At 55.4% G+C, this 115,343-nt stretch carries 87 protein-coding genes, 7 tRNA genes, 6 rRNA genes and 2 riboswitches (2 of these 102 running past the window's edge); of the genes, 74 read left to right on the top strand and 26 right to left on the bottom strand.

Annotated features, from left to right (window positions below):
- The 10 genes from ACXKZD_RS18530 to ACXKZD_RS18485 form a co-directional block, all read left to right on the top strand.
- Window positions 1-2,358, top strand: partial view of a class I adenylate cyclase gene (locus tag ACXKZD_RS18530; protein WP_342606188.1) — the 3' portion only. It extends 201 nt beyond the left edge of the window; 2,358 of the gene's 2,559 nt are visible here — the last part of the coding sequence; its start codon lies off the left edge, out of view; it ends in the stop codon at window positions 2,356-2,358.
- Window positions 2,359-2,505: 147 nt separating this feature from the next.
- Window positions 2,506-2,706 (top strand): LPS translocon maturation chaperone LptM, encoded by a 201-nt coding sequence (gene lptM / locus ACXKZD_RS18525; RefSeq protein ID WP_010257328.1) that lies wholly within the window; start codon window positions 2,506-2,508, stop codon window positions 2,704-2,706.
- A gap of 28 nt (window positions 2,707-2,734) precedes the next feature.
- A complete protein-coding gene (gene dapF, locus ACXKZD_RS18520) occupies window positions 2,735-3,559 on the top strand; it encodes a diaminopimelate epimerase (RefSeq protein WP_031292612.1) in 825 nt (274 codons plus the stop codon).
- A complete protein-coding gene (locus ACXKZD_RS18515; protein WP_010257324.1) occupies window positions 3,556-4,260 on the top strand; it encodes a DUF484 domain-containing protein in 705 nt (234 codons plus the stop codon). The genes dapF and ACXKZD_RS18515 overlap by 4 nt, the downstream gene beginning before the upstream one ends.
- Window positions 4,257-5,162: a tyrosine recombinase XerC gene (gene xerC, locus ACXKZD_RS18510; RefSeq protein ID WP_010671674.1), complete on the top strand. Its 906-nt coding sequence runs from the start codon at window positions 4,257-4,259 to the stop codon at window positions 5,160-5,162. Before ACXKZD_RS18515 ends, xerC begins: the two co-directional genes overlap by 4 nt.
- Window positions 5,159-5,875, top strand: a complete 717-nt coding sequence (yigB, locus tag ACXKZD_RS18505; protein WP_010257318.1) for a 5-amino-6-(5-phospho-D-ribitylamino)uracil phosphatase YigB — start codon at window positions 5,159-5,161, stop codon at window positions 5,873-5,875. The genes xerC and yigB overlap by 4 nt, the downstream gene beginning before the upstream one ends.
- A 155-nt stretch (window positions 5,876-6,030) precedes the next feature.
- Window positions 6,031-8,193: a DNA helicase II gene (gene uvrD, locus ACXKZD_RS18500; protein WP_010257313.1), complete on the top strand. Its 2,163-nt coding sequence runs from the start codon at window positions 6,031-6,033 to the stop codon at window positions 8,191-8,193.
- 67 nt (window positions 8,194-8,260) lie between these two features.
- Window positions 8,261-8,317, top strand: coding sequence for a YsgD/CorL family protein (gene ysgD / locus ACXKZD_RS18495; protein WP_353748370.1), 57 nt, complete (start codon window positions 8,261-8,263; stop codon window positions 8,315-8,317).
- A gap of 176 nt (window positions 8,318-8,493) precedes the next feature.
- The gene (gene corA, locus ACXKZD_RS18490) at window positions 8,494-9,447 is read left to right on the top strand and encodes a magnesium/cobalt transporter CorA (protein WP_003854370.1); all 954 of its coding nucleotides are present in this window, start codon (window positions 8,494-8,496) and stop codon (window positions 9,445-9,447) included.
- Window positions 9,448-9,544: 97 nt separating this feature from the next.
- On the top strand, window positions 9,545-10,597 hold the full coding sequence (locus ACXKZD_RS18485) for an AbrB family transcriptional regulator (protein ID WP_029519697.1): 1,053 nt from the start codon (window positions 9,545-9,547) through the stop codon (window positions 10,595-10,597).
- Here the strand turns inward: ACXKZD_RS18485 and rarD are convergent.
- Entirely contained in the window at window positions 10,568-11,467 is a 900-nt protein-coding gene (rarD, locus tag ACXKZD_RS18480; RefSeq protein ID WP_010257306.1) for an EamA family transporter RarD, read from the bottom strand. The two genes, ACXKZD_RS18485 and rarD, sit on opposite strands and share 30 nt — an antisense overlap.
- Before the next feature lie 23 nt (window positions 11,468-11,490).
- A complete protein-coding gene (locus ACXKZD_RS18475; protein ID WP_010257304.1) occupies window positions 11,491-11,961 on the bottom strand; it encodes a thioesterase family protein in 471 nt (156 codons plus the stop codon).
- A gap of 194 nt (window positions 11,962-12,155) precedes the next feature.
- On the opposite strand from ACXKZD_RS18475, the gene pldA reads away from it, so the two are divergent.
- The 4 genes from pldA to ACXKZD_RS18455 all read left to right on the top strand — a co-directional run bounded on the left by pldA (window position 12,156) and on the right by ACXKZD_RS18455 (window position 16,557).
- Entirely contained in the window at window positions 12,156-13,034 is an 879-nt protein-coding gene (pldA, locus tag ACXKZD_RS18470) for a phospholipase A (RefSeq protein WP_010257301.1), read from the top strand.
- Between the two features lie 24 nt (window positions 13,035-13,058).
- Entirely contained in the window at window positions 13,059-14,888 is a 1,830-nt protein-coding gene (recQ, locus tag ACXKZD_RS18465) for an ATP-dependent DNA helicase RecQ (RefSeq protein WP_010257299.1), read from the top strand.
- Between the two features lie 12 nt (window positions 14,889-14,900).
- On the top strand, window positions 14,901-15,524 hold the full coding sequence (rhtC, locus tag ACXKZD_RS18460; protein ID WP_010257296.1) for a threonine export protein RhtC: 624 nt from the start codon (window positions 14,901-14,903) through the stop codon (window positions 15,522-15,524).
- A 223-nt stretch (window positions 15,525-15,747) separates the two neighbouring features.
- Window positions 15,748-16,557, top strand: a complete 810-nt coding sequence (locus ACXKZD_RS18455) for a DUF1460 domain-containing protein (protein WP_488982096.1) — start codon at window positions 15,748-15,750, stop codon at window positions 16,555-16,557.
- A 53-nt stretch (window positions 16,558-16,610) separates the two neighbouring features.
- Here the strand turns inward: ACXKZD_RS18455 and rhtB are convergent, their stop codons facing one another.
- On the bottom strand, window positions 16,611-17,234 hold the full coding sequence (rhtB, locus tag ACXKZD_RS18450; RefSeq protein WP_010257290.1) for a homoserine/homoserine lactone efflux protein: 624 nt from the start codon (window positions 17,232-17,234) through the stop codon (window positions 16,611-16,613).
- Between the two features lie 112 nt (window positions 17,235-17,346).
- On the opposite strand from rhtB, the gene pldB reads away from it, so the two are divergent.
- Both pldB and yigL read left to right on the top strand, forming a co-directional pair.
- Window positions 17,347-18,339, top strand: a complete 993-nt coding sequence (gene pldB, locus ACXKZD_RS18445) for a lysophospholipase L2 (RefSeq protein WP_010257288.1) — start codon at window positions 17,347-17,349, stop codon at window positions 18,337-18,339.
- Between the two features lie 52 nt (window positions 18,340-18,391).
- Entirely contained in the window at window positions 18,392-19,192 is an 801-nt protein-coding gene (yigL, locus tag ACXKZD_RS18440) for a sugar/pyridoxal phosphate phosphatase YigL (protein ID WP_010257286.1), read from the top strand.
- A gap of 49 nt (window positions 19,193-19,241) precedes the next feature.
- On the opposite strand, the gene glpT is transcribed toward yigL, so the two are convergent.
- On the bottom strand, window positions 19,242-20,582 hold the full coding sequence (gene glpT / locus ACXKZD_RS18435; protein WP_033773270.1) for a glycerol-3-phosphate transporter: 1,341 nt from the start codon (window positions 20,580-20,582) through the stop codon (window positions 19,242-19,244).
- A 373-nt stretch (window positions 20,583-20,955) separates the two neighbouring features.
- On the opposite strand from glpT, the gene ACXKZD_RS18430 reads away from it, so the two are divergent.
- Window positions 20,956-21,819: a carboxylate/amino acid/amine transporter gene (locus ACXKZD_RS18430; RefSeq protein WP_033773271.1), complete on the top strand. Its 864-nt coding sequence runs from the start codon at window positions 20,956-20,958 to the stop codon at window positions 21,817-21,819.
- 511 nt (window positions 21,820-22,330) lie between these two features.
- On the opposite strand, the gene ACXKZD_RS18425 is transcribed toward ACXKZD_RS18430, so the two are convergent.
- On the bottom strand, window positions 22,331-22,810 hold the full coding sequence (locus ACXKZD_RS18425) for a YehS family protein (RefSeq protein WP_010257278.1): 480 nt from the start codon (window positions 22,808-22,810) through the stop codon (window positions 22,331-22,333).
- An 83-nt stretch (window positions 22,811-22,893) separates the two neighbouring features.
- Window positions 22,894-23,820 carry an HTH-type transcriptional regulator MetR gene (gene metR / locus ACXKZD_RS18420; RefSeq protein WP_003854400.1) on the bottom strand — a complete coding sequence of 309 codons (927 nt, stop codon included), beginning with the start codon at window positions 23,818-23,820 and terminating at the stop codon, window positions 22,894-22,896.
- A 144-nt stretch (window positions 23,821-23,964) separates the two neighbouring features.
- On the opposite strand from metR, the gene metE reads away from it, so the two are divergent.
- Window positions 23,965-26,235, top strand: coding sequence for a 5-methyltetrahydropteroyltriglutamate--homocysteine S-methyltransferase (gene metE / locus ACXKZD_RS18415; protein ID WP_488981788.1), 2,271 nt, complete (start codon window positions 23,965-23,967; stop codon window positions 26,233-26,235).
- A 56-nt stretch (window positions 26,236-26,291) separates the two neighbouring features.
- Here metE and ACXKZD_RS18410 read toward each other — a convergent pair whose 3' ends face one another.
- Window positions 26,292-27,125 carry a dienelactone hydrolase family protein gene (locus ACXKZD_RS18410; RefSeq protein ID WP_010257269.1) on the bottom strand — a complete coding sequence of 278 codons (834 nt, stop codon included), beginning with the start codon at window positions 27,123-27,125 and terminating at the stop codon, window positions 26,292-26,294.
- Window positions 27,126-27,428: 303 nt separating this feature from the next.
- Between ACXKZD_RS18410 and udp the strand changes: the two genes are divergently transcribed.
- From udp to tatD, 10 genes are all read left to right on the top strand, one after another.
- Window positions 27,429-28,190, top strand: coding sequence for a uridine phosphorylase (gene udp, locus ACXKZD_RS18405; RefSeq protein ID WP_010257266.1), 762 nt, complete (start codon window positions 27,429-27,431; stop codon window positions 28,188-28,190).
- 92 nt (window positions 28,191-28,282) lie between these two features.
- Window positions 28,283-29,551, top strand: a complete 1,269-nt coding sequence (locus ACXKZD_RS18400) for a tetratricopeptide repeat protein (protein ID WP_132499511.1) — start codon at window positions 28,283-28,285, stop codon at window positions 29,549-29,551.
- Between the two features lie 85 nt (window positions 29,552-29,636).
- Entirely contained in the window at window positions 29,637-31,136 is a 1,500-nt protein-coding gene (gene rmuC, locus ACXKZD_RS18395) for a DNA recombination protein RmuC (RefSeq protein WP_010671682.1), read from the top strand.
- A gap of 75 nt (window positions 31,137-31,211) precedes the next feature.
- Complete coding sequence (gene ubiE / locus ACXKZD_RS18390) at window positions 31,212-31,970, top strand: bifunctional demethylmenaquinone methyltransferase/2-methoxy-6-polyprenyl-1,4-benzoquinol methylase UbiE (RefSeq protein WP_008926452.1); 759 nt, start codon at window positions 31,212-31,214, stop codon at window positions 31,968-31,970.
- Window positions 31,971-31,981: 11 nt separating this feature from the next.
- On the top strand, window positions 31,982-32,587 hold the full coding sequence (gene ubiJ / locus ACXKZD_RS18385) for a ubiquinone biosynthesis protein UbiJ (RefSeq protein ID WP_010257253.1): 606 nt from the start codon (window positions 31,982-31,984) through the stop codon (window positions 32,585-32,587).
- Window positions 32,584-34,221, top strand: coding sequence for a ubiquinone biosynthesis regulatory protein kinase UbiB (gene ubiB, locus ACXKZD_RS18380; RefSeq protein ID WP_010257248.1), 1,638 nt, complete (start codon window positions 32,584-32,586; stop codon window positions 34,219-34,221). The genes ubiJ and ubiB overlap by 4 nt, the downstream gene beginning before the upstream one ends.
- A 109-nt stretch (window positions 34,222-34,330) precedes the next feature.
- The gene (tatA, locus tag ACXKZD_RS18375) at window positions 34,331-34,585 is read left to right on the top strand and encodes a Sec-independent protein translocase subunit TatA (protein ID WP_010257244.1); all 255 of its coding nucleotides are present in this window, start codon (window positions 34,331-34,333) and stop codon (window positions 34,583-34,585) included.
- A 3-nt stretch (window positions 34,586-34,588) separates the two neighbouring features.
- Window positions 34,589-35,254 carry a Sec-independent protein translocase protein TatB gene (tatB, locus tag ACXKZD_RS18370; protein ID WP_122889807.1) on the top strand — a complete coding sequence of 222 codons (666 nt, stop codon included), beginning with the start codon at window positions 34,589-34,591 and terminating at the stop codon, window positions 35,252-35,254.
- Window positions 35,254-36,012, top strand: a complete 759-nt coding sequence (gene tatC, locus ACXKZD_RS18365; protein ID WP_010257238.1) for a Sec-independent protein translocase subunit TatC — start codon at window positions 35,254-35,256, stop codon at window positions 36,010-36,012. Before tatB ends, tatC begins: the two co-directional genes overlap by 1 nt.
- Before the next feature lie 88 nt (window positions 36,013-36,100).
- Window positions 36,101-36,883, top strand: a complete 783-nt coding sequence (gene tatD / locus ACXKZD_RS18360) for a 3'-5' ssDNA/RNA exonuclease TatD (RefSeq protein WP_010257234.1) — start codon at window positions 36,101-36,103, stop codon at window positions 36,881-36,883.
- Here the strand turns inward: tatD and rfaH are convergent.
- Window positions 36,880-37,368, bottom strand: a complete 489-nt coding sequence (rfaH, locus tag ACXKZD_RS18355; protein WP_010257230.1) for a transcription/translation regulatory transformer protein RfaH — start codon at window positions 37,366-37,368, stop codon at window positions 36,880-36,882. The two genes, tatD and rfaH, sit on opposite strands and share 4 nt — an antisense overlap.
- 206 nt (window positions 37,369-37,574) lie before the next feature.
- Between rfaH and pepE the strand changes: the two genes are divergently transcribed.
- The 3 genes from pepE (at window position 37,575) to fre (ending at window position 40,608) form a co-directional block, all read left to right on the top strand.
- The gene (gene pepE, locus ACXKZD_RS18350; protein WP_010257226.1) at window positions 37,575-38,300 is read left to right on the top strand and encodes a dipeptidase PepE; all 726 of its coding nucleotides are present in this window, start codon (window positions 37,575-37,577) and stop codon (window positions 38,298-38,300) included.
- Window positions 38,301-38,380: 80 nt separating this feature from the next.
- Window positions 38,381-39,865: a 4-hydroxy-3-polyprenylbenzoate decarboxylase gene (gene ubiD, locus ACXKZD_RS18345; protein ID WP_010257222.1), complete on the top strand. Its 1,485-nt coding sequence runs from the start codon at window positions 38,381-38,383 to the stop codon at window positions 39,863-39,865.
- Between the two features lie 41 nt (window positions 39,866-39,906).
- Window positions 39,907-40,608, top strand: a complete 702-nt coding sequence (fre, locus tag ACXKZD_RS18340) for an NAD(P)H-flavin reductase (RefSeq protein WP_010257219.1) — start codon at window positions 39,907-39,909, stop codon at window positions 40,606-40,608.
- 80 nt (window positions 40,609-40,688) lie between these two features.
- On the opposite strand, the gene fadA is transcribed toward fre, so the two are convergent.
- The gene (gene fadA, locus ACXKZD_RS18335) at window positions 40,689-41,852 is read right to left on the bottom strand and encodes an acetyl-CoA C-acyltransferase FadA (protein ID WP_010257216.1); all 1,164 of its coding nucleotides are present in this window, start codon (window positions 41,850-41,852) and stop codon (window positions 40,689-40,691) included.
- 10 nt (window positions 41,853-41,862) lie between these two features.
- Entirely contained in the window at window positions 41,863-44,046 is a 2,184-nt protein-coding gene (gene fadB / locus ACXKZD_RS18330; RefSeq protein ID WP_061703535.1) for a fatty acid oxidation complex subunit alpha FadB, read from the bottom strand.
- Between the two features lie 186 nt (window positions 44,047-44,232).
- On the opposite strand from fadB, the gene pepQ reads away from it, so the two are divergent.
- The 11 genes from pepQ to birA all read left to right on the top strand — a co-directional run bounded on the left by pepQ (window position 44,233) and on the right by birA (window position 56,006).
- Window positions 44,233-45,564, top strand: coding sequence for a Xaa-Pro dipeptidase (pepQ, locus tag ACXKZD_RS18325; RefSeq protein WP_010671687.1), 1,332 nt, complete (start codon window positions 44,233-44,235; stop codon window positions 45,562-45,564).
- Window positions 45,564-46,181 carry an IMPACT family protein gene (locus tag ACXKZD_RS18320; RefSeq protein ID WP_132499507.1) on the top strand — a complete coding sequence of 206 codons (618 nt, stop codon included), beginning with the start codon at window positions 45,564-45,566 and terminating at the stop codon, window positions 46,179-46,181. The genes pepQ and ACXKZD_RS18320 overlap by 1 nt, the downstream gene beginning before the upstream one ends.
- A 32-nt stretch (window positions 46,182-46,213) precedes the next feature.
- Window positions 46,214-47,665, top strand: coding sequence for a Trk system potassium transporter TrkH (gene trkH / locus ACXKZD_RS18315; protein WP_010257200.1), 1,452 nt, complete (start codon window positions 46,214-46,216; stop codon window positions 47,663-47,665).
- A gap of 17 nt (window positions 47,666-47,682) precedes the next feature.
- The gene (gene hemG / locus ACXKZD_RS18310) at window positions 47,683-48,216 is read left to right on the top strand and encodes a menaquinone-dependent protoporphyrinogen IX dehydrogenase (RefSeq protein WP_033773286.1); all 534 of its coding nucleotides are present in this window, start codon (window positions 47,683-47,685) and stop codon (window positions 48,214-48,216) included.
- A gap of 408 nt (window positions 48,217-48,624) precedes the next feature.
- Window positions 48,625-50,166: ribosomal RNA gene (locus tag ACXKZD_RS18305) — 16S ribosomal RNA — on the top strand.
- 73 nt (window positions 50,167-50,239) lie between these two features.
- Window positions 50,240-50,316, top strand: a tRNA-Ile gene (locus tag ACXKZD_RS18300).
- 146 nt (window positions 50,317-50,462) lie between these two features.
- Window positions 50,463-50,538: transfer RNA gene (locus ACXKZD_RS18295), tRNA-Ala, on the top strand.
- A gap of 209 nt (window positions 50,539-50,747) precedes the next feature.
- Window positions 50,748-53,656 (top strand): 23S ribosomal RNA (locus ACXKZD_RS18290).
- A gap of 90 nt (window positions 53,657-53,746) precedes the next feature.
- A 5S ribosomal RNA gene (gene rrf / locus ACXKZD_RS18285) occupies window positions 53,747-53,862 on the top strand.
- Together the 16S, 23S and 5S rRNA genes with 2 tRNA genes alongside form the textbook arrangement of a ribosomal RNA operon.
- 150 nt (window positions 53,863-54,012) lie before the next feature.
- On the top strand, window positions 54,013-55,050 hold the full coding sequence (gene murB, locus ACXKZD_RS18280; RefSeq protein WP_400370188.1) for a UDP-N-acetylmuramate dehydrogenase: 1,038 nt from the start codon (window positions 54,013-54,015) through the stop codon (window positions 55,048-55,050).
- The gene (birA, locus tag ACXKZD_RS18275) at window positions 55,047-56,006 is read left to right on the top strand and encodes a bifunctional biotin--[acetyl-CoA-carboxylase] ligase/biotin operon repressor BirA (protein ID WP_010261004.1); all 960 of its coding nucleotides are present in this window, start codon (window positions 55,047-55,049) and stop codon (window positions 56,004-56,006) included. The genes murB and birA overlap by 4 nt, the downstream gene beginning before the upstream one ends.
- Before the next feature lie 43 nt (window positions 56,007-56,049).
- Here the strand turns inward: birA and coaA are convergent, their stop codons facing one another.
- Window positions 56,050-56,997, bottom strand: a complete 948-nt coding sequence (gene coaA / locus ACXKZD_RS18270) for a type I pantothenate kinase (RefSeq protein ID WP_010672227.1) — start codon at window positions 56,995-56,997, stop codon at window positions 56,050-56,052.
- A 778-nt stretch (window positions 56,998-57,775) separates the two neighbouring features.
- On the opposite strand from coaA, the gene ACXKZD_RS18265 reads away from it, so the two are divergent.
- The 13 genes from ACXKZD_RS18265 to rpoC all read left to right on the top strand — a co-directional run bounded on the left by ACXKZD_RS18265 (window position 57,776) and on the right by rpoC (window position 72,032).
- Window positions 57,776-57,851 (top strand) — tRNA-Thr (locus ACXKZD_RS18265).
- A 7-nt stretch (window positions 57,852-57,858) separates the two neighbouring features.
- Window positions 57,859-57,943: transfer RNA gene (locus tag ACXKZD_RS18260), tRNA-Tyr, on the top strand.
- Window positions 57,944-58,134: 191 nt separating this feature from the next.
- Window positions 58,135-58,209 (top strand) — tRNA-Gly (locus ACXKZD_RS18255).
- A 5-nt stretch (window positions 58,210-58,214) separates the two neighbouring features.
- Window positions 58,215-58,290: transfer RNA gene (locus tag ACXKZD_RS18250), tRNA-Thr, on the top strand.
- 108 nt (window positions 58,291-58,398) lie between these two features.
- On the top strand, window positions 58,399-59,583 hold the full coding sequence (gene tuf, locus ACXKZD_RS18245) for an elongation factor Tu (RefSeq protein WP_010261012.1): 1,185 nt from the start codon (window positions 58,399-58,401) through the stop codon (window positions 59,581-59,583).
- Between the two features lie 231 nt (window positions 59,584-59,814).
- The gene (secE, locus tag ACXKZD_RS18240; protein ID WP_008927141.1) at window positions 59,815-60,198 is read left to right on the top strand and encodes a preprotein translocase subunit SecE; all 384 of its coding nucleotides are present in this window, start codon (window positions 59,815-59,817) and stop codon (window positions 60,196-60,198) included.
- A gap of 1 nt (window position 60,199) precedes the next feature.
- Window positions 60,200-60,745 carry a transcription termination/antitermination protein NusG gene (gene nusG, locus ACXKZD_RS18235; protein ID WP_003848088.1) on the top strand — a complete coding sequence of 182 codons (546 nt, stop codon included), beginning with the start codon at window positions 60,200-60,202 and terminating at the stop codon, window positions 60,743-60,745.
- A gap of 147 nt (window positions 60,746-60,892) precedes the next feature.
- Window positions 60,893-61,321, top strand: a complete 429-nt coding sequence (gene rplK, locus ACXKZD_RS18230; protein WP_006121495.1) for a 50S ribosomal protein L11 — start codon at window positions 60,893-60,895, stop codon at window positions 61,319-61,321.
- A gap of 3 nt (window positions 61,322-61,324) precedes the next feature.
- Window positions 61,325-62,029 (top strand): 50S ribosomal protein L1, encoded by a 705-nt coding sequence (gene rplA, locus ACXKZD_RS18225; RefSeq protein WP_010261038.1) that lies wholly within the window; start codon window positions 61,325-61,327, stop codon window positions 62,027-62,029.
- Between the two features lie 365 nt (window positions 62,030-62,394).
- A complete protein-coding gene (gene rplJ / locus ACXKZD_RS18220; protein WP_003848098.1) occupies window positions 62,395-62,892 on the top strand; it encodes a 50S ribosomal protein L10 in 498 nt (165 codons plus the stop codon).
- Between the two features lie 65 nt (window positions 62,893-62,957).
- Window positions 62,958-63,320, top strand: coding sequence for a 50S ribosomal protein L7/L12 (gene rplL, locus ACXKZD_RS18215; RefSeq protein ID WP_008927142.1), 363 nt, complete (start codon window positions 62,958-62,960; stop codon window positions 63,318-63,320).
- Window positions 63,321-63,650: 330 nt separating this feature from the next.
- Complete coding sequence (rpoB, locus tag ACXKZD_RS18210; RefSeq protein ID WP_010261046.1) at window positions 63,651-67,679, top strand: DNA-directed RNA polymerase subunit beta; 4,029 nt, start codon at window positions 63,651-63,653, stop codon at window positions 67,677-67,679.
- A 129-nt stretch (window positions 67,680-67,808) separates the two neighbouring features.
- The gene (gene rpoC / locus ACXKZD_RS18205; protein ID WP_010261049.1) at window positions 67,809-72,032 is read left to right on the top strand and encodes a DNA-directed RNA polymerase subunit beta'; all 4,224 of its coding nucleotides are present in this window, start codon (window positions 67,809-67,811) and stop codon (window positions 72,030-72,032) included.
- 55 nt (window positions 72,033-72,087) lie between these two features.
- Here the strand turns inward: rpoC and ACXKZD_RS18200 are convergent, their stop codons facing one another.
- Window positions 72,088-72,270 (bottom strand): DUF1127 domain-containing protein, encoded by a 183-nt coding sequence (locus ACXKZD_RS18200; protein WP_010261051.1) that lies wholly within the window; start codon window positions 72,268-72,270, stop codon window positions 72,088-72,090.
- A 174-nt stretch (window positions 72,271-72,444) separates the two neighbouring features.
- Here ACXKZD_RS18200 and ACXKZD_RS18195 point away from each other — a divergent pair, with 174 nt between their 5' ends.
- On the top strand, window positions 72,445-73,899 hold the full coding sequence (locus ACXKZD_RS18195; protein WP_010672226.1) for an aminotransferase-like domain-containing protein: 1,455 nt from the start codon (window positions 72,445-72,447) through the stop codon (window positions 73,897-73,899).
- Between the two features lie 194 nt (window positions 73,900-74,093).
- On the opposite strand, the gene thiE is transcribed toward ACXKZD_RS18195, so the two are convergent.
- From thiE to ACXKZD_RS18180, 3 genes are all read right to left on the bottom strand, one after another.
- Window positions 74,094-74,720, bottom strand: a complete 627-nt coding sequence (gene thiE / locus ACXKZD_RS18190) for a thiamine phosphate synthase (RefSeq protein WP_488981787.1) — start codon at window positions 74,718-74,720, stop codon at window positions 74,094-74,096.
- A gap of 2 nt (window positions 74,721-74,722) precedes the next feature.
- Complete coding sequence (gene thiC / locus ACXKZD_RS18185) at window positions 74,723-76,645, bottom strand: phosphomethylpyrimidine synthase ThiC (protein ID WP_064691049.1); 1,923 nt, start codon at window positions 76,643-76,645, stop codon at window positions 74,723-74,725.
- 87 nt (window positions 76,646-76,732) lie between these two features.
- Window positions 76,733-76,833, bottom strand: a riboswitch (TPP riboswitch).
- A gap of 152 nt (window positions 76,834-76,985) precedes the next feature.
- Entirely contained in the window at window positions 76,986-77,492 is a 507-nt protein-coding gene (locus ACXKZD_RS18180) for an Rsd/AlgQ family anti-sigma factor (RefSeq protein WP_010261059.1), read from the bottom strand.
- A gap of 89 nt (window positions 77,493-77,581) precedes the next feature.
- Between ACXKZD_RS18180 and nudC the strand changes: the two genes are divergently transcribed.
- The 6 genes from nudC (at window position 77,582) to ACXKZD_RS18150 (ending at window position 81,978) form a co-directional block, all read left to right on the top strand.
- Window positions 77,582-78,352: an NAD(+) diphosphatase gene (gene nudC / locus ACXKZD_RS18175; protein WP_010672223.1), complete on the top strand. Its 771-nt coding sequence runs from the start codon at window positions 77,582-77,584 to the stop codon at window positions 78,350-78,352.
- Window positions 78,353-78,392: 40 nt separating this feature from the next.
- Window positions 78,393-79,460: a uroporphyrinogen decarboxylase gene (gene hemE / locus ACXKZD_RS18170; protein WP_010672222.1), complete on the top strand. Its 1,068-nt coding sequence runs from the start codon at window positions 78,393-78,395 to the stop codon at window positions 79,458-79,460.
- 2 nt (window positions 79,461-79,462) lie between these two features.
- Window positions 79,463-80,131, top strand: coding sequence for a deoxyribonuclease V (gene nfi, locus ACXKZD_RS18165; protein ID WP_010261068.1), 669 nt, complete (start codon window positions 79,463-79,465; stop codon window positions 80,129-80,131).
- A 63-nt stretch (window positions 80,132-80,194) separates the two neighbouring features.
- On the top strand, window positions 80,195-80,785 hold the full coding sequence (locus tag ACXKZD_RS18160; protein WP_010261070.1) for a YjaG family protein: 591 nt from the start codon (window positions 80,195-80,197) through the stop codon (window positions 80,783-80,785).
- A gap of 188 nt (window positions 80,786-80,973) precedes the next feature.
- On the top strand, window positions 80,974-81,246 hold the full coding sequence (gene hupA / locus ACXKZD_RS18155) for a nucleoid-associated protein HU-alpha (RefSeq protein ID WP_003850136.1): 273 nt from the start codon (window positions 80,974-80,976) through the stop codon (window positions 81,244-81,246).
- Between the two features lie 69 nt (window positions 81,247-81,315).
- Window positions 81,316-81,978 (top strand): DUF1481 domain-containing protein, encoded by a 663-nt coding sequence (locus ACXKZD_RS18150; protein ID WP_010261073.1) that lies wholly within the window; start codon window positions 81,316-81,318, stop codon window positions 81,976-81,978.
- 32 nt (window positions 81,979-82,010) lie between these two features.
- Here the strand turns inward: ACXKZD_RS18150 and purD are convergent, their stop codons facing one another.
- Together purD and purH are read right to left on the bottom strand one after the other, a co-directional pair.
- Window positions 82,011-83,291, bottom strand: a complete 1,281-nt coding sequence (gene purD, locus ACXKZD_RS18145; protein ID WP_132500284.1) for a phosphoribosylamine--glycine ligase — start codon at window positions 83,289-83,291, stop codon at window positions 82,011-82,013.
- A gap of 19 nt (window positions 83,292-83,310) precedes the next feature.
- The gene (gene purH, locus ACXKZD_RS18140; RefSeq protein ID WP_179257624.1) at window positions 83,311-84,900 is read right to left on the bottom strand and encodes a bifunctional phosphoribosylaminoimidazolecarboxamide formyltransferase/IMP cyclohydrolase; all 1,590 of its coding nucleotides are present in this window, start codon (window positions 84,898-84,900) and stop codon (window positions 83,311-83,313) included.
- A 633-nt stretch (window positions 84,901-85,533) separates the two neighbouring features.
- On the opposite strand from purH, the gene ACXKZD_RS18135 reads away from it, so the two are divergent.
- The 8 genes from ACXKZD_RS18135 (at window position 85,534) to aceK (ending at window position 96,773) form a co-directional block, all read left to right on the top strand.
- Window positions 85,534-87,075, top strand: a 16S ribosomal RNA gene (locus tag ACXKZD_RS18135).
- Window positions 87,076-87,161: 86 nt separating this feature from the next.
- Window positions 87,162-87,237 (top strand) — tRNA-Glu (locus ACXKZD_RS18130).
- Between the two features lie 212 nt (window positions 87,238-87,449).
- Window positions 87,450-90,358, top strand: a 23S ribosomal RNA gene (locus tag ACXKZD_RS18125).
- 198 nt (window positions 90,359-90,556) lie between these two features.
- A 5S ribosomal RNA gene (rrf, locus tag ACXKZD_RS18120) occupies window positions 90,557-90,672 on the top strand.
- 179 nt (window positions 90,673-90,851) lie between these two features.
- Complete coding sequence (gene metA / locus ACXKZD_RS18115) at window positions 90,852-91,781, top strand: homoserine O-acetyltransferase MetA (RefSeq protein ID WP_010252696.1); 930 nt, start codon at window positions 90,852-90,854, stop codon at window positions 91,779-91,781.
- A gap of 263 nt (window positions 91,782-92,044) precedes the next feature.
- On the top strand, window positions 92,045-93,643 hold the full coding sequence (gene aceB, locus ACXKZD_RS18110) for a malate synthase A (protein WP_488981786.1): 1,599 nt from the start codon (window positions 92,045-92,047) through the stop codon (window positions 93,641-93,643).
- 17 nt (window positions 93,644-93,660) lie between these two features.
- Entirely contained in the window at window positions 93,661-94,962 is a 1,302-nt protein-coding gene (gene aceA / locus ACXKZD_RS18105; RefSeq protein ID WP_010672196.1) for an isocitrate lyase, read from the top strand.
- Window positions 94,963-95,024: 62 nt separating this feature from the next.
- Window positions 95,025-96,773: a bifunctional isocitrate dehydrogenase kinase/phosphatase gene (gene aceK, locus ACXKZD_RS18100; RefSeq protein ID WP_488981785.1), complete on the top strand. Its 1,749-nt coding sequence runs from the start codon at window positions 95,025-95,027 to the stop codon at window positions 96,771-96,773.
- Here aceK and iclR read toward each other — a convergent pair.
- Complete coding sequence (gene iclR / locus ACXKZD_RS18095) at window positions 96,748-97,575, bottom strand: glyoxylate bypass operon transcriptional repressor IclR (RefSeq protein WP_010252683.1); 828 nt, start codon at window positions 97,573-97,575, stop codon at window positions 96,748-96,750. The two genes, aceK and iclR, sit on opposite strands and share 26 nt — an antisense overlap.
- Before the next feature lie 242 nt (window positions 97,576-97,817).
- Between iclR and metH the strand changes: the two genes are divergently transcribed.
- Window positions 97,818-101,453 carry a methionine synthase gene (gene metH, locus ACXKZD_RS18090; RefSeq protein ID WP_488982095.1) on the top strand — a complete coding sequence of 1,212 codons (3,636 nt, stop codon included), beginning with the start codon at window positions 97,818-97,820 and terminating at the stop codon, window positions 101,451-101,453.
- A gap of 289 nt (window positions 101,454-101,742) precedes the next feature.
- On the opposite strand, the gene ACXKZD_RS18085 is transcribed toward metH, so the two are convergent.
- The 5 genes from ACXKZD_RS18085 to pgi form a co-directional block, all read right to left on the bottom strand.
- Window positions 101,743-103,833 (bottom strand): YjbH domain-containing protein, encoded by a 2,091-nt coding sequence (locus ACXKZD_RS18085; RefSeq protein WP_010672199.1) that lies wholly within the window; start codon window positions 103,831-103,833, stop codon window positions 101,743-101,745.
- A complete protein-coding gene (locus ACXKZD_RS18080; protein ID WP_488981784.1) occupies window positions 103,833-104,576 on the bottom strand; it encodes a capsule biosynthesis GfcC family protein in 744 nt (247 codons plus the stop codon). The genes ACXKZD_RS18085 and ACXKZD_RS18080 overlap by 1 nt, the downstream gene beginning before the upstream one ends.
- A complete protein-coding gene (locus ACXKZD_RS18075; protein ID WP_010672200.1) occupies window positions 104,573-105,220 on the bottom strand; it encodes a YjbF family lipoprotein in 648 nt (215 codons plus the stop codon). Before ACXKZD_RS18075 ends, ACXKZD_RS18080 begins: the two co-directional genes overlap by 4 nt.
- A gap of 197 nt (window positions 105,221-105,417) precedes the next feature.
- Complete coding sequence (gene yjbE, locus ACXKZD_RS18070) at window positions 105,418-105,666, bottom strand: exopolysaccharide production protein YjbE (RefSeq protein WP_010252668.1); 249 nt, start codon at window positions 105,664-105,666, stop codon at window positions 105,418-105,420.
- Window positions 105,667-106,231: 565 nt separating this feature from the next.
- The gene (gene pgi / locus ACXKZD_RS18065) at window positions 106,232-107,878 is read right to left on the bottom strand and encodes a glucose-6-phosphate isomerase (RefSeq protein ID WP_010672201.1); all 1,647 of its coding nucleotides are present in this window, start codon (window positions 107,876-107,878) and stop codon (window positions 106,232-106,234) included.
- Between the two features lie 391 nt (window positions 107,879-108,269).
- A riboswitch (Lysine riboswitch) is annotated at window positions 108,270-108,462 on the top strand.
- A gap of 113 nt (window positions 108,463-108,575) precedes the next feature.
- Here pgi and lysC point away from each other — a divergent pair.
- The 3 genes from lysC to panS all read left to right on the top strand — a co-directional run bounded on the left by lysC (window position 108,576) and on the right by panS (window position 111,963).
- Window positions 108,576-109,928 (top strand): lysine-sensitive aspartokinase 3, encoded by a 1,353-nt coding sequence (gene lysC / locus ACXKZD_RS18060; RefSeq protein WP_022625207.1) that lies wholly within the window; start codon window positions 108,576-108,578, stop codon window positions 109,926-109,928.
- 241 nt (window positions 109,929-110,169) lie between these two features.
- The gene (gene aqpZ / locus ACXKZD_RS18055; RefSeq protein ID WP_022625208.1) at window positions 110,170-110,862 is read left to right on the top strand and encodes an aquaporin Z; all 693 of its coding nucleotides are present in this window, start codon (window positions 110,170-110,172) and stop codon (window positions 110,860-110,862) included.
- A gap of 183 nt (window positions 110,863-111,045) precedes the next feature.
- The gene (panS, locus tag ACXKZD_RS18050) at window positions 111,046-111,963 is read left to right on the top strand and encodes a ketopantoate/pantoate/pantothenate transporter PanS (protein ID WP_010252655.1); all 918 of its coding nucleotides are present in this window, start codon (window positions 111,046-111,048) and stop codon (window positions 111,961-111,963) included.
- A gap of 95 nt (window positions 111,964-112,058) precedes the next feature.
- Here panS and ACXKZD_RS18045 read toward each other — a convergent pair whose 3' ends face one another.
- The 3 genes from ACXKZD_RS18045 to ACXKZD_RS18035 form a co-directional block, all read right to left on the bottom strand.
- Window positions 112,059-113,684: a Na/Pi cotransporter family protein gene (locus tag ACXKZD_RS18045; protein ID WP_010672204.1), complete on the bottom strand. Its 1,626-nt coding sequence runs from the start codon at window positions 113,682-113,684 to the stop codon at window positions 112,059-112,061.
- Between the two features lie 108 nt (window positions 113,685-113,792).
- On the bottom strand, window positions 113,793-114,785 hold the full coding sequence (locus tag ACXKZD_RS18040; protein WP_010252646.1) for an ABC transporter ATP-binding protein: 993 nt from the start codon (window positions 114,783-114,785) through the stop codon (window positions 113,793-113,795).
- A 2-nt stretch (window positions 114,786-114,787) separates the two neighbouring features.
- Window positions 114,788-115,343, bottom strand: the 3' portion of a protein-coding gene (locus ACXKZD_RS18035) for an ABC transporter permease (RefSeq protein WP_033769434.1). The gene runs 230 nt beyond the window's last position; the window shows 556 of its 786 coding nt (coding positions 231-786); its start codon lies off the right edge, out of view; its stop codon occupies window positions 114,788-114,790.

The following is a 115,343-nucleotide window of genomic DNA, read 5'->3' as shown; positions in this document are numbered from 1 at the left end:
GAAAATCAGCGTCAGCTGCTGGCCGATCTCACCGGCGACAGCGATCTGCGTCATGCCGATGCGCCGAAAGGCGAAATGCCGATTACGGCGATCTATTCTATGGGCAGCACCTCATCTGTCGGCCAGAACAGCGTCTCGGATCTCGATATCTGGGTCTGCCATCAATCCTGGCTTGATAATGAAGAGCGTCTGAATCTGCAGCGCAAATGTACGCTGCTGCAGAAGTGGTGCGTTTCGATGGGCGTAGAGGTGAGTTTCTTTCTGATTGATGAAAACCGCTTCCGCCACAACGAAAGCGGCAGTCTGGGCGGTGAAGATTGCGGTTCAACACAACACATTTTACTGCTGGATGAGTTCTACCGTACGGCAGTTCGTATGGCGGGTAAACGCATCCTGTGGAATATGGTGCCGGGCGAAGAAGAGCACAATTACGACGACTACGTAATGTCGCTCTATGCCAAAGGCGTGCTGACCCCTAATGAGTGGCTCGATCTTGGCGGCCTCGGCACGCTGTCGGCGGAAGAGTATTTCGGCGCCAGCCTGTGGCAGCTCTATAAAAGCATCGACTCCCCATATAAAGCCGTACTGAAAACGCTGCTGCTGGAAGCCTACAGCTGGGAATACCCGAATACGCAACTGCTGGCGATGGATATCAAACAGCGCCTGCATGACGGTGAAATCATCTGCTTCGGGCTTGATCCTTACTGCATGATGCTGGAGCGCGTTACGCACTATCTGACCAGCGTTGACGATCAGCCGCGTCTCGACCTGGTGCGTCGCTGTTTCTACCTCAAAGTGTGTGAAAAGCTCAGCACCGAAGATCATCAGCACCGCACCGGCTGGCGTCGCGAAATTTTATCGCAGCTGGTCAAAGAGTGGGGCTGGAACGAAGAGAAGATTGCCATTCTGGATAACCGCGCTGAGTGGAAAATCGAGCGGGTGCGCGAAGCCCATAATGAATTGCTGGATGCGATGATGCAGAGTTATCGCAACCTGATCCGCTTTGCCCGCCGCAATAACTTAAGCGTCAGCGCCAGCCCGCAGGATATCGGTGTGTTGACCCGTAAACTGTATGCCGCGTTTGAAGCGCTGCCGGGCAAAGTGACGCTGGTGAATCCGCAGATTTCGCCCGATCTCTCCGAACCCAATCTGACCTTTATTCATGTGCCGCCTGGCCGCGCCAACCGTTCCGGCTGGTATCTCTATAACCAGGCGCCGGACATGGATTCGATTATCAGCCATCAGCCGCTGGAATATAACCGTTACCTGAACAAGCTGGTGGCGTGGGCGTGGTTCAATGGACTGCTGACCCGTAAAACCCGGCTGCATATTAAAGGCAATGAGGTTTGCGATCTGGCGCGTCTGCAGGAGCTGGTTAACGATGTTTCCAGCCATTTCCCGCTGCGTCTGCCCTCGCCGACGCCAAAAGCGCTCTACAGTCCGTGCGAAATCCGGCACCTTGCGATTATTGTTAACCTTGAACACGATCCGACGGCGGCCTTCCGCAATCAGGTGGTGCACTTCGACTTCCGTAAGCTGGATGTCTTTAGTTTTGGTCAGCAGCAGCAGTGCCTGATAGGCAGCATCGATCTGCTCTATCGCAACTCCTGGAATGAGGTGCGTACGCTGCACTTCAGTGGCGAACAGGCGATGATCGAAGGGCTGAAAACCATTCTCGGCAAGATGCATCAGGATGCTGCACCGCCCGATACGGTGGAAGTGTTCTGCTACAGCCAGCATCTGCGCGGTCTGATTCGGACGCGGGTACAGCAGCTGGTCTCAGAATGCATTGAACTGCGCCTCTCCAGCACACGTCAGGAGCCGGGTCGCTTTAAAGCGCTGCGTATGGCGGGCGAGACCTGGGGCCTGTTCTTTGAACGCATGAGCGTTTCGGTGCAGAAGCTGGAAAACGCGGTTGAGTTTTATGGCGCGATCTCCAACAACAAGCTGCACGGACTGTCGATCAAAGTCGAAACGAATCAGACGCCGCTGCCACCCGTGGTCAACGGTTATGCCAGCGAAGGCATTATTCAGTTCTTCTTTGAAAACACCACTGATGAGCGCGGCTTCAATATCTACATCCTCGATGAGACCAATCGGGTTGAGGTCTATCATCACTGTGAAGGCAGTAAAGAGGAGCTGGTGCGCGATGTCAGCCGGTTCTACTCCTCATCGCACGATCGCTTTACCTATGGTTCAAGCTTTATCAACTTCAACCTGCCGCAGTTCTACCAGATTGTGAACACCGGTGAGCGATTCCAGGTGATTCCGTTCCGTAGCCAGACGCTGACGCAGCTGTGTACCTCGCAGCCTGACAACGACAACGGCGACTATCAGCCACGCTATCAGGTGCACTGATGCTGACGGGCTGCCTGCGCTCTGCAGGTGGCCGTTATCTTCCCGGCTTGTCACCCGCTTCACGCTATTTGCGGGCATTTCCTGTTGCTTTTCCACCTTCAACTGCGATGATAAGCATCCAGGTAAAGGACATGAAGAGCATAAAGAATGAAGAAAGTAATAAGCCTGTTGGCCATGACACTGGCAGTAATCAGCCTTGCAGGTTGTGGTCTGAAAGGACCGCTCTACTTCCCGCCGAAGGATCAGCCGAAGAAACAACAAGCCCCAACCGACCGCCAGAAAGCGGATGCCTCTAAAGCCGATGTCGGCGGGCTGGTTACCGGCAATTCAGGCGTAAAAGCGAACTAATCTGATGGCTTATCCGGCGGAGCAAAAAATGCAGTTCTCCAAAATGCACGGTCTCGGCAACGATTTTATGGTTGTGGATGCGGTGACACAAAACGTCTTCTTTTCGCCGGAATTGATCCGCCGGCTGGCCGATCGTCATCTGGGGATCGGTTTTGATCAACTGCTGATTGTTGAACCGCCTTACGATCCCGATCTCGATTTCCACTATCGCATTTTCAACGCAGACGGCAGTGAAGTTGCACAGTGCGGCAACGGTGCGCGCTGCTTTGCCCGCTTTGTTCAGCTGAAAGGGCTGACCAACAAAAGTGACATCCGGGTCAGTACGCAGAATGGCCGCATGGTGTTGACCGTCACGCCTGACGACCAGGTGCGCGTGAACATGGGCGAGCCAAACTTTGAGCCTCAGCAGGTGCCGTTCCGCGCCAACAAAGCCGAAAATCTTTATCTACTGCGCGTGGCCGAACAGACGGTGATGCTGGGTGCGGTGTCGATGGGCAACCCGCACTGCGTTATCCAGGTCGAAAGTGTCAAAACCGCGCAGGTTGAACTGCTGGGTCCGATTCTGGAGAGTCATGAACGCTTCCCGGATCGCGTCAATGTCGGTTTTATGGAGATCATCAATCCCGAACATATCCGCCTGCGCGTCTACGAACGCGGAGCGGGTGAAACGCAGGCGTGCGGCAGCGGCGCCTGTGCTGCCGTTGCATGTGGCATTCAGCAGGGCATTCTGGCAGCCAAAGTGCGTGTCGACCTGCCTGGCGGAACGCTGCACATCACCTGGAAAGGCGCCGGTCAGCCGCTCTATATGACCGGGCCTGCGACACACGTCTACGATGGGTTTATTCATCTATGAAAAATATCGAAGAGCAGGCTGACAGTTCGGTTCTGCTGGACGATCAGGCCGTCAGTGATTATCTGCGGCAGAATCCCGATTTCTTTATCCGCAATGCCCGTGCAGTTGAACAGATGGCCGTGCCGCATCCGGTGCGTGGCAGCGTCTCTCTGGTCGAATGGCATATGGCGCGGCAACGCAACCATATTCAGCGGCTGGAAGAAGAGATCACGCTGCTGATGGAGCAGGCCAGCGCTAACCATGAACTGTTTGACCGTCTGCTGTCGCTGGAGAGCCATCTGGCCGCGGCTGACTCGCTACAGGATATGCTCAACCGTCTGCATCGCTGGGCGCGTGAGCTGGGCCTGGCGGGTGCCAATGTGCGGCTGTTCAGTGATAAATGGCTGCTGGGCGCGCCCTCCGATTTCTTTCAGCTGAGCCTCTCGCGTCAGGCGTTTGAACCGCTGCGTATTCAGCGCTTCGGTAACCAGCATCACTATCTTGGCAACATTAACGGGCCGGAACTGCTGCTGCTGTTGCCGCAGGCCAAAGCGATCGGGTCGGTTGCCATGTCGCTGATGGGTGAGGAGGGCGATCTCGGCGTGCTGGTGTTCAGCAGTCGTGACAGCCAGCATTATCAATCGGGCATGGGGACACTGCTGTTGCAGCATCTGTCGCAGATGATGCCTGATCTGCTCTCCCGCTGGGTTGAACGCGCATGAGCAGCGCGCTGCAGGAGGCCGTCGACGGATTTCTGCGCTACCTGAAAGTGGAGCGCCAGCTCAGTCCGTTAACCCAGAGCAGCTATGCGCGACAGCTTGCCGCGCTGGTGGCGATTGCTGATGAGATGAAGCTCAGCAGCTGGGCACAGCTGGAACCGGCACAGGTGCGCAGCATGGCGGCGCGCAGCCGTCGCGCCGGACTGGCCGCCAGCAGCCTCGCGCTGCGGCTCTCCGCCCTGCGCAGTTTTCTCGACTGGCAGGTGAGCCAGGGTTTGCTTTCTGCCAACCCGGCCAAAGGGGTGATGACGCCGCGTAAAGCGCGCCATCTGCCTAAAAACATTGATGTTGATGAAGTAAACCAGCTGCTGGAGATCGACCTTAGCGATCCGCTGGCGGTGCGCGACCGGGCGATGCTGGAAGTGATGTATGGCGGCGGTTTGCGTCTCTCTGAACTGGTGAATATGGATTGTCGCCACGTCGATCTCGATTCAGGCGAAGTGTGGGTAGTCGGTAAGGGCAGCAAAGAGCGCCGGATACCGATTGGTCGCACGGCGGTCGCCTGGATCCAGCACTGGCTGCCGCTGCGTGAAACCTTTGGCGGCCAGGATGATGCGCTGTTTCTTTCGACGCGCGGCAACCGCATCTCGCCACGCAACGTGCAGAAACGCTTTGCCGAATGGGGCATCAGACAGGGCGTGGCCAGCCATATCCATCCGCATAAGCTACGACACTCATTTGCCACGCATCTGCTGGAATCCAGCGGTGACCTGCGCGCCGTGCAGGAGTTGCTGGGTCACGCAAACCTGTCGACGACCCAGATCTATACCCATCTCGATTTCCAGCATCTGGCTTCGGTGTATGACGCTGCGCATCCCCGCGCCAAACGAGGAAAGAACGAATGAAGTTTTATCGTCCGCTGTCGGCCATAAAAGCCATGACCTTCGACCTTGATGACACTCTCTACGATAACTACCCGGTCATCCGTCGTACCACGCTGGAGTCCCATGCCGCGTTGCAGGCTTTTCATCCGGCGCTGCGTGATTTCACGCCGCAGGATTATCAGCAGTTGCGCGATGAGCTGCTGCAGCGCGAACCTGATATCTATCATGATGTTTCGGAGTGGCGACGCCGTTCGGTTGAGCTGGCGATGCTGAATATCGGCCTCTCTGCCGCTGAAGCCACTGCGGGTGCGGCAGAAGTGATGGCGGTCTTCCATCAGTGGCGGAGTCAGGTCGAGATGCCGGATGAGACGCACCAGACGCTGAAAACCCTGGCGGAGAAAATCCCGCTGGTGGCGGTCACCAACGGCAACGCCTGCCCGGAAAAAATGGGCATTGCCGAATACTTCCGCTTCACGCTGCGGGCCGGGCCAGACGGGCGCGCCAAGCCATGGCAGGATATGTATCAGCTTGCCGCGCAACGCCTTGATATCGCGCCACACCATATTCTGCACGTGGGTGATGACCTGACCACCGACGTGGCGGGCTCACTGCGCTGCGGGCTGCAGGCCTGCTGGATTAACCTGCGGCAGGGTAACCTGATGCATATCCCGGATGCGCGCCTGTTGCCGCATGTCGAAATTTCGCGGTTGGCATCACTCACCTCACTGCTATAATGGCTGTAAATTTATCCAGTCGTCTCCTCTTTTCTGTTTTGCCGCCGTCCCTTATCCGGCGTCTGTGGCGCCGCCTGACTGGCAGCGATAATGCCCTGCGGCAGGCGGAATAATCAGTGTGACGACGGCGTTTTTTTCTTTGGTAATCGGTGCTTATGGACGTTTCTGAACTGCTCGATGGTTTGAATGACAATCAGCGCGCTGCCGTTGCGGCACCGCGCAGTAACCTGCTGGTGCTGGCAGGCGCGGGCAGTGGTAAAACGCGGGTGCTGGTGCATCGCATTGCCTGGCTGATGTCGGTGGAGAACTGCTCGCCCTATTCGATTATGGCGGTGACCTTTACCAACAAAGCGGCAGCGGAGATGCGTCACCGTATCGAGCATCTGATCGGCACCAGTCAGGGCGGAATGTGGATCGGAACCTTCCACGGTCTGGCGCACCGCTTACTGCGCGCCCACCATCTTGACGCCGGTCTGCCACAGGATTTTCAGATCCTCGACAGCGAAGATCAGCTACGTCTGCTCAAGCGCCTGATCAAATCAATGAACCTTGATGACAAACAGTGGCCTGCGCGTCAGGGCATGTGGTACATCAATGGCAAAAAAGATGAAGGCCTGCGACCAAAGCATATCGAAAGCTACGGCAATCCGATTGAGCAGACATGGCTGCGCATCTATCAGGCCTATCAGGAAGCCTGTGATCGCGCCGGTTTAGTCGACTTTGCCGAGCTGTTGCTGCGCGCCCATGAGTTATGGCTCAACAAGCCACACATTCTTAATCACTACCGCGAACGCTTTACCAACGTGCTGGTGGATGAGTTCCAGGATACCAACAACATTCAGTATGCCTGGATTCGGATGCTGGCGGGCGACAGTGGCCGGGTGATCATCGTGGGCGATGATGACCAGTCGATCTACGGCTGGCGCGGCGCGCAGGTCGAGAATATTCAGCGCTTTCTGCAGGATTTCCCCGGCGCGGAAACGATCCGTCTGGAGCAGAACTACCGCTCAACCAATAACATCCTGAAAGCCGCCAACGCCCTGATCGCTAACAACAATGGTCGCCTGGGTAAAGAGCTGTGGACCGAAGGCAGCGATGGCGAACCGATCTCGATCTACTGCGCCTTTAATGAGCTGGATGAAGCACGCTTCGTGGTCAACCGCATCAAAGTATGGATGGAGAACGGCGGCGCGCTCAACGACTGCGCCATTCTCTATCGCAGCAACGCCCAGTCGCGTGTGCTGGAAGAGGCGCTGCTGCAGAGCAGCATGCCGTACCGTATTTATGGCGGCATGCGCTTCTTCGAACGTCAGGAGATCAAAGATGCGCTCTCCTATCTGCGTCTGATGGCGAACCGCAATGACGACGCGGCATTTGAACGTGTGGTGAATACCCCGACCCGCGGCGTGGGCGATCGCACGCTTGACGTGGTGCGTCAGACGGCCCGTGAACGTCAGATGACGCTGTGGCAGGCAACGCGTGAACTGCTGCAAAGCCGTGCGCTGGCTGGCCGGGCCGCGTCTGCGCTGCAACGCTTCTGTGAACTGGTTGATTCACTGGCAACCGAAACCGCCGAGTTACCGCTGCATGTTCAGACCGACCGGGTCATCAAAGACTCTGGCCTGTGGCTGATGTATGAGCAGGAAAAAGGTGAGAAGGGTCAGGCGCGTATCGAAAACCTTGAGGAGCTGGTGACCGCTACGCGGCAGTTCAGCTATCAGGATGAAGATGAAGATCTGATGCCACTGCAGGCCTTTTTATCCCACGCCGCGCTGGAAGCGGGCGAAGGCCAGGCAGACAAATGGCAGGATGCGGTTCAGCTGATGACGCTCCACTCGGCAAAAGGGCTGGAGTTCAGCCAGGTGTTTATCGTCGGCATGGAAGAGGGCATGTTCCCGAGCCAGATGTCACTGGATGAAGGTGGCCGGCTGGAGGAGGAACGTCGTCTGGCTTATGTCGGCGTGACCCGTGCGATGCTCAAGCTGACGCTGACCTACGCCGAAACCCGCCGACTCTATGGTAAGGAAGTGTATCACCGGCCGTCCCGTTTTATCGGCGAACTGCCCGAAGCGTGCATAGAAGAAGTGCGTCTGCGCGCCAGCGTCAGCCGTCCGGTAAACCATCAGCGGATGGGTGCCCCGGTGACCAAAAATGACAGTGGATTCGCGCTGGGTCAGCGTGTTCATCACGCAAAATTTGGCGAAGGCACCATCATTAATCTGGAAGGCAGCGGCGAGCATAGCCGTCTTCAGGTGGCGTTTCAGGGGCAGGGAATCAAGTGGCTGGTGGCGGCTTACGCGAAGCTTGAAACGCTTTAGCGTGCGGTTGACGGCTTTTTCGTCTCAGCGTAACATGCGCCCACTATTATCATGAGAGGACAATGCCTTGGACACGCCCAGTCGATGCTGGCTCAATGACCTGGATTCCAGGAATAACATCTAAGGCTACCTCTTTACGCGGGTAGCCTTAGCGGTTATCAGCGACCTCCCTTTTTGATTCCGTCGCGAGTCAGCACTGATTTATCTCTGAAACTCTGTTTCCGTGTTCAGGCTGCCCGTTCCATGTTGAGGAACGGCGGACTGCCTTGTCCCATTTAGTCTGCAATGGGGAGTATTGCTATGCTGAGCGCATTTAAACTGGATCACAGCCGCCTGACGCGACTGGAGCTGGAAGACGAAAACGACAAACTGACGACCTCTGTCTGGGTCGATCTGATCGAGCCGGAAGAGGGCGAACGTGATCGCGTGCAATCTGAGCTAGGCCAGAGTCTGGCAACACGGCCTGAGCTGGAGGATATCGAGGCCTCGGCACGCTTCTTCGAAGATGAAGATGGTCTGCATATCCACTCCTTCTTCTTCTATGAAGATGCTGACGATCACGCCGGTAACTCCACCGTGGCGTTCACCATCCGTGAAGGCCGTCTCTACACGCTGCGCGAACGTGAGCTGCCTGCGTTCCGTCTCTATCGCATGCGCGCCCGTAATCAGACCCTGATCGACGGCAATGCCTTTGAGCTGCTGCTTGACCTGTTTGAAACCAAAATCGAGCAGCTGGCGGACGAAATCGAGAACATCTACAGCGCACTGGAGAAACTCAGCCGGGTGATCATGGAAGGTCAGCAGGGCGAAGAGTACGATCAGGCGCTGTCGCGATTAGCGGAACTGGAAGATATCGGCTGGAAGGTGCGTCTCTGTCTGATGGATACCCAGCGCGCCCTGAACTTCCTGGTACGCAAAGCACGTTTGCCGGGCAATCAGCTGGAGCAGGCGCGTGAAATTCTGCGCGATATCGAATCGCTGCTGCCACATAACGAATCACTGTTCCAGAAGGTCAACTTCCTGATGCAGGCGGCGATGGGTTTCATCAACATCGAGCAGAACCGCATCATCAAGATCTTCTCGGTGGTCTCCGTGGTGTTTCTGCCGCCGACGCTGGTGGCCTCCAGCTATGGGATGAACTTTGAGTTTATGCCGGAACTGAAGTGGAGCTTTGGTTATCCGGCCGCGATCGGCCTGATGATTCTGGCCGGACTGGCGCCTTATCTCTATTTCAAGCGTAAAAACTGGCTTTAAAATAAGAACGGGCCATCTGAGATGGCCCGTTCTGCTGGCTCCTGTCTCCATTTCTGCGTAATCTTACCCTCCTGTTTTTACAAATTATTAACTTCTTATGGACGCTTTTTCGTTGCGCGCGCAGTGGACGCTGCTGCTGCTGATCTCGGTATTGCTTGGCGCGGTGCTGCACTATTTTCATGTGCCCGCTGCGCTGTTACTGGGACCGATGATTGTGGGTGTAGTGATGGGGCTGTCGGGTGCCACGCTGCGAATTGATAAACGGCTGTTCCTGCTCGCTCAGGCCGTACTGGGCTGCATGATTGCGCAGAGTCTGTCGCCTTCGATTCTGGCACCGCTGATTCAGGACTGGCCGATCGTGCTGACGGTGCTGCTGCTGACGCTGGCGGCCAGCGGCCTGTCAGGTTTTCTGCTGGTGCGCTTCAGTCATCTGCCTGGCCCGACCGGCGCATGGGGATCGTCGCCGGGCGGTGCATCGGCCATGGTGGCGATGGCGGGTGACTTTGGCGCTGACGTGCGGCTGGTCGCATTTATGCAGTATCTGCGGGTGCTGTTTGTCGCCTCGGCGGCCGCGCTGGTGGCGCGCATCGGACTGGGCGATGAGGCGCACAGCGTCTCGCTGCTCTGGTTTCCACCGCTGAATCATGGCTTTGTTATCACCCTGGTGGTGATGCTGACGGGCGCGTGGCTGGGCACCCGACTGCGCATTCCTTCTGGCGCGCTGCTGCTGCCTGCGCTGGCGGGCGCAGCACTGCACAGTAGCGACATCGCGGTGTTACAGGTGCCGGAATGGCTGCTGGCCGTGGCCTATGCACTGATTGGCTGGAGCGTGGGATTACGTTTCACCCGCCCGATTTTTCTGCTGGCACTGCGCACGCTGCCGCAGATGCTGGCCTCGATCTTCGGGCTGATGCTGTTGTGTGGCGGGCTGGCGTGGATGCTGACGCGAATGCTGGATATCGATCTGATGACGGCCTATCTCGCCACCAGTCCAGGCGGGCTGGACACGGTGGCGATCATTGCGGCGGGAACCCAGGTCAACATGGCGTTTGTAATGGCGTTGCAGACGTTGCGTCTGTTTACCATCCTGCTGACCGGCCCGGCTTTAGCGCGCTTTATTTCACGCTATGCGCGAACGGGAACGGAATGAAAACGCCACCGCATCGCAGACAAATACCAGCAGCGCCAGCCAGATAAAGCCAAAAGTCACCATCTTGTCTGGCGTGATGGTCTCACCGTAAAACGCGACCGCCAGCACAAACATCAGCGTCGGGCCGAGATACTGAAAGAAGCCTACGGTGGAAAGTCGCAGACGGCTGCAGGCCGCCGCAAACAGCATCAGCGGAATGGTGGTTACAATGCCCGCCGCTATCAGTTTCAGGTTGAGACTCAGTGGGTTGGCGGATAAGTGGCTGGTGGCGCTGTCGGCAAAACCAAACAGGTAAATCGCCGCCAGTGGAAACAGCCACAGTGTTTCAATCAGCATGCCGCTCTGCGCATCGACCTGAATCTTTTTGCGCACCAGGCCATACAGGGCGAAGCTCAGCGCCAGGCCCAGCGCGATAATCGGTAACGAGCCAAACTGCCACAGCTGCACCAGTACGCCTACGGTGGCCAGCAGCACGGCGAGCCACTGCAAGCGGCGAAACCGTTCGCGCAAAAACAGCATGCCGAACACCACGTTGATCAGCGGGTTAATAAAGTAGCCCAGGCTGGCTTCCAGCATATGCTGATTGTTGACTGCCCAGATAAACAGCAGCCAGTTGCCGCCGATAGTCACGGCCGTCAGCGCCAGCAGCAGCACTTTTTTAGGCTGGCGCAACACGCTGCGAACGCCGGGCCAGCTGCGGCTCAGGGTAATCAGTAACAGCATAAACAGTGCAGACCAGATCACCCGGTGCGTCATGATTTCCGTGGCGGGAACCTGCTTTACCAGTTTGAAATAAGCGGGCGCAATGCCCCAGATAAAGTAAGCGCCCAGTGCAAAGCCAACGCCCTGGCGGGTTTGTTGCGTATCCATATGCGTTCCATTCAATGGCGTGGTTAGCCGATAAGATAGGTGGCGGTAGCCGTGGCGATATAATCGCCCTGTTGATTGTGCAGTTCCACGCGCGCCACGGCGACTTTGTTACCGGCGCGCAGCAGGCTGCTGGTGGCGGTGAAGCGTTCGCCGCGTCCGGGACGCAGATAGTCGACGCGCATATCAATGGTACCCATGCGTGACAGACGCTGGCGCAGATCCGCTTCGCTGATGCTTTCCTGACGGGTTAACGCATTACTGACGCAGACCATGCCCGCCGCCACATCCAGTACCGACGCGATAACGCCGCCGTGCAGAATCTGCTGCGCCTGGTTGCCCACCAGCATGGTTTTGTTATTGAAGCTGATCTCTGCGTAGTCTGCGTCAAGGCGCATCAGTTCCAGGCCCAGCGCCTGATTAAACGGCATGTGATAAACGAAAATTTCGCCGACCAGCTGGCGAGCGTCCTGCTGTGTCAGCACGGGTGATGACATGATGATGTGTCCTGAAAAAATCGGGCCAGAGGGGCGCGGAATATGAATGAGTTGTGTATTCTATGCCGCCTGCGAGGGTGTTTCCAGTTTAAGAAATCAGCACTCATGCTCACTGCCATTTGCGTGTAGAATGGCCTGCTTTTTACGACACCCTTTCAGTTACTTTGATACGCAGCTGCTCACCGGAGAATTTTATGCGTAAGCATCGCGCCTTGCTGGCGGCAATGTTGATATTTCCTGCGCTGGCGCAGGCGGATGAAGCCCATATTAAAGAGGTTCATGACGCGCCACAGGTTCAGGGCAGCATTATTGCTAACCTGCTGGAGAAGCATGATAACCCGTTTGTTCTCTATCCTTACGAGAACAACTATCTGCTTTATACCTATACCAGCGACCTCAATAAAGAGGCGATCTCCTCCTATAACTGGGGAGAGAATGCCCGCAAAGATGAAGTGAAATTCCAGCTCAGCCTGGCGTTTCCGCTGTGGCGCGGTATTCTGGGCGACAACTCGGTGCTGGCAGCCTCTTACACCCAGCGTTCCTGGTGGCAGCTGTCGAATAGCGCTGAGTCATCGCCATTCCGTGAGACCAACTATGAGCCGCAGATTTTCCTGGGCTGGGCGACCGACTATTCGCTGGCGGGCTGGACACTGCGTGATGTCGAAGTGGGTCTGAATCACCAATCCAATGGACGAAGCGATCCCACCTCGCGCAGCTGGAACCGCGTCTATGCGCGTCTGATGGCAGAGAATGGTAACTTCCTGGCGGAAATCAAACCCTGGTATCGCATCCCTGAAGGGGCGAACAGCGATGATAATCCTGATATCACCAAATATATGGGTTACTACCGCACCCGTCTGGGCTATAAGCTCGGCGACAATATCTTCAGCGTAGAGGGCAACTATAACTGGAACAGCGGTTATGGCGGCGCGACCCTGGGCTGGAGCTACCCTATCACTGAGCACGTTCGCTTCTATACTCAGGTGTTTAGCGGTTACGGTGAATCACTGATCGATTACAACCATCGCCAGACGCGTCTGGGTGTGGGTGTAACACTTAACGACTTGTTCTAATCCATAACGAAAGACAGGAATCGCGTGGCAACCTCGGCAGTTCTTAATCAGGAAGCGCTGGCGCAGCAGGTATTGCAGGATACCTTCGGCTACCAGCATTTTCGTCCCGGTCAGCAGACGATCATCAATGAGGCGCTGAGCGGGCGCGATTGTCTGGTGGTGATGCCCACCGGCGGTGGTAAATCGCTCTGTTATCAGATCCCTGCGCTGGTGCGCGAGGGGCTGACGCTGGTGGTGTCGCCGCTGATCTCGCTGATGAAAGATCAGGTCGATCAGCTGCTGGCGAACGGCGTGGCGGCGGCGTATCTCAACTCCACCATGACGCGCGATCAGCAGCAGACGGTGATGGCCGACTGCCGTACCGGTCGGGTTAAGCTGCTTTACATCGCCCCGGAACGCCTGATGATGGATAACTTCCTGGACAGTCTGGCGCACTGGCAACCGGCGATGCTGGCGGTGGATGAAGCGCACTGTATTTCCCAGTGGGGCCACGATTTCCGCCCGGAATATGGCGCACTCGGCAAGATGCGTCAGCGCTTCCCGGAATTACCGGTAATGGCGCTGACCGCGACCGCGGATGAAACCACCCGCAACGACATCGTTAACCTGCTGCATATGCAGGATCCGCTGATCCAGATCAGCAGCTTTGACCGCCCCAATATTCGCTACACGCTGGTGGAGAAATTTAAACCCACCGATCAGCTGCTGCGTTACGTTCAGGATCAGCGCGGCAAGTGCGGCATTATCTACTGCAACAGCCGGGCGAAGGTGGAAGACACCGCCGCGCGACTGCAAAGCCGGGGGTTCAGCGTCGGGGCATACCACGCCGGTATCGACAGCGAGCAGCGTGGCCGGGTGCAGGAAGCGTTTCAGCGTGACGATCTGCAAATCGTGGTGGCGACGGTGGCCTTTGGCATGGGCATCAACAAGCCCAACGTCCGTTTTGTGGTCCACTTCGATATTCCGCGCAACATCGAGTCCTATTATCAGGAAACCGGGCGAGCCGGACGTGATGGTCTGCCTGCCGAAGCGATGATGCTTTACGACCCGGCCGATATGGCCTGGCTGCGTAAATGTCTGGAAGAGAAAGTGCCCGGACCGCTGCAGGATATTGAGCGTCACAAACTCAACGCCATGGGCGCGTTTGCTGAAGCGCAGACCTGCCGCCGTCTGGTATTGCTGAACTATTTTGGCGAGGGCCGCCAGCAGCCGTGCGATAACTGCGATATCTGTCTCGACCCACCTAAACGGTATGACGGCCTGGTTGAAGCGCAAAAAGCGCTCTCCGGCATCTACCGCGTGGGTCAGCGTTTTGGTATGGGCTATATCGTTGAGGTGCTGCGCGGGTCCAACAATCAGCGTATCCGAGAGCAGGGCCATGACAAACTGCCGGTCTATGGACTGGGCAAAGATCAGAGCCACGAACATTGGGTAAGCGTGTTACGTCAGCTAATCCATCTGGGGCTGGTGACGCAGAACATCGCTATGCATTCGGCTCTGCAGCTCACCGAAGCGGCGCGGCCGGTGCTGCGTGGTGAAGTGCCACTGATGCTGGCGGTGCCGCGTTTAATCACCGCAAAAACAAAAAGCAGCAGTCCGGCGAAGTTTCACGGTGGCAACTACGATCGCAAACTGTTCGCCAAGCTGCGTAAGCTGCGAAAAGCGATCGCCGATGAAGAGAATATTCCGCCTTACGTGGTGTTCAATGACGCCACACTGATAGAGATGGCAGAACAGATGCCGGTCAGCGCGTCCGAGATGCTCAGCGTCAACGGCGTGGGTCACCGCAAACTGGAGCGCTTTGGCAAACCTTTCCTGGTGATGATCAAAGAGCATCTTGATGATGAAGAGTAAAGGACACTGATTATGCTGATGTTATTCGCCACTGTGGCGCTGGTGCATCTGGTGGCGCTGATGAGCCCCGGCCCCGATTTCTTTTTCGTGTCACAGACTGCCGCCAGCCGCTCGCGCAAAGAGGCGATGATGGGTGTACTGGGCATTACGCTGGGCATTGTGGTCTGGGCGGGTGTGGCGCTGATGGGGCTGCATCTGATTCTGGAAAAAATGGCCTGGCTGCATCAGATCATCATGGTCGGCGGTGGACTTTATCTGTTGTGGATGGGCTGGCAGCTGATGTGCTCGGCACGTCAGCGTCATAAACAGCCGCAGCAGGATGAGCCGGTGGTTGCGTTGCCGAAACGCGGCATGAGCTTTCTCAAAGGCCTGCTGACGAACCTGTCGAATCCTAAAGCCATTATCTACTTCGGCAGCGTCTTCTCGCTATTTGTTGGCGACGATGTCGGTTCGGCAGAGCGCTGGGGTCTGTTCCTGCTGATTGTCGGTGAAACCTTTGCCTGGTTTACCCTGGTGGCGGCGATTTTTGCGCTGCCGTGGATCCGCGCTAAGTATCAGCGACTGGCGAAATGGGTCGATGGCATGGCCGGCGTACTGTTTGCCGGTTTTGGTATCCACCTGATTCTTTCGCGTTAATCTCCGTTTCAGCCCTTATGCCGGCGTGCGCGTTGCGCCTCCGGCAGAAACCTCCCTTGCTGTCGCTTCCTCCAGAGAGTTCGCTTGTGTGACGGATGTCACATTTCAGGGCTCAGGGAGTTTTGCTGTTGCAACCGCAGATAAATCGTCACTCTTTATTAATCATTCATATCCATATCTCCATTAAAGTCGGGAAGCAGGCGCAACGTTTATGGAGAGGATGATGAGAGTGAAGTTCATATTACTGGTGTTGATGACGGCCTGTATCAGCGCCTGCGCCTCGCCGGATGCCGCCCGCAACCCTGCGCCAGAGCCGGGCCAGACCGATGAGGTTACCTCGATCCTGATGCAGACGCTGCCCGATGTCGATCAGACGCAGGGCGAAAGGATTAGCCGGATCTCTGCGACGTTTCTCGGGACACCCTATGAAGCGGATACGCTGATCGGTTCTCCCACGCGTCCGGAAGCGCTGGTGATCAATTTCAACGGTGTGGATTGTTACACGCTGCTTGATTATGTGCAGGCGCTGAGCCGCAGCCACGATCGTGCCAGCTTTGAGGCTAACCTGATTCAAACCCGCTACGCTGGCGGTGAGGTCAGCTACCGGAATCGTCGCCACTTTTTTTCCGACTGGTTTGCCGATAGCCCGCGCAATGCCGATGACGTGACCCGCACTCTTAGCCCGGATACGGTGACGGTGGTGAAGCACCTGAATCGTCAGGCCAGCGGAGCAGAACAGGTGCCCGGTCTGGGTGTGATTGCACGTCCTGTCACTTACATTCCGGCCCGGGCGATCACACCGCAGGTGCTGAACCAGATTCAGACCGGCGATTACGTGGGGGTTTACGCCACCAGTCAGAGCCTGGATGTTACGCATGTGGGGATTGCTGTCCGGCATGATGGCCGCTTGTGGTTCAGGAACGCCTCTTCGCTGGCCGTTAATCGAAAAGTTGTCGATGCGCCGTTCAGGGAATATATGCGTTCGAAGCCGGGCATCATTGTGTTGCGTGCGGTTCCACTGACAGCGCCGTAGCGGGGCCAGGGAAGAAGGGATAATCTTTCGCGCCGAATTCGGCGCGTCGGACGTTAAGCGATTTTTCTGGCGCTGGCGAGCAGCGCGCCTACTGCCATAAACAGCCCGCCAAAAATGCGGTTCATTAACTTCATCTGTTTTGGTCCCTTAATCCAGCCCGCAATCCGCGTTGCCAGCGTGGCGTAGCCAATCATCACGATGATATCGACCACAACGGTGGTGACGCCCAGCACCAGATACTGCATAAATAGCGGCTGATGCGGCTGAATAAATTGCGGGAACAGGGCGGCGAGAAAGACGATACTTTTCGGGTTGGTCAGGTTAACCAGCACGGCGCGTTTGAACAGGCGACGACGCGGCATCGCTCTGGCGACCGCATCCAGATCAATGCCACCCGCTGAGCGCCACTGCTGAATACCCAGCCAGACCAGATAGGCCGCACCGGCCCATTTCAGAATCTCAAACGCCAGCAGCGACTGAGAAAACAGCGCGCCCAGACCGATGCCGACCAGCACGATATGCAGCGCCAGGCCGACCTGCAAACCGGAGATAGAGGCCACCGTGCCGCGATAGCCGTGGCTGATACCGGTACTCATGGTGTTGATTGCGCCGGAACCGGGCGACAGGCTGAGAATTGTAGTGGTAAGCAGATAGGTCAGCCACCATTCGATGGTCATGGGTCAGGCTCTCTTTAGTAGCGGAATTGTGACACAATACGCCAGAAATAAGCGCGGCGCTACGGCCTGCGCATGGCATTCAGGACTCTGTATCCGGTCATCAGGAGGGCGAATGAATCAACACAAAGCCAGCTGGCTGCGACGAGAAAAAGCCTTTGCTGCCTTCGCTACCGGGCCACTGCTCGATTTCTGGCACAGCCGCGAAGAGCTTGAGTTTACCGGCGTGGGTAATCTGACGCTGCGCTACGTCCGCTTCACATCACCGCAACACAAGCGTGTGATCCTGATTGTGCCGGGACGCATCGAGAGTTACATAAAATATCCTGAGCTGGCGTACGATCTGTTTCACTGCGGATTTGATGTGGTGATCCTTGACCATCGCGGTCAGGGGCGTTCCGATCGCCTGCTGGAAGATTCACACCGCGGTCACGTGGCGGAATTTACCCATTATGTCGACGACCTTGAAACGCTCTATCTGAAAGAGATTATCAGCGGTCACTACCAGCAGCGCTATGCGCTGGCTCACTCCATGGGCGGCGCAATCTTAACGCTGTTTCTGGCGCGTCAGCCGCAGGCGTTTCATGCGGTCGCGCTGGTGGCGCCGATGTTTGGCATTGCTTTACCGTTGCCCTCTTTTCTGGCCCATCGGATCCTGGACTGGGCGGAGAAGCGTCCGGCCATGCGCGATGGCTATGCGCTCGGCACCGGCCGCTGGCGTGCGCATCCGTTTGGCATTAACCGGCTGACGCACAGCACCGAGCGTTACCGGCGAAATCTGCGCTTTTATGCGGACGATCCGGCGATTCGCGTTGGCGGGCCAACCTACCATTGGGTACGTGAAGGCATCCATGCAGGTCGCAACATCATCAGTCAGGTCGATAAGATCACCACGCCACTGTTACTGTTACAGGCCAGCGATGATCGGGTGGTCGACAATCGTTCGCAGGACCTTTTTTGTGCCGCGATGGCGGCGGCGGGTCATCCGTGTGAGGGCAATAAGCCACGGGTGATCGACGGTGCGCGTCATGAGATCCTGTTTGAAAAGGATGAGATGCGCGCCGAAGCACTCAATGCAGTGGTCGACTTCTTTTCCTCGCACCACTGACGTTATTTATCCGACCGGTTAAGGCCGGCAGAACCAGATACCCGAGGTTTTCATGTATCACATCGTTGCATCCGATCTGGATGGCACGCTGCTTTCTCCCGAACATCGTCTGACCCCTTTTGCGCGTGAAACGCTGCAGCAGCTGGTCGCGAAAGATATTCACTTTATATTCGCCACCGGCCGTCATCATATCGATGTCGGACAGATGCGCGACAGCCTGGCGATTCCGGCCTATATGATCACCTCAAACGGCGCGCGCGTGCACAACGCAGAGGGCGAACTGGTGTTCAGTCATAATCTGGATGAGGATATCGCCAGCGATCTGTTTGGCCTGCAATATCATCACAGCGATATCCTGACCCACGTTTACCGCGACGATGAGTGGTTTGTCAGCCGCTCAAGCCCGGCTGAGCAGGACTATTTCCGCGAGTCGGTGTTCAACTATCAGGTCTATGAGCCGGGTCTGCTGCCAACCGATAATATCAGCAAGGTCTTTTTCACCTGCGAAAATCCCGAGCATCTGATCCCGATGGAACAGGCGATTGAAGCGCGCTGGGGCGATCGGGTTAACGTCAGTTTCTCACTGCCTACCTGTCTGGAAGTGATGGCGGGCGGCGTGTCGAAAGGGCATGCGCTGGAAGCGGTCGCGAAAACGCTGGGCCATTCACTGGAAAGCTGTATCGCCTTTGGCGACGGCATGAACGATGTGGAGATGCTGAGCATGGCGGGTAAGGGATTTATCATGCAGAACGCCCATCAGCGGTTGAAAGATACGCTGCCGGAGCTGGATGTGATCGGTTCAAATGCCGATGATGCCGTGCCGCAGACGCTGCGCACGCTCTATCTTGCTTAAGCCGTCAGCGCAAAAAAAGGGCCGGATATCCGGCCCTTTTTTATTGCCGTCAGGCAGGGGTCTTTTTGTGTTTGTGTTCGCTGACCATGGTCAGTAACAGCAGGATAACCGCCAGCACACAGCCAGCAATCATCACCATGAAGCCGCCGTCCCAGCCGAAGTAATCGACGGTGTAACCGACAATGGCGCTGGCCGCCACCGATCCACCCAGATAGCCGAACAGGCCGGTGAAGCCCGCCGCCGTCCCCGCCGCTTTTTTCGGGGCCAGCTCCAGCGCGTGCAGACCAATCAGCATCACCGGACCGTAGATCAGGAAGCCAATCACAATCATACAGGCCATATCGACGCCAGGATTGCCCGCCGGGTTAAGCCAGTAGATCACGGTCGCGATGGTTACCAGCGTCATAAAGAACACCCCGGTCGCACCGCGATTACCGCGGAACACTTTGTCCGACATCCAGCCGCACAGCAGCGTTCCGGGGATCCCCGCATACTCATACAGGAAGTAAGCCCACGACGATTTATCCAGCGTGAAGTGTTTTACTTCTCTGAGATAGGTCGGCGACCAGTCGAGAATGCCGTAGCGCAGCAGATAAACAAATACGTTGGCCAGCGCGATGTACCACAACAGCTTGTTCGGTAGCACATATTTCATGAAGATCTGTCTGGCCGTCAGCTCCTCTTCGTGGCTGGCATCATAGTCGGGCGGATAGTCGTTTTTGTACTCTTCAATCGGTGGCAGACCACAGGATTGCGGCGTATCGCGCATCAGCGCAAAGGCCAGAATCGCAATGGCGATGGCGCCAAATGCCGGCATATAGAGTGCTGCTTTCCAGTCGTTGAACCATGCCATACCGAGCAGGAACAGCAGAGGCGGAATACCGCCGCCGACATTATGGGCGCAGTTCCAGACCGAAACGATCCTGCCGCGCTCTTTCTGCGACCACCAGTGAACCATGGTACGTCCACAAGGTGGCCAGCCCATGCCCTGGAACCAGCCGCAGATAAACAGCAGCACGAACATCACCATAATGCTGGAGGTGGCCCAGGGAACGAATCCCATGATCAGCATCACTGTCGCAGCCAGAATCAGGCCTGCCGGTAAGAAGACGCGCGGGTTTGAGCGGTCAGAGACCGATCCCATGATGAATTTTGAAAAGCCGTAGGCGATGGATATGCCGGATAAGGCAAAACCGAGATCGCCACGTGAAAAACCCTGCTCTACCAGGTAGGGCATGGCGAGTGCGAAGTTTTTTCTGACCAGATAGTAGGCGGCGTAACCAAAGAAGATCCCGATGAAAATTTGCCAGCGCAGACGACGGTAGAGCGGATCAACGTGATCCTCCGCCACCTGCGGCTGACGTGGTGCAGGTTTAAAAATGCTCAGCATCAGTGAGGCCCTCCAGGGCACATTATGGTTTTTAATTCCCAGCAGGTTGGGGCAGGAAAAGAGCAGAAGAAAATGGACGCAGAATGTTCCATTTCGCGCAAAGAATAGTGTTAGTTGCGCAACGTTACTGTGATGAATGACACATTTGTTACACTTTTATTACATTCTGGAGCGGAAGTGATCATGCGATGGATCATTTCGCGCATTTTATCTGGCTGAAAGATCCTTATGCAGACAGTTATGTCAGGAAGCGAAAGCCCTTTCCGATGGCTATTCTGATCGCCTGGTTTGTAATCAGATGTCAACCAGATTTCACAGCCTGATGGCAGCACATTGTTTACACTGACGGCCTGTTAATTTCGGGGTCGTCACCGTGTTTTTATTGATTATTACCACCATTCTGTGGGCCTTTTCGTTCAGTCTGATTGGCGAATACCTTGCCGGGCAGGTGGACAGCTGGTTCTCTGTACTGATGCGACTGGCGCTGGCTGCGCTGGTATTTTTACCTTTCCTGCGCTGGCGTGGTCATCGCCCTTCAACGCTGTTGCTTTACATGCTGGTCGGGATGCTGCAGCTGGGCGTGATGTATCTGCTGAGTTTCGAAGCCTATCTCTATCTTAGCGTGTCGGAATTCCTGCTGTTTACGGTGATGACGCCGCTTTATGTGACGCTGATTTACGATCTGATCAGCCGTCGTCCACTGCGCATCGGCTATATCTTCAGTGCACTGCTGGCTGTGGCAGGTGCGGCCATTATTCGCTATGACAAAGTCAGCGATCATTTCTGGTTTGGTCTGCTGTTAGTGCAACTGGCAAATATCTGCTTTGCGGCGGGAATGGTGGGCTATAAGCGTCTGCAGGAGACCCGCCCGATGCCGCAGCACACGGCCTTCTCCTGGTTCTATCTGGGTGCAGTGTTGATTGCGGTGATCGCCTGGTGTGCCTGGGGCAATCCACAGAAGTTGCCGACCACCTCATTGCAGTGGGGCATTCTGGTCTGGCTGGGCATTGCGGCTTCCGGTCTCGGCTATTTTATGTGGAATTATGGTGCGACCCAGGTCGATGCCGGCACGCTGGGCATTATGAATAACATGCACGTTCCTGCCGGGCTGCTGGTGAATCTGGCTATCTGGCAGGAGAAACCGCACTGGCCAAGCTTTATTGCGGGCGCGCTGGTGATCCTCGCCTCGTTGTGGGTGCATAAGCGCTGGGTGGTGGGGCGCGGTGACCGATCATAAACAGGGCTGTTGCATGGGTGCGGCCTCCCGGGCTGGCGCGTCCGATCGCGAAGGAATCTCACATCCCTGTGGATCGGCCGGGCCATCCCTGGCCCGGACGCTTCGCTCTTCAGACGCGCCAGCCCTGGAGACTTAACAGCATCATCGCAGTTGAACCAGGGGCTCAGAGCGAATATGAAGGAGGGTATGGAGCGCTGAAACGTAGAGCATTCGCGATGGAGCTGGCGTGTGCGATCGCGAAGGAATCTTCCAGGATGGTTCAGAAATGCTCCCGGCGCTTTTTTCCCCTGCGACGAAGGCTCTACCGATGACCCGCTTTCACTCCCCAGGGCTGGCCTGGTGTTGCTAATTAAAAAGCCATGAAGAAGCTTAAGGGAAGAGGTGGCGCAACTGAGGAGCAAAGCGTCCGAGCCAGGGATGGCGAGGCCGTGCTGCATGGATGCAGGCTTTCTTTGCGATCAGATGCGCCACTTCTGACCACGCAGGTACCCGAAGCGTTCAGCCACAGACGTTAAGCAGGCTTTTCACTCTTAGGACGCTGAATCATCGCCAGCCCTTTCAGGAAGTTACGCAGAATCTGATCGCCGCATTCGCGATAGTTCTTATGATCAGGTTTGCGGAAAATCGCACCAATCTCAGCCTGTGAAACGGTAAAATTCACGCGTTTCAGTACATCAGGAATGTCGGTGGTTTTCAGATCAAAAGCGATACGCAGCTTTCTCATGAAGATGTTATTGGTCATCTTGCGCTCAATCGACGGCGCGGGCGCATCTTCACTTTTGCCGCGACGGTAGAAGATCAGGCCATTCAGGAAATAACCCATCAGCACATCGGGGCAGGGACGGAACGCAGCATCGTCATCTTTTTTCAGCCACGCCTGAATATCCGCCAGCGGCACGTCACATTGCGCCAGCGCAAAAATCTCCACCATTTTGGCATCGCTCAGGTTGAGCATATAGCGCACGCTGCGCAGAATATCATTGTTAGTCATGGTGAAATCTTCTCGTGGTCAGTCGACAGGCTGCGCATTATAGGGGATTTTGCCCGCCTTCGCGCAGGTTTGTGCCCGCCAGATTATCGCTGCAACACCGCACCGGGCAGCGCGGCGTCGCGCACAAAAGGCAGATGCTCACAGGCGTGCTGACGGGCAAAGCGGATAAACGCTTCCAGCACTGGCTGACGTTGCTCCCCTTCGCGCACGGCCGCATAAAGACGGCTCCACAGGCCATCGCCCAGCGTGCGGGTGACCACCAGACCCTGCTTCTCAAAACTCTCCACCACCCAGTGCGGCAGCGCGGCAATCCCCATACGTGCCGAGACCATCTGAATCATCAGCAGGGTGTTATCCACACTTTTCAGTGCCGGACTGACGCCTGCGGGCTGCAGGAAGTGACGCCAGATATCCAGACGCTGACGCTGCACCGGATAGATCATCAACACCTCATCGGCTAGATCTTCCGGCGAAATCTGCTCAACCTGCGCCAGCGGGTGATCCGTTGCCAGCACCAGCCGCACTTCATAATCAAACATCGGGGAATAGAACAGACCCGAGCGCGCCAGGATATCGGAGGTCAGCACCACATCCAGCTCACCCTGTTGCAGGGCGGGTTGAGGATCAAAGGTCACGCCCGATTTGAAATCCATCACCACCTGCGGCCAGCTCTGACGGAATTTATCCAGCGCGGGGGTCAGCCACTGAATGCAGCTATGGCACTCTATTGCCACCCGCAGCGTGGTCTGATGTGGCTCATGGCAGGCCTGCAATGCCTGCTGAATCTGCGGCAGCACCTGCTCTGCCAGCTGCAGCAGAATATCGCCCTGCGGCGTAAAGCGCAGCGGCTGACTTTTACGCACGAACAGGCGGAATCCAAGCCGCTGCTCCAGATCGCTGAACTGATGAGACAACGCCGATTGCGTCTGATGAAGCTGGGCCGCCGCCGCCGCCAGCGATCCCGTATTGCGCAGAGCCTGAAGCGTCCGCAGGTGCTTGAGTTCGATCATGAGAGTCCTTCACATCGAAAATGAACATATTGCGCTTGAGCAATATACAGTACCCGCAGAGTATAGCAGTGTAAACATCTGGACGGCTAAACATCTTTGGCTGCCCATTTAAGCCAAAGTGAAAGATTATCTGGAGAACAGCACATGACTATCCTGAACCATACCCTCGGCTTTCCCCGTATTGGCCTGCGCCGTGAACTGAAAAAAGCGCTGGAGAGTTACTGGGCTGGCGACAGCACGCAGCAGACGTTACTGGCGACGGGCCGTGAGCTGCGTGCGCGACACTGGCAACAACAGAAAGAGGCGGGCGTCGATCTGCTGCCTGTCGGCGATTTCGCCTGGTATGACCATGTGCTGACCACCAGCCTGATGCTGGGCAACGTGCCCGCGCGTCATCAGAACAAAGCAGGTACTGTGGACCTCGACACCCTGTTCCGCCTGGGACGCGGTCGTGCGCCGACCGGCGAGCCTGCGGCGGCGGCAGAAATGACCAAATGGTTTAACACCAACTATCACTACATGGTGCCGGAGTTTACCCAAGGGCAGACGTTTAAACTGACCTGGACCCAACTGCTGGACGAGGTGGATGAGGCACTGGCGCTGGGACACAACATCAAGCCAGTACTGCTGGGGCCGGTGACGTATCTGTGGCTGGGTAAAGTGAAGGGTGAGCCGTTTGAACGTCTGTCACTGCTGGAGGGGATTCTTCCGGTCTATCAGCAGGTGCTGGCGGAACTGGCTAAGCGCGGCATCGAATGGGTACAGATTGATGAACCCGCTCTGGCACTGGAGCTGCCGCAGACGTGGCGCGAAGCCTTCCAGCTGGCCTATGACGCACTGCAGGGTCACAGCAAACTGCTGCTGACCACCTATTTTGACAGCATCGGCCAGAACATTGATGTGATTCGTTCGCTGCCGGTGCAGGGGCTGCATGTCGATTTGGTCCATGGTCGTGATGATATTCAGCAACTGAATCAGCAACTGCCCGCCAGCTGGCTGCTGTCGCTCGGCGTGATCAACGGACGCAACGTCTGGCGCGCCGATCTGAGCCGCTGGTTCAGCCGCTTGCAACCGCTGACGAGAGCGCGTGAACAGGTGTGGATCGGCTCCTCCTGCTCGCTGCTGCATAGCCCTATCGACCTGAGCGTCGAGACCCGTCTGGATGATGAAGTCAAAAGCTGGTTCGCCTTTGCGCTGCAGAAATGTGCCGAGCTATCACTGCTGAGTCAGGCACTCAACAACAACGATGCGACGGCGCTGGAAGCCTGGAGCGCACCGGTACACGCCCGCGCTCACTCCCGCCGCGTGCATAATGCGGCGGTGGGCCAGCGTCTGCAGGCCATTACCTCACAGCACAGTGAACGCCAGAGCGCTTATCCGGTGCGGGCGGTCCTGCAGCGTCAGCGTTTCAATCTGCCAGCCTGGCCTACCACCACCATCGGCTCTTTTCCGCAGACCACTGAAATTCGCGGCCTGCGCCTCGACTTTAAACAGGGCCGGCTCGACAGCAACCATTACCGCACCGGCATCGCGGAGCATATTAAGCAGGCGATTCTCGAACAGGAGCGGCTGGGGCTGGATGTGCTGGTGCACGGTGAAGCGGAACGTAACGACATGGTTGAGTACTTCGGCGAACATCTGGAGGGGTTTGTCTTCACACAGAATGGCTGGGTTCAGAGCTACGGTTCACGCTGTGTGAAACCGCCTGTCATTATTGGCGATGTCAGTCGTCCGGAGGCGATCACCGTTGAGTGGGCCAGATATGCCCAGTCGCTGACCGATAAACCGGTAAAAGGGATGCTGACCGGCCCGGTAACCATCCTCTGCTGGTCATTCCCGCGTGAAGATGTGTCACGCGAAACCATCGCGAAACAGATCGCGCTGGCGCTGCGTGATGAAGTCGAAGACCTGGAGAAGGCGGGCATCGGGATTATCCAGATTGATGAGCCTGCGCTGCGTGAAGGTCTGCCACTGCACCAGTCTGAATGGGCCGCCTACCTGAACTGGGCGGTGGAGGCCTTCCGACTGAATGCGGCGATGGCGCGGGATGAAACCCAGATTCACACCCATATGTGTTACTGCGAATTTAACGACATTATGGACGCTATCGCGGCGCTGGATGCCGATGTGATCACCATCGAAACCTCGCGATCTGACATGGACCTGCTGGAGGCGTTTGAGAACTTCGACTACCCGAATGAAATCGGTCCCGGCGTCTACGACATCCATTCGCCTAATGTCCCCAGCGTGGAGTGGATAGAAGCACTGTTGCTAAAGGCGGCGAAACGCATTCCGGAAGCGCGTCTGTGGGTGAACCCGGACTGCGGTTTGAAAACACGGGGCTGGACGGAAACGCGTCAGGCGCTGGCGAACATGGTGACGGCAGCGAAGAAATTGCGTGGAGAAACGGCGTAGGGAATCGGGTCTGGTGGGGCGAAAAAATCAGGGGCGCATAAGCACCCCTTTTTCATTTACTGCGATGCAACACCATACTGCCTGAACCAGGCCAGCATCCGCTGCCAGCCATCATTGGCAGATTCAGCATGGTAGCTTGCACGATAGTCAGCATTAAAGGCATGGCCCGCTTCGGGATAGACGATGATCTCTGCGGTTGCATTGGCGGCATGCAGTGCCTGACGCATCTGCTCGACGCTCTCCAGCGGGATACCCTCATCCTGGCCACCATACAAACCTAATACTGGCGCATTCAGATCGACCGCAATATCAATAGGATGCTTCTGCTGCTTCAGCGTGCGCTCACCGGTCAGTCGTCCATACCACGCCACGGCGGCGCGCAGTTGCGGGTTATGCGCGGCGTAGAGCCAGCTGATTCGGCCACCCCAGCAAAAACCGGTGATGCCCATGCGACGAATATCGCCGCCGTTGCGTGCGGCCCAGTTGGCGGCATGATCGAGATCGGCCAGCACCTGGCTGTCAGGCACTTTGCTGACCAGCTCGCTGAACAGCGTCGGGATATCATTATACTCAGCGGGATCGCCCTCGCGGAAATAGAGCTCAGGCGCAATCGCCAGATAGCCTTCCAGCGCCAGGCGGCGGCAGATATCCCTGATGTGTTCATGCACACCAAAGATCTCCTGCACGACCAGTACGACTGGCCACGGGCCTTCCGCTGACTGGGGTTTTGCAAAGAATGCCGGCATATTTTCGCCCTGGCTGGGCACTGAGGTTTCACCCGCCTGAATCGCCGGGCTGTCGGTAATGATGGTGGTGGAGGCGGTGGGCTGCACGGCAGGGGCAAAGCCGCCCGTCGCCGGTTTTTGTGCCATATTATCACTGGGTTTCATTATTCTCTCCGTGCAAGCATTTGCGCAATCACGTAACTATAGCCTGGCCGGAAAGCGTATGCGCCAGGTGTCGGGTCACAGAATCAGCAGCGAATAAAATCATCCTCCTCTTTAACATTGCGCTGACCCTGACACAGCCCCACTGAGAGCTATCCGCACCCGGAAGATGCTATTGTGTGATTGCTGTCACAATTTATCTTTCGGGAAATGTAACTTTCATTTTCTTAAGTGAATGTTGTCACATATTTATTGGGCGTGCTGGCGTAGAGTGGCGCGCTACCTTCCCTTAACAGGAGTCTGAAAATGACACAGTCTGACGTTTTCCATCTTGGCCTGACCAAAGCCGATCTGCAGGGCGCCACCCTGGCGATTGTGCCGGGCGATCCGGAGCGCGTGAAGAAAATTGCCGGACTGATGGAAGATGCCACGCATCTCGCCTCACACCGTGAATTTACCTCCTGGCTGGCAAAAATTGATGGTAAGCCGGTCGTGGTCTGCTCAACCGGCATTGGCGGTCCGTCTACCTCGATTGCGGTCGAAGAGCTGGCACAGCTTGGCGTACGTACCTTCCTGCGTGTCGGTACCACGGGCGCTATCCAGCCGCATATCAATGTCGGCGATGTGCTGGTGACCACTGCGTCTGTTCGCCTGGACGGGGCCAGCCTGCATTTTGCGCCGATGGAGTTCCCGGCAGTGGCTGATTTCGCCTGCACCACCGCGCTGGTTGCCGCCGCAGAAGCTTGTGGCGCGAAAACGCATATCGGCATCACCGCCTCTTCTGACACCTTCTATCCGGGTCAGGAGCGCTACGACACCGTCTCGGGCCGCGTAGTCAGTCGCTTCAGGGGATCGATGAAAGAGTGGCAGGAGATGGGCGTTCTCAACTATGAGATGGAATCCGCTACACTGTTAACCATGTGCGCCAGCCAGGGTCTGCGAGCCGGCATGGTGGCGGGCGTGATTGTGAACCGCACTCAGAAAGAGATCCCGGATGCGGTCACCATGAAACAGACAGAAAGTGACGCAGTGAAGATTGTGGTCGAAGCGGCGCGTCGCTTACTATAACGACCGCGTCTGGCAGCAGGTTTTTTGTCCAGACTCAAAACCTGCTGCCGGTAGTAAACGGCGCGTAACATCAGTGAAACCTGAGAGTTTTTATGCGCAATACGATTCCCGTCCGACGTCCTGCCCCTGGTGCTAATCCGGCCGCACTCAAAGCCATGCTGGAACGCAGTGCCGAACGTTTCCGTGCCGCCATGCAACAGGGCGACTATGCGCTGGCCGCTCAATGCTGTGAAGAGGTATTGCGCACGATGCCCAATCAGATGCAGGTGCTGAGCGACTACGCGCTCTGCCTGCTGCGTCTGGGTCAGTACAATAAATCGTACAAAATCTACCAGAAGATTTATCAGTCGCCGCCCGCTGTGCAGGCTACCGCCTCTGAAACCTGGCTGGATGGCTTAACCGAAGTGTGTGGCTGGCTGGATAAAAAGGACGAGGTAGCGCGTCATGGGCTGGCCTCGCTGATGCGCTCTGATGCGCGTTTCAGTCAGGGGCAGCGCGCCACGTTTCCCGCTCCGCAACCGGAGCCTGTCGATCTCACTCATCCGCACCAGAATGTCATCGCTTTCTGCCTCTATGGCGATCAGCCGCGCTACTGTGAAACCTTAATCAAAAACGTTGAAGTGGCGCCTGAGCTCTATCCCGGCTGGGTCTGCCGCATCTATCTCGATGACAGCGTGCCGCAGCATGTCTGGCAGCGCCTTGACCAGCCGCACGTCCAGCTGATCGATATGTCTCACGAGAAAACGCTGTTTCCGACCCTGTGGCGTTTCCTGGTAATGGACGATCCGGGCGTGAAGCGTTTTATCGTGCGTGATGCCGACTCGCTGCTCTCGGAGCGCGAAGCGGCAGCGGTAAACGCCTGGCTGGCGTCGCCTTACTGGTTCCACCATATGCGTGACTACTTCTCCCATACTGAGCTGCTGCTGGCAGGGATGTGGGGCGGCTGTCACGGCGTCTTCCGGGATGTGGAACAGGCGATGCGCGATTTCATTGCGCAGTATCAGGGCAGCCAGCGCTTCACCGATCAATATTTCCTCAAGGTGGCGTTGTGGCCGACGGTGCGTGAAAGCCTCCTGAGCCACGATGAGTTGTTTCATTTTCATCAGGCCCAGCCGTGGCCTGACCATGCCCCCGTGCGCTGGCAGACGCCGCATTTCCATGTGGGCAGCAATGCCGGTTTTGCCAGTATGACCGGCAAATCCAGCGCCGCTGAGGGAAGCAGACAGCGCGTCGCGATCACCTCGGGCGGGACAACCTGGCACTATCTGGCGCAGGTTAAAAAGGGTGAATGGCTATTGCCCATGCCGTTTTTTCTGATTGATGAGTGGCAGGCTGGCAAGCTCACGGTGGCGGCGCTGTAAGGCGCTGAATCCTGCTAAAATTATCTGGACATTCATACAGTGCGACTCTACCTTTCCCTCAGCAGCCTGAGTCGCGGGGGAAATCATGGATCAGCACATCATTATCAGCGCCTGTCTGGCGCTTGCCGGGTTAGGGATTGGCTGGATGCTGGCACAGTTACGTGCCGGCCATCAGGTCGCCAGTTTCCAGACCGAGCGCCGTCTGCAGGAAGAGGCGCAACAGCGTCAGCAGCAGCAAATCGAACAGCTTCAGCAGCAGACGCAGCAGCGTGAGCAGGAGCTTCGTCAGCTGCACGGCGCGCTGAGCGGCGCCAATGAGCGGCTGCAACAGCTTGATTACTGGCGTAATGAAAGTGAGCAGCTTAATCGTGAACTGCGCAATCAGCTGGAGGTCAACAGCGCACAGGAAGCGGAGCTGCGCGAGGTGACCATTCGCCTTGAAGAGACCCGTTTCGCCGCAGAAGAGAAACAGCGCCTGCTGACCAACAGCGAACAACGCCTTAGCGCACAGTTTGAAAACCTCGCCAACCGTATTTTCGAAAACAGCGGGCGTCGCGTCGATGAACAGAACCGGCAAAGTCTGGACGGGCTGATTGGTCCGTTGCGTGAACAGCTTGATGGCTTCCGTCGTCAGGTTCATGAAAGCTTTGGCGCAGAAGCGCGTGAGCGACATACCCTGACCCATGAAATCCGGCAGTTACAGCAGCTGAATGCGCAGATGGCGCAGGAGGCGCTTAACCTGACCAAAGCGCTGAAGGGCGATAATAAAATCCAGGGTAACTGGGGTGAAGTGGTGCTGAGCCGGGTACTGGAAGCTTCCGGACTGCGTGAAGGCTACGAATATGAAACCCAGGTGAGCATTCAGTCAGAACAGCAGGGCAGGATGCAGCCGGATGTGATTGTGCGCCTGCCGCAGGGCAAAGATGTGGTGGTGGACGCCAAAATGACGCTGGTGGCCTATGAGCGCTACTTCAATGCGGATGATGAGATCGAACGAGAGCAGGCTATTCAGGAACATGTCGCTGCCATGCGGGCGCACATCCGCCTGCTGGGACGAAAAGATTATCAACAATTGCCCGGCTTACGATCGCTGGATTATGTGCTGATGTTTATCCCGGTGGAGCCCGCCTTTTTGCTGGCCATTGACCGCCAGCCTGAGCTGATTGGTGAGGCGCTGCAGCAGAACATCATGCTGGTCAGCCCCACCACGCTGCTGGTGGCGTTGCGTACCATTAATAATCTGTGGCGCTATGAGCATCAGAGCCGCAATGCACAGCGTATTGCCGATCGGGCAACGCGGCTCTATGACAAGATGCGGCTGTTTGTCGATGACATGAGCGGCATTGGTCACAGCCTGGATAAAGCACAGAACAGCTATCGCGAGGCGATGAAAAAGCTGTCAGAAGGGCGCGGCAATCTGATTGCGCAGACTGAAGGATTTCGAGCGCTGGGCGTGGAGATCAAACGACCAATTAATCCTCAGCTGGCCGAACGAGCCATGCCGGAAAACCGGGCGGCTGATGATGCAGATGATGACAGTGATGCGGAAGAGAGTGAGATGCATGTGAGGCGCCTCCACGAATAGTATGGGCGCAGCGTGCCTGACTTCCGTGACTCTGATACACTTCGGGAAGTATTGTTTGTGGAGCAGGTAAAACCGATGGCAGATGAATCACAGCAGGAAACTACCCATTTTGGCTTTCAGACGGTCGCCAAAAGCGAAAAAGCTGACAAAGTCGCGGACGTGTTTCACTCCGTAGCGGCAAAATATGACCTGATGAACGATTTGATGTCGTTTGGCGTCCATCGTATCTGGAAGCGTTTTACCATTGACAGCAGCGGCGTACGTCGCGGTCAGCGCGTGTTAGATCTGGCGGGTGGTACCGGCGATCTGACGGCTAAATTTTCTCGCCTGGTGGGCGAAACGGGTCAGGTGGTACTGGCCGATATCAACAGTTCCATGCTGAAGATGGGCCGCGAAAAGCTGCGCAATCAGGGCGTGGTCGGCAACGTGAGTTACGTACAGGCCAATGCCGAAGCCCTGCCTTTCCCCGATAACTATTTCGACTGCATTACCATCTCTTTTGGCCTGCGTAACGTTACGGAAAAAGAGAAGGCGCTGGCCTCTATGTTCCGGGTACTCAAGCCGGGCGGACGCCTGCTGGTGCTGGAGTTCTCTAAACCCGTTCTGGATCCGCTGAGCAAAGCGTATGACGCCTACTCGTTCCACATTCTGCCGCGTATCGGACAGCTGGTGGCGCAGGATGCAGAGAGCTATCGCTATCTGGCCGAATCGATCCGCATGCATCCCGATCAGGAGACCCTGAAAGCGATGATGAACGATGTCGGTTTTGAAAATACCACTTACTCCAATATGACCGGCGGCATTGTGGCGCTGCATCGTGGATTTAAGTTCTGAGTGAGATGGTAATGAACCTGACGCCCTTGATTACCGCGGGCCTGGAAACGGCGCTGAACCGTATTCTCTATCGCGATCGTGGCCTGAAACCGGCGCGGCAACGCCTGAATGGCAAAGTGCTGACGCTGCGCCTGAATGAGTTCTCTCATCCGCTGGTGCTGGTCTTCAGTGAACAGCAGGTCGATGTGTTAGCTGACTGGCAGGATCGCAGTGACTGCACGGTGATCACCTCGCTGAAAACCCTGCCGAAGCTGCGCGATCGCCAGCAGCTGACGCCGCTGATCCGCAGCGGTGAATTGCAGGTTGAAGGCGACCTGCAGGTGGTGCAGCAGTTCTCTGCGCTGATGGATCTGGCTGAGCTGGATCCGGCAGAATATCTGGCTCCCTGGGTCGGCGATATCGCCGCACAGGGGATCAGCCAGCGCTCACAACAGGCATTACGCTTTTTCAAAGGTGAAGTGCAGCGTCGCCAGGATTATCTCGGACAGGCCATAACCGAAGAGTGGCGTGTTGCGCCTGGCTCGCTGGAATTAGCCTGGTTTTCTGAGGAGGTCGACGCGATGGAACGTTCGCTTGAGGCGCTTGATGCGCGTCTGGCGCAGCTGGAGGCAAAATGAGTTTTGGAGAGATCCGCCGCTTATATCTGATCATGAAGGTGTTTCTGACCTATGGCCTTGATGAACTGATTCCTCAGACACGCCTCACTTTCCTGTTTCGCCTGTGGCGTCGCTCTGTTTTCTGGATCCCTAATCTGCATCAGCATGAACCGATCGGCGCACGTATGCGCATGGCGATGGAGCAGCTGGGTCCGGTCTGGATCAAGTTTGGCCAGATGCTGTCGACCCGTCGAGATCTCTTCCCGCCGCTGATTGCCGATCAACTGGCGATCCTGCAGGACCGTGTTGCGCCGTTCGATGGCGTCAAAGCCAAAGCGCAGATTGAAGCTTCAATGGGCGCGCCGATTGAAACCTGGTTTGATGATTTTGATATCAAGCCACTGGCTTCGGCATCCATTGCGCAGGTGCACACCGCCACGCTGAAATCAACTGGCAAGAAAGTGGTGATTAAAGTGATTCGCCCCGATATTTTGCCGGTGATTCGGGCGGACATGAAGCTGATCTATCGCCTGGCCCGCTGGGTCCCGCGCCTGTTGCCGGATGGCCGTCGTCTGCGTCCGGTTGAAGTGGTGCGTGATTATGAGAAAACCCTGCTTGATGAGCTGAATCTGTTACGTGAAGCGGCCAACGCCATTCAGCTGCGCCGGAATTTTGAAGATAGCCGCATGCTCTATGTGCCGGAAGTCTATTCCGACTACTGCAGCGAAACCATGATGGTGATGGAGCGCATCTACGGCATTCCGATTTCAGACGTTGCCACGCTGGAGCGTCATGGCGTTAATATGAAGCTGCTGGCAGAACGTGGCGTGCAGGTCTTCTTCACCCAGGTCTTCCGCGACAGCTTCTTCCATGCGGATATGCATCCTGGCAATATTTTTGTCAGCTATGAACATCCGGAAGATCCACAATATATCGGCATCGACTGCGGTATCGTGGGTTCACTGAACAAAGAAGATAAGCGCTATCTGGCTGAAAACTTTATCGCCTTCTTCAACCGTGACTACCGTAAGGTCGCGGAGTTGCACGTTGACTCAGGCTGGGTGCCGCCCGATACCAACGTAGAAGATTTCGAGTTTGCGATTCGTACGGTCTGCGAGCCGATTTTTGAAAAACCGCTGGCTGAAATCTCCTTCGGGCATGTGCTGCTGAACCTGTTCAACACCGCACGCCGCTTTAATATGGAAGTGCAGCCGCAGCTGGTTCTGCTGCAAAAAACGCTGCTCTATGTTGAAGGCATCGGCCGTCAGCTCTATCCGCAGCTCGACCTGTGGAAGACAGCCAAGCCCTTCCTGGAAGAGTGGATCAAAGATCAGGTGGGATTACCGGCTATTATCCGTGCGGTAAAAGAGAAAGCGCCATTCTGGGCTGAGAAACTCCCTGAGCTGCCGGAGCTGTTTTACGACAGCATGCGCCAGCACAAACTTTTAAGGCACAGCGTCGATAAATTAGTGGGCGATATGAATGCGCAGCGCGTCCGGCACCATCAGGCGCGTTACCTGTTCGGCGTCGGTGCAACGTTGCTGTTAAGCGGAACGGCTGTGCTGCTCACCCGACCGGATTGGGACTTTTTCCCGGCGGTTTTGATGGCCGCAGGAATTGTCTCCTGGTTAATCGGCTGGCGTAAGACAAACTGATTGTCACGTCCGTCTAAAAAAAGGTAATGTCGCTGGCTCAGGCCCGGTTGAAAAGGGCACTCTGTGGTGCATTACCTCATCGTTTTCACAGAATATTAGAGGCTATCTCATGGGCGGTATCAGTATCTGGCAATTGTTAATCATTGCCGTGATTGTTGTACTTCTGTTCGGTACCAACAAATTACGTAATCTGGGTTCAGATTTGGGTTCTTCGATTCGTGGCTTCAAAAAAGCCATGGGTGACGAGGACGACAAAAAGGATCAACCGAAAGAGCAGGACGCTGACTTCGCTGCCAAAACGCTGGCGGACAAACAGCAAACTTCGGCTAACAAAGAAGAAGCCAAGAACGACAAGCAGGTGTAAACCGTGTTTGATATTGGTTTTAGTGAACTGGTATTGGTGTTCGTGATCGGGCTGATTGTACTCGGCCCGCAACGCTTACCGGTTGCGGTGAAAACCGTGGTCGGCTGGATCAGGGCGATTCGTTCGCTGGCAGCCAATGTACAACATGAACTGGCGCAGGAGCTCAAGCTGCAGGAGTTGCAGGAGAGCCTGAAAAAGGTGGAAGAAGCGGGCCGTGGCACGCTCTCACCCGAGCTGAAAGAGTCGATGGAAGAGCTGCGTAAAACTGCGGATTCAATGAAACGCTCGGTCAGTCAGAGCATCGACATTGAAAAAGAGGAAGACGAGGCAAACACCATCCATTCGGCTCAGCACAGGCCCGCGCCTGCTCCGGCTGAGCCTTCGGCGACACCGGCTACAGCAGAACATCAGGCCAGTGCCCCGGCACAGACACCGTCTGCGGTTTCAGACTCAGGCCCGGCGGTGCAGCCCTCTGCCGCACCTTCTGCCGTCGCCACTGCTCCGGCACCGGCTTCTTCAGCGGTTTCATCAGGTCCGGCGGTGCAGTCCTCTGCCGCACCAACCGCTGTGGCCAGCGCACCGGCACAGGCGCCCGCTGGCGACGTTGCCAGGCCGGCAGATCCTGCGCGTCATTCCGCTACCCCCTCTTCTGCAAGTGATGAACGATAATGGCCGTTGAAGATACCCAACCGCTCATCAGTCATCTGATTGAGCTGCGTAAGCGACTACTGAACTGCATCATTGCCGTATTAGCGATTTTCTTGGTGCTGGTTTATTTCGCCAACGACATCTACCAGCTGGTCGCGGCACCGCTAATCAGCCAGATGCCGGTGGGCTCCAGCATGATCGCGACCGATGTGGCCTCACCGTTTTTCACCCCGATTAAGCTGACCATTATAGTGTCGGTGTTTCTTGCGGTGCCGGTGATCCTCTATCAGGTCTGGGCATTTGTCGCCCCGGCGCTTTACCGGCATGAGCGCAGGCTGGTTATGCCGCTGCTGTTTTCCAGCACCTTCCTGTTCTACTTCGGCGTGGCCTTTGCCTATTTCGTGGTCTTCCCGCTGGCATTTGGTTTTTTCACCAAGACAGCGCCGATCGGCGTGACTGTAGCAACGGATATCTCCAAATACCTCGATTTTGTCATGACGCTGTTTATGGCATTTGGCGTGGCGTTTGAAGTGCCGGTGGCGATTGTGTTGCTGTGCTGGACCGGTATCACCAGCCCGGAAGAGTTGAAGAAGAAACGTCCCTATATTCTGGTGGGCGCCTTCGTGGTCGGGATGTTGCTCACACCGCCGGATGTTTTTTCCCAAACTTTGCTCGCTATTCCGATGTACTGCCTGTTTGAAGTCGGCGTATTCTTTTCCCGTTACTATGTGGGTAAAGGCCGCCGGTTACAGGATGAAGAAGAGAATACCGACTCCTGATGCGGACAGCTTTACCCGCACTGGCGGGAAGCGATCAATCCAAACCGCCCTGATGGGCGGTTTTTGTTTATAAACTGTGGGAAAAATTATGTTTGATATCGGTGTAAACCTGACCAGCACGCAATTCGCCTCCGACCGGCAAAAGGTGGTTAAACGCGCGCGTGATGCGGGCGTCACCGGCATGCTTATTACCGGCACTAACGCGCTGGAGAGCCAGCAGGCTCAGCGACTGGCTGAAGATCAAGCGGGCTTCTGTTGGTCTACCGCGGGCGTCCATCCTCATCATGCCAGCGAATGGTCAACGGAAATTGCCAGCACCCTGCGTCGCCTGGCTGAAAAACCGGAAGTGGTTGCCATCGGTGAATGCGGACTCGATTTCAATCGCAATCTGTCGGCTCATGAGCAGCAGGAGTATGCGTTTGATGCGCAGCTGGCTCTGGCGGCGGAACTCAATATGCCGGTCTTTCTGCACTGCCGCGAAGCCCATGCGCGTTTCGCCGCAGTACTGGCGCCCTGGCTGCCAAAATTGCCTGGCGCGGTAATCCACTGCTTTACCGGCACGCGTGACGAACTGGAAGCCTGTCTGGGCATGGGATTATCGGTAGGGATTACGGGCTGGGTATGCGATGAGCGCCGTGGTCTGGAGTTGCGCGAGCTGCTGCCACTGATTCCGGCCGATCGCCTGCTGCTGGAAACGGATGCCCCATATCTGCTGCCGCGCGACATGCGTCCACGCCCGACTTCGCGCCGTAATGAACCCTGCTTTTTACCGCATATTGTGCACCAGGTGGCGACATGGCGTGGTGAGAGTGCTGAGGAACTGGCGACCCGCATCGACCATAATGCGCGGACGTTATTCAGACTGGCTTAAATCTTGCGGAACTGCTTGTTGTCGACGCTGCGCATTACCTGCTTGTTCAGCAAATTAAGCAACAGAATTGAGCGCGTTTCACCATCCGGCTCGGCAAAGATAGCGCGCAGCCCTTCAAACGTCCCGTCGGTGATGACCACTTCATCACCGCTTTGCGGCGTTTCAGGGTCAAGCAGGATTTGCGGGACGTCTGTTTCCAGCGCTTCAATCACGGCTGAAGGCACTGTCGCGGGCGTCGTGCCAAAGCGCACGAAGTGGCTGACGCCACGGGTGCTGCTGATCGTCGTGGTGTGAATGGCTTCCGGATCAAACTCGATAAACAGATAATTCGGGAACAGTGGCTCACTCACGGTGGTGCGTTTACCGCGCACGATCTTTTCCAGAGCGATCATCGGGCTGAGGCAATGCACTTCCTGCCGCTCCAGATGCTCCTTCGCGCGCAGTAGCTGTCCACGTTTGCAATAGAGTAAGTACCAGGATTCCATAACTGCTCCCATTGAATGGACGCTAAGAATAGCAAACCTGTTGCCAGAGTTATAGCGCAGGGGCAGGGTAAAGCGTCCCGCAAAGAAAATAAACTGAGACTTTTCTTAAGATGCCCGATGGCAGCAGAAAAGGTGACTGAAAATTGACGTCTGCTATTGCTCTGTATCAGACTCAATGACCATCACATCTGCAAAAGGATCCTCTGATGGAACTCTTTCTGTTGAGCAACGGCAAGCTGGCGGATGATGCGCCGCTGCTGGGCTATGCGCAGCCGCAGCTGCACGCCATGATTGCCCGACGCGCTATCCGCTCGGCGGTACTGATCCCCTACGCGATTATTCGTGGCGATCAGCAGCAACGCGCCGCCGAACTCAGTGCCTCTTTGGGCATTCAGGTTGAGCGGGTTCAGGCATTCGCCTCACCGGCTGAAGCGATTGCGCAGGCAGAGCTGATTTTAGTCAGCGGCGGCAACACCTGGTTCCTGAATCAGATGCTGCATGAGCAGGGTCTGATCGGGGCGATTCAGCGCGCGGTGCGGGAGCGGCAGGTACCTTATGTCGGCTGGAGCGCAGGCTGCAACGTGGCGACGCCCTCAATCCGTACCACGAACGATATGCCGGTGCGCAGCAGCGTGGTGCTGCCTGCGCTGGGACTCTTTCCGGTGCAGATTAATCCCCACTATCTGGATGCCAGCGTCAGCGGTCATATGGGCGAAACCCGTGACGAACGGCTGGCAGAGTTCTGTGCAGTTAATCCGACCGAGTCGGTGATTGCACTGCGTGAAGGCAGTTTTCTGCACGTTCACGACAATCAGCTGCGCTATCACAGCGTGCGAAACGAAGATTTTAAACTGTTTCGCCACGGCGAGCCGATTCAGGGGTATCACGATGCCCGCGCGTTACAACCGCTGGTTCCCTTTCAGTGCGTATGACGCTGCCATATAAACCTCAGCATAACCGCTTAATCAGACCTATAATGGCCGATTCACTCTGGCCGGAAAGCTAAAGCCGCATGAAATATCACGATTTAAGAGACTTTCTCGCGCTGCTCGAACAGCGCGGTGAGCTAAAGCGCATTACCCAGTCGATCGATCCTGAACTGGAAATGACCGAAATCGCCGACCGCACCCTGCGTGCCGGTGGCCCGGCTCTGCTGTTTGAAAACCCGAAAGGGTACGACATGCCGGTGCTGTGCAATCTGTTCGGCACACCAAAGCGTGTGGCAATGGGCATGGGCCAGGAAGAGGTCAGCGCACTGCGTGAAGTGGGTAAACTGCTGGCCTTCCTGAAAGAGCCGGAGCCGCCAAAAGGCTTCCGCGATCTGTTCGATAAGATGCCGCAGTTTAAGCAGGTCCTGAACATGCCGACCAAACGCCTGCGCAATGCACCCTGTCAGGAAGAGGTGTTCAGCGGCGATGAAGTCGATCTGACGCGCATTCCGGTGATGAAGTGCTGGCCGGGCGATGCGGCACCGCTGATTACCTGGGGGCTGACCGTGACGCGCGGCCCGCACAAAGAGCGGCAGAATCTTGGTATCTACCGGCAGCAGGTGATCGGCAAAAATCGGCTGATCATGCGCTGGCTGTCGCACCGTGGCGGTGCGCTCGACTATCTGGAGTGGACGAAAGCGCATCCGGGTGAGCGTTTTCCGGTCTCGGTGGCGCTGGGTGCCGATCCTGCCACTATCCTTGGGGCCGTAACGCCGGTGCCTGATACGCTGTCAGAATATGCGTTTGCCGGTTTACTGCGCGGCAATAAAACCGAAGTAGTGAAATGCCTCTCGAACGATCTCGAAGTTCCCGCCAGCGCGGAAATCGTGCTGGAAGGGTATATTGAAGCGGGCGATATGGCGCCGGAAGGACCTTACGGCGACCACACCGGCTACTACAATGAAGTAGATAGCTTCCCGGTGTTTACCGTTACGCATATTACGCAGCGCCATAAGCCTATCTATCACTCCACCTATACCGGCCGTCCGCCAGATGAACCTGCGGTGCTGGGGGTGGCGCTGAATGAAGTGCTGGTGCCGATTCTGGTGAAGCAGTTCCCGGAGATCGTGGACTTCTATCTGCCGCCAGAAGGATGTTCATACCGGCTGGCGGTCGTGACGATTAAAAAGCAGTACGCGGGGCATGCCAAACGTGTCATGTTTGGCGTCTGGTCGTTTCTGCGGCAGTTCATGTACACCAAATTTGTTATTGTGTGTGACGATGACGTTAATGCGCGTGACTGGAACGACGTGATCTGGGCGATCACCACGCGTATGGATCCGGCCCGCGATACGGTATTAGTGGAAAATACCCCAATCGATTATCTCGATTTCGCTTCGCCCGTTTCCGGGCTGGGATCGAAGATGGGGATGGATGCGACCAATAAGTGGCCAGGTGAAACGCAGCGCGAATGGGGTACACCTATCGTCAAAGATCCTGCGGTCACCGCGCGCATTGATGCTATCTGGGATGAGCTAGGTATTTTTGATCAGCCGCCACAGCGTTGATGGCGAGCACAACCATAAAGACGACCCGACAGAGGGAACGCATGACAACGTTAAGCTGTAAAGTAACTTCGGTTGAGGCGATTACCGACACGGTCTATCGCGTTCGCCTGATCCCTGAAGCGGAATTCAGTTTTCGCGCGGGACAGTATCTGATGGTAGTGATGGACGAGCGTGACAAGCGTCCGTTCTCACTGGCCTCAACGCCGATGGAAAAAGATATCATTGAGCTGCATATCGGCGCGTCCGATCTGAACCTCTATGCCATGGCCGTCATGGATCGCATCCGTAACGATCGCCAGATCACGGTTGATATGCCGCACGGCGATGCCTGGCTGCGTGAAGAGAGCAGCAAGCCGCTGATCCTGATTGCAGGCGGCACCGGTTTCTCCTATGCCCGTTCGATTCTGCTCACTGCACTGGCGGAACAGCCAGAGCGCGATATCGCCATTTACTGGGGCGGACGTGAGCTCAAGCATCTGTACGATCTGGAAGAGCTGGATGCGCTGGCGGTGAAGCACCCGAACCTGAAGGTGATCCCGGTTGTCGAGCAACCTGAAGCGGGCTGGCAGGGCCGTTCAGGCACGGTACTGACAGCAGTGATGCAGGACTTCAGTACGCTGAGCGAGCATGAGATCTACATCGCCGGACGTTTTGAGATGGCGAAGATTGCCCGCGATCGTTTCTGTGCCGAGCGTGGCGCGGTGGAGTCACAGATGTACGGCGATGCGTTTGCCTTTATCTGATTCCCTGTAGCTGTCTGTAGCAGACAGAAAAAACCCGCCGGTTTACGGCGGGTAAATCTGACAAAGTAAGACTCAACGTATTACAGACGCTCGAATACGGTCGCAATGCCCTGACCCAGTCCGATACACATGGTGGCGAGGCCAAAACGGGCATCGCGTCGCTCCATAATATTCAGCAATGTCGTGCTGATGCGTGCGCCGGAGCAGCCCAGCGGATGGCCTAACGCAATCGCGCCGCCATTCAGATTGACCTTATCATCCATCCGTTCCAGCAAACCTAAGTCCTTGATGCAGGGCAGTGTCTGCGCGGCAAAGGCTTCGTTCAGCTCAAACACATCGATATCACTGACGCTCAGTCCCGCCCGTTTCAATGCCAGTTTGCTGGCCGGTACCGGTCCATAACCCATAATCGAAGGATCACAGCCCACCACCGCCATGCTGCGGATGCGCGCGCGCGGTGTCAGCCCCAGCTCACGGGCGCGTGATTCACTCATGACCAGCATGGCGGCCGCGCCATCTGACAACGCCGACGATGTACCCGCCGTGACGGTGCCGTTAACCGGATCGAAGGCGGGTTTGAGTGCCGCCAGTCCTTCGGCGCTGGTCTCCTCGCGAATCACCTCATCGAAGTCATAGCGTTTAAGAATGCCGTCGCTGTCGTGACCATAGGTGGCGACAATCTCTGTTGCAAAGTCCCCACGCTGGGTGGCCTGCCAGGCCCGCTGGTGTGAACGCAGGGCAAATGCATCCTGCTGCTCACGGCTGATATGATGCATTCGCGCCAGCATTTCAGCCGTTAAGCCCATCATGCCTGCTGCTTTTGCCACGGTTCGGCCCAGACCGGGATGAAAGTCGACGCCGTGATTCATCGGCACATGTCCCATATGCTCCACGCCACCGATCAGACAGCATTGCGCATCACCGACCATAATGGCGCGGGCCGCATCATGCAGCGCCTGCATTGAAGAGCCACACAGTCGGTTGACGGTGGTGGCCGGCACTGAATGCGGGATTTCAGCCAGCAGCGCGGCGTTACGCGCGATATTAAATCCCTGTTCCAGCGTCTGCTGTACGCAGCCCCAGACGATATCGTCCAGTGATGTCGGGTTCACCGCCGGGTTGCGGCTCAGGAGTTCGCGCATCAGGTGCGCAGAGAGATCTTCAGCGCGCACGTGACGAAAGGCGCCGCCTTTTGAACGTCCCATTGGCGTGCGCACCGCATCAATAATCACCACATTTTCCATCTTTTTGCCCTCAGGCGCTTTTCAGCGCGGCTTCATCAATCGGTTTGGCGGCGGGATACCAGCTTTCATGCTGATGGGCTTTCTGCACCAGCAGCGCAGGCAGGGCATATAAGCCACCGAGCGCGTTATAACGCCGGGCCTGATCCACCACATTGCTGTTGCCCAGGGTATCGAGATAGCGGAAAGCGCCGCCACGGAAAGGCGGGAAGCCGAGACCATAGACCAGCGCCATATCCGCTTCCGCTGGCGAGGCAATAATCTTCTCTTCCAGGCAGCGCACTACTTCATTCAGCATTGGCAGCATCATGCGATTCAGGATCTCTTCGTCGCTGAAGACCCGCTTAGGCTGGCAGACCTGCTCCAGCAGCGTATCCACTTCGGTATCAGCCACTTTTGTCAGCTTGCCCTTTTTATCTTCTTCCCAGCGCCAGAAGCCTTTGCCATTTTTCTGGCCAAAACGACCGGCATCAAACAGCAGATCGATCGCATCACGATAGTCATGCTTCATACGATCCGGGAAACCGTCAGCCATGACGCTTTGCGCGTGGTGCGCGGTATCGATGCCGACCACATCCAGCAGCCATGAGGGGCCCATCGGCCAGCCAAACTGTTTTTCCATCACTTTATCAATCTGACGGAAATCGGCGCCGTCGCGCAGCAGCAGGCTGAAAGCGGCGAAGTAAGGGAACAGCACCCGGTTAACAAAGAAGCCCGGACAGTCATTCACTACGATCGGGGTTTTGCCCATTTTGCTGGCCCAGGCCACCACTTTGCTCAGGGTCGCTTCACTGGTTTTCTCGCCACGAACCACCTCTACCAGCGGCATTCGCGGTACCGGATTGAAGAAGTGCATGCCGCAGAAGTTTTCCGGACGCTGCAACGCCTGCGCCAGCTGGCTGATGGGAATGGTCGAGGTATTGGAGGCCAGAATCGCATCTTCACGCAGATGCTGTTCGGTTTCCGCCAGCACTTTTGCCTTGATCAGCGGATTCTCTACCACCGCTTCAACCACCACATCAGCCTGTTCAAAACCGGCGTAATCCAGCGTGGGCTGGATAGTGGCGATCACACTGGCGAGTTTGTTGCCGTCGATTTTGCCGCGTTCCAGCAGCTTATTGAGCAGCTTGCTGGCTTCGTTCATCCCCAGCGTTAACGCCTGTGGATTAATATCTTTCATTCTGACCGGCACGCCTTTCCACGCAGACTGGTAGCTGATGCCGCCACCCATGATGCCTGCGCCCAGTACCGCTGCCTGAGCGGGTGCGCCGCTTTCGCTGCCGCGCTTTTTCGCCAGACCTTTCACGTACTGGTCGTTGAGGAAGATGCCGACCAGCGCGCGTGCTTCATCAGACTGGGCCAGCGGCACAAACGCTGCGGTTTCAAGCTTCAGCGCGTCATCGCGGCCAAGGCTGGCTGCAGCTTCAATGGTTTTTACCGCCATCAGCGGAGCGGGATAATGCTTGCCTGCGGTTTGCAGCACCATGGCTTTCGCGATAGTGAAGCTCATGGCCGCTTCAATCGGGCTGAGTTTCAGCGGAGCCAGCTTAGGGGCCCGGCGGGCGCGCCAGCTGCCATCAGTGGCAGCGGCCTTAAGCATAGTGATTCCCGCCTCACGCAGTTTCTCGCGAGACACCACCGCATCGACCAGACCGAGTTTAAGAGCGGCATTGCCATCGACATCTTTTCCCGCCGCAATAATTTCCAGCGCACTGTCGGCGCCCAGCAGGCGCGGCAATCGCACGCTGCCGCCAAATCCCGGCATGATGCCGAGTTTGGTTTCCGGCAGGCCAATACGGGCGTCCGCAGTAGCGATACGCAGATCGGTTGCCAGTACGCATTCACATCCGCCGCCCAGTGCATAGCCGTCAATGGCGGCCAGAGTCGGTACCGGCAAATCTTCCAGACGATTGAAGATGCTGTTGGCGTAACTCAGCCACTGGCTCAGTTTTTCGGTGGGTGCATCAAACAGTGAAAGGAACTCGGTGATATCTGCCCCTACAATAAAGGCAGGTTTAGCGGAGCTCAGCAGCAGGCCGCGCAGTGCTGGCTGCTGCTCCAGCACAGCTATTGCCTCGCCCAGGCTGGCGACAGTTTGCGTATCGAGCTTGTTGACCGAGCCCGTAGCGTCAAAAACCAGCTCGGCGATGCCATCGTCCAGCCAGTGAAGAGTAAGGTTAGCGCCTTGGTAGAGCATGTGCGTCTCCTGAAACCGCGAAAGGTGATCTGGTCATACCAGATGATCGTGAGTGTGGGAGTGATGTTAATTTTTTGCAAACTGGTCTTTGCTTATTTGCTAACAAGATCACAGCTGCGCCGACTTCGGCATCTGCGCAAGGGGTATGCTAAACTGCGGCCATTTCGCGACACTGGAGAGACGTCCATGGATTCACTGAAGACCTTGTATCACGCGCACATCGCCACGTTGCAACAACGGGCGCAGCAGGTGCTGGCACGCAATAAACTGGATGCGATGTTGATCCATTCCGGTGAGTTGTTGACGGTGTTTCTGGATGATCACACTTATCCGTTTAAGGTGAATCCGCAGTTCAAGGCCTGGGTGCCGGTGACGCAGGTGCCCAACTGCTGGCTCTGGATTGATGGGGTGAACAAACCGAAACTGTGGTTCTACTCTCCGGTGGATTACTGGCATAACGTTGAACCGTTGCCGGATAGCTTCTGGACCGGGGATGTCGACGTTATCGGCCTGAAAAATGCGGATGAGATAGCGCAGTTGCTGCCTGCACAGCGTGATAACGTCGCCTATATCGGCCCGGTTAACGCGCGTGCATCTCAGCTCGGTATTGCCTCTGGCAATATTAATCCTAAAGCGGTAATCGACTTCCTGCACTTCCATCGCAGCATCAAAACTGATTATGAACTCGCCTGTCTGCGCCAGGCGCAGAAGCTGGCGGTTGCCGGTCATCGCGCGGCTAAAGAGGCGTTCTCGGCGGGCTTAAGCGAGTTCGATATCAATCAGGCGTATCTGACCGCTACCGGTCATCGCGACACCGATGTACCTTACGGCAATATCATTGCGCTGAATGAGCACGCTGCGGTGCTGCACTACACCCGGCTGGATCATCAGCCACCGGCGAAACGCCATAGCTTTTTGATTGATGCGGGTGCCGAGTATCTTGGCTATGCCGCTGATTTGACCCGCAGCTATGCGGCGCAGAGCAGTTCGCTCTATGCCAGAATGGTTGAGGCGATGAACACTGAAGAGCTGGCCCTGATAGCCACGCTGAAACCGGGCGTACGCTACACCGATTACCACCTTCAGATGCATCAGCGTATTGCGAAGATGTTGCTGAAGTTTGAGCTGGTTCAGGGAATCAGCGAAGAAGCGCTGGTGGCTGAAGATCTGACCGGTCCGTTTATGCCACATGGCCTGGGGCATCCGCTGGGTCTGCAGGTCCATGACGTTGCCGGTTTTATGCAGGATGAGCAGGGCACCCATCTCGCCGCGCCAGCGCAATATCCTTATCTTCGCTGCACCCGCGTGCTGCAACCGGGCATGGTATTAACCATTGAGCCGGGCTTCTATATTATTGATTCGTTACTCAAGCCGCTGCGTGAAGGCCGTTTCAGTCAGCACTTTAACTGGCAGGCCATTGATGCGCTTCGGCCTTATGGCGGGATTCGTATCGAGGATAACGTGGTGATCCATGCGCATCGCGTTGAGAACATGACCCGCGATCTGCATCTGGCCTGATGGAGGCCTTTGATATTCCCGCTGTGCCAGTAAGCAGCATTGAGGAGACAATCAAAAAGAGTCGCTTCATTACGCTACTGGCGCACACCGAGGGTGCAGAGGCGGCGCGCGCGTTTGTCCAGCAGGTTAAAAGCGAGCATCCCACTGCCCGGCATCACTGCTGGGCCTGGGTAGCGGGCGCGCCGAATGATTCTCAGCAACTCGGTTTCTCTGATGATGGTGAACCTTCGGGTACGGCAGGGAAACCGATGCTGGCGCAACTGATGGGCGCGGATATTGGCGAGATTACCGCTGTGGTGGTGCGTTATTACGGTGGCATCATGCTGGGAACCGGCGGCTTAGTGAAAGCGTATGGTGGTGGCGTCCAGCAGGGGCTTAAGCAGCTGCCACGGCAGCGCAAAGTGCCGATGAAGCTGTTCACTTTGCAATGTGACTATGCACAGCTCAGTGATATTGAACGGCTGGTACAGCGTTTTGAAGGTAAGGTGACCGACAGCCAGTTTCAGGATCGTATTGCATTGACGCTGGCTGTACCTTACGGACAGATCGACGGGTTCAAAAAAAATCTGTCAGACTTTAGTCGGGGCGCGTTATCGCTGATCCCGCTCACACCATGATGTTCATCTCTTTTATTTAAAGGAACGGCTGAATGCACTTTCGCGCCATTACCCGCATAGTCGGTCTGCTGGTGATCCTCTTTTCAGTGACGATGATTTTGCCCGGCCTGGTCGCCTTAATTTATCGCGATGGCGCAGGGCGGGCGTTTAGCCAGACCTTTATGATGGCGCTGGTGATCGGCTCGCTGCTGTGGTGGCCGAATCGCAAAAAGAAAACCGAACTCAAACCGCGGGAAGGGTTTCTGATTGTGGTCCTGTTCTGGACGGTGCTGGGCAGCGTAGGGGCGATGCCCTTTATCTTTGCCGAACAGCCGCATCTTTCGGTGACGGATGCGTTCTTTGAATCTTTCTCTGGCCTGACAACCACCGGTGCCACCACGCTGGTGGGGCTGGACTCGTTGCCTAAGGCGATTCTCTTCTATCGGCAGATGCTGCAGTGGCTGGGCGGTATGGGGATCATCGTATTAGCCGTGGCGATACTGCCGATTCTGGGCGTCGGGGGCATGCAGCTCTATCGCGCTGAAATGCCAGGGCCGCTGAAAGATAATAAAATGCGACCGCGTATCGCCGAGACGGCTAAAACACTCTGGCTGATCTACGTCCTGCTGACGATAGCCTGTGCGCTGGCATTGTGGCTGGCGGGAATGCCAGCGTTTGATGCTATTGGCCACAGTTTCTCGACTATCGCCATTGGCGGCTTCTCAACCCATGATGCCAGTATCGGCTATTTTAACAGTGGCACTATCAATACCATCGTGGCGGTGTTTCTGCTGATCTCAGGCTGCAACTACGGCCTGCACTTTGCCATGTTAAGCGGACGCAATCTGCGTGTGTACTGGCGCGACCCTGAGTTCCGCATGTTTATTGGCGTTCAGCTGACGCTGGTGTTGATCTGTACCCTGGTGCTCTGGTTCCATAATGTCTATGAAAGTGGCTGGCAGACGCTGAACCAGGCCTTTTTCCAGGTGGTTTCCATGGCGACGACGGCGGGATTCACGACCGACAGCATCGCACGCTGGCCATTGTTCCTGCCGGTACTGCTGTTGTGCTCCGCCTTTATCGGCGGCTGTGCCGGTTCAACCGGCGGTGGTCTGAAGGTGATTCGCATACTGCTGTTATGCAAGCAGGGTAACCGTGAGCTTAAGCGTCTGGTTCACCCCAATGCGGTCTACACCATTAAGCTGGGCAACCGGGCGCTGCCGGAACGTATCCTTGAAGCTGTATGGGGATTCTTCTCGGCTTATGCGCTGGTGTTCCTGATCAGCATGCTGGCGATCATCGCTACCGGTGTTGATGACTTCTCGGCTTTTGCTGCCGTTGCCGCGACGCTCAATAACCTCGGCCCTGGCTTAGGGGTCGTAGCTGATAACTTCACTTCAATGAATGACGTGGCGAAATGGATTCTTATTTCCACCATGTTGTTCGGGCGTCTCGAGGTATTCACCTTGCTGGTGCTGTTCACGCCTACTTTCTGGCGTGAATAATTAATAAGGATGCTGACATGAAAGCGCTGATTCTCTATTCCACTCGCGACGGACAAACCAAGAAGATTGCCTCTTCTATTGCTGATGTGATCCGTCAGCAGCAGCAGTGTGATGTACTGAACATTCAGGATGCCACTCTGCCTGACTGGGCACAGTATGATCGCGTGTTAATTGGCGCATCTATCCGCTATGGCCATTTTCAGCCGGTCGTCGATAAGTTCGTTAAACAACACCTTCATGAGTTGCAGCAGCGTACCAGCGGTTTCTTTTCGGTGAACCTGACGGCGCGCAAACCTGAGAAGCGCTCTCCTGAAACCAATGCCTATACGCAGAAGTTCCTGGCACACTCGCCGTGGCAGCCTGATTGCTGTGCCGTGTTCGCAGGCGCGCTCTATTATCCGCGCTATCGCTGGTTCGATCGCGTCATGATCCAGTTGATTATGCGCATGACCGGTGGTGAGACAGATTCGACGAAAGAAGTGGAGTACACGGACTGGCAGCAGGTAAGCACTTTTGCCAATGATTTTGCACAGTTACCAGGCAAATCGTAGCGAAATAGCGCGATTTGATGAAAATTACTGCGAACGATAATCTTTTCGTAATAAACACTTGTCAGCCCGCGCGAACTCCCTATAATGCGCCTCCATCGACACGGAACACCGGCAACGGGAATCGGGTTGAGAGGCACAGGAGACTGCGCCGCCGGAGAAAAACTTCTGAGAAAGAGGTTGACTCTGCAGGAGGAAAGCGTAATATACGCCACCTCGCGACAGGACGCTAACGCACTGTTCGCACTGCTCTTTAACAATTTATCAGACAATCTGTGTGGGCACTCGCAGGATTGATATCAGCGTCTCCGGACGTAAAAAATATCAAGCCTCACGAGTGAACACATAATGAAATTCATTATGACGTTTTACAGATGAGCACCGCTTAACTTGTTTAAGCAAATCAAACTTAAATTGAAGAGTTTGATCATGGCTCAGATTGAACGCTGGCGGCAGGCCTAACACATGCAAGTCGGACGGTAGCACAGAGGAGCTTGCTCCTTGGGTGACGAGTGGCGGACGGGTGAGTAATGTCTGGGGATCTGCCCGATAGAGGGGGATAACCACTGGAAACGGTGGCTAATACCGCATAACGTCGCAAGACCAAAGAGGGGGACCTTCGGGCCTCTCACTATCGGATGAACCCAGATGGGATTAGCTAGTAGGCGGGGTAATGGCCCACCTAGGCGACGATCCCTAGCTGGTCTGAGAGGATGACCAGCCACACTGGAACTGAGACACGGTCCAGACTCCTACGGGAGGCAGCAGTGGGGAATATTGCACAATGGGCGCAAGCCTGATGCAGCCATGCCGCGTGTATGAAGAAGGCCTTCGGGTTGTAAAGTACTTTCAGCGGGGAGGAAGGCGATGCGGTTAATAACCGCGTCGATTGACGTTACCCGCAGAAGAAGCACCGGCTAACTCCGTGCCAGCAGCCGCGGTAATACGGAGGGTGCAAGCGTTAATCGGAATTACTGGGCGTAAAGCGCACGCAGGCGGTCTGTTAAGTCAGATGTGAAATCCCCGGGCTTAACCTGGGAACTGCATTTGAAACTGGCAGGCTTGAGTCTTGTAGAGGGGGGTAGAATTCCAGGTGTAGCGGTGAAATGCGTAGAGATCTGGAGGAATACCGGTGGCGAAGGCGGCCCCCTGGACAAAGACTGACGCTCAGGTGCGAAAGCGTGGGGAGCAAACAGGATTAGATACCCTGGTAGTCCACGCCGTAAACGATGTCGACTTGGAGGTTGTTCCCTTGAGGAGTGGCTTCCGGAGCTAACGCGTTAAGTCGACCGCCTGGGGAGTACGGCCGCAAGGTTAAAACTCAAATGAATTGACGGGGGCCCGCACAAGCGGTGGAGCATGTGGTTTAATTCGATGCAACGCGAAGAACCTTACCTACTCTTGACATCCAGCGAACTTAGCAGAGATGCTTTGGTGCCTTCGGGAACGCTGAGACAGGTGCTGCATGGCTGTCGTCAGCTCGTGTTGTGAAATGTTGGGTTAAGTCCCGCAACGAGCGCAACCCTTATCCTTTGTTGCCAGCGATTCGGTCGGGAACTCAAAGGAGACTGCCGGTGATAAACCGGAGGAAGGTGGGGATGACGTCAAGTCATCATGGCCCTTACGAGTAGGGCTACACACGTGCTACAATGGCGCATACAAAGAGAAGCGACCTCGCGAGAGCAAGCGGACCTCACAAAGTGCGTCGTAGTCCGGATCGGAGTCTGCAACTCGACTCCGTGAAGTCGGAATCGCTAGTAATCGTGGATCAGAATGCCACGGTGAATACGTTCCCGGGCCTTGTACACACCGCCCGTCACACCATGGGAGTGGGTTGCAAAAGAAGTAGGTAGCTTAACCTTCGGGAGGGCGCTTACCACTTTGTGATTCATGACTGGGGTGAAGTCGTAACAAGGTAACCGTAGGGGAACCTGCGGTTGGATCACCTCCTTACCTGAAGATACTTTCCCGCGCAGTGTCCACACAGATTGTCTGATAAAAAGTAACGAGCAGAAAAAACCTCTACAGGCTTGTAGCTCAGGTGGTTAGAGCGCACCCCTGATAAGGGTGAGGTCGGTGGTTCAAGTCCACTCAGGCCTACCAAATTTCTTCTCATGCTGCGTTATGCGCGCGGTCGTTTACCTGAGTAAACGTCCCTTCCGCATGCCTTGCCTGAAAAGAAATTGCATCCTTCTCCTGAAGAATGTAACTCGGTTGAGTGGTAGTAGTGGTCTCTGCAGTAACTGTATGGGGCTATAGCTCAGCTGGGAGAGCGCCTGCCTTGCACGCAGGAGGTCAGCGGTTCGATCCCGCTTAGCTCCACCATACCGTTTATCTGTTTTTTTCTGAAATACCTCAGAGCATACCGGCGACGGTGTGCTGCGACGTATTATGCTCTTTAACAATCCGGAACAAGCTGAAAATTGAAACGACGCAGCGCGTCATTCCTCCGTAATAAGGAATGATTTGGCGATGCGTTCGAGTCTCTCAAATGCTTGCAGCACGCAGCGTTGTAAAACGCCTGTGGGTTGTGAGGTTAAGCGACTAAGCGTACACGGTGGATGCCCAGGCAGTCAGAGGCGATGAAGGACGTGCTAATCTGCGTAAAGCGACGGTAAGGTGATATGAACCGCTACAGCCGTCGATGTCCGAATGGGGAAACCCGGTGCACTCTGTGCATCATTGCAGCATGAATACATAGTGCTGCAAGGCGAACCGGGGGAACTGAAACATCTAAGTACCCCGAGGAAAAGAAATCAACCGAGATTCCCCCAGTAGCGGCGAGCGAACGGGGAGCAGCCCAGAGCCTGAATCAGCTTGTGTGTTAGTGGAAGCGTCTGGAAAGTCGCAGGGTACAGGGTGATACTCCCGTACACAAAAACACACATGCTGTGAGCTCGATGAGTAAGGCGGGACACGTGGTATCCTGTCTGAATATGGGGGGACCATCCTCCAAGGCTAAATACTCCTGACTGACCGATAGTGAACCAGTACCGTGAGGGAAAGGCGAAAAGAACCCCGGCGAGGGGAGTGAAACAGAACCTGAAACCGTGTACGTACAAGCAGTGGGAGCCTTCTTTATGGGGGTGACTGCGTACCTTTTGTATAATGGGTCAGCGACTTATATTCTGTAGCAAGGTTAACCGTATAGGGGAGCCGCAGGGAAACCGAGTCTTAACTGGGCGTTAAGTTGCAGGGTATAGACCCGAAACCCGGTGATCTAGCCATGGGCAGGTTGAAGGTTGGGTAACACTAACTGGAGGACCGAACCGACTAATGTTGAAAAATTAGCGGATGACCTGTGGCTGGGGGTGAAAGGCCAATCAAACCGGGAGATAGCTGGTTCTCCCCGAAAGCTATTTAGGTAGCGCCTCGTGAACTCATCTTCGGGGGTAGAGCACTGTTTCGGCTAGGGGGCCATCCCGGCTTACCAACCCGATGCAAACTGCGAATACCGAAGAATGTTATCACGGGAGACACACGGCGGGTGCTAACGTCCGTCGTGAAGAGGGAAACAACCCAGACCGCCAGCTAAGGTCCCAAAGTCATGGTTAAGTGGGAAACGATGTGGGAAGGCACAGACAGCCAGGATGTTGGCTTAGAAGCAGCCATCATTTAAAGAAAGCGTAATAGCTCACTGGTCGAGTCGGCCTGCGCGGAAGATGTAACGGGGCTAAACCATGCACCGAAGCTGCGGCAGCGACGCTTAGGCGTTGTTGGGTAGGGGAGCGTTCTGTAAGCCGTCGAAGGTGTGCTGTGAGGCATGCTGGAGGTATCAGAAGTGCGAATGCTGACATAAGTAACGATAAAGCGGGTGAAAAGCCCGCTCGCCGGAAGACCAAGGGTTCCTGTTCAACGTTAATCGGAGCAGGGTGAGTCGACCCCTAAGGCGAGGCCGAAAGGCGTAGTCGATGGGAAACAGGTTAATATTCCTGTACTCGGTGTTACTGCGAAGGGGGGACGGAGAAGGCTATATCGGCCGGGCGACGGTTGTCCCGGTTTAAGCGTGTAGGCGGAGGGTCCAGGTAAATCCGGTCCCTTATTAACGCTGAGGCGTGACGACGAGGCACTACGGTGCTGAAGTGATAAATGCCCAGCTTCCAGGAAAAGCCTCTAAGCATCAGGTAACACAGAATCGTACCCCAAACCGACACAGGTGGTCAGGTAGAGAATACCAAGGCGCTTGAGAGAACTCGGGTGAAGGAACTAGGCAAAATGGTGCCGTAACTTCGGGAGAAGGCACGCTGGCGCGTAGGTGGAGGGACTTGCTCCCCGAGCCGAAGCCAGTCGAAGATACCAGCTGGCTGCAACTGTTTATTAAAAACACAGCACTGTGCAAACACGAAAGTGGACGTATACGGTGTGACGCCTGCCCGGTGCCGGAAGGTTAATTGATGGGGTTATCCGCAAGGAGAAGCTCTTGATCGAAGCCCCGGTAAACGGCGGCCGTAACTATAACGGTCCTAAGGTAGCGAAATTCCTTGTCGGGTAAGTTCCGACCTGCACGAATGGCGTAATGATGGCCAGGCTGTCTCCACCCGAGACTCAGTGAAATTGAACTCGCTGTGAAGATGCAGTGTACCCGCGGCAAGACGGAAAGACCCCGTGAACCTTTACTACAGCTTGACACTGAACATTGAGCCTTGATGTGTAGGATAGGTGGGAGGCTTTGAAGCGCGGACGCCAGTCTGCGTGGAGCCAACCTTGAAATACCACCCTTTAATGTTTGATGTTCTAACGTAGGCCCGTAATCCGGGCTGCGGACAGTGTCTGGTGGGTAGTTTGACTGGGGCGGTCTCCTCCTAAAGAGTAACGGAGGAGCACGAAGGTCAGCTAATCACGGTCGGACATCGTGAGGTTAGTGCAATGGCATAAGCTGGCTTGACTGCGAGAGTGACGGCTCGAGCAGGTGCGAAAGCAGGTCATAGTGATCCGGTGGTTCTGAATGGAAGGGCCATCGCTCAACGGATAAAAGGTACTCCGGGGATAACAGGCTGATACCGCCCAAGAGTTCATATCGACGGCGGTGTTTGGCACCTCGATGTCGGCTCATCACATCCTGGGGCTGAAGTAGGTCCCAAGGGTACGGCTGTTCGCCGTTTAAAGTGGTACGCGAGCTGGGTTTAGAACGTCGTGAGACAGTTCGGTCCCTATCTGCCGTGGGCGCTGGAGAATTGAGGGGGGTTGCTCCTAGTACGAGAGGACCGGAGTGAACGCACCACTGGTGTTCGGGTTGTCATGCCAATGGCATTGCCCGGTAGCTAAGTGCGGAAAAGATAAGTGCTGAAAGCATCTAAGCACGAAACTTGCCCCGAGATGAGTTCTCCCTGACTCCTTGAGAGTCCTGAAGGGACGTTGAAGACTACGACGTTGATAGGCCGGGTGTGTAAGCGCAGCGATGCGTTGAGCTAACCGGTACTAATGACCCGTGAGGCTTAACCTTACAACGCCAGAGGCGTTTTTGAGAGACACAATTTTCAGCCTGTACCGGATATTCTGCGCGGCCTTACGGGCGGCGCGGAGACAGAATTTGCCTGGCGGCTTTAGCGCGGTGGTCCCACCTGACCCCATGCCGAACTCAGAAGTGAAACGCCGTAGCGCCGATGGTAGTGTGGGGTCTCCCCATGCGAGAGTAGGGAACTGCCAGGCATTAAATAAGTGAAGAAGCCCCGCACGGAAGTGCGGGGCTTTTTTACGTCTGCAGATCGTGAAAAACCTCATCATAACCCCCGAAAACAGCCTGAGAACCCCTCTCTGATACGGTAAACTACGGCCAGATAACTCAGTAAAGGCCGTCAAATGTCCAGCCAGCATCCCTCCTTAAAAGCCGACAATACGCTTGGGCTTGAAGTACATACACAGAAACGCATCGTCGCCGAGACGCCAGCCGCCATTCTGGCAGCATGGCAGGCCAGCCAGAGTGATCAAACGCCTTTCCTCGTGCTCGGTGAAGGCAGCAATGTCCTCTTCCTGGAAGATTTTGCCGGTACAGTGGTGCTGAACCGCATCAAAGGCATCAAAATTCAGGATGAATATGAGTGCTGGAAATTGCACGTCGGGGCAGGTGAGAACTGGCATCAGCTGGTTAAAAGCACGCTGGAAAAAGGAATCACAGGCCTGGAAAATCTGGCGTTGATCCCTGGTATGACAGGTTCGGCACCGATTCAGAACATAGGCGCTTATGGCGTGGAATTAAAAGACGTCTGCGAATACGTGGATGTACTTAATCTGCACAATGGTCAGACAGAACGTCTCGATCGTGAAGCCTGTGAGTTTGGCTATCGTGACAGCATTTTTAAACATCACTACCAGTCAGGCTATGTCATCGTCGCAGTCGGGATAATATTGCCTAAGCAATGGCAACCGGTATTAACCTACGGCGATCTGAAAACGCTCAATCCGGTGACGGCCAATGCCTGGGATGTCTATCACGCAGTATGCCAGATGCGGCAGAGCAAATTACCCGATCCGAAAGTCACCGGTAATGTAGGCAGCTTTTTTAAAAATCCTGTCGTCACCGAGGCGCAGTGCAGCTCACTACTGACGCATTTTCCGGCTATGCCACACTATCTGATGCCAAATGGTGAAATCAAACTGGCAGCAGGATGGCTTATCGATCAGTGCCAGCTGAAGGGTTACCGCATTGGGGGCGCGGCAGTTCACCAGCGACAGGCTCTGGTGCTGATCAACGCTGAAAATGCCACTCCCGACGATATCGTTGCGCTGGCAAAAACCGTACGCGCTCAGGTTGGTGAAAAATTTGATGTCTGGCTTGAGCCCGAAGTGCGCTTTATTCAGGCGCAGGGTGAGTGTAATGCCGTCGGGGTGATCGCATGAAAGACCATAATGTTCCGCTAAAGCTGGTTGATATCTTATCGGATGGTGAGTTCCATTCCGGTGAGCAACTGGGTGAAACGCTGGGCATGAGTCGCGCAGCCATAAATAAGCATATCCAGACGTTAAAAAGCTGGGGTCTTGACGTCTATACCGTGACAGGTAAAGGTTACAGTCTCTCTGCCCCGATACAGCTGCTGGATGAGCAGGCGATACTCTCACAGGTTACGCAGGGTAACGTCTCGGTAATCCCGGTGATTGATTCCACAAATCAGTATCTGCTGGAACGTATGCATGAAATGGAGTCGGGTGCTGCCTGCATTGCGGAATATCAGCAGGCGGGTCGCGGCCGTCGTGGCCGTCAGTGGTTTTCGCCCTTTGGCGCGAACCTCTACATGTCTATGTACTGGCGTCTGGAGCAGGGGCCGGCAGCGGCGATGGGTCTGAGCCTGGTAATTGGCATTATCATGGCTGAGACATTACGTTCATTAGGGGCCGATGATGTCCGCGTAAAATGGCCCAATGATATTTACCTGAACGATCGTAAACTGGCGGGTATTCTGGTCGAACTGACAGGTAAAACCGGCGATGCTGCGCAGATCGTGATTGGTGCGGGGATTAACCTGGCGATGCGAACAGCCGATGCATCACAGATTAATCAGGGCTGGATTAACCTGCAGGAGGCCGGGGTAACGGTAAACCGCAATGAGCTGGCGGCACGTCTGATCAACAGTCTGCGCGAAGCTCTGCCGCTCTTTGAGCAGGAGGGATTAACCCCGTTTGTCGCACGCTGGGCTGCGCTGGATAACTTTATTAACCGGCCGGTTAAGCTGCTTATCGGTGAACGTGAGGTCCATGGTATTGCGCGAGGCGTAGACAGCCAGGGTGGCCTGTTACTGGAACAGGATGGCGAAATAAAAGCCTGGGTGGGTGGAGAAATATCACTGCGTCCTGTCTGAGTAAAAAAAGCCTGCAGCAGCGCAGGCTTTTTTATGACAGCAGTTATTTACGCAAGCGAACCTTATCGACTGCATGATCGCCACTTTTGGTCATAATCAGGCTGGCTCGTTCGCGCGTCGGCAGGATATTTTCCTGCAGGTTAAGCCAGTTAATCTCTTTCCATAAATTACCAGCAATTTCAACCGCTTCTGCTTCTGAAAGCTGGGCGTAATGATGGAAATAGGAGTCCGGATTGGTAAATGCGCCCTGGCGGAATTTCAGGAATCGATTGATATACCAGCTTTGCAGGAGATCTTCCTCTGCATCAACATAGATAGAAAAATCGACGAAATCTGAAACAAAGACATGATGGGGATCGTGGGGATAGTCCATTCCACTCTGTAATACATTCAGTCCTTCCAGAATCAGAATATCAGGCTGCTGTATCACTTTATCGCCATCAGGGATGACATCATAAATCAGATGTGAATAGACCGGAGCAGTCACCTGACTGGCTCCCGACTTCAAATCGGAGACGAAATTGACCAACCGGTGCATATCGTAGGATTGCGGGAATCCTTTTTTCTTCATTAACCCACGCTCTTTCAGCACGGCATTAGGATGAAGGAAGCCATCAGTGGTGATCAATTCGACTTTGCGATGTTCAGGCCAGCGGCTGAGCAAAGCCTGCAAGACACGCGCAGTCGTGCTTTTACCGACCGCTACGCTACCCGCAATACTGATGATATAGGGGATTTTCTGGCCATTGGTGCCCAGAAATTGCTCCAGTACAGCCTGTCGGCGAACGTTAGAACTTATATAAAAATTAAGCAGACGCGAAAGTGGCAGATAAATTTCCGCTACTTCCTCCAGCGAGAGATCCTCGTTGATGCCCTCCAGCTGCGCGATCTCTTCCTCTGACAGCGTCATAGGTACGGAATCACGTAATGCAGCCCATTGCTCACGAGTGAACTCTAAATAAGGCGTTGTCAGGGGGGTCGTTTTATCCATAAGCATGCATCTGACCGCAAATTCATGGCTATCAACCGCGTGTTATCCGATAAGCAGGACAGCACAGGTGAAGTGAATCACGAATCGCTGGTTTATCAGTGAGAACAATGGGCTGGAGGGTATCACCAGTATGGCTTTTAACAGAAGTAAAAAGATAAACGTGATCTCGCTTTCGTCGGCATACCCACAAAACATCATGGTGGCTTTAATTTTTACTGCTTTATCGTTGTTTATGATATTGCAGGTCATCACAGCGCATGTGCGGCTTTTATCTGCTTTTTACATCTGACAACGTCTGAATGACAAAACGCCGCTATAAGGGCATAGAGAGAGGCTGAGGCGGTACAGATTCAATATGTCCCATAAGAACTTCAGCAAAAGAACAAACGGCGTAGAGTCATTTTGAAAGGCTCCACGCCTGGTCATCGTCGTACCGACATAAGGGACACGCATGTCAAAACAGGTCTGCTTTCTACAGAAAAGTGCCTGCACATGAAAAAAAAGCGCAGACGAGGTCAAAAAAGCATCGTTCGGTACAGGCGTGTGAAATAAAAATACTGCCTGCAGATCATTTACCTGCTGAAAAGCGGTCCAGAGAGAGGCCTAAGGCATTAGCGCGAGCCGACTGATCCTATGAAAACAGGACCAGATTGCACAAATATTCTGCACAAAAACACTAAAATGCGATGATTTGCACAAATAGTAAGCGATAGAAAAAAATAAGCGATTTTTTAGTTGCATCCAGAGCCCGACCTTCCTAGAATGCGCTCCACTTGATGCCGGCTTAGCTCAGTTGGTAGAGCAACTGACTTGTAATCAGTAGGTCACCAGTTCGATTCCGGTAGCCGGCACCATCAAGTAGGTGGGATTCCCGAGCGGCCAAAGGGAGCAGACTGTAAATCTGCCGTCACAGACTTCGAAGGTTCGAATCCTTCTCCCACCACCATCTCAACCTCGCGGTTGGGTACACAGATAAACAACCTGTTTATCTGTCAGGTGAGTCAATTATCACCCTGAATTCAGACTGAGCGTTAGCGAAGTCAAAGTCGGTCAGCTTCGCTGACAGGCAGTAGATAGTAGAGAAACATCTCTGTTATCTGCAAGCTACAGAAAGAACAGGTAGCCGAGTTCCAGGATGCGGGCATCGTATAATGGCTATTACCTCAGCCTTCCAAGCTGATGATGCGGGTTCGATTCCCGCTGCCCGCTCCAGATGTGCTGATATGGCTCAGTTGGTAGAGCGCACCCTTGGTAAGGGTGAGGTCCCCAGTTCGACTCTGGGTATCAGCACCACTTCCTTTAATCTCCCTCCTGATTTTCTCTGTAACTTCCTTGCAGTCAGGCATTGCCTGGTTAATGTGATGATATCATTGATATATCCGTGTCTTAGAGGGACTAGCGATGGCTAAAGAGCAATTTCAACGTAACAAACTGCACGTAAACGTGGGCACCATCGGTCACGTTGACCACGGTAAAACCACCCTGACTGCAGCTATCACTACCGTACTGGCTAAAACCAACGGCGGCCAGGCTCGTGCATTCGATCAGATCGACAGCACGCCTGAAGAAAAAGCCCGCGGTATCACCATCAACACCGCACACGTTGAGTATGAGACTGCTGCACGTCACTACGCTCACGTTGACTGCCCTGGCCACGCCGACTATGTGAAAAACATGATCACCGGTGCTGCGCAGATGGACGGCGCGATCCTGGTTGTTGCTGCGACTGATGGCCCAATGCCACAGACCCGTGAGCACATCCTGCTGGGTCGTCAGGTTGGCGTTCCTTACATCATCGTGTTCCTGAACAAGTGTGACATGGTTGATGATGAAGAGCTGCTGGAACTGGTAGAGATGGAAGTACGTGACCTGCTGTCACAGTACGACTTCCCAGGCGATGACACCCCAATCGTTCGTGGTTCTGCTCTGAAAGCGCTGGAAGGCGTTCCTGAGTGGGAAGCAAAAATCGTTGAGCTGGCTGAACACCTGGACAACTACATCCCGGATCCAGTCCGTGCGATCGACATGCCGTTCCTGCTGCCAATCGAAGACGTATTCTCAATCTCTGGCCGTGGTACCGTTGTAACCGGTCGTGTTGAGCGCGGCATCGTTAAAGTCGGCGACGAAGTTGAAATCGTGGGTATCAAAGATACTGCGAAATCAACCTGTACCGGTGTTGAGATGTTCCGTAAGTTGCTGGACCAGGGTCAGGCAGGCGAAAACTGTGGTGTTCTGCTGCGCGGTATCAAGCGTGAAGACATCCAGCGTGGCCAGGTTCTGGCTAAGCCAGGCTCAATCAAGCCGCACACCCAGTTCGAGTCAGAAGTTTACGTTCTGTCTAAAGACGAAGGTGGCCGCCATACTCCGTTCTTCAAAGGCTATCGTCCACAGTTCTACTTCCGTACAACTGACGTAACCGGTTCAGTAGAGCTGCCAGAAGGCGTTGAGATGGTCATGCCAGGCGACAACATCAAAATGGTTGTTACCCTGATCCACCCAATCGCAATGGACGAAGGTCTGCGCTTCGCAATCCGCGAAGGTGGCCGTACCGTTGGCGCGGGTGTTGTTGCTAAAGTTATCGCATAATTACCGATAACGTTTGACGCAATGCACACGGAAAGGGCATCATTTGATGCCCTTTTTGCACGCTGTTTCATAGAACCTGGCTCATCAGTGATTTTTTGAATCATAATCATTGCTGAGACAGGCTCTGTTATGCGGCGTTGGATACCGAGTTACGCCCCAAAAGCTCATTCGGTTTGGACGCCTCGCACTGCGGGGCAGAATAGTTTCTGAATTATTGTGGCAGGTTGGTTTATGAGTGCGAATACCGAAGCTCAAGGGAGCGGGCGTGGCCTGGAAGCGGTAAAGTGGGTAGTAGTCGTGTTACTGCTGCTTGCAGCGATTGTAGGTAACTACCTCTATCGTGATGTGTCACTGCCACTGCGTGCTTTAGCCGTAGTTGTACTGATTGCAGCGGCTGGCGGCATTGCGCTTTTAACGACCAAAGGCAAAGCGACCGTGGCTTTTGCTCGTGAAGCAAGAACAGAAATGCGTAAGGTTATCTGGCCAACCCGCCAGGAAACGCTGCACACCACGTTAATCGTTGCCGCGGTTACTGCCGTGATGTCACTGATTTTGTGGGGGCTGGATGGTATTCTGGTCCGTCTGGTATCGTTTATCACTGGCCTGAGGTTCTGAGATGTCTGAAGCTCCAAAGAAACGCTGGTACGTCGTACAGGCGTTTTCCGGTTTTGAAGGCCGCGTAGCACAATCGCTGCGCGAGCATATCAAATTGCACAACATGGAAGAGCTGTTTGGCGACGTCATGGTTCCGACTGAAGAAGTCGTTGAAATTCGTGGTGGCCAGCGTCGTAAGAGCGAGCGCAAGTTTTTCCCGGGATACGTACTGGTTCAGATGGTGATGAATGACGCCAGCTGGCACCTGGTACGCAGCGTCCCACGCGTGATGGGTTTCATCGGCGGTACATCTGACCGTCCGGCACCTATCAGCGATAAAGAAGTTGATGCGATCATGAACCGTCTGCAGCAGGTCGGCGACAAGCCTCGTCCGAAAACGCTGTTTGAGCCAGGTGAAATGGTTCGCGTTAATGACGGTCCTTTTGCTGACTTTAACGGTGTGGTTGAAGATGTGGATTACGAGAAGAGCCGCCTGACGGTATCCGTTTCCATCTTTGGACGTGCCACGCCGGTTGAGCTCGACTTCGGTCAGGTGGAGAAAGGTTAACCTCTTTCCGCTCACAAATTAGCTGTTGCAGCAGGCGCGAAATTTAACTACAATTTCGCGCCTTTTGTTTTTATGCGCTGGCAACAGCGTGTAAATCGTTATCACGGGGAGCCTTTACAGGCGCTATAACCCAATTGAGGAAATATCATGGCTAAGAAAGTCCAAGCCTACGTCAAGCTGCAGGTTGCAGCTGGTATGGCGAACCCAAGTCCACCGGTTGGTCCAGCTCTGGGTCAGCAGGGTGTTAACATCATGGAATTCTGCAAAGCGTTCAACGCTAAGACCGAATCTCTGGAAAAAGGTCTGCCGACTCCTGTTGTTATCACCGTATACAGCGACCGTTCTTTTACCTTCATTACCAAAACGCCTCCGGCTGCCGTACTGCTGAAAAAAGCAGCGGGCATCAAGTCTGGTTCTGGTAAGCCGAACAAAGATAAAGTCGGTAAAGTGACTCGTGCTCAGGTACGTGAAATCGCAGAAACCAAAGCTGCGGACATGACTGGTTCTGACGTTGAAGCGATGACTCGCTCAATCGAAGGTACTGCTCGTTCCATGGGCCTGGTAGTAGAGGACTAAGAAATGGCTAAGCTGACCAAGCGCATGACCGTAATTCGCGACAAAGTTGACGCGACCAAGCAGTATGATATTGCTGAAGCTGTTGCTCTGCTGAAAGAACTGGCTACTGCCAAGTTCGTTGAAAGCGTTGACGTTGCTGTCAACCTCGGCATTGATGCACGTAAATCTGATCAGAACGTTCGCGGCGCGACCGTTCTGCCACACGGTACTGGTCGTTCAGTACGTGTTGCTGTCTTCGCCCAGGGCGCCAACGCTGAAGCTGCTAAAGCAGCAGGCGCTGAGCTGGTAGGCATGGAAGACCTGGCTGATCAGATCAAGAAAGGCGAAATGAATTTTGACGTTGTTATTGCTTCTCCGGATGCAATGCGCGTTGTTGGCCAGCTGGGCCAGATTCTGGGTCCACGTGGCCTGATGCCAAACCCGAAAGTCGGTACTGTAACGCCTAACGTTGCTGAAGCGGTTAAGAACGCTAAAGCGGGTCAGGTTCGTTATCGTAACGACAAAAACGGCATCATCCACACTACCATCGGTAAAGTGGACTTTGACGCTGACAAACTGAAAGAAAACCTGGAATCTCTGCTGGTTGCGCTGAAAAAAGCAAAACCATCTCAGGCGAAAGGCGTGTACATCAAGAAAGTTAGCCTTTCAACCACCATGGGCGCCGGCGTTGCCGTTGACCAGGCTGGTCTGAACGCAACAGCAAACTAATTGCTGCTTGAAACGGGCGAAAAATTCACCTAGAATCTTACGCCCGTTGTTCTGTTATTAACGGAACAGGACACCAGAGAGCCAGAACTGATTGTTGCGTGTATCGCCTTTCCCTCTGACTCTGCTGCGTCGCACAGAATTTAGGTTGGAGCCAGGCCTTATCCTGGCCTCCGTCCAAGACCGCAGGAGCTGCTTATCTCCGGATATTCCGCTTAATACCCTGCGTAGACGGTGACAGAACCAAAAGAATTTTTTCTTAGCTGGATTCTGCTCACCGTGTTCGAGCGCTTATTTCCCCTTGGGGTGAGTAAGTGAAGTGAGTTCCGGGGAAATCCTTTCCCGGTCAAATCCAGGAGCAAAAGCTAATGGCATTAAATCTTCAAGACAAACAAGCGATTGTTGCTGAAGTCAGCGAAGTAGCCAAAGGTGCGCTTTCAGCGGTTGTTGCGGATTCCCGTGGCGTCACCGTTGATAAAATGACCGAACTGCGTAAAGCAGGCCGTGAAGCTGGCGTTTACATGCGTGTTGTTCGTAACACCCTGCTGCGCCGCGTCGTTGAAGGTACTCAGTTTGAGTGCCTGAAAGACACGTTTGTTGGTCCGACCCTGATTGCATATTCTATGGAACACCCGGGCGCTGCTGCTCGTCTGTTCAAAGATTTCGCGAAAGCGAATGCAAAATTTGAGGTCAAAGCTGCAGCCTTTGAAGGTGAGCTGATCACGGCGGCCAATATTGACCGTCTGGCAACGCTGCCGACCTACGAAGAAGCACTGGCACGTCTGATGTCGACCATGAAAGAAGCCGCTGCCGGCAAACTGGTCCGCACTCTGGCTGCTGTACGCGATGCAAAAGAAGCGGCTTAAGGCCATCTTCTTTTCTTCGTACTTGCTTACGTATAAACTTTTTCTGATTCTTAGGAACAATTGTCATGTCTATTACTAAAGACCAAATTCTGGAAGCTGTTGCAGCGATGTCCGTAATGGAAGTAGTTGAGCTGGTTTCTGCTATGGAAGAAAAATTCGGCGTTTCTGCTGCTGCTGCTGTAGCTGTTGCTGCGGGCCCGGCTGAAGCTGTTGAAGAAAAAACTGAATTCGACGTAGTCCTGAAAGCTGTTGGCCCGAACAAGGTTGCAGTAATCAAAGCCGTACGTACTGCAACTGGTCTGGGCCTGAAAGAAGCCAAAGATCTGGTTGAAGCAACTGGCGTAATCAAAGAAGCGATCAGCAAAGATGACGCAGCTGCACTTGAAGCTGCTCTGAAAGAAGCTGGCGCTGAAGTTGAAGTTAAGTAAGACAGCCTTCGGGTTGCAGTCTGAGTAGTTTCAGGCTGATGGCTGGTGACTTTTTGGTCACCAGCCTTTTTGCGCTACAGGGTCTCAATGGGGTTTCACACTGTTTGTCCATTGTTACTCTTCAATATCTTTCTCTATCGACGACTTAATATACCGCTCTACCTGTGCGGGTTCCCTGCCCTCGCAACAGCGATGAAATGATTTAAGCGTGATAGAAAGAGGTATTGCACTGCTGCTGCGCAGCCAGTGAATCAAACAAAATCGTGTTGCATGAACTGTCCTGTCAGGACGGACAGCGTGGGTCGACTTGTCAGCTAGCTGAGGAACCCTATGGTTTACTCCTATACCGAGAAAAAACGTATTCGTAAGGATTTTGGTAAACGTCCGCAAGTACTGGACATACCTTATCTCCTTTCCATCCAGCTCGACTCGTTCCAGAAGTTTATCGAGCAAGATCCAGAAGGTCAGTACGGACTGGAAGCTGCATTCCGCTCTGTATTCCCTATTGCGAGCTACAGCGGCAACTCTGAGTTGCAGTATGTCAGCTATCGCCTGGGTGAACCTGTCTTTGACGTGAAAGAGTGTCAGATCCGTGGCGTGACCTATTCGGCACCGCTGCGCGTGAAACTGCGTCTGGTGGTCTATGAGCGCGAAGCGCCAGAAGGCACCGTAAAAGACATTAAAGAACAAGAAGTCTACATGGGCGAAATTCCGCTCATGACCGACAATGGTACCTTTGTTATCAATGGTACCGAGCGCGTTATCGTTTCTCAGCTGCACCGTAGTCCTGGCGTGTTCTTTGATAGCGATAAGGGTAAAACCCACTCATCGGGTAAAGTGCTCTACAACGCACGTATCATCCCTTACCGCGGTTCATGGCTCGACTTTGAGTTTGACCCGAAAGATAACCTGTTTGTCCGTATTGACCGTCGTCGTAAGCTGCCGGCCACTATCATCCTGCGTGCGTTGCAGTTCACTACACCTCAGATTCTCGATATCTTCTTCGAGAAAGTGGTGTTTGAAATTCGCGACAACAAGCTGCAGATGGAGCTGGTGCCTGAGCGCCTGCGCGGTGAAACTGCGACCTTCGATATCGAAGCGAACGGCACCGTCTACGTCGAAAAAGCACGCCGTATTACTGCGCGCCATATCCGTCAGCTGGAAAAAGATGGCATTCAGCACATCGAAGTTCCGGTTGAATATATCGCGGGCAAAGTGGTCGCTAAAGACTACATCGATGAGAGCACCGGTGAGCTGATCATTGCAGCGAACATGGAACTGTCACTGGATCTGCTGGCCAAACTGAGCCAGTCCGGTCACAAGCGCATCGAAACGCTGTTCACCAACGATCTGGACCACGGTCCATATATGTCCGAGACCCTGCGTGTCGACCCAACCAGCGATCGTCTGAGCGCACTGGTTGAGATCTACCGCATGATGCGTCCTGGTGAGCCGCCAACACGCGAAGCAGCAGAGAATCTGTTTGAGAACCTGTTCTTCTCTGAAGATCGTTACGATCTTTCTGCTGTGGGTCGTATGAAGTTCAACCGTTCATTGCTGCGTGATGAAATCGAAGGTTCAGGCATCCTGAGCAAAGATGACATCATCGAAGTGATGAAGAAGCTGATCGACATCCGTAACGGTAAAGGCGAAGTGGACGATATCGACCACCTCGGTAACCGTCGTATTCGTTCAGTCGGTGAAATGGCTGAGAACCAGTTCCGTGTCGGTCTGGTACGTGTTGAGCGTGCGGTTAAAGAACGTCTGTCACTGGGCGACCTTGATACCCTGATGCCACAGGACATGATCAACGCGAAGCCAATTTCGGCCGCGGTGAAAGAGTTCTTTGGTTCCAGCCAGCTTTCTCAGTTTATGGATCAGAACAACCCGCTGTCAGAGATTACGCACAAACGTCGTATCTCTGCTCTCGGCCCGGGTGGTTTGACGCGTGAGCGTGCCGGCTTTGAAGTGCGTGACGTACACCCAACGCACTACGGTCGTGTCTGCCCAATCGAAACCCCTGAAGGCCCGAACATCGGTCTGATCAACTCCTTGTCTGTGTATGCACAGACCAACGAGTACGGTTTCCTTGAGACGCCTTACCGCCGTGTTATCGACGGTCTGGTTTCTGACGAGATTCACTACCTCTCTGCTATCGAAGAGGGTAACTACGTTATCGCTCAGGCGAACGCCCCTCTTGATGATAACGGCGCGTTTGTTGATGACCTGGTCACCTGCCGTAGCAAAGGCGAATCAAGTCTGTTCAGCCGCGATCAGGTTGACTACATGGACGTTTCGACTCAACAGATCGTTTCTGTCGGTGCGTCACTGATCCCGTTCCTGGAACACGATGATGCTAACCGCGCCCTGATGGGTGCGAACATGCAACGTCAGGCCGTTCCGACTCTGCGTGCTGATAAGCCGCTGGTTGGTACGGGTATGGAACGTGCTGTTGCCGTTGACTCCGGTGTAACTGCCGTTGCCAAACGTGGCGGTACCGTACAGTACGTCGACGCATCACGTATCGTTATCAAAGTTAACGAAGACGAAATGCATGCTGGCGAAGCCGGTATCGACATCTACAACCTGACCAAATATACCCGTTCTAACCAGAACACCTGCATCAACCAGATGCCATGTGTTTCTCTGGGTGAGCCGGTTGAGCGCGGCGACGTGCTGGCAGATGGCCCGTCCACCGATCTGGGTGAACTGGCACTGGGCCAGAACATGCGCGTAGCGTTCATGCCGTGGAACGGTTACAACTTCGAAGACTCCATCCTGGTCTCCGAGCGTGTGGTTCAGGAAGATCGCTTTACGACTATCCACATTCAGGAACTGGCTTGCGTGTCGCGTGACACCAAACTGGGGCCGGAAGAGATTACCGCTGATATCCCGAACGTGGGTGAAGCTGCACTCTCTAAACTGGATGAGTCAGGCATCGTCTACATCGGTGCTGAAGTGACCGGTGGTGACATTCTGGTTGGTAAGGTTACGCCAAAAGGTGAAACCCAGCTGACGCCAGAAGAGAAACTGCTGCGCGCTATCTTCGGTGAAAAAGCCTCTGACGTGAAAGATTCGTCACTGCGCGTACCGAATGGCGTGTCAGGCACCGTGATCGACGTTCAGGTCTTTACCCGCGATGGCGTGGAAAAAGACAAACGTGCGCTGGAAATTGAAGAGATGCAGCTGAAGCAGGCCAAGAAAGACCTGTCTGAAGAACTGCAGATTCTGGAAGCGGGCCTGTTCAGCCGTATCCAGAACGTATTGATTTCTGGTGGCGTTGAAGCAGACAAACTGGACAAGCTGCCGCGCGAGCGCTGGCTGGAACTGGGTCTGACTGACGAAGCCAAGCAAAACCAGCTGGAGCAGCTGGCAGAGCAGTACGACGAGCTGAAGCACGAGTTTGAGAAAAAACTCGAAGGTAAGCGTCGTAAAATCACCCAGGGCGATGATCTGGCACCAGGCGTGCTGAAAATCGTTAAGGTTTATCTGGCTGTTAAGCGTCAGATTCAGCCGGGTGACAAAATGGCAGGCCGTCACGGTAACAAAGGTGTTATCTCTAAGATCAACCCGATCGAAGATATGCCTTACGATGAAAACGGCACGCCGGTTGACATCGTTCTGAACCCGCTGGGCGTACCATCGCGTATGAACATCGGTCAGATTCTGGAAACCCACCTGGGTATGGCAGCGAAAGGCATCGGCGAGAAGATCAACGCCATGCTCAAAAAGCAGGAAGACGTCGCGAAACTGCGCGAATTCATCCAGCGCGCCTATGACCTGGGTAGCGATCTGCGTCAGAAAGTTGACCTGAACACCTTCTCCGACGACGAAGTATTGCGTCTGGCTGAGAACCTGAAGAAAGGTATGCCAATCGCCACTCCGGTGTTTGATGGCGCGAAAGAGAGCGAAATCAAAGAGCTGCTGCAGCTCGGCGGCTTGCCTTCTTCCGGTCAGATTACCCTGTTTGACGGCCGTACCGGTGAGCAGTTCGAACGTCAGGTAACCGTTGGCTACATGTACATGCTGAAACTCAACCACCTGGTTGATGACAAGATGCATGCGCGTTCAACCGGTTCCTACAGCCTGGTTACTCAGCAGCCGCTGGGTGGTAAGGCACAGTTCGGTGGTCAGCGCTTTGGTGAGATGGAAGTATGGGCACTGGAAGCATATGGTGCCGCGTATACCCTGCAGGAAATGCTTACCGTTAAGTCTGATGACGTCAACGGCCGTACCAAGATGTATAAAAACATCGTTGACGGTAACCATCAGATGGAACCGGGCATGCCGGAATCCTTCAACGTACTGTTGAAAGAGATTCGCTCGCTGGGTATCAACATCGAGCTGGAAGACGAGTAACCCCTTTTCAGGCTGCGGTTCGCCGCCGCCTGAAAGCGCAGGGTTTAAAGCGCTCGCAATTGTACTGGTTACGGGGCGTTCAATTTCGGTTGGACGCCCTCTGAGTCTCACTCCGACGGGAGCTAATCCGTGAAAGACTTACTTAAGTTTCTGAAAGCGCAAACTAAGACCGAAGAGTTTGATGCGATCAAAATTGCGCTGGCTTCGCCAGACATGATCCGTTCCTGGTCTTTTGGTGAAGTGAAAAAGCCAGAAACCATTAACTACCGTACTTTTAAGCCAGAGCGCGATGGTCTGTTCTGTGCCCGTATCTTCGGGCCGGTAAAAGACTATGAGTGCCTGTGCGGCAAATACAAGCGCCTGAAACACCGTGGTGTGATTTGTGAGAAGTGCGGCGTTGAAGTGACCCAGACTAAAGTACGCCGTGAGCGTATGGGCCACATCGAACTGGCGTCGCCGACTGCGCACATCTGGTTCCTGAAGTCACTGCCATCGCGTATCGGCTTACTGCTGGATATGCCACTGCGTGACATCGAGCGCGTGCTCTACTTTGAATCTTACGTGGTAATCGAAGGTGGCATGACCAACCTCGAGAAGCGTCAGATTCTGACTGAAGAGCAGTACCTTGACGCTCTGGAAGAGTTCGGTGACGAGTTCGACGCCAAAATGGGCGCCGAAGCGATCCAGGCCCTGTTGAAAAACATGGATCTGGAGCAGGAGTGCGAGCAGCTGCGTGAAGAGCTGAACGAAACTAACTCCGAAACCAAACGTAAAAAACTGACCAAGCGCATCAAGCTGCTGGAAGCGTTCGTACAGTCTGGCAACAAGCCAGAGTGGATGATCCTGACCGTGCTGCCTGTTCTGCCACCGGATCTGCGTCCGCTGGTACCGCTGGATGGTGGCCGTTTCGCAACGTCGGATCTGAACGATCTCTATCGTCGCGTGATCAACCGTAACAACCGTCTGAAACGCCTGCTGGATCTGGCTGCGCCAGATATCATCGTGCGCAACGAAAAGCGTATGTTGCAGGAAGCGGTCGATGCACTGCTGGACAACGGTCGTCGCGGTCGTGCGATCACCGGTTCCAACAAGCGTCCGCTGAAATCGCTGGCTGACATGATCAAAGGTAAGCAGGGTCGTTTCCGTCAGAACCTGCTGGGTAAACGTGTCGACTATTCTGGTCGTTCGGTTATCACCGTAGGTCCATACCTGCGCCTGCATCAGTGCGGTCTGCCGAAGAAAATGGCACTCGAACTGTTCAAACCGTTCATTTACGGCAAGCTGGAACTGCGTGGCCTGGCCACCACCATCAAAGCCGCGAAGAAAATGGTTGAGCGCGAAGAAGCGGTTGTCTGGGATATCCTCGACGAAGTGATCCGTGAGCACCCGGTTCTGCTGAACCGTGCGCCTACGCTGCACCGTCTGGGTATTCAGGCTTTTGAACCGGTTCTGATCGAAGGTAAAGCGATCCAGCTGCACCCGCTGGTTTGTGCGGCATACAACGCCGACTTCGATGGTGACCAGATGGCTGTTCACGTACCGCTGACGCTGGAAGCCCAGCTGGAAGCGCGTGCGCTGATGATGTCGACCAACAACATCCTGTCACCTGCGAACGGCGAGCCAATAATCGTTCCTTCTCAGGACGTTGTACTGGGTCTGTACTACATGACCCGTGACTGTGTTAACGCCAAAGGCGAAGGCATGGTGCTGACTGGCCCGAAAGAAGCTGAGCGTATTTATCGCGCTGGCCTCGCATCGCTGCATGCTCGCGTTAAGGTGCGTATCACCGAACACGAGAAAAATGAGCAGGATGAGTGGGTTGCTAAAACCAGCATCATCGACACCACTGTTGGCCGTGCCATCCTGTGGATGATCGTGCCAAAAGGTCTGCCTTTCTCCATCGTTAACCAGGCGCTGGGCAAAAAAGCTATCTCCAAAATGCTGAACACCTGTTACCGCATTCTGGGCCTGAAGCCGACCGTTATCTTTGCTGACCAGACCATGTACACCGGTTTCGCTTACGCAGCCCGTTCAGGCGCGTCTGTCGGCATCGACGACATGGTTATTCCAGAGAAGAAAGTGGAAATCATCACCGAAGCGGAAGCAGAAGTGGCTGAGATCCAGGAGCAGTTCCAGTCTGGTCTGGTAACCGCAGGCGAACGTTACAACAAAGTCATCGATATCTGGGCAGCAGCCAACGAACGTGTTGCCAAGGCGATGATGGAAAACCTCTCAACCGAAACCGTTATTAACCGTGACGGCGTAGAAGAGCGACAGGTTTCCTTTAACAGCATCTTTATGATGGCTGACTCCGGTGCGCGTGGTTCTGCTGCACAGATTCGTCAGCTGGCCGGTATGCGTGGTCTGATGGCGAAGCCAGATGGCTCCATCATCGAAACACCAATCACGGCGAACTTCCGTGAAGGGTTGAACGTACTCCAGTACTTCATCTCAACCCACGGTGCTCGTAAAGGTCTGGCGGATACCGCACTGAAAACGGCGAACTCCGGTTATCTGACGCGTCGTCTGGTTGACGTTGCACAGGATCTGGTTGTTACCGAAGATGACTGTGGTACACACGAAGGCATCATGATGACACCTGTCATCGAAGGTGGCGACGTTAAAGAGCCACTGCGTGAACGTGTACTGGGTCGTGTGACCGCTGAAGACGTTCTGAAGCCGGGTACGGCTGATATTCTGGTTCCACGCAACACGCTGCTCGATGAGCACTGGTGTGACGTGCTGGAACTGAACTCAGTCGACAGCCTGAAAGTCCGCTCAGTAGTAGGTTGTGAAACCGACTTTGGTGTGTGTGCGCATTGCTATGGTCGCGACCTGGCACGTGGTCACATCATCAACAAAGGTGAAGCGATCGGTGTTATCGCGGCACAGTCCATCGGTGAGCCAGGTACACAGCTGACGATGCGTACGTTCCACATCGGTGGTGCGGCATCACGTGCGGCTGCTGAATCCAGCATTCAGGTGAAGAACAAAGGTACCATCAAGCTGACCAACGCTAAGTCGGTAACGAACTCGGCAGGCAAGCTGGTGATCACCTCGCGTAACGTTGAACTGAAAATGATCGACGAATTTGGTCGTACCAAAGAGAGCTATAAAGTTCCTTATGGTTCTACCATGGCGAAAGGTGATGGTGAGCAGGTTGCAGCGGGCGAAACCGTCGCAAACTGGGATCCGCATACCATGCCAGTCATCACCGAAGTGGGCGGTTTCATTCGCTTCACGGACATGGTTGATGGCCAGACCATTACCCGTCAGACAGATGACTTAACCGGTCTTTCTTCGCTGGTGGTTCTGGACAGTGCTGAACGTACTGCGGGCGGTAAAGATCTGCGTCCTGCGCTGAAAATTGTTGATGCCAACGGCAACGACGTTCTGATCCCGGGCACCGACATGCCGGCTCAGTACTTCCTGCCGGGTAAAGCGATTGTTCAGCTGGAAGATGGCGTGAAGATCAGTGCTGGTGACACGCTGGCGCGTGTTCCGCAGGAATCTGGCGGTACCAAGGATATTACCGGTGGTCTGCCACGCGTTGCTGACCTGTTCGAAGCGCGTCGTCCGAAAGAGCCAGCTATTCTGGCGGAGATCAGCGGCATCATCTCCTTCGGTAAAGAGACTAAAGGTAAGCGTCGTCTGGTCATCACTCCGCTGGATGGCAGTGAGCCGTACGAAGAGATGATTCCGAAATGGCGTCAGCTGAACGTGTTCGAAGGTGAACGTGTTGAGCGCGGTGACGTGGTTTCCGATGGCCCAGAGTCTCCACATGACATCCTGCGCTTGCGTGGCGTGCATGCGGTGACCCGTTACATCACTAACGAAGTGCAGGAAGTTTACCGTCTGCAAGGCGTTAAGATTAACGATAAGCACATCGAAGTCATCGTTCGTCAGATGCTGCGTAAAGCAACCATCGTGAGCGCAGGAAGTGCAGACTTCCTGGAAGGTGAGCAGGCTGAATTCTCTCGCATCAAGATCTCTAACCGTGATCTGGAAGCGAACGGAAAAGTTGGCGCAACCTTCATGCGTGACCTGCTGGGTATTACCAAAGCGTCACTGGCTACCGAATCGTTCATCTCTGCAGCATCGTTCCAGGAAACCACGCGTGTCCTGACCGAAGCAGCAGTAGCAGGTAAGCGCGATGAACTGCGCGGCCTGAAAGAGAACGTAATCGTGGGTCGTCTGATCCCGGCCGGTACCGGTTATGCGTACCATCAGGATCGTATGCGCCGCAAAGCGGCAGGTGAAGTTCCGGTTGCACCGCAGGTTACTGCGGATGAAGCCTCAGCCAGCCTGGCTGAACTGTTGAACGCCGGTCTCGGCGGCAACAAAGACGATTAATCGTCCTTTGCCTGATAAAAACCCTGCCTCGGCAGGGTTTTTTTTTGTCTCTGATTCAGACATTCCAGTCGTTGCGGCCAAGGCCAATGTCTTTCAGCTGACTGTCACTCAGCTTCGACAGGATGACGCGCGTCTCACGCCTCAGTTGCCAGCGTTTATAACTGCGCCAAAGATAGCGAACCAACTGGTAAGGCGTGCCTGTAAACGGTTTAGCTGCGCGATTCTCGTCGTATCCCATGATAGTGCCCTCAGTGAATTGTCTGAGGACTATTCTCAGCGGATCGCTCTGTATGATACAGACGCAAAAATCACCTTTCTTTAACATACAGATTGCGTTAATGACAATCTGAATGGTAAAAAAGAGGCATAACTGTACCGGTTAATGCTCAGCTCCTGAGTCAGAGGAAATACAATGACGCGATATGAACATCTGGCCACGCTGCTGGCTCAGCGTATTGAACAAGGTTTATATCGCAGTGGTGAGCGCCTGCCCTCGGTACGCAGTCTGAGTGCCGAACATGGCGTCAGTATCAGCACCGTGCAGCAGGCTTATCATCTGCTGGAAGAGAAGCAGATGATTACGCCGCAGTCGCGCTCTGGCTATTTTGTGGCCTCGCGTAAGGCGACGCCCCCTATGCCTGCGCTGACCCGTCCCGCACAGCGGCCGGTTGAGGTAACGCAGTGGGATGCGGTGCTGGAGCTGATTAACAGCCGTCTGGAAGATGATGTGTTGCAGCTGGGAAGCGGCATGCCCGATCTGACCCAACCGACGCTTAAGCCGCTGTGGAAAGCCTTCAGCCGACAGGCTCAGAAGCAGGACATCGCGCTGCTCAATTATGACAACCTCTATGGTGTTCTCGCACTGCGGCAACAGGTTGCACGACTGGCGATAGATAGCGGTTGCCAGCTCACCGCCGATGATATCGTTATTACCACCGGCTGCCATGAAGCGTTATCGGTAGCCGTGCGCGCGGTCTGCGAGCCGGGCGATATCATTGCCGTTGAGTCGCCTTCGTTTCACGGGATCATGCAAACCCTGCGCGGATTTGGCATTCGTGCCATTGAGATCCCAACCGATGCGGTAACCGGCATCAGCCTGGAAGCGCTGGAACTGGCGTTTGATCAATGGCCGATTAAAGCAGTCGTTGTTGTGCCGAACTGTAATAATCCGCTGGGATTTATCATGCCTGAGCCGCGTAAGCGGGCATTGCTGGCCCTGGCGCAGCGGTTTGACGCGGCGGTCATTGAAGATGATGTTTATGGTGAGTTAGCCTGGGAATATCCGCGCCCAGCGACCATTAAAGCGCTGGATCTCGATGGCCGGGTTCTGCTGTGCAGCTCCTTTTCCAAAACGCTGGCGCCAGGTTTGCGTGTCGGCTGGGTTGCACCCGGCCGCTATCGCGACCGTGTACTGCACATGAAATATATCGTCACAGGTTCCACCGCCACACAGCCTCAGCATGCGGTCTCCGAGTTTATCCGCCAGGGCCATTATCAGCCCCATCTGCGCCGGATGCGGCAAATCTATCATCGTAACTATGAAACCTTTAGCTGCTGGGTGCGCCACTACTTTCCCTGCGGCATCTGCGTTTCCCGTCCTCAGGGCGGTTTTCTGATGTGGATAGAGCTCCCCGAAGCGTTTGATGCGGTCCGGCTCAATCGCGAATTGCGCGAGTCAAAAATTCAGATAGCCGTAGGCTCACTCTTTTCGGCCTCGGGTAAATACCGTAACTGTCTGCGCTTAAACTACGGGCTGCCGATCAACGAGCAGACTGAGAAGGCGCTGGCGCTGGTGGGTGCAGCCGTCGAACGCGCCATGCTCTCGTGCCAGCATGAGACGCAGATTTCAGCTTCAACTCTCGCATAGCGAAAAGAAGAAGCAGGGCCGGCAAGAGGAGGGAACCGGCCCTGGTCAGATAACCTTAACCTGACGGAGGCCACGTTAAGGTTTTGGATCAGAGCACGCCAGCGGCAACTTACGCTTTTGCGCACCGCTTTCCCGGCAGAAACGCTGGCGTTACTGGTTTTGCAGCCGCTATGCGGGACAGCTTCCACAAATCCTTATTGGTGAAGCTCTGCCAGCGCCAGCAAAGTACGTGTTGCTTCACGCCAGTCATCTGCCTGGGTAATCGCACTCACCACCGCAATACTCCCTACGCCGGTTGCCAGCACGTCAGGTGCCCGAGCAATTGAGATACCGCCAATTGCCACGGTGGGGATATGCGTCAGGCGCGTCAGATGCCGCTTCAGCTGCTCAATGCCCTGCGGCGCAGAAGGCATCTCTTTGGTCTGCGTCGGGAAAATATGTCCAAGCGCGATGTAAGAGGGCTGGATTGCCAGTGCGCGATCCAGTTCAGCATCGTCATGGGTGGAGAGCCCCAGACGCATTCCTGCCTGATGAATCCGGGCAAGATCGGCAACATCGAGATCCTCCTGACCCAGATGCACGCCATAAGCCTGATGCTTTATCGCCAGCTGCCAATAGTCATTGATAAACAGGCGCGCGTCATAGCGTTTACCCAGTGCAATCGCCTGAGCGATGGCGGGTTCGGCGATCTCATCGGGCTGATCTTTGATGCGCAGCTGCAGTGTACGAACGCCCATCTTCAGCAGGCGCTCAATCCAGTCGGGGCTATCAACCACCGGATAAAGCCCCAGGCGCGGGGCGGTAGCGGGAAATGCGGGCATCGTTACTCCTCCTTAATGGCATCGGCGGGATGATAAAGCTCACCGCCGCGCCGACGAAAACGGTCTGACATTTGCGCCATGCCCACTTCAACGGGCTCGGCGTGCGTATCCTGACGTGCTGCGAACTCGCGCACCTCCTGGGAAATTTTCATCGAGCAGAACTTAGGGCCACACATCGAGCAGAAATGGGCCACTTTGCCCGACTCCTGCGGCAGGGTTTCATCATGCATAGCCCGCGCCGTATGGGGATCCAGCGCCAGATTAAACTGATCTTCCCAGCGGAACTCAAAGCGCGCTTTGGACATGGCGTTATCACGGATCTGCGCACCCGGATGGCCTTTCGCCAGATCGGCGGCATGCGCCGCGATTTTGTAGGTGATCAATCCCTGCTTCACATCCTCTTTGTTCGGCAGACCCAGATGCTCTTTGGGCGTGACGTAACACAACATGGCGCAACCAAACCAGCCAATCATGGCAGCACCGATACCGGAGGTGAAATGGTCATAGCCGGGCGCGATGTCGGTGGTCAGCGGGCCAAGGGTGTAGAAGGGGGCTTCATCGCACAGGTCGAGCTGTTCTGTCATGTTGCGGCGGATCATATGCATCGGGACGTGCCCCGGGCCTTCAATCATTACCTGAACGTCATATTCCCAGGCAATACGGGTCAGCTCGCCCAGGGTACGCAGTTCGGCAAACTGCGCCTCATCGTTGGCATCCTGAATGGAACCCGGACGAAGGCCATCGCCCAGCGACAGGGAGACATCATAGGCGGCGCAGATTTCACAAATCTCCCGGAAGTGCTGATACAGGAAGCTCTCCTGATGATGCGACAGGCACCATTTCGCCATGATAGAGCCACCCCGCGATACAATTCCGGTCAGACGTTTCGCCGTCATCGGGACATAACGCAGCAGCACGCCAGCGTGGATAGTGAAATAATCGACACCCTGTTCCGCCTGCTCAAGCAGCGTATCGCGGAATATTTCCCAGTTCAGCGCCTCGGCTACGCCATTCACTTTTTCCAGCGCCTGATAAATCGGCACTGTACCGATTGGCACCGGGCTGTTTCGCAAAATCCATTCGCGCGTTTCATGAATATAACGACCGGTAGAGAGATCCATCACCGTATCGGCACCCCAGCGAGTCGACCAGACCAGTTTTTCCACCTCTTCCTCAATAGAAGAGGTCACCGCCGAGTTACCGATGTTGGCATTGACCTTAACCAGAAAGTTGCGGCCAATGATCATCGGCTCCGATTCAGGGTGATTGATATTGGCAGGGATAATGGCGCGTCCGGCAGCGACCTCCTGACGTACAAACTCGGGCGTGATACTGGCTGGCAGATGCGCGCCAAAACTGTGGCCGGGATGCTGTTGCAGCAATACCTCACTGCGGATTCGCTCACGGCCCATGTTTTCCCGCAGTGCGATAAATTCCATCTCCGGGGTGATGATCCCCTGGCGGGCATAGTGCAATTGCGTGACGCAGCAGCCTGCGCGGGCACGGCGCGGTGTCGGCAGTTGATCGAAACGCAGATGATCCAGCCCCTCGTCAGCCAGCCGCTGCTGGGTATAGCCTGAGCTGTTCTGTTCGAGAAGTTCGCTGTCGTCGCGTTCAGCAATCCAGCGGGCGCGCAGCTTTTCCAGGCCCCGATGAACATCGATCTGTGCCGCGGGATCGCCATAGGCACCCGCCGTGTCATAGACCGGTACCGCTTCGTTCTGCTCATAGAGAGGCTGTTCTTTGCTGCCGCCGATGTGAGTCGGGCTTAGCACGATTTCACGCATGGGAACGCGAATATCCTCGCGGCTGCCGGTAATCCAGATGCGGCGGGACTGGGGAAATGCACTGCCGCTTTGCAGGGAATCAATAAATTCCTGCGCCTGGGCACGCTGTTCACGACGGGTTGTTTTTTGGTCAGACATAGCAATCATCCTGTTAAGGGGGAACGATGCTTGTCCGGAGTTCGGAAGGAGTAACCGTATAGACAGCGTTAGCATGCTGGCATACAGAGAATATTTACTCTTGTTCCCTTCGCAGGTTCTAACCTGATCAGGTTCCGCGGATCCCGAATTAACGGTCTCAGCCCAACTGGGCACTCCGACAAGAAGCTGTTTTTACGCTGGTGTCTGATAACAGAGCCAGATGTAAAAACCTTATATTTCAAAGCAAAAATCAAAAAGGTTCTTTGGAGCACTCTCCTCAGAACCTGTTCAGCATAAAAGGGCTACGGGATAATCTCAACCCCTTTGCCGGAGATGATGATTAAGCCGGACGCGCGATATGGCTGTCATTGGCAACCGGCGGGGGGACAAGCTGGTTATCCCATGCCAGCTGGATCAGCTTATCTTCCAGCGTAAAGCGTGCTTCCAGCACTTCACCCACTTCGGAGAGTGCCTGCTGGAAGGTCATGCAGTTCTCGTCGTCGATCGCCTGCTGCAGGTGGCCGTCATACAGCTGCATCAGACGCTCAGTATTGGCTTCCAGCGGTGGATAGATCTGTGCGGCGGCAATCATCGGGCTGTCGCCACTCATTTCGCTGATCACGCGTTCATAGATACTGAAGTGACCCGCAGAAAGATAATCGACCAGACCGTGACAGAAGTTGTCCAGAGCCTGCTCATCAAGACGCGTCAGCGCCTCTTTGTTTGGTTTAAGTCCGACCAGGTGATAATAGGTCACCAGTAGCTGACGACGGGCTTCAAGCCACGAATCGACCAGTTCATTACTGCCACCTACGCGTTCAGCCAGGACGTCTAACTGGTTAAGCATATCTAACTCCATGTGAGTTATAGTTGTTTATCTACACACTTAACATCAGGACTTCAGCGTGCGAGTTGACGCTAAGGATGACGAAATAAATGCAATGCGAAATCTCAAGCGTAGACGCTGGATGGTGGATTGTCAGCCATGAACAGAAACTTTGGTTACCACAAGGTGATTTACCCCACGGAAACGCCGAAAAATTTGGTTTGACCGGCAGTAAAGCCCGGACCATCGGTGAGTGGCAGGGCGAAAAAGTCTGGCTGATTTGTGAGCCGCGTTCTGCCGATATGTTCTCAGTACGACAGCTGATCGATCAGGATGTGGCGCTGTTTCAGCTGGTGGGTCGCGGTGTGCAACTGGCGGAATTCTACCGTTCTCATCGCTGGTGCGGCTATTGCGGCCATGAAATGCACCAAAGCAAACATGAATTTGCCTGTCTCTGCAGCCATTGCCGCGAGCGTTACTATCCGCAGATCGCACCCTGCATCATTGTGGCTATCCGTCGCGGTGATGAAATCCTGCTGGCGAATCATGCCCGCCATCGCAACAAGGTCTACACCGTGCTGGCAGGTTTTGTGGAGGTGGGCGAGACGCTGGAGCAGGCCGTTGCCCGCGAAGTGATGGAAGAGAGCAATATCCGCGTCAAAAACGTCCGTTACGTTACCTCCCAGCCGTGGCCCTTCCCGCAATCGCTGATGACAGCCTTTATGGCGGAGTATGACAGCGGCGATCTGCAGCACGACGGTAAAGAGCTGCTGGATGCGGCCTGGTTCCGTTTTGATGAGCTGCCGTTGCTGCCACCGCCAGGCACCGTGGCGCGCCGCCTGATTGAAGATACCGTCGCCCTGTGCCGCGCCGAAGTGTGAAAGTGCTACACTACACGCCTGTTATTGAGAGAGTGTTGAGATGAGTGAACTGAAGAACGATCGTTATTTGCGTGCCCTGTTACGTCAGCCGGTTGATGTCACGCCGGTCTGGATGATGCGACAAGCCGGGCGCTATTTGCCGGAGTACAAAGCGACACGCGCCCAGGCGGGTGACTTTATGTCGCTGTGTAAAAACGCCGAGCTGGCCTGTGAAGTCACCCTGCAGCCGCTGCGCCGTTATCCGCTGGATGCCGCCATCCTCTTCAGTGACATCCTGACCATTCCGGATGCGATGGGACTGGGTCTCTACTTTGAAACCGGCGAAGGCCCGCGTTTCTCAAACCCTGTGACCTGCCGCGCTGACGTTGAGCGTTTACCGGTGCCCGATCCCGAAATGGAGCTGGGCTATGTGATGAATGCTGTCCGTACCATCCGTAAGAACCTGAACGGCGACCTGCCGCTGATTGGCTTCTCTGGCAGTCCGTGGACGCTGGCCACCTATATGGTGGAAGGCGGGAGCAGCAAGGCGTTTACCAAAATTAAGAAGATGATGTATGCCGATCCCGCTACGCTCCACGCGATGCTGGATAAGCTGGCCGACAGCGTCATCCTCTATCTCAATGCTCAGATCCGCGCCGGTGCGCAGTCCGTTATGGTATTTGATACCTGGGGCGGCGTGCTGACCGGTCGTGATTACCGCGAATTCTCACTCCATTACATGCACAAAATTGTCGATGGCCTGCTGCGTGAAAACGACGGTCGCCGCGTGCCGGTGACGCTCTTCACCAAAGGCGGCGGACAGTGGCTGGAAGCGATGGCCGCCACCGGTTGTGACGCGCTGGGTCTCGACTGGACCACCGATATTGATGATGCACGCCGTCGCGTGGGCGACAAAGTCGCCCTGCAGGGCAACATGGATCCTTCTATGCTCTATGCGGCACCTGAGCGCATAGAACAGGAAGTGGCTGGGATCCTGGAGCGCTTTGGCTCGGGCACCGGGCATGTCTTTAATCTGGGTCATGGTATTCATCTGGATGTGCCACCGGAAAATGCGGGCGTCTTTGTTGAGGCGGTACACCGTTTATCACGTCCCTGGCATCAGGAGTAATCATGGATATTGCCGCACTTCGCGCTGAGCAGTTACAACGCGCCGCTGATGTGGTGCGTGAAGATGATTTTGATGTGCTGCCACCCCGCTTTATCGGCGGGGCGGACGTTGGATTTGAGCAGGAAGGCACCATTACCCGGGCGGCGATGGTGATACTGGAGTATCCCTCCTTAAAGCTGGTGGAGCACCGCATCGCACGCGTTGAGACCACCATGCCCTATATTCCGGGCTTTCTCTCATTCCGTGAATATCCAGCGCTGATGGCCGCCTGGCAGATGCTGGAGCAAAAGCCGGACCTGCTGTTTGTGGATGGACACGGTATTTCGCATCCACGACGACTTGGCGTCGCGTCACATTTTGGCCTGCTGGTCGATGTGCCCACCATTGGTGTCGCGAAAAGTCGCCTGTGTGGCCGTTTTGCCGATCTGGATGCGCAGCCTGGCAGTCGTCAGCCACTGATCGACAAAGGCGAGCAGATAGGCTGGGTATGGCGCAGCAAGCTGCGGTGTAATCCGCTGTTTGTCGCCACCGGCCATCGTGTCAGCCTGGATACCGCGCTGCAGTGGGTCGAAAACTGTACGCGTGGTTACCGGCTGCCGGAACCGACCCGCTGGGCCGACGCGGTTGCCTCGAACCGAACCGCTTTCCAGCGCTGGCAAAACGCGCTTTAACACTGTTTGTGCTGCGGTTTTGCAGTTACACTGCGGCCAGCGAAACGAATAAGAGCCACCTTTATGTTACAAAATCCCGTTCATCTGCGTCTGGCGAAGCTGGAAAGCTGGCAGCATCTTACTTTTATGGCCTGCCTGTGCGAGCGCATGTATCCCAACTATCGTGCGTTCTGCGAGCAGACTGAATTTGCCGATCCGGCACTCTATCGCCGTATTCTTGATCTGATCTGGGAAAACCTGACGGTCAAAGATGCGAAGATTAACTTCGACAGCCAGCTGGAAAAGCTCGAAGCCGCCATTCCGGATGGTGATGCGTTTGAGGTTTACGGCGTTTATCCGGCTATCGATGCCTGTGTGGCATTAAGCGAAGTCGTACATGCGCAGCTGAGCGGTGAAACTCTTGAGCATGCAATTGAAGTCAGCGAGACCTCAATTACCACTATCGCCATGCTGGAAATGACCCAGGCTGGACGCGAAATGACCGACGAAGAGCTGCGTGAAAACCCGGCTATCATCGATGAGTGGGACCTTCAGTGGGAGATTTTCCGCCTGCTGGCGGAGTGTGAAGAGCGCGACCTTGAATTGATTAAAGGTCTGCGATCTGACCTGCGTGAAGCGGGAATTAGCAACATCGGTATAAATTTCCAGCAGTAAGGCGATAAAACGTGACTTCAGGCCCGAATTAGCGCGCCTGGAGGCTTCACATTGGCCCCCTGTCTGGTCTACATTTGGGGGGCTGAAAATTGTGGCTATCGGTGCGTGCAGGCAGAAGAGTGCCAGAATATGGCTTTTCCCTCGCACTCGTTGCTTAGCAAGCGATAAATACACTTTAAGGATAACTTATGAACAAGACTCAACTGATTGATGTGATCGCAGAAAAAGCTGACCTGTCTAAAACCCAGGCAAAGGCAGCGCTGGAATCTACTCTGGCTGCGATCACTGAGTCTCTGAAAGATGGTGATGCTGTACAACTGGTTGGTTTTGGTACTTTTAAAGTGAACCACCGCGCTGAGCGTACCGGTCGTAACCCGCAGACTGGCAAAGAGATCAAAATCGCTGCAGCAAATGTACCGGCATTCGTGTCTGGTAAAGCGCTGAAAGACGCCGTTAAGTAAGACGTCGCACTGCGGTTAAGCTTTAAAACAGGGGGCGTTTCGCCCCTTTTGTTTAAGAGGCCAGCCATCATGACCCCGCTGTTTCAGCGTTTATCTGTTCTGTTTCTCTCCCTTTTTCTTTTCGGTTGCAGCTCTACTCCGGATATTCCCCCCTTTTCTGCCAGTGGCTATCTTGCCGATCGTGGTGTTGTTCGTATCTGGCGTAAAAACAGCGACCACCAGTCTGTCCATATCCGCACCTTCTATACGCCGTTCAGTGGGGGTGAGGGTGAAGTGACGGATTATGTCTGGCTGGAAGAGTCGTTGATCAGCATTCAGCGTCAGGTGAAGGGCAACCAGCCTGATGATGTGACCCTGCGCTTTGACCAGGCTGGCGGTCTTAACTTTATGCAGCGCCAGCTTTCAGGCCGGCGTGAAGCGGTCAGCCCGGATGCGGTTGAGCTCTATAAGTTTGATGCCGAGCGGATGCGTAACCTCAGCGATGCGCTATTAAGCGGTCAGGTGTTCCTCAGACAGGGACACTGGCTGGGAAACAATGTGCTGGAGAGTTGCGAAGGCCAGCAGGTCAGACCCGCTTTTGACGCCGACGCTCTGCAGATGCTGACACAGCAGCAACGCCGCGCATCGGCACCGCTGATGGTGTCATGGCTGGAAGCGCCGGAAGGAATACAGCTATTGCGGGTCAGTCAGCAGGATGACTGCTCACAGCAGCCGACAGAAGAAGATATGTGAATTAAAAAGGGGGCACCTGGTGCCCCCTGAACTTATTTGCGATTAATGGCGCGGTAGCCGATATCGCGGCGACAGAAGCTGCCCTGCCATGAGATCGGTTTTGTCAGCTCATAAGCCCGCTTTTGTGCCGCGGCCACATCGTCGCCCAGCGCGGTTACGCACAACACGCGGCCACCGTTTGTCAGTACCAGGTCCTCTTCCAGCCGTGTTCCGGCGTGGAATACCTTGCCGTCAGCCACTTCTTCGAGTGGCAGACCGTGAATCTGATCGCCCTGAGCGTAGTCACCCGGATAACCGCCCGCCGCCAGCACCACACCCAGCGCAGGGCGGGGATCCCATTGTGACGTTTTCTGATCCAGTTTACCGTCACAGGCGGCCAGGCAAAGATCGACCAGATCCGACTGCAGGCGCAGCATGATCGGCTGAGTCTCCGGATCGCCGAAGCGGCAGTTGAATTCGATCACTTTCGGCTGCCCGGTGTGATCGATCATCAGGCCGGCATAGAGAAAACCGGTATAGACGTTGCCTTCAGCCGCCATGCCGCGCACGGTCGGCCAGATAACCTGATCCATAACGCGCTGGTGGATCTCATCGGTGACAACCGGAGCCGGAGAGTAGGCACCCATTCCGCCGGTGTTCGGACCGGTATCGCCATCGCCCACGCGTTTGTGATCCTGGCTGGTGGCCATGGGCAGCACATGCTCGCCGTCCACCATCACGATGAAGCTGGCTTCTTCGCCATCCAGAAACTCTTCAATCACAATGCGGTGTCCGGCATCGCCAAAGGCGTTTCCGGCCAGCATATCCTGAACCGCATCCTCAGCTTCCTGCAGCGTCATCGCCACAATCACGCCTTTACCTGCGGCCAGGCCGTCGGCTTTGATGACGATAGGGGCGCCTTTCTCACGCAGATACGCGAGAGCGGGCTCAACCTCGGTGAAGTTCTGGTATTCCGCACTCGGGATCTGATGACGCGCCAGGAAATCCTTGGTGAAAGCTTTAGAGCCTTCCAGCTGCGCAGCGGCCTGAGTCGGACCAAAGATAGCCAGCCCGGCCTCACGGAAGGCATCCACGATGCCAATCACCAGCGGCGCTTCGGGGCCGACAATCGTCAGATCGATCTTTTCACGCCGGGCAAACTCAAGCAGGGCAGGGACATCAGTTGCACTAATCGCGACATTTTGCAGCGCAGGCTCTAATGCGGTGCCCGCGTTACCCGGTGCCACAAATACGGTTTCCGCCAGCGGCGACTGGACTGCTTTCCAGGCCAGAGCATGTTCACGTCCGCCATTACCGATTACTAAAATTTTCATCTGTTTCTCTCCAGAACGATTAATGGCGGAAGTGACGCATGTCGGTGAAGATCATGGCAATGCCGTGCTCATCAGCCGCCGCAATCACCTCTTCATCGCGGATGGAGCCGCCAGGCTGGATGACGCAGCTCACGCCTGACGCGGCTGCCGCATCAATACCATCACGGAACGGGAAGAAGGCATCCGACGCCATGGCTGATCCTTTTACTTCCAGCCCTTCATCGGCTGCTTTAATGCCGGCAATCTTAGCGGAATAGACACGGCTCATCTGTCCGGCACCGATACCGATAGTCATGTTGTCGCGTGCATAAACAATGGCGTTAGACTTAACGAACTTCGCTACTTTCCAGCAGAACAGCGCATCACGCAGTTCCTGTTCGGTTGGCTGACGTTTACTGACGACGCGCAGCTGGCTGGCATCAACCATGCCGAGATCGCGATCCTGTACCAGCAGACCCCCGTTGACACGTTTGAAATCCAGTGCGGCAGTACGGTTTTGCCATTGGCCGCAGATCAGGACACGGACATTCTGCTTCGCGGCGGTAATTTTCAGCGCAGCCTCGGAAACCGCTGGCGCGATAATCACCTCAACAAACTGGCGGCTGATAATGGTCTGCGCAGTTGCTTCATCCAGCTCGCGGTTAAAGGCGATGATACCGCCAAATGCGGAGGTCGGATCGGTCTGGTAAGCACGCTCATAGGCTGTCAGCAGCGAGTCACCGGTCGCTACGCCACAAGGGTTCGCATGTTTGACGATGACGCAGGCGGGTTCACTGAACTCTTTTACGCACTCCAGTGCAGCATCCGTGTCAGCAATGTTGTTATAGGAGAGCGCTTTGCCCTGAACCTGCCGGGCCGTCGCCACTGAAGCTTCAGTGATGTTCTCTTCTATATAGAAGGCAGCATCCTGATGGCTGTTTTCACCGTAGCGCATATCCTGCTTCTTAATGAAGTTCAGATTCAGGGTACGCGGGAAACGGCCAGCAGGCTGATTACGATCACCGTGATAGGCGGGTACCAGGCTGCCAAAGTAGTTAGCGATCATGCTGTCATACGCGGCGGTGTGTTCAAACGCTTTGATCGCCAGATCGAAACGGGTCTCAAGCTTCAGACCATTTTCATGGGCATCCATTTCGGCAATGATCGCTTCGTAGTCGCCGCTGCTGACCACGATTGCCACATCTTTATGGTTCTTGGCAGCAGAGCGCACCATGGTCGGGCCACCGATGTCGATATTTTCCACTGCATCTTCCAGTGAACATCCTTCACGGGCGACGGTCTGTGCAAAGGGATAGAGGTTAACGACCACCATGTCGATTGGGCTGATGTCGTGCTGCGCCATAATGGCATCATCCTGGCCACGACGACCTAAAATGCCGCCATGCACTTTGGGATGCAGGGTTTTGACGCGTCCATCCATCATTTCCGGGAAACCGGTGTAGTCAGAGACTTCTGTGACAGCCAGACCCGCATCCGCCAGCAGGCGAGCTGTTCCGCCTGTGGAGAGCAGTTCGACACCGCGACTTGAGAGCGCCTGAGCAAATTCGAGGATACCGGCTTTGTCAGAGACACTGAGCAATGCGCGGCGTACAGGACGAGTTTGTTGCATGGTGGTTTATCCCTTGGCTTTGTTTCGCGTATATAAGAGCGTTACATCAGGCTTTACAGCGGTTTTCTCTTCTCTATACAGGAAGAAAAAATCAAAAACCTCAGGTAACGCCCCGAAAAGGGGTGTCCGGAACTTCGCCCGGCATTGTAGCGAAAACGTTTGCGTGATGCTCGCCTAAATTTATCTGGCCCGACTAATGTGGATAACATTGTGTGTAACTGCGTATAACAGCCGCTTTTGCTGTGGAATGCAGCGAACGCTCTTTTTTATGCAATTTATGGGTTGCGCCTCTCAGACAACTCCCTATAATGCGCATCCATCAACACGGCACACCGGCAACGGAATGACAGGTTGAGAGGCGCAGGAGACTGAGCCGCCGGAGAAAAACTTCTGAGAAAGAGGTTGACTCTGCAGGAGGAAAGCGTAATATACGCCACCTCGCGACAGGACGCTAACGCACTGTTCGCACTGCTCTTTAACAATTTATCAGACAATCTGTGTGGGCACTCGCAGGATTGATATCAGCGTCTCCGGACGTAAAAAATATCAAGCCTCACGAGTGAACACATAATGAAATTCATTATGACGTTTTACAGATGAGCACCGCTTAACTTGTTTAAGCAAATCAAACTTAAATTGAAGAGTTTGATCATGGCTCAGATTGAACGCTGGCGGCAGGCCTAACACATGCAAGTCGGACGGTAGCACAGAGGAGCTTGCTCCTTGGGTGACGAGTGGCGGACGGGTGAGTAATGTCTGGGGATCTGCCCGATAGAGGGGGATAACCACTGGAAACGGTGGCTAATACCGCATAACGTCGCAAGACCAAAGAGGGGGACCTTCGGGCCTCTCACTATCGGATGAACCCAGATGGGATTAGCTAGTAGGCGGGGTAATGGCCCACCTAGGCGACGATCCCTAGCTGGTCTGAGAGGATGACCAGCCACACTGGAACTGAGACACGGTCCAGACTCCTACGGGAGGCAGCAGTGGGGAATATTGCACAATGGGCGCAAGCCTGATGCAGCCATGCCGCGTGTATGAAGAAGGCCTTCGGGTTGTAAAGTACTTTCAGCGGGGAGGAAGGCGACGGGGTTAATAACCGCGTCGATTGACGTTACCCGCAGAAGAAGCACCGGCTAACTCCGTGCCAGCAGCCGCGGTAATACGGAGGGTGCAAGCGTTAATCGGAATTACTGGGCGTAAAGCGCACGCAGGCGGTCTGTTAAGTCAGATGTGAAATCCCCGGGCTTAACCTGGGAACTGCATTTGAAACTGGCAGGCTTGAGTCTTGTAGAGGGGGGTAGAATTCCAGGTGTAGCGGTGAAATGCGTAGAGATCTGGAGGAATACCGGTGGCGAAGGCGGCCCCCTGGACAAAGACTGACGCTCAGGTGCGAAAGCGTGGGGAGCAAACAGGATTAGATACCCTGGTAGTCCACGCCGTAAACGATGTCGACTTGGAGGTTGTTCCCTTGAGGAGTGGCTTCCGGAGCTAACGCGTTAAGTCGACCGCCTGGGGAGTACGGCCGCAAGGTTAAAACTCAAATGAATTGACGGGGGCCCGCACAAGCGGTGGAGCATGTGGTTTAATTCGATGCAACGCGAAGAACCTTACCTACTCTTGACATCCACGGAATTTGGCAGAGATGCCTTAGTGCCTTCGGGAACCGTGAGACAGGTGCTGCATGGCTGTCGTCAGCTCGTGTTGTGAAATGTTGGGTTAAGTCCCGCAACGAGCGCAACCCTTATCCTTTGTTGCCAGCGATTCGGTCGGGAACTCAAAGGAGACTGCCGGTGATAAACCGGAGGAAGGTGGGGATGACGTCAAGTCATCATGGCCCTTACGAGTAGGGCTACACACGTGCTACAATGGCGCATACAAAGAGAAGCGACCTCGCGAGAGCAAGCGGACCTCACAAAGTGCGTCGTAGTCCGGATCGGAGTCTGCAACTCGACTCCGTGAAGTCGGAATCGCTAGTAATCGTGGATCAGAATGCCACGGTGAATACGTTCCCGGGCCTTGTACACACCGCCCGTCACACCATGGGAGTGGGTTGCAAAAGAAGTAGGTAGCTTAACCTTCGGGAGGGCGCTTACCACTTTGTGATTCATGACTGGGGTGAAGTCGTAACAAGGTAACCGTAGGGGAACCTGCGGTTGGATCACCTCCTTACCTGAAGATACTTTCCCGCGCAGTGTCCACACAGATTGTCTGATAGAAAATAACGAGCAAAGTGTCTTTCGAAGACAGACTTAATTGTCCCCTTCGTCTAGAGGCCCAGGACACCGCCCTTTCACGGCGGTAACAGGGGTTCGAATCCCCTAGGGGACGCCAAAGCTTGGTGACAGGTGAAAGATGTTACCCACATATCTTAAAGATGACTTACGAGTCGTGTTTAAGATATTGCTCTTTAACAATCCGGAACAAGCTGAAAATTGAAACGACGCAGCGCGTCATTCCTCCGTAATAAGGAATGACAAAGCGATGCGTTCGAGTCTCTCAAATGCTTGCAATTCGCAGCGTTGTAAAACGCCTGTGGGTTGTGAGGTTAAGCGACTAAGCGTACACGGTGGATGCCCAGGCAGTCAGAGGCGATGAAGGACGTGCTAATCTGCGTAAAGCGACGGTAAGGTGATATGAACCGCTACAGCCGTCGATGTCCGAATGGGGAAACCCGGTGCACTCTGTGCATCATTGCAGCATGAATACATAGTGCTGCAAGGCGAACCGGGGGAACTGAAACATCTAAGTACCCCGAGGAAAAGAAATCAACCGAGATTCCCCCAGTAGCGGCGAGCGAACGGGGAGCAGCCCAGAGCCTGAATCAGTTTGTGTGTTAGTGGAAGCGTCTGGAAAGTCGCAGGGTACAGGGTGATACTCCCGTACACAAAAGCACACATGCTGTGAGCTCGATGAGTAAGGCGGGACACGTGGTATCCTGTCTGAATATGGGGGGACCATCCTCCAAGGCTAAATACTCCTGACTGACCGATAGTGAACCAGTACCGTGAGGGAAAGGCGAAAAGAACCCCGGCGAGGGGAGTGAAACAGAACCTGAAACCGTGTACGTACAAGCAGTGGGAGCCTTCTTTATGGGGGTGACTGCGTACCTTTTGTATAATGGGTCAGCGACTTATATTCTGTAGCAAGGTTAACCGTATAGGGGAGCCGCAGGGAAACCGAGTCTTAACTGGGCGTTAAGTTGCAGGGTATAGACCCGAAACCCGGTGATCTAGCCATGGGCAGGTTGAAGGTTGGGTAACACTAACTGGAGGACCGAACCGACTAATGTTGAAAAATTAGCGGATGACCTGTGGCTGGGGGTGAAAGGCCAATCAAACCGGGAGATAGCTGGTTCTCCCCGAAAGCTATTTAGGTAGCGCCTCGTGAACTCATCTTCGGGGGTAGAGCACTGTTTCGGCTAGGGGGCCATCCCGGCTTACCAACCCGATGCAAACTGCGAATACCGAAGAATGTTATCACGGGAGACACACGGCGGGTGCTAACGTCCGTCGTGAAGAGGGAAACAACCCAGACCGCCAGCTAAGGTCCCAAAGTCATGGTTAAGTGGGAAACGATGTGGGAAGGCACAGACAGCCAGGATGTTGGCTTAGAAGCAGCCATCATTTAAAGAAAGCGTAATAGCTCACTGGTCGAGTCGGCCTGCGCGGAAGATGTAACGGGGCTAAACCATGCACCGAAGCTGCGGCAGCGACACTTATGTGTTGTTGGGTAGGGGAGCGTTCTGTAAGCCGTCGAAGGTGTGCTGTGAGGCATGCTGGAGGTATCAGAAGTGCGAATGCTGACATAAGTAACGATAAAGCGGGTGAAAAGCCCGCTCGCCGGAAGACCAAGGGTTCCTGTTCAACGTTAATCGGAGCAGGGTGAGTCGACCCCTAAGGCGAGGCCGAAAGGCGTAGTCGATGGGAAACAGGTTAATATTCCTGTACTCGGTGTTACTGCGAAGGGGGGACGGAGAAGGCTATATCAGCCGGGCGACGGTTGTCCCGGTTTAAGCGTGTAGGCGGAGTGTCCAGGTAAATCCGGACGCTTGTTAACGCTGAGGCGTGACGACGAGGCACTACGGTGCTGAAGTGATAAATGCCCAGCTTCCAGGAAAAGCCTCTAAGCATCAGGTAACACAGAATCGTACCCCAAACCGACACAGGTGGTCAGGTAGAGAATACCAAGGCGCTTGAGAGAACTCGGGTGAAGGAACTAGGCAAAATGGTGCCGTAACTTCGGGAGAAGGCACGCTGGCGCGTAGGTGGAGGGACTTGCTCCCCGAGCCGAAGCCAGTCGAAGATACCAGCTGGCTGCAACTGTTTATTAAAAACACAGCACTGTGCAAACACGAAAGTGGACGTATACGGTGTGACGCCTGCCCGGTGCCGGAAGGTTAATTGATGGGGTTATCCGCAAGGAGAAGCTCTTGATCGAAGCCCCGGTAAACGGCGGCCGTAACTATAACGGTCCTAAGGTAGCGAAATTCCTTGTCGGGTAAGTTCCGACCTGCACGAATGGCGTAATGATGGCCAGGCTGTCTCCACCCGAGACTCAGTGAAATTGAACTCGCTGTGAAGATGCAGTGTACCCGCGGCAAGACGGAAAGACCCCGTGAACCTTTACTACAGCTTGACACTGAACATTGAGCCTTGATGTGTAGGATAGGTGGGAGGCTTTGAAGCGCGGACGCCAGTCTGCGTGGAGCCAACCTTGAAATACCACCCTTTAATGTTTGATGTTCTAACGTAGGCCCGTGATCCGGGCTGCGGACAGTGTCTGGTGGGTAGTTTGACTGGGGCGGTCTCCTCCTAAAGAGTAACGGAGGAGCACGAAGGTCAGCTAATCACGGTCGGACATCGTGAGGTTAGTGCAATGGCATAAGCTGGCTTGACTGCGAGAGTGACGGCTCGAGCAGGTGCGAAAGCAGGTCATAGTGATCCGGTGGTTCTGAATGGAAGGGCCATCGCTCAACGGATAAAAGGTACTCCGGGGATAACAGGCTGATACCGCCCAAGAGTTCATATCGACGGCGGTGTTTGGCACCTCGATGTCGGCTCATCACATCCTGGGGCTGAAGTAGGTCCCAAGGGTACGGCTGTTCGCCGTTTAAAGTGGTACGCGAGCTGGGTTTAGAACGTCGTGAGACAGTTCGGTCCCTATCTGCCGTGGGCGCTGGAGAATTGAGGGGGGTTGCTCCTAGTACGAGAGGACCGGAGTGAACGCACCACTGGTGTTCGGGTTGTCATGCCAATGGCATTGCCCGGTAGCTAAGTGCGGAAAAGATAAGTGCTGAAAGCATCTAAGCACGAAACTTGCCCCGAGATGAGTTCTCCCTGACTCCTTGAGAGTCCTGAAGGGACGTTGAAGACTACGACGTTGATAGGCCGGGTGTGTAAGCGCAGCGATGCGTTGAGCTAACCGGTACTAATGACCCGTGAGGCTTAACCTTACAACGCCAGAGGCGTTTTTGAGAGACACAATTTTCAGCCTGTACCGGATAAAAATTAGCGGAAACGAAAGATTTTGCGGCGTGACAAGGCGCAGAGCGAGGACGTCAGCGGGAGCATACTGAAGTATGTGACCGGTGTGGCTGAGCGATGGCAACGCGGTCATGGCGTAAAAGATTCGTTTCGTGCACCAAGATTTGCCTGGCGGCTTTAGCGCGGTGGTCCCACCTGACCCCATGCCGAACTCAGAAGTGAAACGCCGTAGCGCCGATGGTAGTGTGGGGTCTCCCCATGCGAGAGTAGGGAACTGCCAGGCATTAAATAAGTGAAGAAGCCCCGCACGAAAGTGCGGGGCTTTTTTACGTCTGCACTTTGCCACGTTAAGCTGAAACATTTTCATTTTCTGCATCAAACCTCGACATCTTACATCGATCAGGCTAATGTTGGGCATCCAGATGTCTAAACGTTTATATGGTTGTAAGAGGTGAGCAGGTTATGCCAATCAGGGTTCCCGACGAATTACCGGCAGTGAATTTTTTGCGTGACGAAAATGTCTTTGTGATGACATCGTCGCGCGCCAGTGTTCAGGAGATCCGCCCGCTTAAAGTGCTCATACTGAATCTGATGCCGAAAAAGATCGAAACGGAGAATCAGTTTCTGCGTCTGCTTTCCAACTCGCCCTTACAGATCGATATTCAGCTGCTGCGCATCGACAGCCGTGAGTCACGCAATACACCCACTGAGCACCTCAACAACTTCTACTGCAATTTTGAAGATATCCAGCATGATAACTACGATGGCTTAATCGTGACAGGTGCGCCACTCGGGCTGGTTGATTTTAATGATGTCGCTTACTGGCCACAGATTCAGCGCGTTCTGCACTGGGCAAATGAGCATGTCACCTCAACCCTGTTTGTCTGTTGGGCGGTTCAGGCTGCGCTTAACATTCTGTATGGCATTCCCAAGCAAACCCGGCATAACAAACTGTCTGGCGTCTATGAGCATCAGATACTGCATCCCCATGCGTTACTGACCCGCGGTTTTGATGATAATTTCCTCGCACCGCACTCACGCTATGCTGATTTCCCCACCCATTTGATTACGGATTACACCGATCTTGAGCTGTTTGCTGAATCGGAACAAACCGGGGCCTATCTGATGGCGAGTAAAGACAAACGTCTGGTGTTTGTTACCGGTCACCCGGAATATGATGCCCTGACGTTGTCTGGTGAGTATCATCGCGATTATGAAGCGGGGGTGAATCCGGAAGTCCCTTATAACTATTTCCCGCAGGATAATCCGGTATTGCCACCCCGCGCCACCTGGCGCAGTCACGGCAATCTGCTGTTCTCGAACTGGCTCAACTACTACGTTTACCAGATCACGCCGTTCGATCTGCGTCACATGAACCCAACGCTGGAATAGTCCCGTCTGAAGATCAACTGAACCGTGTTAGCCGATGGCAACACGGTTTTTTTTCGCCTTTAAAACGTTAAATGAAAACAATTCCTTTAACGGATTAAAGTTTTATTGCAGATAAAACATCAGGATAGGTTAATTTGTATTTAAAAATGGAAATAGTTTTTGATTTAAAAAAATAAATGCTTATGCTCTGATCCTGTAGCTTACAAAATAAACACCGTGTGGATCCGCTGCTTTCGATCCTTTGAATACAGGAGAACGCCAGCATGACAGACTCAGTGATCAGCCATACCCTGATTTTCAGCCAGCCCTTTAGCCATGCAGAACAGCACCTGTTAACGCCCGAGGCTGTTTCTTTTTTAGAGTCTCTGGTTGCACGCTTTGCACCGCAACGCGAAGTGCTGTTATCGGCTCGCCAGCAGCGTCAGCAGCAATATGACCAGGGCTATCTGCCAGACTTCGATATGGAAACGGCTTCCATAAGGGCCAGTGAATGGCGTATTCAATCTATTCCGGCAGATTTAGAAGATCGTCGGGTCGAGATCACCGGTCCACCCGATCGGAAAATGGTGATTAACGCCCTGAACTCAAACGTTAAAGTCTTTATGGCCGACTTTGAGGATTCGCTCTCTCCGGAGTGGTCAACGTTGATTGAAGGGCAGCTGACACTGCGCGAAGCAGTACAGGGCACCCTGAGTTATACCAGCGACAAGGGCAAAATTTATCAGCTCGGCGCTACCCCTGCGGTGCTGATGTGCCGGGTGCGTGGTCTGCATCTGTCAGAAAAACATGTCAGCTGGCAGGGGAAGGCAATTCCGGGCGGGCTGTTTGATTTCGCGCTCTATTTCTTCCACAACGTCCGGCCATTACTGGCCAAAGGCAGCGGGCCTTATTTCTATCTGCCGAAAACCGAGAGCTGGCAGGAGATCGCCTGGTGGCGTGAGATCTTCAGTTTCAGCGAGGATCAGTTCGATCTGCCGCGTGGCACGATCAAAGCCACTGTCCTGATCGAAACCTTACCCGCCGTGTTTCAGATGGATGAGATCCTGTGGAATCTGCGCGATCACATTGTTGGCCTCAACTGTGGCCGCTGGGATTACATCTTCAGCTATATCAAAACCCTTAAACAGCATGCGGATCGCGTGCTGCCGGATCGCCAGTCCGTCACCATGTCTCAGCCGTTCCTGGACGCTTATTCGCGACTGCTGATTAAAACCTGTCATCGGCGGGGGGCTTTTGCGATGGGCGGGATGTCAGCGCTCATCCCCGCTAAAGATCCCACGCGCAATGCCTGGGTACTGCAGCGCGTGACGGAAGATAAGCAGCGGGAGGCAGGTAACGGGCATGACGGCACCTGGATTGCTCATCCTGGTCTGGCAGAGACCGCGATGGCGGTCTTCAACGCTGCGCTGGGCGACCGGCCAAACCAGCTGCAGGTCATGCGGGAAGAGGATGCGCCGATCACAGCGGAGCAGTTGCTGGCGCCCTGTCAGGGTGAGCGCACCGAAGCCGGTATGCGCGCCAACATCCGTGTTGCGCTGCAATATCTGGAAGCGTGGATCAGCGGTAACGGCTGTGTCCCGATTGACGGACTGATGGAGGATGCCGCCACCGCTGAGATCGCACGCACCTCAATCTGGCAATGGATTCATCATCAGCAAATGCTGAACAACGGCCAGCAGGTCACAGCTGAACTGTTTCTGCGCTGGCTTAACGAAGAGCTGCATCTGCTGCAAAACGCGCTGGGCGAAGCCCACTTCAGCGCCGGTCGCTATGACGACGCGGCGCAGTTGATGGCTCAGATCACCACCGAGCGCGAGCTGGTTTCCTTTCTTACCCTGCCAGGCTATCGCCTGATCCCCTGAACAGAGGAGTTATTGCCATGACACGTACTCAACAGATCGATCAACTGGAACAACTCTGGCAGACCGCACGCTGGCAGGGCATTACCCGCCCTTACAGCGCAGCAGAGGTCGTCAATCTGCGCGGCTCGGTCTTGCCCGCCTGTACGCTGGCAGAGCGCGGTGCGGAAAAATTATGGGCGTTGCTGAATGGCGAGGCGAAGAAAGGGTATATCAATAGCCTGGGTGCGCTGAGCGGCGGGCAGGCACTGCAGCAGGCCAAAGCGGGCATCGAAGCGATCTACCTTTCTGGCTGGCAGGTAGCGGCGGATGCCAACGTGGCGGGGCAGATGTATCCCGATCAGTCCCTCTACCCGGTGAACTCGGTGCCGGAAGTGGTGACGCGCATTAATCAGACCTTTCAGCGCGCCGATCAGATTCAGTGGTCCAGCGGCATTGAAGCGGGGGACAGCCGGCACACCGATTTCTTCCTGCCGATTGTGGCCGATGCTGAAGCTGGTTTTGGCGGCGTGCTGAATGCGTATGAGCTGATGAAGGCGATGATTCAGGCGGGCGCGGCGGCCGTCCACTTCGAAGATCAGCTGGCGGCGGTAAAAAAATGCGGTCACATGGGCGGCAAAGTTCTGGTACCGACTCAGGAAGCCATTCAGAAACTGGTGGCGGCACGGCTGGCTGCCGATGTGATGGGCGTGCCAACCGTGCTGCTGGCACGAACTGATGCCGACGCCGCCGATCTGATTACCTCAGACTGCGATGAATACGATCGTCCCTTTATCCAGGGCGACCGGACGGCAGAAGGCTTCTTCCGCACCCACGCCGGCATTGAACAGGCGATCAGTCGCGGGCTGGCCTATGCACCTTATGCTGACATCCTGTGGTGTGAAACCTCAACGCCGGATCTGGCGATGGCGCAGCGCTTTGCCGACGCCATTCATGCGCGTTTCCCCGGCAAGCTGCTGGCCTACAACTGTTCACCGTCGTTCAACTGGAAGAAGAACCTCGACGATCGCACCATCGCGAAGTTTCAGCAGGCGCTCAGCGACATGGGCTATCGCTTCCAGTTCATCACGCTGGCGGGCATCCACAGCATGTGGTTCAACATGTTTGATCTGGCCCACGCCTACGCCCAGGGCGAAGGGATGCGTCACTATGTTGAAAAGGTTCAGCAGCCTGAGTTCGCTGCCCGCGATCGCGGTTACAGCTTCTCTTCGCATCAGCAGGAGGTGGGCACCGGCTATTTTGATCAGGTGACTAATATCATTCAGGGCGGTAAGTCCTCGGTCACCGCGCTCACCGGTTCGACCGAAGAGCATCAGTTCTGACCCTTTTCCTCTGACTGATTCCCCGTCCGCAAACCGCGGGCGGGCGTTTACCGGAGCTGATTATGCCGCCACGCGAATCATTGATCGCCCACACTATCCTGCAGGGTTTTGATGCACAGTATGGTCGCTTTCTCGACATCACTGCTGGCGCACAGCAGCGGTTTGAGCAGGCGGAATGGCAGGCGGTGCAACATGCCATGAAGGCCCGTATTCATCTCTATGACCATCACGTCAGCCTGGTTGCCGATCAACTGCGGGTGCTGAACGGTGCGGCCAGCTGGGATGAGATGTTCTGGCTGCGGGTTAAGGACCACTATCAAAGCCTGCTGCCCGGCTATCCACGGCATGAAATTGCCGAAAGCTTCTTTAATTCTGTCTACTGCCGGTTACATGGACATGCCGATCTGCAGCCTGACCGGCTGTTTATCTTCAGCTCTCAATCCCTGACCGCACCGGTCACACCTTTGCGCCCGTTATCGCGCCGTTATCAGCCGGAGCGGGGCTGGCTGGCACTGGTGGATCAGGTGTTGAGCGATTTACCGCTGACGTTGCCGTGGCAGCAGCGCGCTCGCGACGTCGGCTGGATTGTCCGCCACCTGCAGTCGCATTTTCCCCGGCTGAACCAGGGCTGGCTCGAGGTTAACAGTGAACTCTTCTATCGTAACAAAACCGCCTGGCTGGTGGCGCGGCTGCATCTGCCGGAAGGCATCTTGCCCTGTCTGCTGCCGATCCAGCGCAGTGAAACGGGCGAACTGTGGATCGACACCTGTCTGACCGATGTGAATGACGCCAGCATTGTCTTTGGTTTTGCCCGCGCCTATTTCATGGTTTATGCGCCGGTGCCTGCGGCGCTGGTCGCCTGGCTGCAACCGATTCTGCCTGGCAAAACCCTGGCGGAGCGCTATATGGCGATTGGCTGCCAGAAGCACGGTAAAACCGAGAGCTATCGCGAGTATCTTCAGGCGCTGGCAGAGAATGAGACGGCCTTTGAGATCGCACCCGGCATGCGCGGCATGGTGATGCTGGTCTTCACGCTGCCGGGCTTTGACTGGGTGTTCAAGGTCATCAGGGATCGCTTCGCGCCGCAAAAAGAGGTGACGGAAGCGCAGGTCCGCGCATGTTATCAGCAGGTCAAAGAGCACGATCGCGTGGGACGTATGGCGGATACGCAGGAGTTCGAACAGTTTGCGCTGCCGCTGTCGCGCATATCACCGGCGCTGCTGGCAGAGCTCCACGCCTGCGTGGCTGAGAAGCTGCATATCGAAGGCGATCGCCTGATTATTCGTCACCTGTGGCTGGAGCGCCGTATGCAGCCGCTTAATCTCTACCTGGCCCAGGCGAATGCCGCAGAGCGACGTCACGCGATTGAAGAGTATGGCAATGCCATCCGACAGCTGGCGGCGGCCAATATCTTTCCCGGAGACATGCTGTTTAAAAACTTCGGCATCACGCGCCATGGCCGGGTGATTTTTTACGATTACGATGAGATTCGCCCGATGCAGGAGCTGCACTTCCGGGATGTGCCCGCGGCGCGCTATGAGGAGGATGAACTCAGCGCCGAGCCCTGGTACAGCGTCGGGCCGGACGATGTCTTCCCGGAAACCTTCCGCTATGCGTTATGCAGTGAAGCCGCTACCGGCGCATTGCTGTTGCAACTGCATCCGGAGATATTCGACGTCCGCTGGTGGCGCGCGCAGCAGCAGCGCATCGCCCAGGGTCATGTGGAAGAGGTGATCGCCTGGCGGCAGACGCAGCGTTTCAGCGTCTGCTACGGCGCAGATAAAGTTAACGACCGCTGTACGCCAGCGTAACCTGGCGCGCTTCGCGGATGACCAGTGCACCTAATTCAGTAATCCGATCGTCAGTCATGCGGGCGATGGGGCCGGAGATAGAGAGCGCGGCAAACGCCTCGCCATGTTCGTCATAGATTGGCGCGGCGACACAACGCAGTCCAAGCGCATGCTCTTCATCATCAAATGAGAAGCCCGCTTTGCGCACCAGCGCCAGATTCTCTTTCAGACTCTGCGGCGACATCAGGGTTTTCGGCGTGTAGTAATGCAATCCTTTCTGATGCAGCAGGGCGGTGACCTGCTCATCGCCCAGATGGGCCAGAAACGCTTTGCCTGCGCCAGACGCATGCATCGGCAGCTTGCCGCCAATCGGCGCAGACATTCGCATCAGCTGGGTACACTGCACCTGATCAATGATCACCGCCTGGTGATCGCTGAGATCCAGCACCGCCAGATTCACCGTTTCACCGGACTGCTCCATCAGGCTACGCAGCACCGGGTGTACCAGCGCCAGCAGGTTACGGCTCTGCAGGAAACTGCTGCCGACCACGAAGGCGTGTGCGCCGATCGTCCACAGCCCGAGATCGCCCACCTGCCGGACAAAACCCTGCTGCTGCATGGTGCTGAGCAGGCGATGCGTGGTGGAGTTAGGCAAACCCGCCTGCTGAGCCAGCTCGGTCAGCGCTACGCTGCCATGTGAGTCAGCAATCAGCTCCAGCAGCGTCAGGCCGCGGGTCAGCGATTGCACCTGACCGCCCGCGGGTGCGGCGACAGGGGTGCCACGGGGTTTCTTGCCGCGCTTAACAGGAACCGGCGTTGCCATCATTGTTTCTCCTTTTGCATTGTGGAAATCATTTTCGTTTTAATCACGCGCATTGCAAACGCTGGTTTTCTGGTCAGACCTGTACAGCCGTGACCTGAAAAACTCTCAGTCGAGGTTACTTTGTCGCCTGACCAGCTTGTGCCAGAATGAAAAACGGGCTTTTCCGCCAGCAGACTGACGTGAATGGGGCAACAGTGAGCAATAAAATCGACGCGTTAAAACAGCAGCTCGCACAACGCATTATGGTGCTGGATGGTGGTATGGGCACCATGATCCAGAGCTATAAGCTGGAAGAAGAGGATTATCGCGGCAGCCGTTTTGCTGACTGGCCCTGCGATCTCAAAGGCAACAACGATCTGCTGGTGCTGAGTAAACCGGCGGTGATCCGCGAGATCCACGACGCCTACCTGGCGGCGGGTGCGGATATCCTCGAAACCAACACCTTTAACGCCACGTCGATTGCGATGGCGGACTACCAGATGGAACGTTTATCGGCGGAGATCAATTTTGAAGCGGCCCGCCTGGCGCGAGCCTGCGCCGATGCGTGGACGGCGAAAACGCCGGATCGTCCGCGTTATGTTGCGGGTGTGCTCGGCCCGACCAACCGCACCTGCTCGATCTCACCCGACGTCAACGATCCTGCCTACCGTAACGTTACTTTTAATCAGCTGGTGGAGGCGTACCGCGAATCGACCCGCGCGCTGGTGGAGGGCGGGTCCGACATCATCATGATTGAAACGGTGTTCGATACGCTGAATGCCAAAGCAGCCGTCTATGCGGTGCAGACCGAGATGGAAGCGCTGGGCGTTGCGCTGCCGCTGATGATCTCCGGCACTATCACTGACGCCTCCGGCCGAACGCTCTCCGGCCAGACAACCGAAGCTTTTTACAACTCGCTGCGTCACGCCGAACCGCTCTCTTTTGGCCTGAACTGCGCGCTGGGACCCGACGAACTTCGTCAGTATGTGGCGGAACTGTCGCGCATCGCTGAAGGCTACGTGACCGCCCATCCCAACGCCGGTCTGCCCAATGCCTTTGGCGAATACGATCTGGATGCGGAACTGATGGCGCAGCAGATTGGTGAATGGGCCACCGCCGGATTCCTGAACATTATCGGCGGCTGCTGTGGCACCACACCGCAACATATCGCTGCCATGGTGGCGGCGGTTGAAGGCGTTGCACCGCGTCAGTTGCCGACGATCCCGGTGGCCTGCCGTCTCTCCGGTCTGGAGCCGCTTAACATCACCGCAGAGTCACTGTTTGTTAACGTCGGTGAGCGCACCAACGTCACCGGCTCGGCAAAATTTAAACGGCTGATCAAAGAAGAGAAGTATAACGAAGCGCTGGAAGTGGCGCTGCAGCAGGTGCAGAGCGGCGCGCAGATCATCGATATCAACATGGATGAAGGCATGCTCGACGCCGAGGCGGCGATGGTACGCTTTCTGAATCTGATTGCTGGCGAACCCGATATTGCCCGCGTGCCGATCATGATCGACTCCTCAAAATGGGAGGTGATTGAGAAAGGGTTGCAGTGCATTCAGGGCAAAGGGATCGTGAACTCAATTTCGATGAAAGAGGGTGAAGCGGCCTTTATTCATCATGCGCGTCAGGTCCGGCGTTACGGCGCGGCGATGGTGGTCATGGCGTTTGACGAAGTGGGTCAGGCGGATACCCGCGCCCGTAAAATTGAGATCTGCCGCCGTGCTTACCGGATCCTCACCGAACAGGTCGGCTTCCCGCCGGAAGATATTATCTTCGACCCCAACATCTTTGCGGTCGCCACCGGCATCGACGAACACAACAACTACGCCATGGATTTCATGGGTGCCTGCGAAGATATCAAGCGCGAGTTGCCCCATGCGATGATCTCCGGCGGCGTCTCCAACGTATCGTTTTCATTCCGTGGCAACGATCCGGTGCGTGAAGCGATACATGCCGTCTTTCTCTATTACGCCATCCGTAAAGGCATGGATATGGGCATCGTCAACGCAGGCCAGCTGGCGATTTATGATGATTTGCCGGCAGAACTGCGCGAGGCGGTAGAGGATGTGATTCTTAACCGGCGGGATGATGGCACCGAGCGGCTGCTGGCGCTGGCGGAGAAATACCGTGGCGGCAAAAGCGATGGCTCGCAGGAAAAACAGCTCGCGGAATGGCGCAGCTGGGACGTGGTGAAACGGCTGGAGTATTCGCTGGTCAAGGGGATCACCGAGTTTATCGAGCAGGATACCGAAGAGGCGCGCCAGCAGGTACCACGGCCGATAGAGGTGATTGAAGGCCCGCTGATGTCCGGCATGAACGTGGTCGGTGACCTGTTCGGTGAGGGCAAGATGTTCCTGCCGCAGGTGGTGAAATCGGCGCGCGTGATGAAGCAGGCGGTGGCGTATCTGGAGCCCTTTATCGAAGCCAGTAAAGAAGCGGGGCGCAGCAACGGTAAAATCGTGCTGGCCACGGTCAAAGGCGACGTGCACGACATCGGCAAAAACATTGTCGGCGTGGTGCTGCAGTGTAATAACTACGAAATCATTGACCTTGGCGTGATGGTGCCGGGCGAAAAAATTCTTAAAACGGCGCGCGAAGTGAATGCGGACATCATCGGCTTATCAGGCCTGATTACGCCGTCGCTGGATGAGATGGTCAACATGGCGAAAGAGATGGAGCGTCAGGGCTTTACCTTACCGCTGCTGATTGGCGGCGCGACCACCTCGAAGGCGCATACCGCTGTCAAAATTGAGCAGCATTACAGCGGCCCGACGGTCTACGTGCAGAACGCCTCACGTACCGTTGGCGTGGTGTCGTCGCTGCTCTCCGCCACCTTAAAAGAGGATTTCGTCGCCCGAACCCGCAAAGAGTACGAGACCGTGCGCATTCAGCATGCACGCAAAAAGCCGCGCACGCCGCCGGTCTCGCTGCAGGCGGCGCGCGATAACGCCACCTCAATTGACTGGGAGAGTTACACGCCACCCGTGCCGCATCGTCCCGGGGTCAGCCAGGTGGAGGCCAGCATTGAAACGCTGCGCAACTACATCGACTGGACGCCATTCTTTATGACCTGGTCGCTGGCGGGTAAATATCCCCGCATCATGGAGGATGAGGTGGTGGGTGAAGAGGCGCAGCGTCTGTTTGCCGATGCCAATGCGATGCTCGACAGATTAAGCCAGCAGTCGCTGCTGAAGCCACGTGGCGTGGTCGGTATTTTTCCGGCTAACCGGGTCGGCGATGATATTCATCTCTACAGTGATGAGCGGCGTGATGAGATTTTGTGTGTGAGTCATCACTTACGCCAGCAGACCGAAAAAACCGACTTCGCCAACTACTGTCTGGCGGATTTTGTGGCCCCGAAATCGAGCGGCAAAGCGGACTATCTCGGTGCTTTCGCGGTGACCGGCGGGCTGGAAGAGGATGCGCTGGCGGAGGCGTACGATCGTCAGCATGACGACTACAACAAGATCATGGTGAAAGCGCTGGCTGACCGTCTGGCGGAAGCCTTTGCCGAATACCTGCACGAGCGGGTACGTAAGGTGATCTGGGGCTTCGCGCCCAACGAAAATCTCAGCAATGAAGAGCTGATTCGGGAAAATTATCAGGGGATACGTCCGGCGCCAGGCTATCCGGCCTGCCCGGAGCACACTGAGAAAGCCGCCATCTGGCGTCTGCTGGCGGTGGAAGAACAGACCGGCATGAAGCTCACCGAATCCTTTGCCATGTGGCCGGGCGCGTCAGTCTCTGGCTGGTACTTCAGCCATCCTGACAGCCGCTATTTCGCCGTGGCGCAGATCCAGCGTGACCAGGTGGAAGATTATGCGGTACGCAAAGGGATGTCGGTCATGGAAGTGGAGCGCTGGCTGGCGCCGAATCTCGGCTACGACGCGGACTAAATAAAAAAGCGGCCTGAGGGCCGCTTCAGACTGCTGACAAATCCAGCTCCGGTTAAATCTGGCAGCAATAATGAAGAAACTCAACGCGCAGGGAACCCGGTCAGAGGAGGAAAGCGTCCCGCGCCAGGGACGGCGCGGGCCGAGCGGCCAGGGATGGCATTAGCGCCTTTCCGATCTGACCGGGTTCCCTGAGCAGGCGCGATCTCATTGCTATGCTTTGCTTCAGGTGTATGCTCCCTGAGCCTGCTTTCTGTTAACCGCATGAAACGGCCCTGAGGCCGCCATCTGCTTAGTTAAAGCGCGCGTCGCGATCGGACGTCAGATCATACAGCTGGTACTTGCGACCCAGCATCTGACCGCCATCACGCGTCAGCGGCACCCAGTTCACCTGCGCGCGACCGCGCGTTGGCGTCACAGTGAACAGATCCATTGGGATGGAGATATAGAAGCCTTTGGTGAAGTCGCCTTCGCCATACTCTTCAGACGAGACGTTGGTTTTGGTGGCATAGACACCCACCATCACGCCGCTGTCGAAGCGCTTCGACACATCGACCGTCACACCTTTATCTTTCGCCAGATACTGACCGACGCTGGTTTTCACCAATACATCCTGCATGAACCATGGACGCCAGTAACCCGTCAGGTTGCCGGTTGAGGCTTTATAGCGGTTAAACTGCATCATGTTGTCCCAGTCACGCTGACGGACATAGTTGGCATCGACGCCCACCGCCCAGTTCGCATCGACCGGACGATAGAGCAGCTCGCCGCCCACGCCGCCATACATCGTCTCCAGGTACCCGCCGTAAACCTGACCATAGAAGCCGTTACCGAGGTGGCCCATATAGTTCGCCTGCAGATCGTTGACGTAGACGTTGTTCTCAACGTAGTCGCGGATATGGGTACGCACGCGCGGCAGCGAAGAGTCCGCCGGTGCGCCGTTGTAGTTGAACTTGTCGTAGTTGTTGGCGAGGTTACCAAACAGACTACCGCCCACCAGCAGGTGATCCGTCAGCCAGTAATCAGCGCTGGCCATCACGCCGACCTGATACATATAGAAGCTTTCCGGGCCGCCCACCGACTGATTCAGCACCGGCGACAGACTGTAGTTCAGGCGATCCTGACGGATAAACATCCCCTGCTCAGTGGTACCCGGATCGACCGGTTCTTTGCGGGTCTGTTGCAGTGGCTGCTCATGGCCCAGCGGATAGCCTTCCAGATTGTTACGCAGGCTGGCGACCTGCGTCTCAGTCGTCACCTGTGGCATGTTAAAGCGCGACTCGGTGACATTGATGGTGTCGATGCCGTCAGGCAGGTGGTTCATGATGATGCGGTTCGCACGATCCACCCCTTCACGGGTATCGCGATACTTCGTCTGCTCGCCTGACACATAGATCGTGTGACCCTGAGTCTGAATACGCGGACCATCAAGACCGGCATTGTATTTCAGATCGGTCAGCTGAGTGCCCACCACCGTCGGCTCCAGCAACTTAGGTTGCGGCTGCGGATTGTAGGAAGGCTTCTCGCTGTCGATGTGCGCCTGACGCAGATCGTTGAAGTTGGTGCGAATGGTGACACCAAACATAAAGGTGTTACCGCGTTCGTAGCTGGCGTTGATGTCAGCCCAGTCGGTTACGCGATAAATCGCGCCGACGTTGAGCTTGCTGCGCTGCTCAAGGCGGCCAGCAAAGTCATTCTGATAGTCGTTGCCCTCATACTCCATTTTAAGGCGCAGCGGCTGCCAGGGCGTCTGATACTCCACGCCGCCAAACAGCGCCGTCGGACCGTGGAACATCTGCGAGCCGTTGATTGAACCCGCTTCGCCCACCTGCGGACGCTGGCAATAGCTGTCGCTGTATGAGCAGAACGGGTTCTTCACGGTGCCGCTATTGCCGAGATAGCCCCAGCCAAGCCCCAGGGTAAAGTCGAACGGTCCCCATGCTTTGGTCGCCACCAGGTATTCGCTGTCGAACAGACCGGTACCGCCCAGATCGCGGGTTCCCACCGCCACTTCCGGCAGCCAGAAGCCCTCCTGCCACAGACGGAGTTTCAGGTCGAAGGCTTTATCTTTATAGCTCTGCGTGCCGCTGAATTCTGAGACCGCACTGTACTGACGGGTGCGCACGTCGGTATACCGCACCGTGGTCTCCAGCCAGGGAAAGAGCTGCAGTGACGCGGAGTAGTATCGGTACTGATCGTTGTCGCGCGCGTTGAGGCTGAACTCGCCCTCTTTGGCCATGCGCGCCGTCGGCACCTGCATCAGACCCACGCCGCCGAAATCGGATTGTGAAGGGCCCACCGGCTCGGGCCAGGTGTCAGCCTGCGCCTGACAGGCTGCCGCCACGGAAACAGCCAACAGGCTGAAGAGATAACGTTTTTTCATCAGTCTGGTATCCGGTGAGTCAGTACGGAAAGGATGCGTTCATTAAGGTCTTCATAGCTGCCTGGCAGGCTCCATGACGAAAAGCCGAGCCAGATAATGCTGCCTGGCTCCACTTCCGCGTGGCGATGATTCCAGTAGGCAACCGGCACCTGCTGTATGGCGCCTGAAGGTGCAATCACGGTGACAAAATTGCGTTCTGCCCCGGAGAGTGCGTCATGACCATCCAGATAGTCGCGTACTGATTTACCCGGCTGCCAGCTCACTTTGCCTGCGCCGCTCAGCGCGCCGAGCAGCAGTACAGAATCTGAGGGGGCCTGCAGATAGAGGTCATAGCTGCCTTCCAGCCGACGGTTGTCAGCCGGATGCAGACGGATCCAGTCCGGGTCGAGCGACGTGAACTGGCGACCTGCTACTTTGATGGCGCTCAGCTGGCGGATCACCTCATCAATGGCCGCCGCCCGATCGCCGCTGCTGTCGGCACGCCAGGCACGTAACGCGCCCAGCGTCTGTTGATAGTGCTGCTGTGCCACTGCGCTGGCGCCGCGCTCGGCAATAAAGGTCGCACGCCAGTCAGTGTTGACCTGCAGTGGAGGCAGAGTCACCAGCTGGGAGAGATCCGCGACCTGGCTCAGCTCAGCCTGACCGCCGTTGTGCGGTGCATGAACGATAACCTGCGCAGTTGCCTGCGCTTCTGCGGCGCTGAACAGGCTCAGCCCGGCCAGCAAAAAAGTGATTTTTTTCATGATTTCGCCGGCTTCAGAATAGTGATATCTACAGGGAAGGCGTCTGCCGCCAGCATCTGATGGGCCTGCACCACATCGCCGCTGCTGTTATCGATCCAGAAGGTGTTTTCCCACTCGCGGTTACTGCTGTCGATGCTCACCTGCTCATGCCAGACGCGGCACGGAATGCGGTTGCCCGCCACGGTCAGGACTTCGTCGGTGCCGCGCTGGAAGGTTGAACGCACAGTCGCGCCGCGAACCTTGCCCTGTTCGGTCCACTGCACGATGCGGGTCCAGCCTGCACCGTTGCTGATATGCAGGCTGTCAGCGAGCGGATCCTGTTGCAGATTGCTGACGCTAAGCAGGTTATCCGGCAAGCCCAGGGTTTTAACCAGGCGGCCATGCTGTGTCACCAGCATCGCCTGATCCTGTGTCACCCATTTCTGCTGACCTTTCTCGTTGTAGCCGAGCACTACAAAAATGCGCGGACCTTCATTCAGGCGAGCATAGAGACTGGCATAGGGAAGATTGTTGACCTGTTGATCGGTAACGGTCACGTCGTCCGGACCGTTAACCGCAAGCAGCAGAGTCTGTTCAAGACCTTTTTGCGTTTGTGTACAGGCCTGCAGCAGCAGGCAAGCGAGCAGCAGAGGAAGTTGGCGCACTGTGTGTCCCTGATAAGTCATGCCAAAGTAAAAAATAACCACACAGGCGTGTGGTTATGTTTAAAGGTGCTCTGCCCGTCCCGTTCCGGCTGCAGAAATACAGGTTACGTGGCTCAGCATCCTCACTCACCGAAGTCAGTGGTTCAGCCTCTGCCCGTTTGCTGCAGATCAGCAATCAGACGGGGGTCGGGCATCCATCAACGAGTGGTGCTCGTCGTGGTCGTGGTTGTTGTACCGGTATTTGCACCGTCACCACCGCCAGAAGCGGCAATGCCGAGCCCGACCAGCGCGCCAAGTGCACCGATACCCACAGCGGTCGACGTGCCAGCAGAGATTGCTCCCGCCTGCGCGCCAGCTGCGGTACCAGCTTCTTCCGGCGCAGCAAATGCGCTGGAAGAGACGGCAACGAAGATCAAGGCTGCACCGGCAACCATAGTTTTTTTCATAACAGCGTTTCCTGCATTGAGTGAATGAAGGATCTCTGTCCGCTGAGGTTGCAACGCAGTCAGACTGCGGCAAAATCGACGGACAGTCCCATTGCGGGCGCGTTCAGTATAGGGCAACAAAATACCAGAGTTCAGCACCGGAAAAACCAGGGTGAATAGCGGGGTGGGCGCGTGATTTAATTAGCTGGATTGGGGATAACTACTTTTTATATCGGAATATTTCGGGCTGATGCCAGATATTTCGCTACTGGCGAATCAATTGCAAAGCGGAATGTTCTTTTTTATTAATATCTGGTACGGAATAAGAATAATCAGAATTTACTCAGGATTGCTGAAACTGAATATGATTATGAATCAATAGCTAACAATAGAGATTGCCCCATTTCAGGACCATTTTATACTTTATGCTGGCCCGTTAAGTGTATCGATGTTCAGAATTATCTTAGGTTATTTTAAGACTTTTCCCTGACAACCCATGCTCTCCGACGATATAAACAGCCCATTCAGATGTAAAAACAGACAAAAAAAGGGCAGCAAAGTGGCCGCCCGATGAAATTAACGCCGATTAACGCCAGGATTTATAGCGGTTAATTAAGGCATTAGTGGAGCTGTCGTGAGTGGTAACTTCGTCCTCATTTTCCAGTTCCGGCAGAATACGGTTCGCCAGCTGCTTACCTAATTCCACACCCCACTGATCGAAAGTGAAGATATTCAGGATGGCACCCTGAGTGAAGATTTTGTGCTCATACAGGGCAATCAGTGCGCCCAGGCTGTAAGGGGTAATCTCACGCAGCAGGATGGAGTTAGTCGGGCGGTTACCTTCAAACACCTTGAACGGCACGATATGGGCCACAGACTCTGCAGATTTACCGGCATCGGTAAACTCTTTCTCTACGACGTCGCGTGACTTACCAAACGCCAGCGCTTCAGTCTGGGCAAAGAAGTTAGAGAGCAGTTTCGGATGGTGATCCGCGAGCGCATTATGGGTAATAGCCGGCGCAATAAAGTCGCACGGAACCAGCTTGGTACCCTGGTGGATCAGCTGATAAAACGCGTGCTGACCGTTGGTGCCAGGTTCGCCCCAGATGATGGGGCCAGTCTGGTAGTCCACCGGATGACCGGCACGATCCACATACTTGCCGTTTGACTCCATATTGCCCTGCTGGAAATAGGCGGCAAAGCGGTGCATGTACTGGTCGTAAGGCAGAATCGCTTCGGTTTCAGCACCAAAGAAATTGTTGTACCAGATGCCAATCAGTGCCAGCAGCACTGGCAGGTTCTGCTCAGCCGGCGCAGAGGCAAAGTGCTGGTCCATGGCATGTGCGCCGCTCAGCAGCTGCTCGAAGTTATCGAAACCAATCGAGAGAATGATCGACAGGCCGATCGCTGACCACAGTGAATAGCGGCCGCCAACCCAGTCCCAGAATTCAAACATGTTGTTGGTGTCGATACCAAATTCGCCCACCGCTTTGGCGTTGGTCGACAGCGCAGCAAAGTGTTTCGCTACGTGCTGCTGGTCGCCTGCCGTTTTCAGGAACCAGTCGCGCGCGCTGTGGGCGTTGGTCATGGTTTCCTGGGTGGTGAAGGTTTTCGATGCCACCAGGAACAGGGTGGTTTCCGGGCTGAGGTCTTTCAGCGTTTCGGCGATGTGGGTGCCGTCAACGTTAGAGACAAAATGCATGTTCAGATGGTTTTTGTACGGGCGCAGCGCTTCAGTCACCATAAACGGGCCGAGGTCAGAGCCGCCGATACCGATATTCACCACGTCGGTGATCGCTTTACCGGTATAGCCTTTCCATTCGCCGCTGATGATGCGCTCAGAGAAGCCTTTCATCTTATCCAGCACCGCGTTGACCTCTGGCATCACATCTTTGCCATCCACCAGAATCGGCGTGTTACTCCGGTTACGCAGCGCGACGTGCAGCACCGCACGATCTTCGGTGCGGTTAATCTTCTCACCCGAGAACATAGACTTAATGGCACCGCTCAGGTCGGTCTCTTTGGCCAGCGCCTGTAACTTATCGAGGGTTTCCTGGGTGATGCGGTTTTTGGAGAAATCCACCAGCATCTGATCATCAAAGGTGGCAGAGAATTTGGCAAAACGATCGGCATCCTGGGCGAACAGATCGGCAATTTCTACCGACTTCATCTGCTCAAAATGCTGTTGCAGCGCTTTCCAGGCTGCGGTTTGTGTCGGATTGATATTTTTCATGGCAACACTCTTGTTGATATTAAGAACCGTCATTCCATCGGAGGCACATCATGCCCGTTTAGCGTTTCAGTATGACCACAGTTGTAACTGAAAGGAAAAATTTTGTCAGCGCGCGCCGGACAGGCGATCTGAACGCCGCTGTTTATCGCCAGCATTCACTGGCGCGAACAGCCAGCGGACCGCAGAGGCAACGCGCGGTAAAGTGTGACGCGAAAGTCTGCGCAAAACGTTGTGCCGTATCAGGGATTGCTGCATGGGCTGAACCCATTAAGCACTGTAGCCGCTGCGACGCAGAGTCATTTGTTTTCTGATGCGGCGCTCCGGGCATCGCTGACATTGACAGCAGGTCCAGAAAAGGCTAGATCTATGCGCCTACTTGCGCACCTGTGCGCAAGCCAGAAGAGGCGCGTCGCCCAGGCAGTGTGTTGGAGGAACCGTATCCGGTGAAAACACATGATGGGGAGCGACGCCGAGGTGGGTCAGCACGCGGTGTGCTGCCTGTCGGCTACAGGGGCTGAATCCTCTGGGTTGTCACCAGAAACGTCTGCAGTCGACGTTTCGCAAGGTGGGGCGCTTCTGGGTGACTCGTCTATCCGATCTTGTCCGCCCGTTTCTGCTCTTTCCTTGTGCCTGGCTGAAAGAATGTTTCTCGACCCTTTCATCGGCGAGAACAAGATAACCTGACACGAGGTCCTACATGTCTCAAACACTGATAGTGGCAAAATTCGGCGGCACCAGCGTAGCCGATTTTGAAGCGATGAACCGCAGCGCCGATGTGGTGTTGCAGGACGCCAGCACGCGTCTGGTGGTGCTCTCTGCTTCGGCGGGCATTACTAATCTGCTGGTTGCGCTGGCTGAAGGCCAGCAGGCTCCCCAGCGCGCTGTGCTGCTTGATGATATCCGCCGTATCCAGTACGCCATTGTTGATCGACTGCAGCGTCCGGAAGTGATCCGCGATGAAATCGATCGGATGATCGACAATATCAGCATGCTTTCCGAAGCCGCCTCACTGGCCACCTCAAATGCTCTGACCGATGAACTGGTCAGCCACGGTGAGCTGATGTCATCACTGCTGTTTGTGGAAATTTTGCGTGAACGCCAGGTTAATGCGGAGTGGTTCGATGTCCGCAAGGTAATGCGTACCGACGATCATTTTGGCCGGGCAGTACCGGATGTACAGGTGCTGGCGGAGCAGGCGACGGCGCAGTTACAGCCGCGCATTGAGCAGGCATTGGTCATTACTCAGGGGTTCATCGGCAGTGAAAGCGAAGGGCGCACCACCACCCTGGGTCGCGGCGGCAGTGATTACACCGCCGCGCTGCTGGGCGAAGCGCTGAACGCGGCGCGTGTGGATATCTGGACGGATGTGCCGGGCATCTACACCACCGACCCGCGCGTGGTGCCGACGGCGAAGCGTATTGATGAAATCACTTTTGAAGAAGCCGCTGAAATGGCGACGTTCGGTGCGAAAGTGCTGCACCCGGCGACGCTGCTTCCCGCTGTACGCCGGGGTATTCCGGTATTCGTCGGTTCCAGTAAGGATCCGGCAGCCGGTGGGACCCGCGTCTGCAATGAAACCCGCAACCCGCCGCTGTTTCGGGCGCTGGCGCTACGCCGTAAGCAGACGCTGTTAACGCTGCACAGCCTTAACATGCTGCATACGTTTGGTTTCCTTGCCGAACTCTTCAATATTCTGGCGCGTCATAACGTCTCGGTTGACCTGATCACCACCTCCGAAGTGAGCGTGGCGCTGACGCTCGACACCACCGGATCGACCTCAACCAGTGCCAGCCTGCTGACCCAGGCTTTACTGACTGAACTCTCGTCGCTGTGCCGGGTTGAAGTGGAAGAAGATCTGGCGCTGGTGGCGATTATCGGTAATCAGCTGTCAAAAGCGTGCGGCGTCGGCAAAGAGGTATTTGGTGTGCTCGACCCGTTCAACCTGCGGATGATTTGCTACGGTGCCAGCAGCTACAACCTCTGCTTCCTGGTACCGGGCAACGATGCGGAAAGCGTGGTACGTACGCTGCATCGTAATCTGTTCGAGTAAACTTCTCTGCCATTCAGGCCGCGTCAGCGCGGCCTGAAAAACGGCAAAAATGGTTCATATCTCCCTCATTACTCCCCCGGCACGCGACTTCCGATAAAACCTGTTAATACATAAAGTTACATTCTGTTATTGCCAAATGGCAACCCCTTTCTCTGCGCATTTCGTGCACCTGCATTGCGCTCCCTTTCCGCAGATTTATAATCCCGCCGCTGAATCAATTCACCCAAATTTAGGAAATATCATGAAAAGGTTAGTCGCAGAGGCGCTGGGTACCTTCGTGCTGGTGGCCGGCGGTTGTGGAAGTGCCGTGCTGTCAGCTGCGTTCCCGGAGCTGGGCATTGGCTTCATGGGCGTGGCGCTGGCTTTCGGGCTGAGCGTGCTGGTCATGGCGTATGCGGTCGGTCACATCTCAGGCGGGCACTTTAACCCGGCGGTGACCCTGGGATTAGTGGCAGGCGGACGTTTTCCCGCGTCTCAGGCCATTCCTTACATCATCGCGCAACTGGCAGGCGGCATTGCCGCTGGCGCGGTGCTCTATCTGATCGCCAGCGGTAAAGGCGACTTCAGTGCAGCGGCCAGCGGCTTTGCGGCGAATGGTTACAGTGAACACTCGCCGGGCGGCTTCAGCCTGCAGTCAGGCATGATCGCCGAAGGGGTGATGACCGCTATCTTCCTGATTGTGATTATGGGTGCCACCAGCGAACGCGCGCCGAAAGGTTTTGCACCTATTGCGATCGGCCTGGCGTTAACCCTGATTCACCTGATCAGCATTCCGGTGACAAATACCTCGGTTAACCCGGCACGCAGCACCGCGGCAGCCCTGTTCCAGGGTGACTGGGCGATCTCTCAGCTGTGGATGTTCTGGTTAATGCCGATTATCGGTGCCGTGATTGGTGGTTTGATCTACCGCAGTTTAGAGGTAAAAGCAGCGTAATTTCTTCGATATGCAGCGGATCGGCAGCAGTCGATCCGCATTTTCCCGCCTCGCCCCATCTTCGCCGTACGCCATGATAATGAAATGTTATGATCCGGCCTTCGTCACCGCAGTCGTTCCTGCATGATGACTCTCTATGGCAAATCTGCATAAAACATAACATTCTTATAAGGAAGTCTGGCTATGCTCGCCACGTTAACCCGCCTGTTCCCGCTCTGGGCCGTGCTGTTGTCTGTCGCCGCTTATTACTCTCCAGGTACGTTTCTCGGCATCGGACCCTGGGTCACTTATCTGCTGATGCTGATTATGTTCGGCATGGGTGTGACCCTGAATATCGACGATTTTAAACGGGTCCTGACCCGACCTGCGCCGGTGATTGCCGGAACCTTTCTGCACTATCTGGTGATGCCGTTAGCCGCCTGGGGACTGGCAAAACTGTTTCATATGCCGCCCGATCTGGCTGCCGGTATGATTCTGGTCGGCTCAGTTGCCAGCGGCACCGCCAGCAACGTCATGATCTATCTGGCGAAGGGGGATGTGGCGCTGTCGGTGACCATCTCGTCAGTCTCTGCGCTGGTGGGTGTGTTCGCCACGCCGCTGTTAACCCGCTTTTATGTTGATACCCACATTCAGGTTGACGTGGCTGGCATGCTGCTGAGCATCGTGAAGATCGTCGTGATCCCCATCTCCCTGGGACTGATCATTCATCACAGCATGAACAGCGTGGTTCGCCGGGTGGAACCCTGGCTGCCTGCGTTTTCGATGGTCTGTATTCTGCTGATCATCAGTGCGGTGGTGGCGGGCAGTCAGGCCTTTATTGGATCGGTGGGTCTGATGGTGATCGCGGCGGTGATCCTGCATAACGCGATTGGCCTGCTTGGCGGCTACTGGGGCGGTAAGCTGTTTGGCTTCGATGAGTCAACCTGCCGTACCCTGGCGCTTGAGGTCGGCATGCAAAACTCCGGTCTGGCGGCGACGCTGGGCAAACTCTACTTCTCCCCACTGGCGGCATTGCCAGGCGCGCTGTTCTCGGTGTGGCACAACCTGTCAGGTTCACTGCTGGCGGGTTACTGGTCAGGAAAGCCGATTAAGAAGAAGTAACAGTGGCGGCGCATTATTGCACTGCGCCGTATCTCACTGCTGCCGCGCCGGACGATCGTCGCTCCGGCGCGGCAGGTTATTCACTCCACTCAGTTTTATTCATAGTCACGTTCATCGTCGGGCTGTTCCAGCACCGTGTAGGCCACACTACAAAACAGTGAATTCAGGCGCTTCATGTCGCCCAGTAAACCGAGATGCAGCGAACTGGTCTCAATACTCTGCACGTTCTTCTGGTGCAGGCGGTCAACATGCGCATGAGAGTAGCGGCGGATCATCAGACGGAAGCGATGTTTAGCGCGGCGCAGACGTTTAGCACTGGTGATATCGTGTGACAGAAACACCGACAGACTCATTCTGAGGTTAGCGATCAGCAGCTCATGCAGCTCCTGCAGCTCTTTTAATCCCTCGGCAGAGAACGCGCGGCCCGCTGCCAGTGACTTGTCAGCGACATCGCCGCTCATCCGCTCAATGATGTCCCCGGCCTGCTCCAGATTTAGTGACATTTCAATGATTTCGCCCCAGCGACGTGAGTCCTCTTCGGGGAGGTCCTCTTTTGGCATCCGCGCCAGATAGAGTTTGATGGCGGTATAGAGCACATCGACATCATCATCCAGCCTGCGCACCGTGCGTTCCTCGCGGGATTCGCCATGTACCACCTTATTAAACGCCTCCAGCATCTGCTCCAGCACGTCGCCCATGCGTAACGCTTCGCGGGCGGCATTCACCAGCGCCAGCGCCGGCGTATCCAGTGCGCTGCGATCGAGGTGCTTCGGCTTGAGGTGCAGCGCGTTATCCACGTCGTCGGCGATCATACGGCGACAGAGGCGCGCCATCAGGTCAGCAAACGGCACCATCGCCACGCAGCGGATCAGGTTGTAAAACACATGGAAGAAAATCACTAACTCTTCATCGTTGACCGGCAGCTTATCCAGCCACTCCGCCACAATATCGACAAACGGCAGGATGAACACACAGCCGATCAGCTTGAACAGCAGGCTGCCGAGCGCCACGCGCTTGCCCGCGGCATTCGAGCCGCTGGCGTTGATCATCGCCAGCAGGCCGCTACCGAGATTGGCACCAATCACCAGACAGAGCGCCACCTTGAATGAAATCACGCCAGTGGCGGTGAGCGTCGCGGTGATCAGCACCGCGGCCAGGCTGGAGTAGCTGATGATGGCGAACACCGCACCCAGCAGCGCATCGAGCATCACGTCGCCGGTCAGGCTGGAGAAAAGCACCTGGACACCGGCAGCCTGGGTAATCGGGCGAGCCGCTTCGACAATCAGCTGCAGCGCCAGCAATATCAGGCCCAGGCCAATACTGGCCCGGCCTAACTGACCCGCACGGGTCTGCTTGCGGCTGAGGAAGAACACCACGCCAAAGAAGATAAACAGCGGTGAGAGCCAGGAGAGATCAAACGTCAGGATACGCGCCATAATCGCGGTGCCGACATCCGCGCCAAGAATCACCACCAGCGCGGGCGTCAGGCTGACCAGATTCTGCGCCACAAAAGAGGTCACCAGCAGCGTGGTGGCGTTGCTGCTCTGCACCAGCGTGGTCACGCCAATGCCCGCCAGAAACGCCATCGGTTTTTTTTCTATGCTGCGGCTCAGGACGCGGCGCAGATCGGCACCGTAGACCCGCATGATGCCGGTTCGTACGATATGCGTGCCCCAGACCAGCAGGGCCACCGCAGAGAGTAAATTAAGCAGGGTTAACACGTGGTGTCGCTCCTCGAATGTCAGGCTCAAAGCACAGACTGCCAGCCTGACGGAAGAGAGCAATCTGTGAAGGGGATTGCCGTGCTATGCGTGATTTTTTCCTGTGTTTTAAGCCACCTGGCGCAAAGTCGACATCTCTAATTGTAGACCAATCTTCCTGCCAGCGGGATGCAAATCCGCCGCCGATCGGTTAAGCACATCAACCGAAAGTTCCACATCATGCGCCCGGATACGATAGCGGATCACGTTGCCCAGCAGGCTGTGGCTGAGGATTTCCGCAGGAATGCCCTGGCCCGGCGCGGTGAACAGCATTGATTCCGGGCGAATGGCCACCTGGCTGTGGAAAGGCTGACCGGTCAGTCGCGTCGCCTGCTCAGCGCTCAGCAGGTTATAGTTGCCAATAAATCCGGCGGCGAAGAGATCGACCGGTTGGGTATAGAGCGCTTCGGCATCGCCATTCTGCACGATTTTGCCCCGGTTCATCAGCACGATACGATCGGATAGCGTCAGCGCCTCCTCCTGATCGTGGGTGACGAACAGGGTGGTGAGATTCAGCTCGCGCTGGATGCGCCGGATTTGATCGCGCAGATGGCGGCGAATACGCGCATCCAGCGCCGACAGCGGTTCATCCAGCAGCAGCAGACGCGGACGCGTCACCAGCGAACGTGCCAGTGCCACGCGCTGACACTGCCCGCCTGACAACTGGTGCGGATAACGGCGTGCATAATCATTGAGTTCAACCAGCTCCAGCACCTCCAGCACCCGCTGGCGAATCTGCGCTTCGGGCAGTTTCTGCATCTTCAGGCCAAATGCGACGTTCTTCTCTACCGTCATGTTGGGAAACAGCGCATAGCTCTGAAACACCATACCGATGGCGCGCTTCTGCGGGGCCAGCGGCACGATATCTTTGCCCTCCAGCCTGATTTCACCGCTGTCGACGCCGGTTAATCCCGCCAGACAACGCAGCAGCGTCGATTTACCGCAGCCGCTGGGGCCGAGCAGGGTGACAAATTCCCCTTCAGCGGCGCTGAAATCGATCTGCTCAAAAATGGGCGTGGGTCCATAGGACTTGTTCAGCTCTCTGACCTCAAGGTAACTCATATTCAGCCTCGTTCGGGATTCAGGGCGTTGGCCAGCCAGGTAACCAGCAGCACCACAAAGAAGTAGGAGATCACCAGCGCGCTGGTGAAGTGACCGCTGCCGTTACGCATGTTGAAGAGGTAAACCTGCAGGGTTTCATAGCGGTTGCCGACCAGCAGGTTAGCGAAGACAAATTCGCCAATCAGGAAGGAGAAAGAGAGCAGCACGGCAATCAGCATCCCTTTGCGCAGGTTGGGCAGCACGACCCACAGCGCCGCCTGCCAGGTGCTGGCACCCAGCAACTGCGCGGCATCAATCAGCTCTTTGAGGTTGATCGCCTGCATATTGTTCGCCAGTGCCCGGTAGATAAAGGGCAACGCGATAGTGAAATAACAGCCGATTAAGATCCACGGCGTGCCGGTCAGCATCAGCGGTGACGAAGAGTAGAGTTGCAGTAATCCCACTGACGACACCACCGGCGGCACGGCGAAAGGCATCAGGATCAGGACGTTCATCACCGCATCCAGTCGAGGAAAATAGTAAGCGATTACAAACATGGCAGGCAGCACCAGCACCAGC

It is taken from the genome of Pantoea sp. ABR1s (assembly GCF_057812235.1).
The sequence above is the reverse complement of the archived record's forward strand: the minus strand, read 5'-3'. Positions and strand labels throughout refer to the sequence as shown.

Bases quoted from the DNA above. Each gene is read 5' to 3' on its own strand.
- rplA (WP_010261038.1), top strand. From the start codon at position 61,325: ATGGCTAAGCTGACCAAGCGCATGACCGTAATTCGCGACAAAGTTGAC.
- rfaH (WP_010257230.1), bottom strand. From the start codon at position 37,368: ATGGAATCCTGGTACTTACTCTATTGCAAACGTGGACAGCTACTGCGC.
- fre (WP_010257219.1), top strand. From the start codon at position 39,907: ATGACAACGTTAAGCTGTAAAGTAACTTCGGTTGAGGCGATTACCGAC.
- ACXKZD_RS18400 (WP_132499511.1), top strand. From the start codon at position 28,283: ATGCGCAATACGATTCCCGTCCGACGTCCTGCCCCTGGTGCTAATCCG.
- lysC (WP_022625207.1), top strand. From the start codon at position 108,576: ATGTCTCAAACACTGATAGTGGCAAAATTCGGCGGCACCAGCGTAGCC.
- yjbE (WP_010252668.1), bottom strand. From the start codon at position 105,666: ATGAAAAAAACTATGGTTGCCGGTGCAGCCTTGATCTTCGTTGCCGTC.
- ubiE (WP_008926452.1), top strand. From the start codon at position 31,212: ATGGCAGATGAATCACAGCAGGAAACTACCCATTTTGGCTTTCAGACG.
- tatA (WP_010257244.1), top strand. From the start codon at position 34,331: ATGGGCGGTATCAGTATCTGGCAATTGTTAATCATTGCCGTGATTGTT.
- nudC (WP_010672223.1), top strand. From the start codon at position 77,582: ATGCAATGCGAAATCTCAAGCGTAGACGCTGGATGGTGGATTGTCAGC.
- tatD (WP_010257234.1), top strand. From the start codon at position 36,101: ATGTTTGATATCGGTGTAAACCTGACCAGCACGCAATTCGCCTCCGAC.
- udp (WP_010257266.1), top strand. From the start codon at position 27,429: ATGACACAGTCTGACGTTTTCCATCTTGGCCTGACCAAAGCCGATCTG.
- tuf (WP_010261012.1), top strand. From the start codon at position 58,399: ATGGCTAAAGAGCAATTTCAACGTAACAAACTGCACGTAAACGTGGGC.
- fadA (WP_010257216.1), bottom strand. From the start codon at position 41,852: ATGGAAAATGTGGTGATTATTGATGCGGTGCGCACGCCAATGGGACGT.
- pldA (WP_010257301.1), top strand. From the start codon at position 12,156: ATGCGTAAGCATCGCGCCTTGCTGGCGGCAATGTTGATATTTCCTGCG.
- hupA (WP_003850136.1), top strand. From the start codon at position 80,974: ATGAACAAGACTCAACTGATTGATGTGATCGCAGAAAAAGCTGACCTG.
- metR (WP_003854400.1), bottom strand. From the start codon at position 23,820: ATGATCGAACTCAAGCACCTGCGGACGCTTCAGGCTCTGCGCAATACG.
- iclR (WP_010252683.1), bottom strand. From the start codon at position 97,575: ATGGCAACGCCGGTTCCTGTTAAGCGCGGCAAGAAACCCCGTGGCACC.
- rmuC (WP_010671682.1), top strand. From the start codon at position 29,637: ATGGATCAGCACATCATTATCAGCGCCTGTCTGGCGCTTGCCGGGTTA.
- rplJ (WP_003848098.1), top strand. From the start codon at position 62,395: ATGGCATTAAATCTTCAAGACAAACAAGCGATTGTTGCTGAAGTCAGC.
- ubiJ (WP_010257253.1), top strand. From the start codon at position 31,982: ATGAACCTGACGCCCTTGATTACCGCGGGCCTGGAAACGGCGCTGAAC.
- ACXKZD_RS18040 (WP_010252646.1), bottom strand. From the start codon at position 114,785: ATGAGTTACCTTGAGGTCAGAGAGCTGAACAAGTCCTATGGACCCACG.
- fadB (WP_061703535.1), bottom strand. From the start codon at position 44,046: ATGCTCTACCAAGGCGCTAACCTTACTCTTCACTGGCTGGACGATGGC.
- dapF (WP_031292612.1), top strand. From the start codon at position 2,735: ATGCAGTTCTCCAAAATGCACGGTCTCGGCAACGATTTTATGGTTGTG.
- purH (WP_179257624.1), bottom strand. From the start codon at position 84,900: ATGCAACAAACTCGTCCTGTACGCCGCGCATTGCTCAGTGTCTCTGAC.
- uvrD (WP_010257313.1), top strand. From the start codon at position 6,031: ATGGACGTTTCTGAACTGCTCGATGGTTTGAATGACAATCAGCGCGCT.
- metE (WP_488981788.1), top strand. From the start codon at position 23,965: ATGACTATCCTGAACCATACCCTCGGCTTTCCCCGTATTGGCCTGCGC.
- ACXKZD_RS18485 (WP_029519697.1), top strand. From the start codon at position 9,545: ATGGACGCTTTTTCGTTGCGCGCGCAGTGGACGCTGCTGCTGCTGATC.
- aceK (WP_488981785.1), top strand. From the start codon at position 95,025: ATGCCGCCACGCGAATCATTGATCGCCCACACTATCCTGCAGGGTTTT.
- yigB (WP_010257318.1), top strand. From the start codon at position 5,159: ATGAAGTTTTATCGTCCGCTGTCGGCCATAAAAGCCATGACCTTCGAC.
- rplL (WP_008927142.1), top strand. From the start codon at position 62,958: ATGTCTATTACTAAAGACCAAATTCTGGAAGCTGTTGCAGCGATGTCC.
- ACXKZD_RS18200 (WP_010261051.1), bottom strand. From the start codon at position 72,270: ATGGGATACGACGAGAATCGCGCAGCTAAACCGTTTACAGGCACGCCT.
- ACXKZD_RS18410 (WP_010257269.1), bottom strand. From the start codon at position 27,125: ATGAAACCCAGTGATAATATGGCACAAAAACCGGCGACGGGCGGCTTT.
- glpT (WP_033773270.1), bottom strand. From the start codon at position 20,582: ATGCTGAGCATTTTTAAACCTGCACCACGTCAGCCGCAGGTGGCGGAG.
- pldB (WP_010257288.1), top strand. From the start codon at position 17,347: ATGAATCAACACAAAGCCAGCTGGCTGCGACGAGAAAAAGCCTTTGCT.
- aceA (WP_010672196.1), top strand. From the start codon at position 93,661: ATGACACGTACTCAACAGATCGATCAACTGGAACAACTCTGGCAGACC.
- aqpZ (WP_022625208.1), top strand. From the start codon at position 110,170: ATGAAAAGGTTAGTCGCAGAGGCGCTGGGTACCTTCGTGCTGGTGGCC.
- birA (WP_010261004.1), top strand. From the start codon at position 55,047: ATGAAAGACCATAATGTTCCGCTAAAGCTGGTTGATATCTTATCGGAT.
- hemE (WP_010672222.1), top strand. From the start codon at position 78,393: ATGAGTGAACTGAAGAACGATCGTTATTTGCGTGCCCTGTTACGTCAG.
- purD (WP_132500284.1), bottom strand. From the start codon at position 83,291: ATGAAAATTTTAGTAATCGGTAATGGCGGACGTGAACATGCTCTGGCC.
- metH (WP_488982095.1), top strand. From the start codon at position 97,818: ATGGTGCTGGATGGTGGTATGGGCACCATGATCCAGAGCTATAAGCTG.
- coaA (WP_010672227.1), bottom strand. From the start codon at position 56,997: ATGGATAAAACGACCCCCCTGACAACGCCTTATTTAGAGTTCACTCGT.
- ACXKZD_RS18425 (WP_010257278.1), bottom strand. From the start codon at position 22,810: ATGACTAACAATGATATTCTGCGCAGCGTGCGCTATATGCTCAACCTG.
- trkH (WP_010257200.1), top strand. From the start codon at position 46,214: ATGCACTTTCGCGCCATTACCCGCATAGTCGGTCTGCTGGTGATCCTC.
- lptM (WP_010257328.1), top strand. From the start codon at position 2,506: ATGAAGAAAGTAATAAGCCTGTTGGCCATGACACTGGCAGTAATCAGC.
- ACXKZD_RS18455 (WP_488982096.1), top strand. From the start codon at position 15,748: ATGAGAGTGAAGTTCATATTACTGGTGTTGATGACGGCCTGTATCAGC.
- ubiB (WP_010257248.1), top strand. From the start codon at position 32,584: ATGAGTTTTGGAGAGATCCGCCGCTTATATCTGATCATGAAGGTGTTT.
- ACXKZD_RS18160 (WP_010261070.1), top strand. From the start codon at position 80,195: ATGTTACAAAATCCCGTTCATCTGCGTCTGGCGAAGCTGGAAAGCTGG.
- panS (WP_010252655.1), top strand. From the start codon at position 111,046: ATGCTCGCCACGTTAACCCGCCTGTTCCCGCTCTGGGCCGTGCTGTTG.
- rhtC (WP_010257296.1), top strand. From the start codon at position 14,901: ATGCTGATGTTATTCGCCACTGTGGCGCTGGTGCATCTGGTGGCGCTG.
- ACXKZD_RS18475 (WP_010257304.1), bottom strand. From the start codon at position 11,961: ATGTCATCACCCGTGCTGACACAGCAGGACGCTCGCCAGCTGGTCGGC.
- ACXKZD_RS18320 (WP_132499507.1), top strand. From the start codon at position 45,564: ATGGAGGCCTTTGATATTCCCGCTGTGCCAGTAAGCAGCATTGAGGAG.
- murB (WP_400370188.1), top strand. From the start codon at position 54,013: ATGTCCAGCCAGCATCCCTCCTTAAAAGCCGACAATACGCTTGGGCTT.
- yigL (WP_010257286.1), top strand. From the start codon at position 18,392: ATGTATCACATCGTTGCATCCGATCTGGATGGCACGCTGCTTTCTCCC.
- ACXKZD_RS18195 (WP_010672226.1), top strand. From the start codon at position 72,445: ATGACGCGATATGAACATCTGGCCACGCTGCTGGCTCAGCGTATTGAA.
- xerC (WP_010671674.1), top strand. From the start codon at position 4,257: ATGAGCAGCGCGCTGCAGGAGGCCGTCGACGGATTTCTGCGCTACCTG.
- rplK (WP_006121495.1), top strand. From the start codon at position 60,893: ATGGCTAAGAAAGTCCAAGCCTACGTCAAGCTGCAGGTTGCAGCTGGT.
- ACXKZD_RS18080 (WP_488981784.1), bottom strand. From the start codon at position 104,576: ATGAAAAAAATCACTTTTTTGCTGGCCGGGCTGAGCCTGTTCAGCGCC.
- pepE (WP_010257226.1), top strand. From the start codon at position 37,575: ATGGAACTCTTTCTGTTGAGCAACGGCAAGCTGGCGGATGATGCGCCG.
- rarD (WP_010257306.1), bottom strand. From the start codon at position 11,467: ATGGATACGCAACAAACCCGCCAGGGCGTTGGCTTTGCACTGGGCGCT.
- rhtB (WP_010257290.1), bottom strand. From the start codon at position 17,234: ATGACCATCGAATGGTGGCTGACCTATCTGCTTACCACTACAATTCTC.
- hemG (WP_033773286.1), top strand. From the start codon at position 47,683: ATGAAAGCGCTGATTCTCTATTCCACTCGCGACGGACAAACCAAGAAG.
- corA (WP_003854370.1), top strand. From the start codon at position 8,494: ATGCTGAGCGCATTTAAACTGGATCACAGCCGCCTGACGCGACTGGAG.
- pepQ (WP_010671687.1), top strand. From the start codon at position 44,233: ATGGATTCACTGAAGACCTTGTATCACGCGCACATCGCCACGTTGCAA.
- ACXKZD_RS18150 (WP_010261073.1), top strand. From the start codon at position 81,316: ATGACCCCGCTGTTTCAGCGTTTATCTGTTCTGTTTCTCTCCCTTTTT.
- metA (WP_010252696.1), top strand. From the start codon at position 90,852: ATGCCAATCAGGGTTCCCGACGAATTACCGGCAGTGAATTTTTTGCGT.
- secE (WP_008927141.1), top strand. From the start codon at position 59,815: ATGAGTGCGAATACCGAAGCTCAAGGGAGCGGGCGTGGCCTGGAAGCG.
- nfi (WP_010261068.1), top strand. From the start codon at position 79,463: ATGGATATTGCCGCACTTCGCGCTGAGCAGTTACAACGCGCCGCTGAT.
- ACXKZD_RS18085 (WP_010672199.1), bottom strand. From the start codon at position 103,833: ATGAAAAAACGTTATCTCTTCAGCCTGTTGGCTGTTTCCGTGGCGGCA.
- tatC (WP_010257238.1), top strand. From the start codon at position 35,254: ATGGCCGTTGAAGATACCCAACCGCTCATCAGTCATCTGATTGAGCTG.
- aceB (WP_488981786.1), top strand. From the start codon at position 92,045: ATGACAGACTCAGTGATCAGCCATACCCTGATTTTCAGCCAGCCCTTT.
- ACXKZD_RS18180 (WP_010261059.1), bottom strand. From the start codon at position 77,492: ATGCTTAACCAGTTAGACGTCCTGGCTGAACGCGTAGGTGGCAGTAAT.
- rpoB (WP_010261046.1), top strand. From the start codon at position 63,651: ATGGTTTACTCCTATACCGAGAAAAAACGTATTCGTAAGGATTTTGGT.
- ACXKZD_RS18515 (WP_010257324.1), top strand. From the start codon at position 3,556: ATGAAAAATATCGAAGAGCAGGCTGACAGTTCGGTTCTGCTGGACGAT.
- ubiD (WP_010257222.1), top strand. From the start codon at position 38,381: ATGAAATATCACGATTTAAGAGACTTTCTCGCGCTGCTCGAACAGCGC.
- nusG (WP_003848088.1), top strand. From the start codon at position 60,200: ATGTCTGAAGCTCCAAAGAAACGCTGGTACGTCGTACAGGCGTTTTCC.
- thiE (WP_488981787.1), bottom strand. From the start codon at position 74,720: ATGCCCGCATTTCCCGCTACCGCCCCGCGCCTGGGGCTTTATCCGGTG.
- pgi (WP_010672201.1), bottom strand. From the start codon at position 107,878: ATGAAAAATATCAATCCGACACAAACCGCAGCCTGGAAAGCGCTGCAA.
- thiC (WP_064691049.1), bottom strand. From the start codon at position 76,645: ATGTCTGACCAAAAAACAACCCGTCGTGAACAGCGTGCCCAGGCGCAG.